The 114,744-nt window shown below is 70.7% G+C and carries 93 protein-coding genes, 4 tRNA genes and 2 pseudogenes (2 of these 99 only partly in view); 49 read left to right on the top strand and 50 right to left on the bottom strand.

Going from position 1 to position 114,744, the window contains the following annotated elements; translation table 11 throughout:
• Positions 1–919 carry the 3' portion of a serine hydrolase domain-containing protein gene (locus tag ACWCRJ_RS19595; protein ID WP_450940434.1) on the top strand. 467 nt of this gene lie to the left of the window's left edge, so 919 of the gene's 1,386 nt are visible here — the last part of the coding sequence; the start codon falls outside the window, past its left edge; it ends in the stop codon at positions 917–919.
• 97 nt (positions 920–1,016) lie between these two features.
• On the opposite strand, the gene ACWCRJ_RS19590 is transcribed toward ACWCRJ_RS19595, so the two are convergent.
• Complete coding sequence (locus tag ACWCRJ_RS19590) at positions 1,017–1,469, bottom strand: N-acetyltransferase family protein (protein WP_450940433.1); 453 nt, start codon at positions 1,467–1,469, stop codon at positions 1,017–1,019.
• Positions 1,470–1,478: 9 nt separating this feature from the next.
• Positions 1,479–1,937 carry a MarR family winged helix-turn-helix transcriptional regulator gene (locus tag ACWCRJ_RS19585; RefSeq protein WP_450940432.1) on the bottom strand — a complete coding sequence of 153 codons (459 nt, stop codon included), beginning with the start codon at positions 1,935–1,937 and terminating at the stop codon, positions 1,479–1,481.
• Positions 1,938–2,079: 142 nt separating this feature from the next.
• Here ACWCRJ_RS19585 and ACWCRJ_RS19580 point away from each other — a divergent pair, with 142 nt between their 5' ends.
• Positions 2,080–3,288 carry an MFS transporter gene (locus tag ACWCRJ_RS19580; RefSeq protein ID WP_450940431.1) on the top strand — a complete coding sequence of 403 codons (1,209 nt, stop codon included), beginning with the start codon at positions 2,080–2,082 and terminating at the stop codon, positions 3,286–3,288.
• Positions 3,289–3,317: 29 nt separating this feature from the next.
• Here ACWCRJ_RS19580 and ACWCRJ_RS19575 read toward each other — a convergent pair whose 3' ends face one another.
• Positions 3,318–4,184, bottom strand: coding sequence for a GNAT family N-acetyltransferase (locus tag ACWCRJ_RS19575; RefSeq protein ID WP_450940430.1), 867 nt, complete (start codon positions 4,182–4,184; stop codon positions 3,318–3,320).
• Between the two features lie 655 nt (positions 4,185–4,839).
• Here ACWCRJ_RS19575 and ACWCRJ_RS19570 point away from each other — a divergent pair.
• A complete protein-coding gene (locus ACWCRJ_RS19570; protein WP_450940429.1) occupies positions 4,840–6,324 on the top strand; it encodes a globin domain-containing protein in 1,485 nt (494 codons plus the stop codon).
• 41 nt (positions 6,325–6,365) lie between these two features.
• Here the strand turns inward: ACWCRJ_RS19570 and ACWCRJ_RS19565 are convergent, their stop codons facing one another.
• The 5 genes from ACWCRJ_RS19565 to ACWCRJ_RS19545 form a co-directional block, all read right to left on the bottom strand.
• Complete coding sequence (locus ACWCRJ_RS19565; protein ID WP_013002277.1) at positions 6,366–6,848, bottom strand: NUDIX domain-containing protein; 483 nt, start codon at positions 6,846–6,848, stop codon at positions 6,366–6,368.
• A gap of 122 nt (positions 6,849–6,970) precedes the next feature.
• The gene (locus tag ACWCRJ_RS19560; protein WP_450940428.1) at positions 6,971–7,876 is read right to left on the bottom strand and encodes a LysR family transcriptional regulator; all 906 of its coding nucleotides are present in this window, start codon (positions 7,874–7,876) and stop codon (positions 6,971–6,973) included.
• A gap of 187 nt (positions 7,877–8,063) precedes the next feature.
• Positions 8,064–9,209 carry a cystathionine gamma-lyase gene (locus ACWCRJ_RS19555; RefSeq protein ID WP_450940427.1) on the bottom strand — a complete coding sequence of 382 codons (1,146 nt, stop codon included), beginning with the start codon at positions 9,207–9,209 and terminating at the stop codon, positions 8,064–8,066.
• Positions 9,206–9,697: a low molecular weight protein-tyrosine-phosphatase gene (locus ACWCRJ_RS19550; protein WP_450940426.1), complete on the bottom strand. Its 492-nt coding sequence runs from the start codon at positions 9,695–9,697 to the stop codon at positions 9,206–9,208. The genes ACWCRJ_RS19555 and ACWCRJ_RS19550 overlap by 4 nt, the downstream gene beginning before the upstream one ends.
• Before the next feature lie 8 nt (positions 9,698–9,705).
• Positions 9,706–10,083: a phage holin family protein gene (locus ACWCRJ_RS19545; RefSeq protein WP_046913162.1), complete on the bottom strand. Its 378-nt coding sequence runs from the start codon at positions 10,081–10,083 to the stop codon at positions 9,706–9,708.
• Positions 10,084–10,140: 57 nt separating this feature from the next.
• Here ACWCRJ_RS19545 and ACWCRJ_RS19540 point away from each other — a divergent pair, with 57 nt between their 5' ends.
• Positions 10,141–10,458: a cupin domain-containing protein gene (locus ACWCRJ_RS19540; protein ID WP_028797115.1), complete on the top strand. Its 318-nt coding sequence runs from the start codon at positions 10,141–10,143 to the stop codon at positions 10,456–10,458.
• 164 nt (positions 10,459–10,622) lie between these two features.
• Positions 10,623–10,835, top strand: coding sequence for a DUF5326 family protein (locus ACWCRJ_RS19535; protein WP_450940425.1), 213 nt, complete (start codon positions 10,623–10,625; stop codon positions 10,833–10,835).
• 391 nt (positions 10,836–11,226) lie between these two features.
• On the opposite strand, the gene ACWCRJ_RS19530 is transcribed toward ACWCRJ_RS19535, so the two are convergent.
• The gene (locus ACWCRJ_RS19530) at positions 11,227–11,397 is read right to left on the bottom strand and encodes a hypothetical protein (protein WP_450940424.1); all 171 of its coding nucleotides are present in this window, start codon (positions 11,395–11,397) and stop codon (positions 11,227–11,229) included.
• A gap of 193 nt (positions 11,398–11,590) precedes the next feature.
• Here ACWCRJ_RS19530 and ACWCRJ_RS19525 point away from each other — a divergent pair, with 193 nt between their 5' ends.
• Both ACWCRJ_RS19525 and ACWCRJ_RS19520 read left to right on the top strand, forming a co-directional pair.
• Positions 11,591–12,316 (top strand): IclR family transcriptional regulator, encoded by a 726-nt coding sequence (locus ACWCRJ_RS19525; RefSeq protein WP_450940423.1) that lies wholly within the window; start codon positions 11,591–11,593, stop codon positions 12,314–12,316.
• 98 nt (positions 12,317–12,414) lie between these two features.
• Positions 12,415–12,852 carry an SsgA family sporulation/cell division regulator gene (locus ACWCRJ_RS19520; RefSeq protein ID WP_005482911.1) on the top strand — a complete coding sequence of 146 codons (438 nt, stop codon included), beginning with the start codon at positions 12,415–12,417 and terminating at the stop codon, positions 12,850–12,852.
• Positions 12,853–12,882: 30 nt separating this feature from the next.
• Here ACWCRJ_RS19520 and ACWCRJ_RS19515 read toward each other — a convergent pair whose 3' ends face one another.
• Positions 12,883–14,355: a YibE/F family protein gene (locus ACWCRJ_RS19515; RefSeq protein WP_450940422.1), complete on the bottom strand. Its 1,473-nt coding sequence runs from the start codon at positions 14,353–14,355 to the stop codon at positions 12,883–12,885.
• Between the two features lie 220 nt (positions 14,356–14,575).
• Here ACWCRJ_RS19515 and thiC point away from each other — a divergent pair, with 220 nt between their 5' ends.
• Both thiC and ACWCRJ_RS19505 read left to right on the top strand, forming a co-directional pair.
• Positions 14,576–16,420, top strand: coding sequence for a phosphomethylpyrimidine synthase ThiC (gene thiC, locus ACWCRJ_RS19510; RefSeq protein ID WP_450940421.1), 1,845 nt, complete (start codon positions 14,576–14,578; stop codon positions 16,418–16,420).
• 98 nt (positions 16,421–16,518) lie between these two features.
• The gene (locus ACWCRJ_RS19505) at positions 16,519–17,952 is read left to right on the top strand and encodes a VWA domain-containing protein (RefSeq protein WP_450940420.1); all 1,434 of its coding nucleotides are present in this window, start codon (positions 16,519–16,521) and stop codon (positions 17,950–17,952) included.
• Between the two features lie 63 nt (positions 17,953–18,015).
• On the opposite strand, the gene ACWCRJ_RS19500 is transcribed toward ACWCRJ_RS19505, so the two are convergent.
• The 3 genes from ACWCRJ_RS19500 to ACWCRJ_RS19490 form a co-directional block, all read right to left on the bottom strand.
• Positions 18,016–18,891: a hypothetical protein gene (locus ACWCRJ_RS19500; RefSeq protein WP_450940419.1), complete on the bottom strand. Its 876-nt coding sequence runs from the start codon at positions 18,889–18,891 to the stop codon at positions 18,016–18,018.
• Positions 18,892–19,074: 183 nt separating this feature from the next.
• Positions 19,075–20,169 (bottom strand): metallophosphoesterase family protein, encoded by a 1,095-nt coding sequence (locus ACWCRJ_RS19495; RefSeq protein ID WP_450940455.1) that lies wholly within the window; start codon positions 20,167–20,169, stop codon positions 19,075–19,077.
• Between the two features lie 200 nt (positions 20,170–20,369).
• Positions 20,370–21,482 carry a LacI family DNA-binding transcriptional regulator gene (locus tag ACWCRJ_RS19490; protein ID WP_450940418.1) on the bottom strand — a complete coding sequence of 371 codons (1,113 nt, stop codon included), beginning with the start codon at positions 21,480–21,482 and terminating at the stop codon, positions 20,370–20,372.
• Between the two features lie 413 nt (positions 21,483–21,895).
• Here ACWCRJ_RS19490 and hisC point away from each other — a divergent pair, with 413 nt between their 5' ends.
• From hisC to ACWCRJ_RS19465, 5 genes are all read left to right on the top strand, one after another.
• Positions 21,896–22,975 carry a histidinol-phosphate transaminase gene (gene hisC / locus ACWCRJ_RS19485; protein WP_450940417.1) on the top strand — a complete coding sequence of 360 codons (1,080 nt, stop codon included), beginning with the start codon at positions 21,896–21,898 and terminating at the stop codon, positions 22,973–22,975.
• A gap of 203 nt (positions 22,976–23,178) precedes the next feature.
• Positions 23,179–24,687 (top strand): cytochrome ubiquinol oxidase subunit I, encoded by a 1,509-nt coding sequence (locus ACWCRJ_RS19480; protein WP_450940416.1) that lies wholly within the window; start codon positions 23,179–23,181, stop codon positions 24,685–24,687.
• A gap of 27 nt (positions 24,688–24,714) precedes the next feature.
• The gene (gene cydB / locus ACWCRJ_RS19475) at positions 24,715–25,719 is read left to right on the top strand and encodes a cytochrome d ubiquinol oxidase subunit II (protein WP_450940415.1); all 1,005 of its coding nucleotides are present in this window, start codon (positions 24,715–24,717) and stop codon (positions 25,717–25,719) included.
• Between the two features lie 100 nt (positions 25,720–25,819).
• The gene (cydD, locus tag ACWCRJ_RS19470; protein WP_450940414.1) at positions 25,820–29,410 is read left to right on the top strand and encodes a thiol reductant ABC exporter subunit CydD; all 3,591 of its coding nucleotides are present in this window, start codon (positions 25,820–25,822) and stop codon (positions 29,408–29,410) included.
• A gap of 274 nt (positions 29,411–29,684) precedes the next feature.
• Positions 29,685–30,749, top strand: a complete 1,065-nt coding sequence (locus tag ACWCRJ_RS19465) for a peptidoglycan DD-metalloendopeptidase family protein (protein WP_450940413.1) — start codon at positions 29,685–29,687, stop codon at positions 30,747–30,749.
• Between the two features lie 151 nt (positions 30,750–30,900).
• Here the strand turns inward: ACWCRJ_RS19465 and ACWCRJ_RS19460 are convergent, their stop codons facing one another.
• The 6 genes from ACWCRJ_RS19460 to ACWCRJ_RS19435 form a co-directional block, all read right to left on the bottom strand.
• Complete coding sequence (locus ACWCRJ_RS19460) at positions 30,901–31,770, bottom strand: HAD family hydrolase (RefSeq protein WP_450940412.1); 870 nt, start codon at positions 31,768–31,770, stop codon at positions 30,901–30,903.
• Positions 31,771–31,930: 160 nt separating this feature from the next.
• On the bottom strand, positions 31,931–32,833 hold the full coding sequence (locus ACWCRJ_RS19455; RefSeq protein ID WP_450940411.1) for an LLM class flavin-dependent oxidoreductase: 903 nt from the start codon (positions 32,831–32,833) through the stop codon (positions 31,931–31,933).
• Positions 32,834–32,869: 36 nt separating this feature from the next.
• Positions 32,870–33,418: an RNA 2'-phosphotransferase gene (locus ACWCRJ_RS19450; RefSeq protein WP_450940410.1), complete on the bottom strand. Its 549-nt coding sequence runs from the start codon at positions 33,416–33,418 to the stop codon at positions 32,870–32,872.
• Positions 33,419–33,550: 132 nt separating this feature from the next.
• Positions 33,551–34,492, bottom strand: a complete 942-nt coding sequence (locus tag ACWCRJ_RS19445) for a MerR family transcriptional regulator (RefSeq protein WP_450940409.1) — start codon at positions 34,490–34,492, stop codon at positions 33,551–33,553.
• A gap of 156 nt (positions 34,493–34,648) precedes the next feature.
• Positions 34,649–36,433: an SDR family oxidoreductase gene (locus ACWCRJ_RS19440; RefSeq protein ID WP_450940408.1), complete on the bottom strand. Its 1,785-nt coding sequence runs from the start codon at positions 36,431–36,433 to the stop codon at positions 34,649–34,651.
• Positions 36,430–37,278, bottom strand: a complete 849-nt coding sequence (locus ACWCRJ_RS19435) for a M24 family metallopeptidase (protein WP_450940407.1) — start codon at positions 37,276–37,278, stop codon at positions 36,430–36,432. The genes ACWCRJ_RS19440 and ACWCRJ_RS19435 overlap by 4 nt, the downstream gene beginning before the upstream one ends.
• 421 nt (positions 37,279–37,699) lie before the next feature.
• On the opposite strand from ACWCRJ_RS19435, the gene ACWCRJ_RS19430 reads away from it, so the two are divergent.
• The 6 genes from ACWCRJ_RS19430 to ACWCRJ_RS19405 all read left to right on the top strand — a co-directional run bounded on the left by ACWCRJ_RS19430 (position 37,700) and on the right by ACWCRJ_RS19405 (position 42,338).
• Positions 37,700–38,689: an ABC transporter ATP-binding protein gene (locus ACWCRJ_RS19430; RefSeq protein WP_450940454.1), complete on the top strand. Its 990-nt coding sequence runs from the start codon at positions 37,700–37,702 to the stop codon at positions 38,687–38,689.
• Positions 38,679–39,629, top strand: a complete 951-nt coding sequence (locus tag ACWCRJ_RS19425) for an ABC transporter permease subunit (RefSeq protein ID WP_450940406.1) — start codon at positions 38,679–38,681, stop codon at positions 39,627–39,629. The genes ACWCRJ_RS19430 and ACWCRJ_RS19425 overlap by 11 nt, the downstream gene beginning before the upstream one ends.
• Positions 39,626–40,537: an ABC transporter ATP-binding protein gene (locus tag ACWCRJ_RS19420; protein ID WP_450940405.1), complete on the top strand. Its 912-nt coding sequence runs from the start codon at positions 39,626–39,628 to the stop codon at positions 40,535–40,537. Before ACWCRJ_RS19425 ends, ACWCRJ_RS19420 begins: the two co-directional genes overlap by 4 nt.
• Positions 40,538–40,547: 10 nt before the next feature.
• Positions 40,548–41,267: an ABC transporter permease gene (locus ACWCRJ_RS19415; protein WP_450940404.1), complete on the top strand. Its 720-nt coding sequence runs from the start codon at positions 40,548–40,550 to the stop codon at positions 41,265–41,267.
• A 146-nt stretch (positions 41,268–41,413) separates the two neighbouring features.
• Entirely contained in the window at positions 41,414–41,971 is a 558-nt protein-coding gene (locus ACWCRJ_RS19410) for an SGM_3592 family protein (RefSeq protein WP_450940403.1), read from the top strand.
• A gap of 283 nt (positions 41,972–42,254) precedes the next feature.
• Positions 42,255–42,338 (top strand) — tRNA-Ser (locus tag ACWCRJ_RS19405).
• Between the two features lie 552 nt (positions 42,339–42,890).
• Here the strand turns inward: ACWCRJ_RS19405 and ACWCRJ_RS19400 are convergent.
• The 9 genes from ACWCRJ_RS19400 to ACWCRJ_RS19360 form a co-directional block, all read right to left on the bottom strand.
• Entirely contained in the window at positions 42,891–43,712 is an 822-nt protein-coding gene (locus ACWCRJ_RS19400) for an HAD family hydrolase (RefSeq protein ID WP_450940453.1), read from the bottom strand.
• Between the two features lie 74 nt (positions 43,713–43,786).
• On the bottom strand, positions 43,787–45,064 hold the full coding sequence (gene serS, locus ACWCRJ_RS19395; protein ID WP_450940402.1) for a serine--tRNA ligase: 1,278 nt from the start codon (positions 45,062–45,064) through the stop codon (positions 43,787–43,789).
• Between the two features lie 827 nt (positions 45,065–45,891).
• Positions 45,892–46,827, bottom strand: coding sequence for a prephenate dehydratase (gene pheA, locus ACWCRJ_RS19390; protein ID WP_450940401.1), 936 nt, complete (start codon positions 46,825–46,827; stop codon positions 45,892–45,894).
• Positions 46,828–46,950: 123 nt separating this feature from the next.
• Positions 46,951–48,399, bottom strand: a complete 1,449-nt coding sequence (gene efeB / locus ACWCRJ_RS19385; protein ID WP_450940400.1) for an iron uptake transporter deferrochelatase/peroxidase subunit — start codon at positions 48,397–48,399, stop codon at positions 46,951–46,953.
• 8 nt (positions 48,400–48,407) lie between these two features.
• The gene (locus ACWCRJ_RS19380; protein ID WP_450940399.1) at positions 48,408–50,495 is read right to left on the bottom strand and encodes a copper resistance CopC/CopD family protein; all 2,088 of its coding nucleotides are present in this window, start codon (positions 50,493–50,495) and stop codon (positions 48,408–48,410) included.
• Between the two features lie 13 nt (positions 50,496–50,508).
• Positions 50,509–50,976: a copper chaperone PCu(A)C gene (locus tag ACWCRJ_RS19375; protein WP_450940398.1), complete on the bottom strand. Its 468-nt coding sequence runs from the start codon at positions 50,974–50,976 to the stop codon at positions 50,509–50,511.
• Positions 50,973–51,644, bottom strand: coding sequence for an SCO family protein (locus ACWCRJ_RS19370; protein WP_450940397.1), 672 nt, complete (start codon positions 51,642–51,644; stop codon positions 50,973–50,975). The genes ACWCRJ_RS19375 and ACWCRJ_RS19370 overlap by 4 nt, the downstream gene beginning before the upstream one ends.
• An 85-nt stretch (positions 51,645–51,729) precedes the next feature.
• Positions 51,730–52,476: a YcnI family copper-binding membrane protein gene (locus ACWCRJ_RS19365; RefSeq protein ID WP_450940396.1), complete on the bottom strand. Its 747-nt coding sequence runs from the start codon at positions 52,474–52,476 to the stop codon at positions 51,730–51,732.
• 202 nt (positions 52,477–52,678) lie between these two features.
• Positions 52,679–53,494, bottom strand: a complete 816-nt coding sequence (locus tag ACWCRJ_RS19360) for a hypothetical protein (protein ID WP_450940395.1) — start codon at positions 53,492–53,494, stop codon at positions 52,679–52,681.
• Between the two features lie 313 nt (positions 53,495–53,807).
• Here ACWCRJ_RS19360 and ACWCRJ_RS19355 point away from each other — a divergent pair, with 313 nt between their 5' ends.
• Positions 53,808–54,260, top strand: coding sequence for an ATP-binding protein (locus ACWCRJ_RS19355; protein WP_450940394.1), 453 nt, complete (start codon positions 53,808–53,810; stop codon positions 54,258–54,260).
• 106 nt (positions 54,261–54,366) lie between these two features.
• Here ACWCRJ_RS19355 and fxsT (ACWCRJ_RS19350) read toward each other — a convergent pair whose 3' ends face one another.
• From fxsT (ACWCRJ_RS19350) to fxsA, 4 genes are all read right to left on the bottom strand, one after another.
• The gene (gene fxsT, locus ACWCRJ_RS19350) at positions 54,367–58,368 is read right to left on the bottom strand and encodes an FxSxx-COOH system tetratricopeptide repeat protein (RefSeq protein WP_450940393.1); all 4,002 of its coding nucleotides are present in this window, start codon (positions 58,366–58,368) and stop codon (positions 54,367–54,369) included.
• Positions 58,369–58,457: 89 nt separating this feature from the next.
• The gene (locus tag ACWCRJ_RS19345; RefSeq protein WP_450940392.1) at positions 58,458–59,708 is read right to left on the bottom strand and encodes a TIR-like protein FxsC; all 1,251 of its coding nucleotides are present in this window, start codon (positions 59,706–59,708) and stop codon (positions 58,458–58,460) included.
• A 150-nt stretch (positions 59,709–59,858) separates the two neighbouring features.
• On the bottom strand, positions 59,859–62,327 hold the full coding sequence (locus tag ACWCRJ_RS19340) for an FxsB family cyclophane-forming radical SAM/SPASM peptide maturase (RefSeq protein ID WP_450940391.1): 2,469 nt from the start codon (positions 62,325–62,327) through the stop codon (positions 59,859–59,861).
• Between the two features lie 34 nt (positions 62,328–62,361).
• Entirely contained in the window at positions 62,362–62,559 is a 198-nt protein-coding gene (fxsA, locus tag ACWCRJ_RS19335; RefSeq protein ID WP_046915121.1) for an FxSxx-COOH cyclophane-containing RiPP peptide, read from the bottom strand.
• 403 nt (positions 62,560–62,962) lie between these two features.
• Between fxsA and ACWCRJ_RS19330 the strand changes: the two genes are divergently transcribed.
• Together ACWCRJ_RS19330 and ACWCRJ_RS19325 are read left to right on the top strand one after the other, a co-directional pair.
• On the top strand, positions 62,963–63,901 hold the full coding sequence (locus tag ACWCRJ_RS19330; RefSeq protein WP_450940390.1) for an intradiol ring-cleavage dioxygenase: 939 nt from the start codon (positions 62,963–62,965) through the stop codon (positions 63,899–63,901).
• A gap of 10 nt (positions 63,902–63,911) precedes the next feature.
• A complete protein-coding gene (locus tag ACWCRJ_RS19325) occupies positions 63,912–64,745 on the top strand; it encodes a triphosphoribosyl-dephospho-CoA synthase (RefSeq protein ID WP_450940389.1) in 834 nt (277 codons plus the stop codon).
• Positions 64,746–65,000: 255 nt separating this feature from the next.
• On the opposite strand, the gene ACWCRJ_RS19320 is transcribed toward ACWCRJ_RS19325, so the two are convergent.
• The gene (locus ACWCRJ_RS19320) at positions 65,001–66,482 is read right to left on the bottom strand and encodes an aminopeptidase P family protein (protein WP_450940388.1); all 1,482 of its coding nucleotides are present in this window, start codon (positions 66,480–66,482) and stop codon (positions 65,001–65,003) included.
• A 160-nt stretch (positions 66,483–66,642) separates the two neighbouring features.
• On the bottom strand, positions 66,643–68,166 hold the full coding sequence (locus tag ACWCRJ_RS19315) for a PP2C family protein-serine/threonine phosphatase (protein WP_450940387.1): 1,524 nt from the start codon (positions 68,164–68,166) through the stop codon (positions 66,643–66,645).
• Positions 68,167–68,679: 513 nt separating this feature from the next.
• Between ACWCRJ_RS19315 and ACWCRJ_RS19310 the strand changes: the two genes are divergently transcribed.
• A complete protein-coding gene (locus tag ACWCRJ_RS19310; RefSeq protein ID WP_450940386.1) occupies positions 68,680–69,345 on the top strand; it encodes a bifunctional DNA primase/polymerase in 666 nt (221 codons plus the stop codon).
• Positions 69,346–69,487: 142 nt separating this feature from the next.
• Entirely contained in the window at positions 69,488–70,180 is a 693-nt protein-coding gene (locus tag ACWCRJ_RS19305) for a hypothetical protein (RefSeq protein WP_450940452.1), read from the top strand.
• Between the two features lie 277 nt (positions 70,181–70,457).
• On the opposite strand, the gene ACWCRJ_RS19300 is transcribed toward ACWCRJ_RS19305, so the two are convergent.
• The 3 genes from ACWCRJ_RS19300 to ACWCRJ_RS19290 form a co-directional block, all read right to left on the bottom strand.
• Positions 70,458–71,447 carry a DUF5926 family protein gene (locus ACWCRJ_RS19300; protein WP_450940385.1) on the bottom strand — a complete coding sequence of 330 codons (990 nt, stop codon included), beginning with the start codon at positions 71,445–71,447 and terminating at the stop codon, positions 70,458–70,460.
• A gap of 150 nt (positions 71,448–71,597) precedes the next feature.
• Positions 71,598–72,140, bottom strand: a complete 543-nt coding sequence (locus tag ACWCRJ_RS19295) for an ATP-binding protein (RefSeq protein ID WP_450940384.1) — start codon at positions 72,138–72,140, stop codon at positions 71,598–71,600.
• 389 nt (positions 72,141–72,529) lie between these two features.
• Positions 72,530–73,339 carry a glycerophosphodiester phosphodiesterase gene (locus ACWCRJ_RS19290; protein WP_450940383.1) on the bottom strand — a complete coding sequence of 270 codons (810 nt, stop codon included), beginning with the start codon at positions 73,337–73,339 and terminating at the stop codon, positions 72,530–72,532.
• Positions 73,340–73,605: 266 nt separating this feature from the next.
• Here ACWCRJ_RS19290 and ACWCRJ_RS19285 point away from each other — a divergent pair, with 266 nt between their 5' ends.
• The gene (locus tag ACWCRJ_RS19285) at positions 73,606–75,339 is read left to right on the top strand and encodes a S1C family serine protease (RefSeq protein WP_450940382.1); all 1,734 of its coding nucleotides are present in this window, start codon (positions 73,606–73,608) and stop codon (positions 75,337–75,339) included.
• Between the two features lie 355 nt (positions 75,340–75,694).
• Here ACWCRJ_RS19285 and ACWCRJ_RS19280 read toward each other — a convergent pair whose 3' ends face one another.
• Positions 75,695–76,285, bottom strand: coding sequence for a hypothetical protein (locus ACWCRJ_RS19280; protein WP_450940381.1), 591 nt, complete (start codon positions 76,283–76,285; stop codon positions 75,695–75,697).
• A 459-nt stretch (positions 76,286–76,744) separates the two neighbouring features.
• On the opposite strand from ACWCRJ_RS19280, the gene ACWCRJ_RS19275 reads away from it, so the two are divergent.
• Positions 76,745–76,832: transfer RNA gene (locus tag ACWCRJ_RS19275), tRNA-Ser, on the top strand.
• 157 nt (positions 76,833–76,989) lie between these two features.
• Here the strand turns inward: ACWCRJ_RS19275 and fxsT (ACWCRJ_RS19270) are convergent.
• Together fxsT (ACWCRJ_RS19270) and ACWCRJ_RS19265 are read right to left on the bottom strand one after the other, a co-directional pair.
• On the bottom strand, positions 76,990–79,446 hold the full coding sequence (gene fxsT / locus ACWCRJ_RS19270) for an FxSxx-COOH system tetratricopeptide repeat protein (RefSeq protein ID WP_450940380.1): 2,457 nt from the start codon (positions 79,444–79,446) through the stop codon (positions 76,990–76,992).
• A gap of 29 nt (positions 79,447–79,475) precedes the next feature.
• Positions 79,476–79,913, bottom strand: a complete 438-nt coding sequence (locus ACWCRJ_RS19265) for a hypothetical protein (protein WP_450940379.1) — start codon at positions 79,911–79,913, stop codon at positions 79,476–79,478.
• A 459-nt stretch (positions 79,914–80,372) separates the two neighbouring features.
• On the opposite strand from ACWCRJ_RS19265, the pseudogene ACWCRJ_RS19260 reads away from it, so the two are divergent.
• Positions 80,373–80,681, top strand: a pseudogene (locus tag ACWCRJ_RS19260) (tyrosine-type recombinase/integrase); the annotation flags it as partial.
• A gap of 116 nt (positions 80,682–80,797) precedes the next feature.
• Complete coding sequence (locus tag ACWCRJ_RS19255) at positions 80,798–81,187, top strand: hypothetical protein (RefSeq protein ID WP_041670841.1); 390 nt, start codon at positions 80,798–80,800, stop codon at positions 81,185–81,187.
• 244 nt (positions 81,188–81,431) lie between these two features.
• Here the strand turns inward: ACWCRJ_RS19255 and ACWCRJ_RS19250 are convergent, their stop codons facing one another.
• Positions 81,432–81,647, bottom strand: coding sequence for a hypothetical protein (locus ACWCRJ_RS19250; RefSeq protein WP_450940378.1), 216 nt, complete (start codon positions 81,645–81,647; stop codon positions 81,432–81,434).
• Positions 81,648–81,895: 248 nt separating this feature from the next.
• Between ACWCRJ_RS19250 and ACWCRJ_RS19245 the strand changes: the two genes are divergently transcribed.
• On the top strand, positions 81,896–82,105 hold the full coding sequence (locus tag ACWCRJ_RS19245) for an antitoxin (protein WP_450940377.1): 210 nt from the start codon (positions 81,896–81,898) through the stop codon (positions 82,103–82,105).
• A gap of 35 nt (positions 82,106–82,140) precedes the next feature.
• Here ACWCRJ_RS19245 and ACWCRJ_RS19240 read toward each other — a convergent pair whose 3' ends face one another.
• A complete protein-coding gene (locus tag ACWCRJ_RS19240) occupies positions 82,141–83,001 on the bottom strand; it encodes a bifunctional DNA primase/polymerase (protein WP_450940376.1) in 861 nt (286 codons plus the stop codon).
• A gap of 354 nt (positions 83,002–83,355) precedes the next feature.
• Here ACWCRJ_RS19240 and ACWCRJ_RS19235 point away from each other — a divergent pair, with 354 nt between their 5' ends.
• The 6 genes from ACWCRJ_RS19235 (at position 83,356) to ACWCRJ_RS19210 (ending at position 89,439) form a co-directional block, all read left to right on the top strand.
• Entirely contained in the window at positions 83,356–83,661 is a 306-nt protein-coding gene (locus ACWCRJ_RS19235; protein WP_450940375.1) for a hypothetical protein, read from the top strand.
• A 316-nt stretch (positions 83,662–83,977) separates the two neighbouring features.
• Positions 83,978–85,021: a bifunctional MaoC family dehydratase N-terminal/OB-fold nucleic acid binding domain-containing protein gene (locus tag ACWCRJ_RS19230; protein ID WP_450940374.1), complete on the top strand. Its 1,044-nt coding sequence runs from the start codon at positions 83,978–83,980 to the stop codon at positions 85,019–85,021.
• On the top strand, positions 85,018–85,470 hold the full coding sequence (locus tag ACWCRJ_RS19225; RefSeq protein ID WP_450940373.1) for a MaoC/PaaZ C-terminal domain-containing protein: 453 nt from the start codon (positions 85,018–85,020) through the stop codon (positions 85,468–85,470). The genes ACWCRJ_RS19230 and ACWCRJ_RS19225 overlap by 4 nt, the downstream gene beginning before the upstream one ends.
• On the top strand, positions 85,467–86,633 hold the full coding sequence (locus ACWCRJ_RS19220) for a lipid-transfer protein (RefSeq protein WP_450940372.1): 1,167 nt from the start codon (positions 85,467–85,469) through the stop codon (positions 86,631–86,633). Before ACWCRJ_RS19225 ends, ACWCRJ_RS19220 begins: the two co-directional genes overlap by 4 nt.
• Positions 86,634–87,013: 380 nt before the next feature.
• Entirely contained in the window at positions 87,014–87,565 is a 552-nt protein-coding gene (locus tag ACWCRJ_RS19215) for a SigE family RNA polymerase sigma factor (protein WP_450940451.1), read from the top strand.
• Positions 87,566–87,780: 215 nt separating this feature from the next.
• Positions 87,781–89,439 carry a long-chain fatty acid--CoA ligase gene (locus ACWCRJ_RS19210; protein WP_450940371.1) on the top strand — a complete coding sequence of 553 codons (1,659 nt, stop codon included), beginning with the start codon at positions 87,781–87,783 and terminating at the stop codon, positions 89,437–89,439.
• A 106-nt stretch (positions 89,440–89,545) separates the two neighbouring features.
• Here the strand turns inward: ACWCRJ_RS19210 and ACWCRJ_RS19205 are convergent, their stop codons facing one another.
• Both ACWCRJ_RS19205 and ACWCRJ_RS19200 read right to left on the bottom strand, forming a co-directional pair.
• Positions 89,546–94,993: a PAS domain-containing protein gene (locus ACWCRJ_RS19205; RefSeq protein ID WP_450940370.1), complete on the bottom strand. Its 5,448-nt coding sequence runs from the start codon at positions 94,991–94,993 to the stop codon at positions 89,546–89,548.
• A 328-nt stretch (positions 94,994–95,321) separates the two neighbouring features.
• Positions 95,322–95,939: an SSI family serine proteinase inhibitor gene (locus tag ACWCRJ_RS19200; RefSeq protein WP_450940369.1), complete on the bottom strand. Its 618-nt coding sequence runs from the start codon at positions 95,937–95,939 to the stop codon at positions 95,322–95,324.
• Positions 95,940–96,151: 212 nt separating this feature from the next.
• Between ACWCRJ_RS19200 and ACWCRJ_RS19195 the strand changes: the two genes are divergently transcribed.
• The 3 genes from ACWCRJ_RS19195 to ACWCRJ_RS19185 all read left to right on the top strand — a co-directional run bounded on the left by ACWCRJ_RS19195 (position 96,152) and on the right by ACWCRJ_RS19185 (position 97,322).
• Positions 96,152–96,242 (top strand) — tRNA-Ser (locus ACWCRJ_RS19195).
• 200 nt (positions 96,243–96,442) lie between these two features.
• Positions 96,443–96,515, top strand: a tRNA-Arg gene (locus ACWCRJ_RS19190).
• 171 nt (positions 96,516–96,686) lie between these two features.
• Positions 96,687–97,322 (top strand): signal protein, encoded by a 636-nt coding sequence (locus ACWCRJ_RS19185; RefSeq protein WP_450940368.1) that lies wholly within the window; start codon positions 96,687–96,689, stop codon positions 97,320–97,322.
• Here ACWCRJ_RS19185 and ACWCRJ_RS19180 read toward each other — a convergent pair.
• Positions 97,295–97,676 (bottom strand): annotated as a pseudogene (locus ACWCRJ_RS19180) (tyrosine-type recombinase/integrase); the annotation flags it as partial. The gene ACWCRJ_RS19185 and the pseudogene ACWCRJ_RS19180 sit on opposite strands and share 28 nt — an antisense overlap.
• Before the next feature lie 600 nt (positions 97,677–98,276).
• Here ACWCRJ_RS19180 and ACWCRJ_RS19175 point away from each other — a divergent pair.
• The 9 genes from ACWCRJ_RS19175 to ACWCRJ_RS19135 all read left to right on the top strand — a co-directional run bounded on the left by ACWCRJ_RS19175 (position 98,277) and on the right by ACWCRJ_RS19135 (position 109,369).
• Positions 98,277–98,498 carry a hypothetical protein gene (locus ACWCRJ_RS19175; protein ID WP_013002359.1) on the top strand — a complete coding sequence of 74 codons (222 nt, stop codon included), beginning with the start codon at positions 98,277–98,279 and terminating at the stop codon, positions 98,496–98,498.
• 249 nt (positions 98,499–98,747) lie between these two features.
• Positions 98,748–99,641, top strand: coding sequence for a DUF2797 domain-containing protein (locus tag ACWCRJ_RS19170; RefSeq protein ID WP_450940367.1), 894 nt, complete (start codon positions 98,748–98,750; stop codon positions 99,639–99,641).
• A 199-nt stretch (positions 99,642–99,840) separates the two neighbouring features.
• Positions 99,841–100,269 carry an antibiotic biosynthesis monooxygenase family protein gene (locus ACWCRJ_RS19165; RefSeq protein ID WP_450940366.1) on the top strand — a complete coding sequence of 143 codons (429 nt, stop codon included), beginning with the start codon at positions 99,841–99,843 and terminating at the stop codon, positions 100,267–100,269.
• Between the two features lie 252 nt (positions 100,270–100,521).
• A complete protein-coding gene (locus ACWCRJ_RS19160; protein WP_046912936.1) occupies positions 100,522–101,262 on the top strand; it encodes a response regulator transcription factor in 741 nt (246 codons plus the stop codon).
• Positions 101,259–102,989, top strand: coding sequence for an ATP-binding protein (locus ACWCRJ_RS19155; protein ID WP_450940365.1), 1,731 nt, complete (start codon positions 101,259–101,261; stop codon positions 102,987–102,989). The genes ACWCRJ_RS19160 and ACWCRJ_RS19155 overlap by 4 nt, the downstream gene beginning before the upstream one ends.
• A gap of 26 nt (positions 102,990–103,015) precedes the next feature.
• A complete protein-coding gene (locus tag ACWCRJ_RS19150) occupies positions 103,016–104,578 on the top strand; it encodes a glycosyltransferase (RefSeq protein WP_450940364.1) in 1,563 nt (520 codons plus the stop codon).
• Complete coding sequence (locus ACWCRJ_RS19145; protein ID WP_450940363.1) at positions 104,575–106,821, top strand: ArnT family glycosyltransferase; 2,247 nt, start codon at positions 104,575–104,577, stop codon at positions 106,819–106,821. Before ACWCRJ_RS19150 ends, ACWCRJ_RS19145 begins: the two co-directional genes overlap by 4 nt.
• A gap of 179 nt (positions 106,822–107,000) precedes the next feature.
• Positions 107,001–108,494, top strand: coding sequence for an MFS transporter (locus tag ACWCRJ_RS19140; protein ID WP_450940362.1), 1,494 nt, complete (start codon positions 107,001–107,003; stop codon positions 108,492–108,494).
• Positions 108,495–108,601: 107 nt separating this feature from the next.
• Positions 108,602–109,369, top strand: a complete 768-nt coding sequence (locus tag ACWCRJ_RS19135; protein ID WP_450940361.1) for a TetR/AcrR family transcriptional regulator — start codon at positions 108,602–108,604, stop codon at positions 109,367–109,369.
• A gap of 44 nt (positions 109,370–109,413) precedes the next feature.
• On the opposite strand, the gene ACWCRJ_RS19130 is transcribed toward ACWCRJ_RS19135, so the two are convergent.
• The 4 genes from ACWCRJ_RS19130 to ACWCRJ_RS19115 form a co-directional block, all read right to left on the bottom strand.
• Positions 109,414–109,887 (bottom strand): PPOX class F420-dependent oxidoreductase, encoded by a 474-nt coding sequence (locus ACWCRJ_RS19130; protein ID WP_450940360.1) that lies wholly within the window; start codon positions 109,885–109,887, stop codon positions 109,414–109,416.
• A gap of 119 nt (positions 109,888–110,006) precedes the next feature.
• On the bottom strand, positions 110,007–110,834 hold the full coding sequence (locus ACWCRJ_RS19125) for a YceI family protein (protein ID WP_450940359.1): 828 nt from the start codon (positions 110,832–110,834) through the stop codon (positions 110,007–110,009).
• A gap of 74 nt (positions 110,835–110,908) precedes the next feature.
• Positions 110,909–113,425, bottom strand: coding sequence for an MFS transporter (locus ACWCRJ_RS19120; protein ID WP_450940358.1), 2,517 nt, complete (start codon positions 113,423–113,425; stop codon positions 110,909–110,911).
• Positions 113,426–113,542: 117 nt separating this feature from the next.
• Positions 113,543–113,989: a MarR family winged helix-turn-helix transcriptional regulator gene (locus ACWCRJ_RS19115; protein ID WP_450940357.1), complete on the bottom strand. Its 447-nt coding sequence runs from the start codon at positions 113,987–113,989 to the stop codon at positions 113,543–113,545.
• A gap of 170 nt (positions 113,990–114,159) precedes the next feature.
• Between ACWCRJ_RS19115 and ACWCRJ_RS19110 the strand changes: the two genes are divergently transcribed.
• Positions 114,160–114,366 carry a hypothetical protein gene (locus tag ACWCRJ_RS19110; protein ID WP_450940356.1) on the top strand — a complete coding sequence of 69 codons (207 nt, stop codon included), beginning with the start codon at positions 114,160–114,162 and terminating at the stop codon, positions 114,364–114,366.
• Positions 114,367–114,731: 365 nt separating this feature from the next.
• Here ACWCRJ_RS19110 and ACWCRJ_RS19105 read toward each other — a convergent pair whose 3' ends face one another.
• A protein-coding gene (locus ACWCRJ_RS19105; protein WP_450940355.1) for an RNA polymerase sigma factor SigF crosses the window boundary here: on the bottom strand, positions 114,732–114,744 show its end. Its footprint extends 908 nt past the window's final position; the window shows 13 of its 921 coding nt (coding positions 909–921); its start codon lies off the right edge, out of view; the stop codon is at positions 114,732–114,734.

The following is a 114,744-nucleotide window of genomic DNA, read 5'->3' as shown; positions in this document are numbered from 1 at the left end:
CCCCGGCTTCACCCTCCTCGGTGCGCTCGTCGAAAAGCTGCGGGGCGCTGCTTGGGAGGACGTCCTGCGCCGCGAGGTGCTCGAACCGCTCGGCCTGCGCCGCACGACGTGGCACCCGGTGGCACCGCACGCCGGCGGCTGGGCCGTGCATCCCTGGGCGGACGTGATGCTGCCGGAGAAGGTCGAGGACCTGGGCAGGATGGGGCCTGCCGGGCAGCTCTGGTCGACCGCAGCCGATCTGGCGCGCTTCGCGGTCTTCCTGACCAGGGGGGACGACCGGGTGTTGGGTGCGGAATCCGTCCGGGAGATGCGGATGCCCGCCGCACCGGGGGAGGCCGCCGACGTGTCGGCCGGTTCGGCGTACGGGCTCGGCATGCAGCTTCAGCACCGGGACGGCCGGTTCCTGATCGGTCACAGCGGTTCGGTACCCGGCTTCCTCGCCCAGCTCACCATCAGCGTCGAGGACGACGTGGCGGCCGTCGTGCTGGTTAACTGCACCTCGGGGCCAGTGGTGTCGGAGGTGGCCGCCGACCTGGTCCGCATCGTGGCGGAGGCCGAGCCGCGGATCCCCGACCCGTGGCGGCCGCTGCCCGAGGTGGACTCTTCGGTTCTGGAGCTGGCCGGGCCTTGGTACTGGGGGACGTACTGCTTCGCTTTGCGTCTAGTCGCCGACGGCGGGCTCTCACTGGACCCGCTCTCTGCCACTCTGCGCGGTGCTCGCTTCCGGGGCAACGACGACGGCAGTTGGACCGGGCTCAACGGCTACTTCGCCGGAGAGGTCCTGCGGGCCGTACGAAGGCCCGACGGGGTCGTGAGCCACCTGGACCTCGGATCGTTCGTGTTCACGCGTCAGCCGTACGAGGAGGGGGCTCCCGTGCCTGGCGGAGTGGATCCCGAGGGGTGGCGAGGCGTCTCGTAGACACGACTTTGGGTGCAGTGGGGCCCGCTTGCGATGTTTCACGTGAAACGGGACCCCACGGTCGCCCCAAGAACCGGAACAGGAACAGAGGCGGGATTCAGAGCGGCATCTTGAAGCCCACGTGGGTGGCCTCGAAACCGAGCCGTTCGTAGAAGCGGTGGGCGTCGGCGCGCGTGAGGTCGGACGTCAGCTGCACCAACTGGCAGCCCTGGCGCCGCGACGAGTCGACCGCCCACTCGATGAGTCTCGTACCGAGGCCGCTGCCGCGCTCGTCGGCGTGGACCCGCACGCCTTCGATGATCGAGCGGGTGGAGCCGCGCCGGGACAGGCCGGGGATGATCGTCAGCTGGAGTGTCCCGACCACGCGGTGCTCGCGGACGGCGACCACCACATGCTGAAGGGGGTCGCCGTTGAGGCGCTTCAGCGCGGCGACGTACGGGGCGAGGTCGTCGGGTGATTCGCGCCGGGCGCCCAAAGGATCGTCGGCCAGCATCGCGACGATCTCCGGGATGTCGTCCTCGGTCGCCGGGCGGATGTCGAGATCTCCCATGCGCACACCCTAGACGGACCCGTTCCGTGACTCCACGACGCGGACCAAAGGGGCCAGTTCAGGGTTTTCGGCCGCCTCGTCCAGGGCCTCGCGCAGGGCGGCGTCATTGGTGGGACGTGCCTCGGCGAGGAGCCGCAGGCCGGCATCGGAGACGTCCGTGTAGATGCCCCGGCGGTCGGTCGGACACAGATAGCGCGCGAGCAGACCACGGTCCTCGAGCCGGGTGACCAGCCGGGTCGTGGCGCTCTGGCTGAGGACGACCGCGTCGGCGACCTGCTTCATCTGCAGGTGCCCACCCTCGCCGTCGTGCTGGCGGCTCAACACGTCGAGCAGGGAGTACTCCCGCACGCTCAGGCCGTGCCCGGACTGCAGTGCGCGCTCGATGCGGGCCTCGATCCGCCCGTGCAACAGGGAGAGAGCGCACCAGCCCTGAGCGAGGGCGGTGAGTGCGGGATCCGTCGCCGTCATCGGTGTTTCCTCCGTCCCGAAGCTGCTCGCCCCCAGGGTAGGCCACTCACGCAATTGCCCACACACGCCGATAGAAGGCGTCTGCAAGTATTGTGTACGCTCGATAAGCGCACGTGCAATCTTCTGAAAGGTGTATGTCCTCATGCCCCTCGCGCTTCTGGCACTGGCGATCGGCGCCTTCGGCATCGGTACGACGGAGTTTGTGATCATGGGAGTGCTGCCCGAGGTCGCGGGCGACTTCGGGGTTTCCATCCCCACTGCCGGGCTTCTCGTGACCGGCTACGCGCTCGGCGTCGTGTTCGGAGCGCCGGTCATGACGGCTCTGGGGACGAGGGTGTCCCGCAAGCGGATGCTCATGCTGCTGATGGGGCTGTTCATCGCGGGCAACCTGCTCTCCACGCTCGCGCCCGCCTTCTCCGTGATGCTGCTCGGCCGCGTGATCGCCTCACTGGCGCACGGCGCCTTCTTCGGCATCGGCTCGGTGGTCGCGGCCGAACTCGTCGCCCCGGACCGGAAGGCCGGTGCCCTCGCGATGATGTTCAGCGGGTTGACCGTCGCGAACGTGGTCGGAGTGCCGCTGGGCACCCTGATCGGGCAGTCCGTCGGTTGGCGGGTCACTTTCGCCGGGGTCGCCGCGCTGGGAGTCGTCGGTCTGCTGGGCGTCGCCCGGCTGGTTCCCGATCTTCCCGGGCCGCAGGACGTCCGCCTCCGCGACGAACTGGCCGCCTTCAGGAACGTCCAGGTACTGCTGGCCATGGCGATGACGGTGCTGGGCTTCGGCGGCGTCTTCGCGGCCATCACCTACATCGCCCCGATGATGACGCACGTCGCCGGCTTCGCCGACTCCTCCGTCACCTGGCTTCTTGTCCTCTTCGGTCTGGGCATGGTCGGCGGCAACCTCGTGGGCGGCAAGTACGCCGACCGCGCGCTGATGCCCATGCTGTACGTCTCACTGGGCGCTCTCGCGGTCGTTCTCGCACTGTTCTCCGTCACCGCCCACGACAAGATCGCCGCTGCGGTGACCATCACGCTGGTCGGTGCTCTGGGTTTCGCGACCGTGCCGCCGCTGCAGAAGCGGGTTCTCGACCAGGCGCACGGCGCCCCCACGCTGGCCTCGGCCGTGAACATCGGTGCCTTCAACCTCGGCAACGCGCTCTCCGCCTGGCTCGGCGGCCTCGTCATCGACGCCGGTCTCGGCTACACGGCGCCCAGCTGGGTCGGTGCCGTCCTCGCCGGGAGTGCTCTTGTGCTCGCGTTCATCGCATCGAAGCTGGAACGCGGGGGTGAGGCCGCCGACACTGCCGTCGAGGGCACCGGAACGGCCGCACGGCGGACATCCGTGCACCACTGACCTCTGACGAGCCAGCTGGATCAGGTGCCTCAGCCCGCCGCCACGGTCAGCGGGGCGTACCGCCGGGTCCAGTCACCCGGCAGCTCGGTGAGCCCGTACGTCATCACCGAGTTGAAGGCGATCGATGCCAGGCCTCGGTCCTTCGCCCACGCCAGCAGTTCGTCGTGACGTACGTCGATGTCGGTGCGCAAAGGTCGGTCGGTGTGGGCGGCCAGGGACGTGATGAGCGCCTTCGCCGTCCGAGTGTCACGGGCGATCAACGGGCCGACGACATGGTCGTCCATGTTGGGCCAGGCAGCCGCGTATCCGATGATCCTGTCGTTCTCCACGGCCACGCGCATCTGATCGGCGAAAGCGGGGAGCCGGGTCAGGATGTGGGTGCGGTCTGTGCCGAAGACCTCTCCGTCGAGCCTGAGGATCGTGGTCAGGTCCTCGGCCGTGGCCGGGCGCGTACGGACCGAGATGTCGGGTGCCCCAGGTGTGAAGTGTCCGCGGATCATCTCGGCCTGCCCGGTGACCTTGAAGCCCAGCTCTTCGTAGAGCGGACGTCCGTACGGGGTCGCGTGCAGGGTCAGCGGAGTCGTGCCCATCTCTGTGACCACATGACGCATCAGACGGCGGCCGATGCCCTGGCGGGCATACCGTTCGGCGACCAGCACCATGCCGATCGCACCCAGTTCAGGGCTGCCTACAGGGCCGTACTCGGTCACCACACAGGCGGTGACAAGCCCCCCTTCGGGGGCGTCGACGCCGTAGCCGGTGCCGGCCGCAAGGAGCAGCCCCCACTTGTGCTCCTCCCGGGGCCAACCCCGGTCCTCGGACAGGTCGGAGCAGGCGGTGCGGTCGCGAGGCGTCAGGCGGCGGATGGGCAGAGCGGCGGGGGAAAGTGTCGGCACGCGGGCCAGGCTGTCCGACATGAGCCCTTGGCGTCCACCGGTTTGCGGTCAGACACGCACCTGTTTGGCCATTTCGCGCCCAACCGCACAGTGGGCGGACCGATGTTTCACGTGAAACATCGGTCTCCAGGCCGGGAAGCCTGCCCGCCGTGGCTGCGAAACATTTGGGACATGTGAACCGGGACTGAGGCCGGACACTCACTCGTGCGCGAGTGGGATCTGTGGGATATCTATGAATTGATGTGCCCCGGCCCGGCAATTGAAGGAACCGCTGATTCGCCCCCATGGAATTCCCGGTACGGGATGGGGGGACTTGTGTGTGGCGGCCCTGCCGGTAGGGTCGAGTCCGGTTCGTGTCCGAAGTGAGATGCGGCCGTCTCATGACAAGGGTGCGAACGCAGCTCAATGCAGCCTAACCGGACAGGGGGATCGGAGACCCGCGTTTGCCGTTACGAGGTGGGGTGTTCGTGCGCCGTGGAACGCTGCGGTGAGAGCTGAGGCTCACGTCACACTCTCACCTACTTGACTGTACGGAGCGGGAAGCCGGACTGAATGTGGCCGCATTGGCCGACGGGGAACGAACGGGGAAAGCAAGGCCGTCCGCGGGGGAAAGCGTGCGACTTCCGAGTGGGGGCGTACGTAGATCGACCGAAAGATGTTCGAGGCGAGGCAGACCATGGACGCTCCGACCACCACGTCGGCCGGCAACGGCACTTCGGGGGGCAGTGACGGAGGCGGCTGGTTCACACCACGTACGTCTTCGCCGTCCCCTGGCGAAGACCAGGAGCCCGAGGGCTACCGCCTCGCCGGCCTGCGGCCCGTGGGTCGTTCCCTGGAGCCGCCGAGTGGTGCGGAGCAGCCCCGGGAAGGCGTGGCACGGGAGCGAATACAGAGCTCCGCCGACCTTCCCCCAGGCGTCCCGCCGTACTCCCCGCCCGCCCTGGCCGTGCAGCCCGCAGAGGAGCACGGTTCCGAGCACTCCGTCTTCGACGCCCGCGTGCCCAGCCAGTCGGGCGGCCCCACGGCCTCCCCCGACGCCGTTCTCATCCAGCGGACCATGGCCGAGGTCGGACCCGTCGCCGACAAGGTCACCTCGTACTTCTACGCGCTGCTCTTCGTCCAGCACCCGGAGCTGCGCTCGATGTTCCCTCCGGCGATGGACGCCCAGCGCGACCGCCTGCTCAAGGCTCTGCTGACTGCTGCCGAACACATCGACAACACCCCGGTCCTCGTCGACTACCTGCAGAATCTCGGTCGAGGCCATCGCAAGTACGGCACGCAGGCCGATCATTACCCGGCCGTCGGCGAGTGCCTGATCGGCGCCCTGAGCCGGTATGCCAAGACGAGCTGGAACGACGAGACCGAGGCGGCCTGGGTTCGGGTGTACACGACCATCTCCCAGGTGATGATCGACGCGGCGGCGGCGGACGAACTGCGGTCGCCGCCCTGGTGGCTGGCTGAGGTCGTCTCGCACGATCCGAGAACCGCGGACATCGCGGTCCTCACGGTCCGTCCGAACCAGCCTTACCCCTTCCTCGCCGGGCAGTACACGAGCTTGGAGACTCCCTGGTGGCCCCGGATCTGGCGGCACTACTCGTTTGCCTCGGCGCCCCGCTCGGACGGGCTGCTGACGTTTCATGTGAAGGCGATCTCCGCGGGCTGGGTCTCCAACGCGCTCGTGCATCGCGCCCGGCCGGGCGACATTCTGCGGCTGGGGCCGCCGACCGGCGCGATGACGGTCGACCACACCACCGACAGCGGGCTGCTCTGCCTGGGCGGCGGCACCGGAATCGCACCCATCAAGGCCATGGTGGAGGACGTCGCCGAGCACGGACGGAACCGCCCGGTAGAGGTTTTCTACGGTGCCCGCACCGGCCAGGACCTCTACGATCTCGACACTCTGCTGCGGCTGCAGCAGACCAACTCTTGGCTCGAGGTGCGCCCGGTCGTGGATCGGCACGGACTGCTGCAACTGCCGGACGCGATACGGGACCACGGGCCGTGGAACGGATACGACGCGTATCTCTCCGGCCCGCCCGGCATGATCCGCAGCGGTGTCGACGCGTTGAAGGACGCCGGTATCCCCGCGGACCGCATACGGCACGACTCGGTCGAGGAACTGGTGGCGGCCGGAGACTGACCGGCGGGGGCCCCAGACCGAGCGCCCCGGCGGCTGCTATGTCAGCCCAGGTCCGGCGCGTGCATCGCCCGCACGCCCTCGATATTTCCGTCCAGATAGTGCCGCAGGGACAGCGGGACGAGGTGCACGGAGGCGATGCCGACCCGAGTGAAGGGGATGCGTACGATCTCGTACTCGCCCAGCGGCTCGTCCATCTCGGGACCGTGCCGCTTGGACGGGTCCATGGACTCCAGGCGGCAGACGAAGAAGTGCTGGACCTTCACACCGGTGGCGCCGCCGTCCTCCCCGATGTGTTCGACGGTGTCCACGAAGCACGGCACCACATCGGTGATCTTCGCGCCGAGTTCCTCGTGCACTTCGCGGTGGAGCGCGTCGACGACGGTGGTGTCCTCCGGCTCGACACCGCCGCCCGGCGTGAGCCAGTAGGGGTCCATGCCCGGTTTGGTCCGCTTGATCAGGATCAGGTCGTCGCCGTCGAGCAGAACGGCACGGGCGGTGCGCTTGACCACGGGTCGTACGGTCATGGGAGAAATGTGGCCCTCCATGTTCCACGTGAAACATCGCTGTAGGTGAAGAGTGGCATCTCGGCGTCGACCGGCGGGCTCGGTGTCATCGCTCGCTTCCGTCGAGCGGCTGCAGCGCGGCCTCAGGACCAGCTCGCGGCGGCCCTCATCAGCCATTCATGCGCCCGCGCGATGTGCGGCAAGGCCAGCGTTCCGGTCCGGACCACGAGGAAGTAGGTCCGTAACGGCGGCACCGCGGGGTCCAGGAGCGTGACCACGTCACCGCGGTCCAGAGCGGTGGCGCACAGATAGCGCGGCAGCACGGCAAGTCCGGCGCCGGAGACGGCACAGGCCAGGACCGCCCGCAGGTCCGGGACCACGACGGTGCCCGAAGCCGTGGGCCGGGCGTCGAAGACCGACGCCCAGTATCGGACGACGAAGGGCATTGACTCGTGTACCTCGACGACGGGAAGCCCCTCCAACAGGTGCGCCCCCTTGCGGCACGGCTTCTCGGGCCCGATCTCGTCCGCCCAGCGCGGCGCGGCGATCAGAACGTGTTCCTCGTCGCAGAGAGGGGTCGCGGTGAGCAGGGGGCCGCGGGCCTGGGCGGTGGTGATGGCCAGGTCGTGGTGGCCGGCGGCGAGACCCTCCAGCGTCTGGTCGGAGTTGCCGAAGGAGACCCGCAGCGCGAAGCCCTGGCCGTCGTCCCCGGTCAGCTCGGTGAGGGCGGGCAGAGCCCGCTCGGCGGTGAACTCCGGTGGGCCGGCGAGATGGAGGGTCCGTAAGGAGGATTCGTCGTCGAGGCCGGTCTCGGCGATCTCCACCAGCGCGTCGAGATGCGGGGCCGCTTTGTGGGCCAGCTCGTCGCCCATGGTCGTCGGCGTCACTCCGCGGGCCTGGCGAAGGAAGAGGGGGCGGCCCAGCTGACGCTCCAGGGTGCGTATCTGCGAGGTGACGGCCGGCTGCGAGAGACCGAGCAGGGCGGCGGCACGGGTGAAGGAGCCGGCCCGGTGCACGGTCACGAACGTGCGCAGTAAGGCCAGATCCATGGTCGTCCCTCCCCTCGCTGCCCGGAGCGCCCAACCATAAATAAGTCGATAGGCCCCTGTCGCTACTGTGATTGGACACTGACGCAGAGTCAATTAGCCTTGTTCGCGCGGTTCTTCGCGCGCGGAACCGGGGGTGGTCCGAGCCACGAGGGGGGAGGCTCGGACCGCCCGTTGTGCATGCGGAGTACTAGCCGGTCGCAACCGACAGCGCACGCAGCACATCCGCCACGAGATCGGCCGTGTCCTCCGCACCGGCCGAGAAGCGGATGAAACCCTCCGACACCGCGTCGCCGCCCCAACGGCCGCGACGCTCCGCGGTGGAACGGACTCCTCCGAAACTCGTGGCGTCGTCCACCAGGCGGAGCGCGTCGAGAAAACGGTCGGCACGCGCGCGTGTGGGCAACGTGAACGACACCACGCACCCGTAGCGCCTCATCTGCTGCGAGGCGATCTTGTGCGCGGGGTCGTCCGGCAGCCCCGGGTAACGCAGCCCGGTCACCTGGGGCCGCCCCTTGAGGACCTCGGCCACGGCGAGGGCGTTGGTGCTCTGCCGGTCGGCGCGCAGCTGGAGCGTGGCGAGCGAGCGATGCGCGAGCCAGGCCTCCATCGGGCCAGGGATCGCGCCGACGATCTTGCGCCAGCGCCGCACCGAGGCCATCAGTGAGGCGTCCCGCCCTACGACGTACCCGAGGAGGACGTCCCCGTGTCCGGTCAGCTGCTTGGTACCGCTGGCCACGGCGAAGTCGGCGCCCAGTTCGAGGGGCCGCTGCCCGAGCGGGGTAGCCAGGGTGTTGTCGACGGCCACGAGACAGCCACGCGCATGTGCCGCCTCGGTGAGCCGCCGCACGTCGCACACGTCCAGCCCCGGGTTCGACGGGGTCTCGATCCACAGCAGCCTGGCGCCGTCGAGGACGTCGAGCTGGGCGTCGCCGCCGGTCGGCGCGCTGCGCACCTCGATGCCGTACGACCGCAGCTGCTCACCTGCCAGCGGCAGCACGTTGTAACCGTCGTCGGGCAGGACCAGGACGTCACCGGAGCGCAGCTGGGAGAAGAGGACGGCCGAGATGGCAGCCATGCCGGAGGCGAACGTGACCGTCTCGGCGTCGTCCTGTCCCGGTGCCTCCAGTTCGCCGATGGCGCGTTCCAGGAGGGTCCAGGTGGGGTTCTGGTCGCGCCCGTAGGCGTACGGACCGGTGGGCTCGCCCGGCAGGTGGTAGTGGGCGGCGAAGACCGGCCCGGGGAGGGTCGGCTCGTGCTTGACGGGCTCGGGCAGCCCGGCCCGTACCGCGCGGGTGCCGTCCCCGGGTTCCACGGCGGGGTTCTGCGTGCTCATGCGGCCCGTCCCTCCACCTTCTCGCGTACGGCGGCCAGCAGGCCGGGGATCGCCGCCTCCACCAGTTCCAGGCACTCCTCGAAACCGTCCAGGCCCCCGTAGTAGGGGTCCGGAACGTCGAGATCATCGCCGGCGGCGGCGTCGTAGGAACGCAGCAGGCGGATCCTGTCCGCGTCCGCCGCGGTCGGCGCGAGGCGGCGCAGTGCCTTGAGATGGCTCTCGTCGAGGGCGATGACGAGGTCGAGGCGGGAGAACCAGGAGACCTGGAACTGGCGGGCGGTGTGGACGCCGGAGTATCCGTTCGCCTCCAGCACGGAGACGGTGCGCGGATCGGCGCCGTCGCCCTCGTGCCAGCCGCCGGTGCCCGCGCTGTCGGCCTCGACCAGGTTCTCCAGCCCCGCCTCCTCCAGCCGGGCACGGAAGACGGACTCGGCCATCGGGGAGCGGCAGATGTTGCCGGTACAGACGAAGCAGACTCGATAGGTCATGCCGGACCTCAGTCCCCGTCGGGCAGGACGAGAGAGAGCGCCCACGAGACGATCGAGATGATCAGGCCGCCGAGGACGGCGGTCCAGAAGCCCTCCACATGGAAGCTCAGGTCGAGGACGTCGGCCAGCCACGAGGTGAGCATGAGCATCAGGGCGTTCACTACCAGCGTGAACAGGCCGAGCGTGAGTATGAACAGCGGGAGGGTCAACAGCTTCACGAGCGGCTTGACCACGGCGTTCACCAGGCCGAACACGAGAGCGACCAGCAGCAGGGTGCCGACCTCCTTGCCCGTGCTGTCACCGGTCAGCGTGATCTTGTCGAGCAGCCAGACGGCGACCGCCAGGGCGCCCGCGTTGGCGATCGTCTTGACTAGGAAATTCATCATGTGTCTGATCGTGGCAGAAGCGATCGGTACGAGCACCGGGCAGGGGCGACTAAGTCGATGAAGGCATTCCGGTTGGACGAGCTGGAGGCGGAGCGCGCCGCCAATGACGGTGCCTATCTGCAGTTCCTGCGCGAGCGGAACATGTCGGTCGGCCTGTACGCGCTCGATGCCGGCGAGCTAGATCCGCAGAAGCCGCACGGCCAGGACGAGGTGTATCTCGTGGTGAGCGGCCGGGCATCGATCACGGTCGGCTTGGAGACCACCCAGGTCGCGCGCGGCAGTGTCGTGTATGTGCCTGCCGGGGTCGCCCACAAGTTCCACCACATCACCGAGGACTTGAGGGTCGTGGTGGTGTTCTCTCCACCGGAGGGCTGACGTCCGCTTCGGCGTTCCCTAGGGGGACGATCAGGGATGGACAAGGGGTACGAGGCCCCCGGACGGCCCCCGCGTGGCCCTAGCATCGACGGCAGGACAGCAAAAGGCCCGGAATGAGTGCCCCGGTGGCGGGGCGACGGGTGGAGACACAAGGAGCAAGGGCGATGCGGGAGATCTTCGCGGGGATGCCGTGGTGGGTGAAGTGGATCGCGGTGCCGGTCATCGCCCTGTTGGTGTTCGGAGGGGTGATAGTCAGCGTCGTCCAGGTCGTCGTGGGCCTGCTCTTCAAGGTGCTGGTCTTCGTGGCGCTGGTCGGTGGACTGGTCTACGTCGTCAAGAAGTTCACGGCGGGCTCCTCCTCGCGCGGCGACTGGTGAGGCGTCAGCGTCGCGTCACAGGTGAGGCGTGAGTGGGTGAACCCCGGTCACGGCGCGGCGGTAACAGGAACGTGAGGTTCCCTCGCCAGGGGGAAGTTTCCCTGCGGGGCCGTCTACGGGCTGTGACGGGCGGCTAGAGTCCGGGAACTCGTCGCGGGCTCGACCCCCGCGGGCGGCGCATCTCCCTCCCGTGTCCCCCGCACGGGCGGCCCTCCTCGCGCTTCGGGAGTGACCCCTTGGCCACGGCTGACACCGCACCAGCAGAATCCCTCGCCTCCTCCGGCCGACCGCTCTCCCGGTCGGCACAGACCGCGGTTCCGCCCACACAGCCGGGCCCTCGATCGACACCGGTGGCCACCGCCGAGCACGCGCGCGTCCGGGAGGCGGAGGCTCAGGTCCCGCAGTCCCCGCCGCGTACGACGCCGTCGACGACCCAGGCTCCCCCCGTCCAGCCACGTACCTCGCCGGGCGAGGAGATGGTGCGCTGCCCCGAACCGCCGGTGACGCAGGCACAGGAACGGGCGAGGTCGCGGACGCAGTCACCCGCGCCGACGGCCCGCACGCAGGCACAGCCCCCTCCGCCGTCGTCCCGTGCGCAGGCACAGCCACTGGCGCCACCGACCAGGCCCCGGCCGCAGACGGGGCCCGTACGCCCCGGGTCCCCGCTCGGGCACGGTCCGGGACGGGGGGCGCGTATCCCGTCCACTGCGTCGCCCACCGCGACGGAGGCGAACTCCGGCACCCTGATCGGCTCCGTGCAGCGGGCGATGCGACTGCTGGAGGCCGTCGCCGAGCGAGAACACGGAGCGCCCGCGAAGCAGTTGGCGAGGGACGCCGGGCTCGCGCTGCCCACGGCCTACCACCTGCTGCGCACCCTGGTCCATGAGGGCTATCTCCGCCGGGAGAAGGGACTGTTCTTCCTGGGTGAGGCGGCCGAGCGGCTGAGCAGCAGCGGAGCGCAGCAGAAACGTCGCAGCACGGTGGGTGAGGCCCTGGCGCACTGGCGGGACACCCTCGGCGTGCCGGTGTACTTCGCGATCTACCGGGACGGCGAGATCGAGGTCAAGTGCGTCGCGGACAGCCCCAACACCCCGGCGGTCGAGGAGTGGGCCGACTTCCGGGAGACCGGTCACGCGCACGCCATCGGGCAGTGTCTGCTGTCCCAGCTGAGCGACGAGGACCGCCGCGACCATCTGGAGCGCTACCCGGTGCAGTCCCTCACCCCGTACACGGTCCGTGACGGCGAGACGCTGCTACGGCGCCTCGGGCGGATGGGGAGGATGGAACCGGTCGTGGAGCGGCAGGAGTACGCCCTGGGGACGGTCTGCGCCGCTCTTCCCATCACGGCGGGGTCGACCGCCGGGACTCTCGCCATCTCGCTGCCCTCGCACCAGGCGGACCGGTTGCTGCCCCTCGCCCGTCAGTTGCAGACCGAGATCGGAAAGCTGCTAGGGACACTCGCGATCTCTATCAGCATCTGAAAAATCACTCCTTGTGATCTCTCGTGTACTTTCAGCAAACTTCCAGAGGTGTCAGGCGGATGATTCCTGGCCAGTCGACGAACACGGCGGGGTAGGCGATGCGCGAGTCGGTACAGGCAGAGGTCATGATGAGCTTTCTCGTCTCGGAGGAGCTCTCCTTCCGCATCCCGGTGGAGCTCCGTTACGAGACCTGCGATCCCTATGCCGTGCGGCTGACCTTCCACCTGCCCGGCGATGCCCCGGTGACCTGGGCCTTCGGGCGGGAGCTGCTCATCGACGGCGTCGGGCGGCCGTGCGGCGACGGCGACGTGCACATCGCGCCCGCCGATCCGGAGACGTTCGGGGAGGTCCTGATCCGGCTGCAGGTGGGCACCGACCAGGCGATGTTCCGAGTCGGCACGGCGCCGCTGGTGGCCTTCCTCGACCGTACGGACAAGCTGGTGCCGCTGGGGCAGGAGCGCTCCCTCGCCGACTTCGACACGCTGCTCGACGAGGCTCTGGACCGCATCCTGGCGGAGGAGCAGAGCGCGGGATGAACCACTACGGCGCCAAGGTGCCGTAACGCTTCAGCGCTTGCGGCGGCGGCCTCGTCCCCCGCGCGCCGGCGCGGGCACGGCGGCCGCTTCGGGGGCACCCGGGCGGTCGGCGGAGACGACCAGGGCGGCCAGCGCGGTGGTCACCGGTACCGAGGCCACCAGGCCGATCGACCCGACGAGCGTGCGCACGATCTCCTCGGCGACGAGTTCGCTGTTGGCGACCGTGCCGACACTGCTCTGCGCGATCGAGAAGAGCAGCAGCAGGGGCAGCGCGGCACCGGCGTAGGCGAGGACGAGGGTGTTGACCACCGACGCGATGTGGTCCCTGCCGATCCGGATGCCCGCGCGGTACAACTCCCGCCAGCCCATGGCCGGATTGGCCTCGTGCAGTTCCCAGACCGCCGACGTCTGGGTGACCGTCACGTCGTCGAGCACACCGAGCGAGCCGATGATGACCCCCGCGAGCAGCAGACCGCTCATGTCGATCGTCGGGTACAGCCCGTGGATCAGCCCCGTGTTGTCGTCGGTGTTGCCGGTCAGATAGGCCCAGCCGATGAACCCCGAACCCAGCAGGCCGATCAGCAGTAGTGAGATCAGGGTGCCGATCACCGCCACGGATGTCCGGGCCGAGAGCCCGTGGCACATGTAAAGGGCGATCAGCATGATGGCGCTGGCGCCGATGACCGCCACGACCAGCGGGTTCGAGCCCTGCAGGATGGCCGGCAGGATGAAGAGGGTCAGCACCATGAAGCTGATGGCCAGCGCCACCAGGGCCATGACCCCGCGCATCCGGCCCACCACCACGACGGCGAGTGCGAAGATCCCGGCGAGCAGGGCCATCGGGAGCTTCCGGTTCACATCGGTGACCGAGTACTGCAGGTCCTTGGGCGCGGCGGGCTCGTACGCGACCACGACCTCCTGGCCCTGCTCCAACTGCCGTGACTGGTCCGGCTGAACGATCTCCGTGAACGTACGGCCCTTGTCGTCACCCGTGTCGACGCGGATCGTGGCCTTCTTGCAGGTGCCGTTGGCCTGCTGCTGGGCGGACGAGCCCTCGGCGGTGGAGGTGTCACCGGTCGGGGTGTCGCCCGATGCGTTCACCGACGAGCAGTCGACCTCCTCGACCCTGGTGACGGTGGCTTGCTGTGTCTGCCGGTCGAAGCCCACCCCGGTGCGCTCGTGCGCGGGGGCGCCGCCCGGCCAGAGAACGACGAGGCCCACGACGACCGCGGTCGCGAAGGGGATCAGCACCGCCGCGATGACCTTGCGTAGGTGCTGCGAAACGGGAGCGGCGGGGCCGTGGCTGTGGGAGTGCCCGTGGCCGCCGCCGGAGGACGGGCCGTGGCCATGTCCGTCACCGGGACCGTGGCCGCCCCCGGAGCCTTGGCCGCCTCCGGAACCGTAGCCGTGGCCGCCGTCGGATCCATGCCCATGACCGTTTCCGGGGCCATGGCCGTGGGGCGGCTCGGGGGGCGGAGGCGGGGGCTGCTGCGTCGTGGTCACCGACCGATCATCGCAAGAACGAGCGATGCCCACTGTTCACCGCGCCACATCTGCGGCTAGCGTGGAGGCACCTTTGCACACGCGGGAGCTCGGAGCACCGGGCTGAGAGGGCGCTGACCTCCGCAGACGCGATGTTTCACGTGGAACATCGTCGGGCGGAAATCGCTGCGTCGACCGCTGAACCTGTTACCGGGTAATGCCGGCGTAGGGAGTAGGTCTCATGACCATCGAGGACGCACGCACGCCTGCCTCCAGCCAGACGGACGGGACATCCGGCTCGTCCGAGGGCGAACACAACGAGGGTGAACAGCCCCTGGAGGTCGGGAAGTCCATCGGCTGGCACAAGGCGTACATCGAGGGCTCGCGCCCCGATCTGCGGGTGCCGGTCCGCCAGGTGCATCTGACCAACGGACAGTCCGTCACCCTGTACGACACCTCCGGCCCGTACACCGATCCGACAGCGGAGACCGACGTCCGGCGAGGACTGCTTCCCCTTCGCGAGAACTGGATCATCGGCCGAGGAGACACCGAGGAGTACGCGGGCCGGCCCGTGCGCCCCGAGGACGACGGGATCAAGCACACCTCGCCGCGTGGCGGACTGCGCAACCTCGACGCGGTGTTCCCGGGGCGGCCACGCCAGCCGCGCCGTAGCCGTGACGGCCGGGCGGTGACCCAGCTCGCGTACGCGCGGCGCGGCGAGATCACCCCCGAGATGGAGTACGTGGCCGTACGGGAGAACGTCTCACCCGAGGTCGTGCGTGAGGAGATCGCCGCGGGCAGGGCCGTACTGCCCGCGAACGTCAATCACCCCGAGATCGAGCCGATGATCATCGGCAAGCGGTTCCTGGTGAAGGTCAACGCCAACATCGGCAACTCCGCGGTCACCTCCTCCATCGAGGAGGAGGTCGAGAAGATGACCTGGGCGACCCGCTGGGGTGCCGACACGGTCATGGACCTGTCCACGGGCCGGAACATCCACACCACCCGCGAGTGGGTGCTGCGCAACTCCCCCGTCCCCATCGGTACCGTGCCGCTCTACCAGGCGCTGGAGAAGGTCGACGGCCGGGCCGAGGAGCTGACCTGGGAGATCTACAAGGACACCGTCATCGAGCAGGCCGAACAGGGCGTGGACTACATGACAGTCCACGCGGGCGTGCGACTGGCGTACGTACCGCTCACCGCGAACCGCAAGACCGGCATCGTCTCGCGCGGCGGCTCGATCATGGCGGCCTGGTGCCTGGCGCACCACAAGGAGTCGTTCCTCTACGAGAACTTCGCGGAGCTGTGCGAGATCCTCGCCGCCTACGACGTCACGTACTCCCTCGGCGACGGACTTCGCCCGGGCTCCATCGCGGATGCCAACGACGAGGCCCAGTTCGCGGAACTGCGCACGCTGGGGGAACTGAACTCGATCGCCAAGAGTTTTCACGTACAGACGATGATCGAGGGCCCGGGACATGTCCCGATGCACAAGATCAAGGAGAACATCGACCTGCAGCAGGAGATCTGCGATGAGGCTCCGTTCTATACGCTCGGCCCGCTGACCACGGACGTCGCCCCTGCGTACGACCACATCACCTCGGGCATCGGCGCCGCGATGATCGCCTGGTGGGGCACCGCGATGCTCTGCTACGTGACGCCCAAGGAGCACCTGGGTCTGCCCAATCGTGACGATGTGAAGACCGGCGTCATCACCTACAAGATCGCGGCGCATGCGGCGGACCTGGCCAAGGGGCACCCGGGCGCACAGGCGTGGGACGACGCGTTGTCGGACGCCCGCTTCGAGTTCCGCTGGGAGGACCAGTTCAACCTGGCCCTCGATCCCGACACGGCTCGTGAGTTCCACGACGAGACGCTGCCGGCGGAGCCTGCCAAGACGGCACACTTCTGCTCCATGTGCGGGCCGAAGTTCTGCTCGATGAAGATCAGTCACAGCATCACCGAGCGGTTCGGCGGTGCGGCGGCGGAGGGGGCGTCCCAGGAGGAGATCGCCGAGGGGATGCTCCAGAAGTCGAAGGAGTTCGCGCAGAGCGGGAACCGGGTGTATCTGCCGCTGGCGGAGTGAGACCCGGGGTGCGATGCCCCGGCGCCCCGGGGCATCGCACGCCGTGCGGACAGCAGGAGGTCTGCCCTCCCGCGCTCTCGGCGGGCAGACTTTCCCCCATGACAGCGAGAGCACTGAGCAAGGGTGCCAACCTTCCCGTCGACGCCCCTTCGGTACGCGTCGAGCTGACGTGGTCCGAAGGGCCCGGCGTACCCGATGTCGACGTCTCGGCGTTGCTGCTCACCGGTGTGGGACGCGTTCGGGACGACGGCGACTTCGTCTTCTACAACCAGCCTCGGCATGCGTCGAACGCGGTGGCACACCGGGGGAAACAGAGCGCCGGCGGTGTTCTGACCGACACGGTCGAGGTGGATCTGCAAGCGCTCGAACCCGCTGTCGAACGGGTTTTGCTGTGCGCCTCGGCCGACGGCGGAACGTTCGGACAGGTGCCCGGACTCACCTTGCGGCTGTGGGACGCGGGGAGACGAACCGAGATCGCACGGTTTCCCATGGAGGCGGGGACGGAGACCGCGTTCATCGGTGGCGAGCTGTATCTACGGGCGGGGCAGTGGAAGTTCCGCGCGGTCGGTCAGGGATACGCCTCCGGACTCGCCGGGCTGGCCTCCGATTTCGGCATCACCGTAGACGACGCGCCCCCGGACCCGCCCGTGTCCTCGCCGGCTCCTGCGCCACCTGCCCCCGCCGCGGCACCAGCTGTTCCGTCCCCTGCGCCACCTGCCCCGGCCACGGCACCACCCGTCCCAGCCGCTGCACCGGTGGGCCCGCGGCTCAACAAGGACGAGGAACGGTTGCCCGTCGACATGCGCAAGCGTCTGTCGCTGCGTAAGGAGCAGGTGGCCGTCAGCCTCAGGAAGCACGGTGCGGCGGGAGTAACCGCCCGCGTCATCCTGGTCCTGGACGCCTCCGGGTCCATGTCGTTCCTCTACTCCAAGGGCATCGTCGCCGATGTCGTCGAGCGCATGGCCGCGGTTGCCGCGCAGCTGGACGACGACGGTGAGATGCAGGCCTGGACATTCGCCTCGAACGCGGCACGGCTTCCTGACCTGCGCATCGGCGAACTCCCCGCATGGTTGCAGCTGCATGTGCGCGTCGGACAGATGAGCCTCTTCCGACGCGGCAAGAAGCCGGCCCGAGGGCTGCAGACAGGCCAGATCGACATGCGGACGATCGGCATCCAGAACGAGGAACAGAAGGCGATCGCCCAGGTACGCACGTACGTCCGGGAGAATCCCGCCGGTGCCCCCACCTTGGTGCTGTTCTTCACCGACGGGGGTGTCTACCGCGACGCTCTGATCGAGCGCGAGCTGCGGGATGCTGTCGAGGAGCCGATCTTCTGGCAGTTCGTGGGGCTGGGACGGGCAAACTACGGAGTGCTGGAGCGCTTCGACACGCTGCCCGGCCGTCGCGTCGACAACGTCGGATTCTTCGCCGTGGACGACATCGGTACCGTCCCCGACCAGGAGCTGTACGACCGGCTCCTGTCCGAATTCCCGACCTGGGTGACCGACGCCGGCCGGGCGGGCATCATCTGAGCGACCGGTGTCGAGCCATGTCCACCGGCACCGGCCGGTGTCCGGGACGGCGGCCGGGCGGTCTTACTCGGGCTGGTGTTCCGGCCCGCCGAAGTCCGGGCTGGAGAAGTCCGGGCTGCTGTAGCTGGGGCGTGAGCGTGAGCTGCCGCTGTCCGGGCTGCTGCTGAAGCTCGGGCGGTTGTAGCCGAGGTGCGGCATACGGCTGGGCGGGGCCGGCCGGTCCGGCTCGTTCAGCAGTGCCGGGCTCGGGTTGGCGAGGGCGTCGCGGAGGAACGGCAGGATGCCGCGCTCCAGCAGTGTCTCGCGCCAGGCTTCCCGGGCCCGGGTCACCTCCTCGTTCAACTCGCTGCGGGCCCCGCCGTCCAGGAGGGCGGTGGCGTTGTTCCGCAGGGCGGTGAGCAGGAGGCCGACGGCGGCCACCAGGATCGCCGCCGCGGTGACCGCGCCGAAGACCCACCCCGTGGTGAGCAGGGTCTCGGCGATCGCCCGTTCGGGGTCGAGCGCCTTCATGACGTAGCCCACGAGGAGGAAGAGCACCGCGGCGGTTCCGGCGAGGACGGGGGCGAGCACCGCGGCGATGGCACCGGCGCCCGCGCCGGCCGCCTCGGTGACCTCGCCCACGGTGGCCGCGAGGCCCACGGCGGTGCCGTCCGGTTCGCCGGTGCCGGACGCCGTCCCCTCATGGGCGGGGGTGGTCACCGACGGGCTGCGGAATTCGTCGCGGACCTTCACGTAGTACTGGTATTCGGTCGCCGCGGCGGCCGTGATGATGGCCGTGGCGTTGAGCGCCATGGTGCGCAGCTGTTCGGTGTTGAGCCGCTGGAGGCCGGCGGCGAATTCCGGGCGGTGTGGTGCGGAGCGCAGCACCTCGCCGAGGATCCGCTCGAACTCCTGGCGGTCCTCACTGAGCAGGTGCTGCGGAACGCTGTTCATGTGCATCCCCCGATGCTCCGTAGGGCTTGTGGCTCGGCATGCTGACGAGCCGTCGGGCAGAAACGGAGGGGAGCCTGCTACGGATAAGCCGATGGTAGAGCGGTGACGGCGGGCGGTGACAGGGGGTTTGAAGAAATTGGCCCCCGGCCGGCGAAGTCCGCCGCCGTCCCACGTCTGCCCGCCGACGGCTCAGGTACGCAAGGGGAGTTCCTGGACCAGCAGCTTTCCGGCCATGGTCACGCCACCGTCCATGGCGACGGCCAGACCGCCCGCATAGGTGTACGGTCCGTCGACCGAGGGGCCCGTGCTGTCCTCGCCGTCCTCCGAGCCGACCTCGCCCAAGAGGTACGGAATGGGACTGTGGCCGTGCACGATGCGGGTGCCGCCGTACGTCTCCAGAAGCGAGCGCACGGCCTCGGCGCCGCCCTCGTCACGGAAGGAGAAGCGCCGGGTGAACTTGCGGAAGAGGTCCCAGACCTCGTCCGGGTCGTTGCGCGTGATCGTCTCGCGGACGGTGTCGTTGACGGCCTCGATGGAGTCGCCGTAGTCGCGGTAGGCGGTGGTGTCGGAGTGCACCAGGAGGTGGCCGTCGACCTCCTCCATGGCGTCCAGGCGGGCCATCCACTGGAGGTGGTGATCCTGGAGGCGGTCCATGTCGGTCTTCTGGCCGCCGTTGAGAAGCCAGGCGGCCTGGAAGGTGGCGGTGCCCGCGCCGGAGTTGACGGGGGTGTCGCCGAACCGCTTGGCGCCGAGCAGCAGCAGCTCGTGGTTGCCCATGAGGGCCTTGCAGTAGCCGCCGGCGGCGGCAGCCTCGGCGGACAGGCGCATCACGAGGTCGATGACGCCGATGCCGTCCGGGCCCCGGTCGGTGAAGTCGCCGAGGAACCAGAGCCGGGCGGTGCCCGCCGACCAGTTGCCAGCGTCGTCGACGAGCCCCTTCTCGTGGAGCGCGGCGAGGAGCTCGTCGAGGTAGCCGTGGACGTCTCCGACGACGAAGAGAGGGCCCGGGCGGGCGGGGGACTGCTCCGCCACCGCGTCCTCCGGGTCGATCACGACCTGCAGCGTGTCACCCCGGTTGATCACCGGCAGGTCGCGCTGGGTCGGGGTGTACCCCTCCGGGTAGCCCTCGGGGTCCTCGGCGGGCCTGGAGGCCTCACCGGCTTCTGTGGTCTGTCCGTACGGACCGGCCTCGTGGACGTACGCGGGCACACGGAAATCGCGCACCGTCGGCGTCCGCACCTCGGGTCCCTGACCGGCCCCCTGCGTCATCGACCCCTCCACCACCATCGCCCGCATCTGCACCGCATCGGACTGCCTGGTCGCAGCGGCCCGCCGGTGTGTGCGCCCATCATAGGAATGCGGATCGCGCCATGTGATGACCCAGGGGTGGTGAAATGGCGCAGGGCCCCAGTTCACCGCGGTTTTCTCCCGAATTGGGCGGGGCTCTCCCCGCCCAAATCCCGTTCGGATCCTCAGTTCGGGCGTCAACCCTCTTCGGGTGACCGCGGCGGACTGACCGTCGTACGCGGCGGACGCCGCTCGGACGAGGTCCGCACGATCAGTTCCGTCGGTATCACCTGCTCGACCGGTTGGTCCGATTCGACCCCTTCGATGGCGTCGATGAGGAGCTGGACCACGGCGGTGCCGATCCTGCGCGGCTTGAGCGAGAGCGTGGTGATCGGGGGTTCGGTTGTCGCGTACACGGTGGACTCGCTGCAGCAGACGAGCAGCAGGTCCTCGGGGACGCGCAGACCGTACCGCCGGGCGGCGGCCAACAGATCGGTGCCGTTCGGGTCGAAGAGACCGTAGACCGCGTCCGGGCGGTCCGGCCGGGCCAGCAGCCGATCGGCGGCTACGGCCCCCGCGCACGGATCGTGCGCCGGATAGGCCTCGTACACCGGATCCTGGCCCACGCGCTCGCACCAGCGCAGGTATGCGGTGGTGGAGAGATGCGTGTAGGTGTCCGTCGTCGTGCCGGTGAGGAGTCCGATCCGGCGGGCACCCGCGTCGGCCAAGTGGTCGAGGATGCCGAGGACGGCGGCCTCGTGGTCGTTGTCGACCCACGCGGTGACCGGCAGGGTGCCGGCCGGACGGCCGTCGGAGACGACCGGTAAGCCCTGGCGGACCAGTTCGCTGACCACCGGGTCGTGGTCGGAGGGGTCGATGACCACCGTGCCGTCCAGGGCGACGTTCGACCACACGTCGTGTCGCGAGGTCGCGGGGAGGATGACCAGGGCGTAGCCCCGGGCCAGCGCGGCCGATGTGGCGGCCCGCGCCATTTCCGCGAAGTACGCGAACTCGGTGAAGGTGAAAGGTTCATCCCCGTACGTGGTCACCGTCAGGCCGATGAGGCCGGACTTGCCGGTTCTGAGGGTTCGGGCCGCCGCCGAGGGGCGGTAGCCAAGTCGGTCGGCGACCTCGCGTACATGGCGTCGGGTGGCGTCCGGGAGCCGGCCCTTGCCGTTGAGGGCGTCGGAAACGGTCGTGATGGAGACTCCGGCGGCGGCGGCCACGTCCCGGATGCCCGCCCGGCCCGACCGGCTGCCTCGGCGGGGAGTTTCCGCGCGGCTCACCTGGTGCTTCCCTGCTGCTGTCATGGCGAGCCGATAGTAGGGCTCTTGCGGTGGGGTAGTGCGGACGCATATGCACTCGTTGACAGGCACGTTTCTGCATGGTCATAGAGGGTCAAACTCCTTGCAATGCAAGGGAGTTGCACGTTCAGATGCCAGTACGTGACTTGTCGACGCGCATGGGCCTGCCAAGTAGCTGATGTTTCGAAGAGGTCTCAACTCACCTGCACGGGTGATGCGCGCTACGGCGTGAGCCACCGGCGCGTGCGCTCGGAAGCAGTGCGCCCCCTATTTCGTACGCCTTCGTGCGCTGATGCCCATGGGGGCGGATGGGCCGGCCGAGGTGGGGACACAGGACGGACGCGGTTGTCCACGGGCCATTCGCAGGGGCGCCGAATCCTCATAGGGTGAGAAGCATTACGTCGACGAGGAGGACTGCGGTGAGCGAGACGAGCCCCAAGCTGCGAGCCGAGCTGGAGGGTATCCCCACCTACAAGCCCGGCAAGCCGGCCGCGGCGGGCGGCCCGGTGGCGTACAAGCTGTCCTCCAACGAGAACCCCTACCCGCCGCTGCCCGGCGTGCTGGAGACCGTGACGGGGTCGGCCGCGTCCTTCAACCGGTACCCGGACATGGCGTGCACGGGGCTCGTCAACGAGCTCGCGAACCGCTTCGGCGTGCCGGTCACGGATCTGGCGACGGGCACCGGCTCGGTCGGTGTCGCCCAGCAGCTGCTGCAGGCGACCTCGGGGCCCGGGGACGAGGTGATCTACGCCTGGCGGTCGTTCGAGGCGTACCCGATCATCACGCAGATCAGTGGGGCCACGTCCGTGCAGGTGCCGTTGACGCCGGGCGATGTTCACGACCTGGATGCGATGGCGGACGCGATCACCGACCGGACCCGGCTGATTTTCGTCTGCAACCCGAACAACCCGACGGGGACGGCGGTACGCAGGGCCGAGCTGGAGCGGTTCCTCGACCGGGTTCCCGGTGATGTGCTGGTGGTGCTGGACGAGGCGTACCGAGAGTTCGTACGGGATGTCGAGGTGCCGGACGGCGTCGAGTTCTACCGTGAGCGGCCGAACGTCTGTGTGCTGCGCACCTTCTCCAAGGCGTACGGTCTCGCGGGTCTCCGGGTGGGATTCGCGATCGCTCATGAGCCGGTGGCGGCCGCCCTGCGCAAGACGGCCGTGCCGTTCGGTGTGAGCCAACTCGCACAGGACGCCGCGGTCGCCTCGCTGCGCGCCGAGGACGAGCTGCTCGGCCGGGTCGGCTCGCTGGTCTGTGAGCGGAACCGGGTCGTCGAGGCGCTGCGTGGCCAGGGGTGGACGGTGCCGGAGACCCAGGCCAATTTCGTGTGGCTGCGGCTGGGGGAGCGCACGGTCGAGTTCGCCGGTGTGTGCGAGCAGGCCGGTGTCGTCGTGCGGCCCTTCCCCGGAGAGGGCGTACGCGTGACGATCGGCGAGACCGAGGCGAACGACATCTTCCTGAAGGTGACAGAGACGTTCCGCAAGGAGCTCTAGAACGTCAGAAGCTTCTGACCAGGGGGTTCGGAGATTTTTCTCCGGGCCCCCTGTTTATGGGCACCCCCCGCTCCCCTCTCGAACGGGCATGCGTCATACTTGCTTGTGAATGTGAATGCATTCACAAGCCCGTCCCGGTTGTCCTGAGATGTACGTGACAGGCGGGGCAACTGCCGCAGTGCCACGGCATGGAAGGAGAAGACGTGGACCTCGCTCTGGCGCCGGAGACCCTGGCGCGCTGGCAGTTCGGTATCACGACCGTCTACCACTTCCTCTTCGTCCCGCTCACGATCTCGCTCGCCGCGCTCACCGCCGGCCTGCAGACCGCGTGGGTGCGCTCGGGGAACGAGAAGTACCTCAAAGCCACCAAGTTCTGGGGCAAGCTCTTCCTGATCAACATCGCGATGGGTGTCGTCACCGGCATCGTGCAGGAATTCCAGTTCGGCATGAACTGGTCCGACTACTCCCGCTTCGTCGGTGATGTCTTCGGGGCTCCGCTCGCCTTCGAGGCGCTGATCGCCTTCTTCTTCGAGTCCACCTTCATCGGCCTGTGGATCTTCGGCTGGGACAAGCTTCCGCAGAAGATCCATCTGGCCTGCATCTGGATGGTCTCCATCGGCACGATCCTGTCGGCGTACTTCATCCTCGCGGCCAACTCCTGGATGCAGCACCCCGTCGGCTACCGGATCAACGAGGCCAAGGGCCGGGCCGAGCTCACCGACTTCTGGCTCGTCCTGACCCAGAACACCGCGCTCACCCAGGTCTTCCACACCCTCTCGGCGGCCTTCCTCGCCGGTGGCGCCTTCATGGTCGGCATCGCCGCCTTCCATCTGGCCCGCAAGAAGCACATACCGGTGATGAAGACCTCCCTGCGGCTCGGCCTGGTCACCGTGCTGATCGCCGGCATGCTCACCGCGATCAGTGGCGACCTGCTCGGCAAGGTCATGTTCAAGCAGCAGCCGATGAAGATGGCCGCCGCCGAGGCCCTGTGGGACGGCGAGGCGCCTGCGCCCTTCTCCGTCTTCGCCTACGGCGACGTCGACAAGGGCCACAACACGGTCGCCATCGAGATCCCGGGCCTGCTGTCCTTCCTCGCCAACGACGACTTCGAGTCGTACGTCCCCGGCATCAACGACGTCAACAAGGCCGAACAGGAGAAGTTCGGCCCTGGCGACTACCGTCCCAACATCCCCGTCGCCTACTGGGGCTTCCGCTGGATGATCGGCTTCGGCATGGCGTCCGTCGCCATCGGCACGGTCGGACTCTGGCTCACCCGCAAGAAGTTCCTGCTGCCGCAGCACCTGAGGGTCGGCGAGGACGAGGTGCCCCACCTCGTGCTGCTGCCCAAGAAGGCCCTCGGTCCGACCCTCACCAAGTGGTACTGGCGCATCGCGGTCCTGACCCTGGGCTTTCCGCTGATCGCCAGCAGCTGGGGCTGGATCTTCACCGAGATGGGCCGCCAGCCGTGGGTCGTCTACGGCGTGCTGCGCACCCAGGACGCGGTCTCCCCCGGTGTCTCCCAGGGCGAGATCCTCACCTCGATGATCGTCTTCACCACCCTGTACGCCATCCTCGCCGTCGTCGAGGTCAAGCTGCTCGTGAAGTACGTCAAGGCGGGGCCGCCCGAGCTGACGGAGGCCGACCTCAACCCGCCCACGAAGATCGGCGGCGACTCCCGTGACGCCGACAAGCCGATGGCCTTCTCGTACTAGGCCGCACCGGGCCAAGGGAGCACAGTCATGGAACTTCACGACGTCTGGTTCGTCCTCATCGCCGTTCTCTGGACCGGCTACTTCTTCCTGGAAGGCTTCGACTTCGGGGTCGGTGTCCTCACCAAACTGCTGGCCCGCAACCGTCCGGAGAAGCGGGTCCTCATCAACACCATCGGTCCCGTCTGGGACGGCAACGAGGTGTGGCTGCTGTCGGCGGGCGGCGCGACCTTCGCCGCCTTCCCCGAGTGGTACGCCACACTCTTCTCCGGCTTCTATCTGCCGCTGCTGCTCATCCTGGTCTGCCTGATCGTCCGTGGCGTCGCCTTCGAGTACCGGGTGAAGCGGCCCGAGGAGAACTGGCAGCGCAACTGGGAGACGGCGATCTTCTGGACCTCGCTGCTCCCCGCGTTCCTGTGGGGCGTGGCCTTCGCCAACATCGTGCGCGGAGTGAAGATCGACCGTGACTTCGAGTACGTGGGTGATCTCGCCGACCTGTTGAACCCCTACGCCCTGCTGGGCGGTCTGGTCACGCTGACGCTGTTCACCTTCCACGGCACGGTATTCGTAGGCCTCAAGACCGTGGGGGACATCCGGGAGCGGGCACGGAAGCTGGCGCTGCGCGTCGGCGCCGTGACGGCCGGGCTCGCGCTGATCTTTCTGCTCTGGACCCAGATCGAGAGGGGTGATGGCGTCTCGCTGGTCGCGGCCGCCGTGGCGGTCACCGCACTCCTGAGCGCGTTGACGGCGGTGCGAGCGGGGCGTGAGGGCTGGGCCTTCACCCTGTCGGGGGTCACCATCGTGGCTGCCGTCGCGATGCTCTTCCTGACGCTCTTCCCGAACGTCATGCCGTCCTCGCTGAACGCGGACTGGAGCCTCACGGTCACCAATGCCTCGTCCAGCCCGTACACCCTGAAAATCATGACGTGGTGTGCGGTCATCGCCACACCGGTCGTGATGCTCTACCAGGGGTGGACGTACTGGGTGTTCCGCAAGCGGATCGGCACGCAGCACATTGCCGAGTCGGCGCACTGAGTCCCGGTGTGGAGGTGTGATCGGCGATGTTTCACGTGAAACACACCTCATTCGGACTGAAGGGGCATGTTTCACGTGAAACATGCCTGTCGAGAAGAGGATGTTTCACGTGAAACCGATCGACCCGCGGCTGTTGCGGTACGCGCGCGCCACCCGCTTCTTCCTGGTGATGGTCGTCGGCCTTGGAGTGGCCGGGGCGACGCTGGTCATCGCGCAGGCCATGCTCATCGCGGAAGTGGTGGTCGGCGCCTTCCAGCACGGAATGCCGGTCGGTGAACTCCGCACTCCCCTGCTGCTCCTGGTGGCGGTCGCGCTGGGACGGGCCCTGGTCTCCTGGCTCACCGAGCTGGCGGCTCACCGTGCGAGCGCGGCGGTGAAGTCGGAGCTTCGGGGGCGGCTGCTGGAGCGGTCCACCGTGTTGGGACCCGGCTGGCTGAGCGGGCAGCGCACCGGCTCGCTGGTCGCCCTCGCCACCCGAGGTGTCGACGCGCTCGACGACCACTTCTCGCGCTACCTGCCCCAATTGGGCCTCGCCGTCGTCGTGCCCGTCGCGGTGCTCGCACGGATCGTCACCGAGGACTGGGTGTCTGCGGCGATCATCGTCGGCACACTCCCGCTGATCCCGGTCTTCATGGTGCTCATCGGCTGGGCCACCCGCGCGCAGATGGACCGCCAGTGGAGGCTGCTGTCCCAGTTGTCGGGGCACTTCCTGGACGTCGTCGCCGGGCTGCCCACGCTCAAGGTGTTCGGCCGGGCCAAGGCCCAGGCCGAGTCGATCAAGCGGATCACGGGTGAGTACCGGCAGGCGACCATGCGCACGCTGCGGATCGCCTTTCTGTCGTCCTTCGCCCTGGAGCTGCTTGCGACGATCTCGGTCGCCCTGGTCGCGGTCACCATCGGCATGCGGCTCGTGCACGGCGAGATGGACCTGTACACCGGGCTGGTTGTCCTGGTGCTGGCCCCCGAGGCGTATCTGCCGGTCCGGCAGGTGGGCGCCCAGTTCCACGCGGCCGCCGAGGGGCTCGCGGCTGCCGAGGAGATCTTCGAGGTTCTGGAGACCCCGGTGCCGGTGTCCGGGACCGGGGCGGTGCCGTCCGCCGGCGGCATCCACTTCGACGGGGTGACCGTCCGCTACCCCGAGCGCTCGTACGACGCCGTCTCGGACGTGTCCTTCACCGTGGGCTCCGGAGAGACGGTGGCCCTCGTCGGGCCGAGCGGCGCGGGCAAGTCGACGCTGCTGAATGTCCTTCTGGGGTTCACTGAGGTCACTGCGGGCGGGATTCGGGTCGGGGGAGCCGATCTCGCCTCGCTCGACCTGGACGAGTGGCGTTCGCATGTCGCCTGGGTGCCGCAGCGGCCGCACCTGTACGCCGGGTCGATCGCGGAGAACGTAAGGCTGGCCCGGCCGAACGCGGACGACACGGCCGTACGGCGGGCGCTCGGCGACGCGGGCGCACTGGGGTTCGTGGACGCGTTGTCCGACGGGGCCGAGACAGTCCTCGGCGAGGACGGCGCCGGGCTTTCCGCCGGACAGCGCCAACGGCTCGCCCTCGCCCGTGCCTTCCTCGCCGACCGACCCGTGCTGCTCCTCGACGAACCGACGGCTTCGCTGGACGGCGAGACCGAGGCGGAGGTCGTGGAGGCGGTACGGCGGCTGTCGGTGGGACGGACCGTCCTGTTGGTGGTCCACCGACCGGCTCTGCTGGGGGTGGCGGACCGGGTGGTTCGACTGGAGGGACGGGCGGCCGAGGGGCTGCAGGTATCCGGCGTTCCCGGAACGGTCGGTGCGCGGGCCGCCGGTGCTGGGGCGGACGAGAAGACTGCCGTCGTGGGTGGCTCCCTGGAAGCGGCAGGAGGAGGGCCGGGTGCCGGATTCGGGGCTAGGGCGGGAGCCGGGGCTGGGAGCACGGTGGCTCGCCCGGACACGACGCCCGACGCCTCCCGGCGACGTGTGCTCGGCCGGGTCCGCGCCATGGCCGGGCCGCGCCGGGGCCGGCTCGTCCTCGCCCTGTTGCTGGGCAGCCTCGCGCTAGGCAGTGCCGTCGGTCTGATGGCGACGTCCGGGTGGCTGATCTCGCGGGCCTCTCAGCAGCCACCGGTGCTGTATCTGATGGTCGCGGTGACGGCGACGAGGGCGTTCGGGATCGGGCGGGCGGTGTTCCGGTACGCGGAGCGGCTGGTGTCGCACGACACCGTGCTGCGGATGCTGGCCGACACCAGGGTGGCCGTCTACCGTCGGCTGGAGCGGCTGGCGCCCGCCGGGCTGCGGACGACCCGGCGGGGCGATCTGCTCTCGCGACTGGTCGCCGATGTGGACGCCCTGCAGGACTACTGGGTGCGCTGGCTGCTTCCCGCGGGGGCCGCGACGGCGGTCTCCGCGGCCTCCGCCGGGTTCACCGCCTGGCTGCTGCCCGAGGCGGGAGCCGCGCTCGCCGTGGGGCTCCTCGCCGCCGGAGCCGGGGTGCCCCTGGTCACCGGGGCCGTCGCCCGGCGGGCGGAACACCGGCTGGCGCCGGCCCGCGGGGTGCTCGCCACCCGCGTGGCCGATCTGCTCACCGGCACCGCCGAGTTGACGGTCGCGGGCGCCCTGCCGAGGCGCACCGCCGAGGCACGGCAGGCCGACCGGGTGCTCACCCGGATCACCTCCCGCGCAGCCACCGCGACCGCGCTCGGTGACGGACTCACCGCGCTCGTCTCCGGGCTCACCGTCGCCGCCACCGCGTTCCTCGGCGTACAGGCAGTGGTCACCGGGCGGCTGAGCGGTGTGGCCATGGCCGTCGTCGTGCTCACCCCGCTGGCCGCCTTCGAGGCGGTGCTGGGGATGCCGTCGGCCGTCCAGTTCCGCCAACGGGTGCACAGGAGCGCGGAGCGCGTGTACGAGGTGCTGGACGCCCCCGAACCCGTACGCGAACCGCAGGAGCCGGCCGAGGCACCGGTGTCGCCGTTCCCGCTGCGGCTCGAAGGGCTCGGCGCGCGGTACGCCGGGCAGGACCGGGACGCGCTCGCCGGGCTGGATCTCACCCTCGCACAGGGGCAGAGGGTCGCCGTGGTCGGTGTCTCGGGGGCCGGCAAGACCACGCTCGCCCAGGTGCTGCTGCGCTTCCTGGACCCCCAGGCAGGGACGTACACGCTGGGCGGCGTGGACGCGTGCGCGCTCGAAGGAGATGCCGTACGGCGGTACGTGGGGCTCTGCGCCCAGGACGCGCACCTCTTCGACAGCTCGGTGCGGGAGAACCTGCTGCTCGCTCGGAAGGACGCGGGCGAGGCGGAGCTGCGGGACGCGCTCGCGCGGGCGCGGCTGCTCGACTGGGCCGACGAACTGCCCGACGGGCTGGACACCTTGATCGGTGAACACGGGGCGCGGCTGTCCGGCGGCCAGCGTCAGCGGCTCGCCCTCGCCCGTGCGCTGTTGGCCGACTTCCCCGTCCTCGTGCTCGACGAGCCCGCGGAACATCTGGACCTGCCGACCGCCGACGCGCTCACCGCGGACCTGCTGGCCGCGACCGAGGGCCGTACGACTGTGCTGATCACCCATCGGCTGGCCGGCCTGGAAGCCGTGGACGAGGTCGTCGTGCTGGCGGAGGGACGCGTTGTGCAGCGTGGGACCTACGCGGAACTGGCCGCTACGGACGGGCCCTTGCGGGCGATGGTCGAGCGGGAGGCAGCGGGAGAGGTGCCGGCCGGCGTCTGAGCGCGTCGCCGGGGGTCGGGGAACGAGGACGGCGCGGCGTGCGTTTCGCCGAGCGCCGTGGCCTGCGCAGCAGCCGTCGCCGTGGAGACGAGCCGCTGTCGGGCGGCCGACCGCGGCATCGCCGGCTGCCTGCCACGCCCGCAAGTCTCCGCGCCGAACACGCCGCGGTCGGGCCCCTGTTCGGCCCAGCCTCATGACCCGTCCGGGGCATGGTGTCCCCCAGGCGTACGACTCGGACAGGACTGCGGCGCCGGGTCGGGCCACGATCGCTGACATGCGCTTCTCTCGCCGGAACCCGCTGTTCGCCGTCGTGCTGCTGTGCGCGGCGGCGGTTTTCCAGGCCCCGCCGACCCTGGCCGACAGCGACGGCGGTGAGGCCGCGGGTGCGCCCGGCGAGGCAGGGGTCAGCGCCCGGGTGGTGCGGCTGTTCGACGAAGCGGCGGTGGCGACACAGCGGTACGAGGCGGGGCGGCGGGCGGCCGGAGCGCTGAAGAAGAAGGCGCGACGGCTGGAGAAGCTGCTCGCGCGGGAGCGGGAGCAGATCGCGGTGCTGAACGCCGACCTCGGCCGGATCGCGCGCGCCCAGTATCGGGAGGGAGGTGGCGTGCCGTACACCGCGCAGATGCTGCTGGCGGAGAACCCGGAGGAGTTGATGCGTGGTCAGCGGGCCGTCTGGCAGGCCGATCTGGCGGTCAACAACGCCGTGAGCAGGAATCGTCGCGCGGAGGCGAGGCTCGCCGAGGACGAGGCGAAGGCCGCCGCGGCGTGGCGGGCGCTGGAGGAGCGGAAGACCGGACTCGCCGGGATCAAGCGCGGGATCCAGCTGAAGCTCGAGGAGGCGCAGTGGACGCTCCAGGGAGAGGCCGACGCGACGGTCGCGGCTGGTGCCTGCCGGGGAGCCGTCCGGCTGGATCAACCGGAGGGTGTGCCTTCAAGAGAGTGGGTCCCGCCCGTGGGCACGTACGAACTCTCCGCGGGATACGGCAGCGGCGGTGAGCGCTGGGTCAGCCGGCACACCGGGCAGGATTTCGCGGTGCCGATCGGTACGCCCGTGCGGGCGGTCGGGGCGGGGCGTGTGGTGAAGGTCTCGTGCGGGGGTGCCTTCGGCATCCAGATCGTCGTCGAGCATGCGGACGGCTACTACACGCAGTACGCGCACCTCGCCGCCGTCACCGTCGACCAGGGCGAGCGGGTGACGGCGGGACAGTGGATCGGTCAGTCGGGCACCACCGGAAACTCCACCGGGCCGCACCTGCACTTCGAGGTGCGGGTCACCCCGGAGCTGGGGTCCGGCGTGGACCCCGCGCCGTGGCTGCGGGACCACGGCGTGGAGCTGTAGCCGGCAGCCGAGAGCGGCGGATGCCGGTCGGCCTCGGGCGACGGGGCGCTCATGGACGGTACGGCGCTGGGGCGATACGGCGGTCCGAGCGGACGGCGGTGGGCCCGGCGGTCGTGGTGGGCTCGGTGCCGGTGGGTTCGGCCGGCGTCGGCTACAGGCGTTCCGCCAGCAGCCGCTCGATGACGACCGCCACCCCGTCCTCGTTGTTGGCCACGGTCCGGCCCGAGGCCGCCGCGAGGACGTCCGGGTGCGCGTTGCCCATGGCGTACGACCGACCGGCCCAGGTGAGCATCTCGACGTCGTTCGGCATGTCACCGAAGGCGACGACCTCCTCGTGGGAGATGCCGCGCTCGGCGCAAGCCAGGGCGAGGGTGCTGGCCTTCGAGACTCCGGGTCCGCTGATCTCCAGCAGCGCGCTGGGACTGGAGCGGGTGATGGTGGCACGGTCGCCGACGGCGATGCGCGCGGTGGCGAGGAAGTCGTCGGGGTCGATCGACGGGTGGTACGCGAGGATCTTCAGCACCGGCTCGTCGTCGGCCACCCCACCTGGGGCCAGCAGTTTCTCGGCGGGGGCGAGGACGTCGGGGATCTCCATGTGGAGTTTCGGATACTCGGGCTCCTGGTTGAAGCCGAACGTCTGCTCGACCGCGTAGACCGTGCCCGGCGCGGCCTCGCGCAGCAGCCGTACGGCGTCGAGCGCGTTCTCCCGCGCCAGTTCGCGGACCTTGACGAAGCGATGGGCGCCGGGGCCGCCATGCAGGTCGACCACCGCGGCGCCGTTTCCGCAGATCGCGAGACCGTGACCGTGCACGTGTTCGCTGACGACATCCATCCAGCGGGCCGGTCGGCCGGTCACGAAGAAGACCTCGACGCCGGCCTCCTCCGCGGCCGCGAGGGCGGCGACGGTACGGGGGGAGACCGACTTGTCGTCACGGAGCAGGGTGCCGTCGAGATCCGTGGCTATCAGCCGGAGCGGGACGGTCGGGGCCGGGGTCTCGGGCTGTCTCGTCGCTGAGGTCACGGGCCCCATTGTCGCGCATATGCGCGCACGGTCGTGCGGGTGGTCGCACAGGTGAGTGATCACCGCCCGGCCCGTCGGCTGTCCTCATGGTCGCGGCCGCTGCCCGTGGGCCTCTGCGAGCGGGTCACACGCGCCCGGCCGCGACCGCTTTATGGCGGCCTCAGGCCAGCTGGGCCGGTGCCTCCATGGCGATGCGCTCGAAGACCTTCTCGTCCGCGGCGAAGTCCGAGTCCGGGATCGGCCAGTGGATCACGAGGTCGGTGACGCCCAGCTCAGCGTGGCGGCCCGCGAAGTCCACGAACGCGTCCAGCGACTCCAGCGGTCGGCCGCGGTCCGGAGTGAAGCCCGTGAGGAGGATCTTGTCGAGTCCGGACGCGTCCCGCCCGAGCGCGGCGGCCGTGTCGGCCAGCTTCTCGACCTGGCCGCGAATGGCCTGAACCGACTGCTCGGGGGTGCCCGACTCGAACAGTTTGGGGTCCCCCGTGGTCACCCACGCCTGTCCGTATCGTGCGGCCAGCCGCATCCCGCGCGGCCCGTTGGCGGCCACCGCGAAGGGCAGCCGGGGGCGCTGGACGCAGCCGGGGATGTTGCGGGCCTCGTGGGCGGAGTAGTGGTCGCCCTCGTAGGAGACGGAGTCCTCGGTGAGCAGCCGGTCGAGCAGGGGGACGAACTCGGCGAGCCGGTCGGCGCGCTCACGCGGTGTCCATGGCTCCTGGCCGAGCGCGGTGGCGTCGAAGCCGGTGCCGCCCGCGCCGACGCCGAGGGTGACCCGGCCGCCCGAGATGTCGTCGAGGGAGATGAGTTCCTTCGCGAGGGTCACCGGGTGCCGGAAGTTCGGGGAGGTCACGAGTGTGCCGAGGCGCATACGTTCGGTGACGCCCGCCGCCGCGGTCAGGGTCGGCACGGCGCCGAACCACGGCCCGTCCCGGAAGGTGCGCCACGACAGGTGGTCGTACGTGAACGCGGTGTGGAACCCGAGCTGCTCGGCCCGCTGCCAGCTGTCGCGGCCGCCCTCGTGCCAGCGGAGGTACGGCAGGATCACGGTGCTCAGACGCAGACTCATGCATCGAGCCTAAGGGCAGTCGTCGGGTGCTTCCGCTCAGCGCGCCTCGGGGAACCGCAGGTACTCGGGCGGTACCGCCTCGGTCAGCCAGACCCCGTTGGCGCTGACACGGAATACGTGGCCGTCGCGGTGCATGGCACCCGCGTCCACCGAGAGCACGACGGGACGGCCGCGGCGGGCGCCGACGCGCGTGGCGGTCTCGCGATCGGGGGAGAGGTGCACGTCGTGGCGGTTCATGGCACGCAGACCTTCGGCACGGATAGCGCCGAGGAAGGCCGGTACGGTCCCGTGGTAGAGGTACGGCGGTGGGGTCGCCGGGGGCAGGCCGAGGTCGATGTCGACGGTGTGACCCTGGCTGGCACGGATCCGCTCGCCTTTGACGGCGAAGCGCTGCTTGTCGTTGGCGTCGACCACATGGTCGAGTTCCGCCCGGGTGAAGGGGAAGCCGTGGGTGGCGGCCGCCTCGATGAGGGTGTCGATCTCGATCCAGCCGCCCTCGTCGAGCGTGAGCCCGATCCGCTCCGGTTGGTGGCGGAGGTGTTTGGAGAGGTATTTGGACACTCTCACGGTGCGTCGTTCGTTCATCCCGCCAGCGTGCCTGGCGAGACCCGCGTCACGCACTTGATTTTGATCCGGATGTTTGATCCACAGCCAAGTGAGGTTATCCACAGGGGAATTGAAGATTCTGTGGACAACTACCTGTCTAATATCGGGTAATTAGGCGAGTTCGTTACTTTCGGGCCTATTTGTTGTCAGGGCATCCAAGGTGCGTGACTGTACCTCTCGTTCGGCTGCCGCGGTGATGAAAGCGGAGGCCTGCGCGGGCCCAACCAGCCCCTCGACGGCCCGCATCGTGGATGCGGCTATCCGGACCGAACACGACTCGCCGGCCGGTTCGACGGCGGATCCCGGAACAAGGTGCCGACGCAGCTGTCGCGTCGCGAACAGTCGCATCGCGCGCGCGAGTTCGACGTCCACGGCTTGCTGCGCGAGGGGTCGTAGCCGGCGGACCAGCGTCGCCGCCTCGACCGTGTCCGCCTCGGTAGGCGGCTGGTGCGAGCCGATGTAGCGAGCGAACACATGCTCGGTGGTGAACTCCAGGAAACGGGCGGCGATGTGCTCGACCTGCTCCCTCAACTCCCGCAGATGACCGGCGATCGCGGACAGCGGCACCCCGGCTCCATGCAACTCGACCGTCACAGACAGCTCTTGGGGGCTCGGGACGAGAAAGACATCCTCGTCGCCGGGTACCTGCTCCAGCACGCCCAGCCGGATGGCGTCCGCCACCGCCGCCTCGTCCGGAACGCCGCCGAATCGCTCGGCCAACTCGGCCCGTGAGATCCGTACGGCCTTCTCGTCGGTCCACGGTCCGTCGACCTCCGCGGCCAGGCCCAGCACCCCGCCGAGGCCGAGGCCCGTGTCCCAGGCATCCAGAAGCTCCTTGATGGACGCCAGGGTGTAACCGCGATCGAGGAGGTCGGCGATCTGGCGCAATCTGGTCAGATGCGTGTCCGCATACACGTTGGCCCGGCCGCGCCGCTCGGGGCGGGGGAGCAGCCCCCGATCCTGGTAGGCGCGGATAGTCCTGACCGTGGCGCCGCTGCGGTACGCCAAGTCCTCGATGCGATACGCGGTCCCGGCCGATTCGTCCTTCACCATCCTCGTGCCTCTCTCCACCTGTGCGAGCCCAGCCGCCGCCGGTGGCTACGCCGATCCCGCCCGTGTGCTCACACCCCGCCGCGCTCCTTTTCTTCCCGGCCGACGGTGTGCCGGGCGTCCCCATGACGCCTCGTTCCGTGCCGCCGTCCCAAAGGCTCACAGTGGTGGCTCCAGTCGGGCGAGTGCGCGCAGCGCCCGCGGGGCGAACCGGGACAGGAAGCGGCCGCCGCGGGCTTCCGGAGTGACGGGGACGACCGCCTGATTGCGGACGACCGCGCGCAGAACGGCGTCCGCGACCTTCTCCGGCGGGTAGTTCCGCAGCCCGTACAGCTTCGCGGCCTTCCGCTGCCGGCGCCTCTCCTCCTCGGAGTCGACACCGGCGAAACGCGCGGTCGAGGTGATGTTGGTGTTGACGATGCCGGGGCAGATCGCCGACACCCCGATGCCCTGACCGGCCAGCTCCGCGCGCAGGCACTCGCTCAGCATGAGGACGGCCGCCTTGGAGGTGCTGTACGCGGGCAGTGATCTGGAGGGCAGATACGCGGCGGCCGAGGCGGTGTTGACGATATGGCCGCCCTGACCGCGCTCTGCCATCTGCCTGCCGAACAGCCGACAGCCGTGGATCACGCCCCATAGGTTCACGTCGAGAACCTTCCGCCAGTCCTCCGAACTGGTGTCGAGGAAGGATCCCGACAGCCCGACTCCCGCGTTGTTCACCAGTACGTCGACCACGCCGTACTCGGTGGCGACCTTCTCGGCGAGTTTCTCCATGGCTCGCTCGTCCGAGACGTCGACCACCTCGGCCCAGGCTTCGGGCGCGCCGATCAACCGGGACAACTCCGCGGTGCGGGACGCTCCTTCCGCGTCGAGATCGACGGCGACGACGCGTGCTCCGGCCTCGGCGAACGCGAAGGCTGTGGCGCGCCCGATACCGCCGGCCGCGCCCGTGACCAGCACCAACTGCCCACCGAACCGGTCCGCGTACGCCCCGGTGGTCACCGGGGCGGGGCGCCCGCCCTCGGTCGCGGTGACGAACTCGGTGATCCAGGAGGCGAGTTGATCGGGGCGTGTACGCGGGACCCAGTGCTTGGCGGGCAGCGTGCGGCGGATGAGTTGCGGAGCCCACGATTCCAGGTCGTCGTTGAGCTGCTCGGAGAGGAACTGGTCGCCCAGGGGCGTGATGAGCTGCACGGGCGCGTGGGCGTACGCGTCGTCACGGGGGTGGGCCAGCCGGGCGCGCATGTTGTCCCGGTACAGCCATGCCCCGTGCGCGGCGTCCGTGGGCAGCGACGGGCTGGGGTAGCCGCCCCCGGTCAGTTTCTCGGCCCGCCGGACCATGCCGGGCCAGTGCTTTCCGAGGGGACCGCGCCAGGCGAGCTCGGGCAGTACAGGCGTGTGGAGTACGTAGATGTACCAGGACTTTGCGCTCTGACCGAGGAGTTGACCGATCCGGCGTGGGGTCGGGCGCTTCAGCCGCCGTTTGATCCAGTGCCCCATGTGGTCGAGGGAAGGGCCGGACATCGAGGTGAAGGACGCGATGCGCCCCTCGGTGCGCTCGACGGTCACGAATTCCCACCCCTGCACGGAGCCCCAGTCGTGGCCCACCAGGTGGACGGGACGGTCGGGACTGACCGCGTCCGCGACCGCCAGGAAGTCGTCCGTCAGCTTCTCGAGAGTGAAGCCGCCGCGCAACGGCTCGGGTGCCGTCGAACGGCCGTGCCCGCGCACGTCGTACAGCACCACGTGGAAGTGCTCCGCCAGCCGTACGGCGACCTCGGACCAGACTTCCTTGGTGTCGGGATAACCGTGCACGAGCAGCACGGTCGGCTGCCCGGGGTCGCCCAGCTCGGCGACGCACAGTTCGACCCCGTCCGCGCGCACCCGACGCTCCCGCGCGCCTTCGATTGTCACGACGCCCGCCATGTCTCCCCCTTCGGTCATCCGCACTTCTCCTCCGCCCACCGCCGGACGTGCGGTAGATCGTCGTCCAGCCAGAACGCGCTCTCCTCGGCCTCTGCCGAATCGGTGACGACGAGGAGCTCCTCGAACTTCGCGCCCGTGCCCCGGAAGCCGAGGTGGGGCTCGACCGCCCACAGCCCCGGCCGGGGCGGGTGATCGGAGAACCGGTACGGCGACCACAGGGGCGACCAGCCGTCCCGGTGCCCGCGCAGCGCGTCGGCCGCCAGTCCCTTCAACGCCCGGGCGCCGAACCCGAACACATGGGGTGACCAGCGATGTTCCGTGATCCGGTCCACCTTGTGCGCGATGACACCGAACGGGTAGGCGCGATGCCGGTTGGCATATCCCTGGCGGACCATGAGCCGGTCCACGTCCTCATAGATCTCGCGCGACGACCGGCGCTCGCGCACCTCGCGCAGGATCAGCTCGCGGTGTGCTCGAAGGTCCGTCATCAGCTTGTCGTGCAGAGGGCTGGGGCCGAGGCAGCCCGAATAACCGATGTCCGCCGTATGGCCCTTGTATATGGGGGCCATGTCGAGAATGAAGGGCATTCCCGCTTCGAGGCGGCGGTCGGTGGGGAAGAACTGCAGCGGCATGCGGAAGTTCACGAACGCCGTGCGGTCGCCGAACCAGGCGAACGGCAGGTGGAACCAGTCCCGTACGCCGCGCTCGTGCAGCCAGCGGCGCTGCATCCGGGCCGCTTCGCGCTCGGTCACGCCCGGCTTCAGCTGGGCCGCGACCGCTTCGGCGCACTCGTACGCGAGCGTCTGGACCTGCCGGAACCCTCGCAGCTCCGCGGTGAGTCCGTCTTTCGGTGCCGAGGTCATGTCACTGCCCCACCTGTCCCATCGACTACGGTCCGTGTTCGCATCGTGACACCAATGAATGTGACAGTGATAGGTGGCTGCGTCAATGGGGTGGGGGCGGGCTGTGGAGAACCGACGAGGACGGGACGGGCGGGAACGGGACGGGCGGGAACGGTACCGGCTGTGCCCGGGACAGGATGGAACACGGGCGCGAAGAGGGACGCGGAAGGCGGGCACGAAACGGCGACGCAGGTCGTTCCACGCATGACGGCCGTCGGCTTGTGGCGCGCTGCCTCGTCGGGTCGTTCGACCTCAGGGCGACCCTTAGGGGAACTGGCGATGGAGACCCCCTACGGGCACGTACGACCAGAGGGTGACGCGTAGACAGCTCTGCGGGGTGACGACCGCGGCGGTCCATGGTCCTAATGTCTAGATCGTGACTGTGATCGCGACCGAAAGCCTGAGCAAGCGGTTCCCGAGGGTGACCGCTCTTGACCGGCTCTCCGTGGACATCGGACCCGGTGTGACGGGACTCGTCGGTGCCAATGGCGCCGGCAAGTCCACACTGATCAAAATCCTGCTGGGTCTGTCCCCCGCTTCGGAGGGCCGTGCCGAGGTGCTCGGCCTGGACGTCGCCACCAAGGGCGGCGCCATCCGCGAGCGCGTGGGGTACATGCCGGAGCACGACTGCCTGCCGCCCGACGTCTCGGCCACCGAGTTCGTCGTGCACATGGCCCGCATGTCCGGACTGCCACCGACCGCCGCGCGCGAGCGCACCGCGGACACCCTGCGCCACGTCGGCCTGTACGAGGAGCGGTATCGCCCCATAGGCGGCTACTCCACGGGCATGAAACAGCGGGTGAAACTCGCCCAGGCCCTGGTGCACGACCCGCAGCTGGTCTTCCTGGACGAGCCGACCAACGGCCTGGACCCGGTCGGCCGGGACGAGATGCTCGGGCTGATCCGCCGCATCCACACCGACTTCGGCATCTCGGTGCTCGTCACCTCGCATCTGCTCGGCGAGTTGGAACGGACCTGCGACCACGTCGTCGTGGTCGACGGCGGCAAGCTCCTGCGGTCCAGTTCCACCAGGGACTTCACCCAGAGCACGGCGACCCTCGCGATCGAAGTCACCGACAGTGACGAACACCCCGACGGCACCGATGCTCTGCGCAAGGCACTCCACGCGCGCGGAGTGACTGTCGCCGAAGGAGGCGGCCTCCCGGGAGCGGGGCACATCCTGCTGCTCACCGCCCAGGGGGACGAGACCTACGACCTGGTCCGCGACGTCGTCGCCGACCTGGGCCTCGGCCTCGTCCGCATGGAGCAGCGCAGACACCAGATCGCCGAGGTCTTCCAGGACAACGACGAGCAGACGGGCACCCGCAGCGCCCAGGACGCAGGGAAGGAGGCGGTCGGCCATGGCGGTTGAGCAGCACGATGCATCAGCATCGGCCCTCGCCGGACAGCCCGCTCGCACAGGCGAGCAGAGCCGTATCCACAACATCGGATACCGCTCCTACGACGGCCCCCGCCTCGGCCGCGCCTACGCCCGCCGCGCGTTGTACTCGCAGTCCCTGCGGGGCGCCTACGGACTGGGCCGCTCAGCCAAGTCCAAGGTGCTGCCGATGCTGCTGTTCGCGGTGATGTGCGTGCCGGCGGCCATCATGGTGGCCGTCGCGGTCGCCACCCAGGCCCAGGGCCTGCCCATCAACGACCTGCCCATCAAGTACACCGAGTACGCGGTCATCATGCAGGCCGTCATCGGCCTGTACGTCGCCTCCCAGGCACCGCAGTCCGTCTCGCGCGACCTGCGCTTCAAGACGGTCCCGCTGTATTTCTCGCGCCCGATCGAGACCGCCGACTACGTGCGCGCGAAGTTCGCGGCGCTGACCTCGGCGCTCTTCATCCTGACCGCGGTGCCCCTGCTCGTGCTCTATGTCGGCGCGTTGCTGGCCGAGTTCGACTTCACCGACCAGACCAAGGGATTTGCGCAGGGACTGGTGTCCGTGGCACTGCTCTCGCTCCTCTTCGCCGGTATCGGCCTGGTGATCTCGGCGGTCACCCCGCGGCGGGGCTTCGGCATCGCGGCCGTCATCGCCGTTCTGACCATCTCCTACGGGGCGGTGTCCGTGGTTCAGGCCATCGCCCATGAGCAGAACAGCTCGGACACGGTGCCCTGGCTCGGGTTCTTCTCGCCCATCACGCTGATAGACGGCGTACAGACCGCCTTCCTGGGCGCCACCTCCGCCTTCCCCGGCGGGCACGGCCCCTCCGACGGGCAGGGAGCCCTCTACGTCCTCGTCGTCCTGGGTCTCATCGCCGGCTCCTACGGCCTGCTGATGCGCCGCTACCGAAAGGTCGGGCTGTGACCACGCTCAACATCGACCACGTCTCACGCTGGTTCGGCAACGTGGTGGCGGTCAACGACGTCACGATGACGATCGGCCCCGGTGTCACCGGTCTGCTCGGCCCCAACGGCGCCGGGAAGTCCACCCTCATCAACATGATGGGCGGCTTCCTCGCCCCCTCCACGGGCTCCGTCACACTCGACGGCACGCCGGTGTGGCGCAACGAGCAGATCTACAAGCACATCGGCATCGTCCCCGAGCGCGAGGCGATGTACGACTTCCTCACGGGTCGCGAATTCGTTGTCGCCAACGCCGAGTTGCACGGCCTCGGGGCGGCTGCCGCCCAGCGGGCGCTCGCCACGGTGGAGATGGAGTACGCGCAGGACCGCAAGATCTCGACGTACTCCAAGGGCATGCGTCAGCGCGTGAAGATGGCGTCGGCGCTGGTGCACGAACCGTCCCTGCTTCTGTTGGACGAACCGTTCAACGGCATGGATCCGCGCCAGCGCATGCAGCTCATGGACCTGCTGCGGCGGATGGGCGACGAGGGCCGCACGGTGCTGTTCTCGTCCCACATCCTCGAAGAGGTCGAGCAGTTGGCGGCCCACATCGAGGTGATCGTCGCCGGACGGCACGCGGCGAGCGGCGACTTCCGGCGCATCCGCCGGCTGATGACCGACCGCCCGCACCGCTATCTGGTGCGCTCCAGCGACGACCGGGCCCTGGCCGCCGCGCTGATCGCAGACCCGTCGACCGCCGGGATCGAAGTGGATCTGGCCGAGGGCGCGTTGCGCATCCAGGCCGTCGACTTCGGCCGGTTCACGACCCTGCTGCCGAGGGTCGCCCGGGACCACGGCATCCGTCTGCTCACGGTCTCGCCGTCGGACGAGTCGCTCGAGTCCGTCTTCTCGTATCTCGTCGCGGCGTAGGAGGCCGAACATGTACGACCCCACAGTCGCCCGGCTCACCTACCGGGCTCTGCTCGGCCGCCGTCGGGCCCTCATTCTCAGTGCGCTTCCTGCTCTGTTGATCCTGCTCTCGGTGGCCGTCCGCGCCCTGAGTGGCGCCGACGACCAGGTTGCCTCGGACCTCCTCGGCGGGTTCGCTCTCGCCACGATGGTGCCGATCATCGGCGTCATCGCCGGGACGGGCGCGATCGGGCCGGAGATCGACGACGGTTCGGTGGTGTATCTGCTGGCCAAGCCGGTGAAGCGGCCGACGATCATCTTCACCAAGCTGATCGTGGCCATCGCGGTGACCATGGCGTTCTCGGCGATCCCGACGCTGATCGCGGGCCTGATCCTGAACGGCAACGGACAGCAGATCGCGGTCGCCTACACGGTGGCGGCGCTGGTCGCCTCGATCGCGTACGCGGCCATGTTCCTGCTCCTCGGTACGGTCACCCGGCACGCGGTCGTCTTCGGACTCGTGTACGCGCTCGTCTGGGAGACACTCTTCGGTTCCCTGGTGGACGGGGCACGCACGCTCAGTGTGCAGCAGTGGGCGCTCGCCGTGGCTCAGAAAGTCACCGATGGCGGTCTCGTGACATCCGACGTGGGTCTGCCGACCGCGGTGGTCCTGCTGACCGTGGTCACCGCGGGCGCGACCTGGTACGCGGGGCAGAAACTGCGGACGTTGAAGCTGGCCGGCGAGGAGTGACGGAACCCTCCGGGGCGTTCAGCCCCGGAGGCCCATCCGTTTTCGATCTTGACCAGCGCTTCACGCGCGTCCAGGCAGACTGGGCCGCGGAAAACGCGCGGAGACAGGCGGCCAGAAGGGGCGACCAGGAGGCAGGAGGCACGGGGATGGCAACTGAGGTGTCGCCCGAGGGCGGCGAGGTGCCGGGGGCGGTGACCGACGGCACGGTCAGGGACGGATCGGGCTCCTCGACCGGACAGGGTGCCGAGGGTGGTGCCACAGCGGAAGCGAGCGTCGGGGCCGGTCACAGGGATTCGGGTTCCGGTGGTGCACCGGGCGCCAGGGATGGATCCGGGAGCAGATCGGAACGGGGCGCCGGAAGCCTTGGCGATGCCGATGCCGGGGCTGGTGCCGATGTCGGGGCCGGGACAGGTAACCGTCGGCGCGACGGGCGCGCTTCAGATGCCGTCGCTGGTGCCGGTGCCGATTTCGGAGCCCTGGCGGGTGCCGAGGTTTCGGCCGCAGGGCCGGCGGCTTGGGACGACATCGTTCTGGACGAGGACTTCATACGGGACGCCGAGACGGCAGAACCGTCGGCGCGGGCCCGGATGCTCGCGGCGCGTTGGCGGCGGCAAGCCCCTGACCCTCAGCCCTGGCGCTCGGACGAGCCGCCCGCCGGGTGGTTCTTCAGCAAGGCGCGGCGTCGCAGGTGGCGCCGACGGTGACTGCCTCTGTGGGGGCGGCGCCTCGTGCGGGAAATATTCGATGGCGGGCGACTCGGCGGCCGGGCAGAGTGGTTGATGTCCAGGTCGCCGGATCGAGTCGGCGCCACGTACTGGGAGAGGAGCCCGGCGATGCTGTCCTTCAGGCGCAGTAGGTCGAGTTCCCAGCAGGGCAACCCACGGCGGGCTCCGGAGTAGTTACCCCTCCGAAGAGTCCGTCCCCCAGCGGGGGGTTGCCCGGGGCGGCCGCTTCGAGCGCGCGAATCTTCGCGTGGGCCGCCCACCCGGAGGATTGGCCGAGTGGTAAGGCACCGGCTTGCTAAGCCGTGGTCGGGTTTTGCCCGCGCACGTTCGATTCGTGCATCCTCCGCCGTTTCGCTGTCGCTGTGACTTGGCCGAGCTGTTGGGCTGGGGGTATGTGCGGGGCGCCCGGGTTGTGCTGCGGCTAGGGGCATTCTTGAGGGCGCGATGGTTGGTGCTGGGCGGGGTGGGTTTCCTTCGCGCTCTGTTCGCTGGCCGACGAGCGGTGCCGGCGCCACCTGAGAGCGCGCGGCGGAGAGGTGCTCCTGCCGCAAGCTGCCCCAGCCGCAAGGTGTGCGTGGGCGGCACGGTTGGGTGAGCGCAGCGACTCCCTGTACAAGCCGGTCGGCGTCACTGCCTTGCGCCCTCAACCGCTACCGCTACGGCTACCGCACGAGTTCACCGCTGTCTGCTCCAAACCCGCTGCCGCGCGACGTCACCGCGATCCTGATCTCGTCACCGCGCAGCAGCCTCACCGCAGTCCGCTGTAGGGGCGAACGCGTGGCCCAGCCCAGTGGTGTCGGCTTCGTCGTGCCCGTTACGCGTAGGGCCGGCAGGCCCCCGTGGCGGCGGGCGGCGCTCTCGGTGTGTTTGGAGCTGGTCGTGGGGCGTGTGTTCAGGGCTAGGGGAGCAGGCGTTCCAGTACCGCGGCGATGCCGTCGTCGTCGTTGGAGGTGGTCACCTCGTTGGCGATGGCCTTGAGGTCGACGTGGGCGTTGGCCATGGCTACGCCGTGGGTGGACCAGTTGAACATGGGGATGTCGTTGGGCATGTCGCCGAAGGCGATGGTGTCGGCGCGCTTCGCGCCGAGTCGGCGGGCGGCGAGGGAGAGGCCGGTGGCCTTGCTGAGGCCGAGGGGAAGGAGCTCGACGATGCCCTCGCCGGCCATGGCGACGGAGACGAAGCCGCCGGCGGCCTGGCGGGAGGCTTCGGCGAGTTCGTCGGTGGTCAGCGTGGGGTGCTGTATGTAGATCTTGTTCAACGGGGCGGCCCAGAGGTCGGACACGTCCGTGAGCGGAGTGGTGGGGAGGGAACCGTGCAGGGCGTAGCCGGGGCCGACGAGGATCTCGCCCTCCAGGCCCGCCCGGCTGGCCGCCAGATGCAGAGGACCTACCGCCGTCTCGATCTTTGCCAGGGCCACGGCGGCGAGCTGGCGGTCCAGGGTGACGGCCGTGAGTAGACGGTGCTCTCCGGCGTCGTAGACCTGCGCGCCCTGGCCGCAGACGGCCAGGCCCGAGTAGCCGAGGTCGTCGAGGATGTGGCGGGTCCAGGGGACGGCCCGGCCGGTGACGACGATATGGGCGGCGCCCGCCGCGGTGGCCGCGGCGAGCGCTTCACGAGTGCGTCGGGAGATGGAGTCGTCGGAGCGCAGGAGCGTTCCGTCGAGGTCGGTCGCGATCAGCTTGTACGGGAAGCCCGAGGGCTGCGCGGAAGGCTCGCGCATCTCGGGTGCCTCGGGTGCCTCGGACGTCGCGGTCCGCCCGGAGCCCGTGGAACCCCCGGTGACAGCCGCGTCGCTCACTTGGCCACCGGCTCCAGTACCTCGCGGCCGCCGAGGTACGGGCGCAGCACCTCGGGGACGCGGACGGAGCCGTCGGCCTGCTGGTGGTTCTCCAGGATCGCCACGATCGTGCGCGGGACGGCGCAGAGCGTGCCGTTGAGCGTGGCCAGCGGCTTGACCTGCTTGCCGTCACGGACGCGGATCTGCAGACGGCGCGACTGGAACTCGGTGCAGTCGGAGGTCGAGGTCAGCTCGCGGTACTTGCCCTGGGTCGGGATCCACGCCTCGCAGTCGAACTTGCGCGAGGCCGAGGAGCCGAGGTCGGCGGAGGCGACGTCGATGACGCGGAAGGGCAGCTCCAGCGATGTCAGCCACTGCTTCTCCCAGTCCAGCAGGCGCTGGTGCTCGGCCTGGGAGTCCTCCGGCGCGACGTACGAGAACATCTCGACCTTGTCGAACTGGTGGACGCGGAAGATGCCCCGGGTGTCCTTGCCGTGCGAACCGGCCTCACGGCGGAAACAGGGGGAGAAGCCGGCGTAACGCAGGGGGAGACGGTCGGCGTCGATGATCTCGTCCATGTGGTACGCCGCCAGCGCGACCTCGGAGGTGCCGACCAGGTAGAGGTCGTCCTTGTCGAGGTGGTAGACGTCCTGGGCGGCCTGGCCGAGGAAACCGGTACCGGCCATCGACTGCGGGCGGACCAGCGCCGGGGTCAGCATCGGGGTGAAGCCGGCGGCGGTGGCCTGGGCGATAGCCGCGTTGACCAGGGCGAGTTCGAGGAGGGCCCCGACGCCCGTCAGGAAGTAGAAACGTGAGCCGGAGACCTTGGCGCCACGCTCGGTGTCGATGGCGCCGAGGATGGTGCCGAGCTCCAGGTGGTCCTTCGGTTCGAAGCCTTCGACGGTGAAGTCGCGGATCTCGCCGTGCGTCTCCAGGGTGACGAAGTCCTCCTCGCCGCCGACGGGGACGTCGGGGTGGACGAGGTTGCCGAGTTGGAGGAGGAGTTCACGGGTCTCGGTGTCGGCCGCGTCGCGCTCGGCGTCGGCGGCCTTGACGTCGGCCTTGAGCTGTTCGGCGCGCTTGAGCAGCTCGGCCTTCTCCTCGGCGGAGGCCTTGGGGATCAGCTTGCCGAGCGACCTCTGCTCGGCGCGGAGCTCGTCGAAGCGGACGCCGGAGGACCTGCGCCGCTCGTCGGCGGACAGGAGGGAGTCGACGAGCGCGACGTCCTCTCCACGGGCGCGCTGGGACGCGCGCACACGGTCGGGGTCCTCACGGAGCAGGCGAAGGTCAATCACGCCCCAAGGTTACCGGTGCGTGGTTCCGGCCCACGACTCGAATACGCCCCATGACCCTTCTGTAGGTGATTGCACCGAATGCCACTGGCGATGGGCGGGGGGTGCGGGCGTCGTGGGGCGGTGTACCGGGGTGGTGAAAGTCAATGGAGCGGCGTTCGGCCCCCTGAAAGAGGGGGCGGCTGCGGCGCCTGGTTGACTCGACTCCCTTGTGTTGCAGGGGACTTGAGCTTCGACTGTCCACAGCGGTCCGCGGTGGCACAGAGTTATCCACAGGCTGTGCGAAAGATCTGTGGACTACGGGGAAGATCGCGGGGGAAGTCCGGGACCGACTTGAGGATTCCCGACTCAAACCACCTTCACGCCCACTTTCGTGTGGATTCGTGGGTGAATGGGTCGCTCTAAAGGATTGACGAGAGGAAACGCGTGGACGAAGGGTGACCTACGAGGTTGTGGACTGAGTGGCGTCCGCGAAGGGGATATGTCGACTGCATGGCGATACGTTGTCGACTTGTCCCCAGGTCGAGAACCGGCCCTGTGGATAACTTCTGTGGACAAAGAAAATAGGCAGGTAGGACCGGCGGTGGACGCGCAAGCGCGAAGCCCAGCGACAGGCTGTCCGAGCACCGGCCTCCCTGCGACCGAGGTGCCGTCCTCTAACCAGCTGTCCTGGAACCTGCCGTGCTCGAACCTGCCGTGCTCGAACCTGCCGTGCTCGAACCTGCCGCCTCGAACCGGCCGCCTCGAACCGGCCTCCTGGAACCTGCCGTGCTGGAGCCGACCGCCCTAGAGCCAACCGCCCTAGAGCCGACCGCCCTCGAACCTGTCGCCTAGAACCGGCCGTCCTGGCAGCGTGCCACCCAGTCCGCCGCGGCCACGAACTCGGCGTCGGAGGTCCCCGCCGACGTGGGCCGGATCTTCGCCGTGGCAGCGTCCGCACGCGGGTACGAACCGAGGAAGCGGACCTGGAGGCAGATCCGCTTGAGACCCATCAGCGCCTCGGCCACGCGGCGGTCGGAGATATGACCCTCGGCGTCGATGGCGAAGCAGTAGTTGCCGATGCCCTCGCCGGTCGGGCGGGACTGCAGCAGCATGAGGTTGACGCCGCGGACGGCGAATTCGCCGAGGAGGTCGCGCAGTCCGCCGGGGTGGTCGTCGCGCTGCCAGATGACTACGGACGTCTTGTCGCAGCCCGTCGGGGCGGCGGGCCGGGCGGGGCGGCCGACGAGTACGAACCGGGTCTGGGCGTTCTCCGCGTCATGGATCTCGGTCTGCAGCGCCTCCAGGCCGTACCGCGCGGCCGCGAACTCCCCGGCGAAGGCGGCGTCGTAACGGCCCTCCTGGACGAGTCGGGCGCCGTCGGCGTTCGAGGCGGCGGACTCCCAGACGACGTCCGGGGAGAGATTGGCCTTCATCCAGTTGCGGACCTGCGGCTGTGCGGCCGGATGTGCGGTGACCGTCTTGATCTCCGACAGCTTGGTGCCCGGCCGGACCAGCAGCGCGAAGGTGATCGAGAGGAGCACCTCGCGGTAGATCATCAGCGGGGCACCGGCGACCAGCTCGTCGAGGGTGGTCGTGATCCCGCCCTCGACGGAGTTCTCGATCGGGACGAACGCTGCCTCGGCCTCGCCGTTGCGGACGGCGTCGAGTGCGGCGGGCACGGACACCATCGGGACGAGCTCGCGGGTCGCGGACTCCGGCAGCGTGCGCAGGGCGACCTCGGTGAAGGTGCCCTCGGGGCCGAGGTACACGTAGCTGGCTGGCATGGGCTCACCCTAATGGGCCTCGCGGGGCCCCGGCGCACGCACGTCGCCCCACCACCCCTGAGGGCGACGTACGGGCCCCAAGAGCGACGTACGGCCCTGGGGGACGCCCGCACGCCGCCTCGGTCAGCCTTCCAGCAACCTCTGCCCCACGTACTCCCCCTCGGCCGCGCCCCCCGGCACCGCGAAGAGGCCGCTCGACTCGTGGCGGATGAATTTGGAGAGGGCGTCGCCGCGGTCGAGTTTGCGCTGGACGGTGACGAAGCCGCGGAGGGGGTCGGCCTGCCAGCAGACGAAGAGAAGGCCCGCGTCGGGGACCCCCTTCGCGTCGATGCCGTCGTGGAAGGAGAACGGACGGCGGAGCATGGCCGCGCCGCCGTTCTGATCGGGGCGGGTGATGCGGGCGTGCGCGTTGATCGGCACGAGGAGGTTGCCCTGGGCGTCCGTCTTCTCCAGGTCCATCGCGGTCGTCTCGGTCGCCTTCTCGCCCCCACTCAGCGGAGCGCCGTCGGACTTGCGCCGTCCGATCACGTCCTCCTGGGCCTTGACCGAGAGCTGCTCCCAGTCGTCCAGGAGCATGCGGATGCGGCGTACGACGGCGTAGGAGCCGTTCGCCATCCACGCCGGGTCGCCGGAGGTGGTCGGCGAGGCGGACGCGGGCACGAAGATCCGCTCGTCGAAGTCGGGCTCGGCCGGCTTGGGGTTGCGGGTGCCGTCGATCTGGCCCATCAGGTTGCGGGCCGTCATGGGGTGGGCCGTGGCGCCCGGCGAACGATTGAAGCCGTTCATCTGCCATCGCACCCGGGCCGCGCTGCCCGCGTCCTTCTGGATCGCGCGCAGGGCGTGGAAGGCAACGAGCGCGTCGTCGGCCCCGATCTGCACCCACAGATCGCCGTTGCTGCGCGCCCGGTCGAGTCGGTCCGAGGAGAAGTCGGGCAGCGGATCCAGGGACTCCGGGCGCTGCTTCTCCAGGCCGGTACGGGCGAAGAAGCTGTGTCCGAATCCGAAGGTGACCGTCAGCGACGACGGGCCGGCGTCACGGGCGATATCGGTGTCGTCCTGTGCTGTGGGCTCGCCCGCCATCAGCCGGCGAGCCGTGTCCGACCAGCGGCGCAGCAGAGCGGCCGCCTCCTTGCGCCCCGCCCCGGCGGCCAGGTCGAACGCGACGAGGTGGCCGCGGGCCTGGAGGGGCGTGGTGATCCCCGGCTGATGTTTCACGTGAAACCTCTCCTCCCCCGCGCCGAGGGAGGAGAGCGGTGTGACCTTCTCGCCCGAGGAGGACGAGGAGGACGAGGATCCGGCCGCGTAACCGGCGGCGGCACCTGCCGCACCCAGCACGAGGCCGGTCGCGCCGGCGGTGCCCAGCAGCAGACGACGCGAGATCGCTCCATCGGCGGCCGGGCTGTTGTCGTCGCGTCCCGAATCGGAAGGGCCGGACGGCGGCTGTGACGCGTCCTCGGCCGCTCGCGCCCGTGCCGCGCCGGCCACATGCTCGGCGCTTTTCCGCGCCCCTCGCGGGCCCCGCGCCCCTTCCGGGGTGGCGGGGTCGTTCTCGACCAGGTTCTGGTCAGCCATGGTGTGTTTCAGCCGATCTTCGCGTTCTTGCTGACGGTCACCTGGTCGATCTCAGATGTCCGTACGGTGATCTCGATGTTCCAGTCGCCCGCCATGGGGATCTGCACGCCGTTCGCCGTCCAGTGGCCGGTGGTGACGCGGTCGGGGACGACGGGCAGGGGACCGATCTTCTTGGCCTCCAGGGTGAAGGCGACCTTCACCTCGGGGACGTCGAAGGGCTTGCCGTCGGGGCCCTGGACGTAGACGTGCATCTCGTTGGCGCCCACGCGCGCGGGGTCGATCTGCAGCCGGGCCACGCCCTTGCCGTTCTTGCCCCCCGTGTCGAAGGACATGTCCAGCGCCAAGGCGCCGGCCGTCTCGTTCTCCTGCCGCACGGCGGCGTTGGCCGCCTTGGCCTCCTCCACCGTGCGTCCGGGCTCGGCAGCGGTCAGTGCCGTCGTGACGGCGAGCAGGACGACGGCGACGCCCGCCTCCGCCAGCACCGACCGGCGAAGCCCCGTACGGCCGGGATCCGCGTTCCGCAGGCGTTTCTCGCGTGTGCTCGCCACCGCCGCCTGCTGGCGGGCGAGCTGAGCGGCGCGCTCGGAACTCTTGTCGGCGGCCTTTCCGGCGCCACCGCCCGCGCTCCCCGCGGACCCGACGGCGGCACGTGCGGCCGCCGGCTCCTTCTCAGCGGCTCCCTCGTCCTCCGCGGCGTCCGTCGTTGCCTCCGCGAGCTGCGCGGTCCACCGGCGGGAAATCCACGCGATCCCGACCAGTACGGCGACCAGGCCGATCTTCACCAGGAGCAGTTGCCCGTACGAGGTGCCGGTCAGCGCCGACCAGGTGCCGACCTGGCGCCACGACTGATAGATCCCGGTCGCGGTCAGTACGAGCACGCTGCCGAACGCGACCCGCGAGAACCGCCGTACGGCGTCGGTCTCGATCTGTGCGTCCACCGGTGCCCGGAGCAGTGCCACGAGCAGTGTCGCCAGGCCGCCCAGCCAGGCGGCGACCGCCAGCAGGTGCAGGATGTCGACGGGCATCGAGATGCCCGTCTGGATGCCCGTCGAGGCGTGTTCGGCCATCGCCCAGCTCGCGGCGAGACCGGCGGAGACCACGCCCCCGCCGATGGCCAGCCCGAAGGTGAGGTCCCGCCGGAAGGAGTCGTCGTTCCCGCCCTCGTCCTCGTCGCCGCCCTCGTCCTTGCTCTCGTCAGCGTCGTCAGCGTCGTCAGCGTCGTCGGCGCCCTCGGAGGCGTCACCGGCCTCGACGGTCCGGCCTCCGACGGCTCCCTCCTCGCTGCCCTCGCTCTCCTTGCTGCTTTCGCTCTCCTCGATCTCCTCGTCCCGGCGGGCATACGCGCCGAACAGCACCGCGATGAACAGTGCCGCCGCGGCGAGCAGCAGCAGGCGGGAGACGAGGGCGGCGCCCGTCTTCGTCTGGAGGACCTGGCCCAGGAGGTCGAGGTCGAAGACGTCGCCGAGCTTGCCGGAGCCGGTGTAGGAGCCGCGCAGCAGCAGCATCGCGAGGGTGGCGGTGGTCAGCGTGAGCCAGCCGCCGACCACCAGCCGCTGCACGGGCCGTACGCCGGCACCGCGCTGCCAGCAGGCCAGCACGAAGGCCGCGCCGCCGACCAGCAGGATGAAGCCGGCGTACGAGAGGTAGCGCGCGAACCCGTAGAGACCGCCGACGACCCCGCCGCCGACCTGTTGCTCGGGTACCGCGACCGTCGTCTTGGAGGGCGCTCCCACGGAGAAGGTGAAGGCACCGGAGACGGGGTGGCTGTCCGCCGAGACGACCTGGTAGGTGACGGTGAAGGTGCCGTCGGGCAGGCCCGAGTGCAGGCCGACCGAGTAGCTGTTGCCGCCCAGTTCGGTGACCTTGCCGGTGTCGGCCTCCTTGCCCTTGGGGTCGTACACGCGCACCGCGCCGTCGGACACCGCGACGTTCTCGGAGAAGGTGAGCGACACCTGGTCCGGTGCGTCCTGGATCACCGATCCCTGCTGAGGGTCGCTGCCGGTCAGCGCGGCGTGCGCGGAGACGGGCACGGCACCGGCGAGCAGCACTCCGACGGCGGCGAACAACAGCAACAGCAACGGCCTCAACCGGCTCACGGTGCTCCCTCCCTCAGCGCCCGCTGGTCGGCTGGTACGTCGCCGACTTCACGGGCATCTCGACCGTGATGGCCTTGGACTTGGTGAAGTTCAACCGAAGGGACACCGTCTCGCCTTCCTTCGGCTTGCGCTTCAGGTTCTCGAACATCAGGTGGTTTCCGCCGCTCTTGAGCACGAGTTCGCCGTCGGCGGGGACCTTCAGGCCCTTGATCTCCTGCATCGACTGCCCGTCCGTCTCGTGCACGGTGACGTCCTGGGCGATGTCGCTGGTGACGGAGGTCAGCTCGTCCGCTGTGCCGCCGTCGTTACGGATGACGAGGAAACCGGCGGCCAGGGAGTCCGTGACGGGCTGCGGCATGTACGCGGACTTCACGGACAGCTTCGCGTCGGAGGCCGAGGAAGAGGAGTCACCGGAACCGCACCCGGCGAGGACGAGCACCGCCGTGGTGACCAGGACGGGGCCGACGAGCCGAGGCCTCACGGGTTCTCGCCCTTGAGCAGCTTCGGCAGGTCCCTCTCGTAGTCCTGCACGGTGGCCTCCTCGTCGTACAGCACATAGCCCCCGTCGGTCTTCGGCGAGAACGCGATGACCTGGGTGCCGTGCTCGGAGACGACCTTGCCGTTCTTGTTCTTGGTCGGCGGGTTGATGGAGATGCCGAGCTTGAGGGCGCCCTTCTGGATGTCGTCGAAGTCGCCGCTCAGGCCGACGATCTCGGGGTCGATGCCCTTGAGCCACTTGCCGAGTTCCGTCGGGGTGTCCCGCTCGGGGTCGGTGGTGACGAAGACCAGCCGGAGGTTCGCCAGATCCGACTTCGGGACCTTCTTCGCCACCTCCTTCTTCGCGACCGCCAGGTTGTTCATGGTCAGCGGGCAGACGTCGGGGCAGTTGGTGTAGCCGAAGTAGATCAGTGTCGGCTTGCCCTCGGTCTCCTCGCGGAGGTCGTACGGCTTGCCGCTCGTGTCGGTGAGGACCAGATCCGGCTTGGTGAACGGCTGGTCGAGGACCGTGTAGGGCTTCTGGGGGCCGGTGTCGGAGACCTCGGCGACCGACGTCGTGGAGCTGTCGCCCGTGCCGCAGGCCGAGAGCCCGAGGACGGCCGCGACCAGCAGGGCTCCGGCCGCGAACGTCTTCTTCTTGTTCGTGCGCATAGGAAAATGTCCAGTTGGTTCGAGCCCCGGCGCGCACGGGGACTGCACGTGCGCGCCGAGGGGGAGGGGCCGGGAAGCCGGAGGCTCAGACGGTCGTGCGCCGGCGGCCGGCCAGCACGCCGTAGGCGACACCCGCGGCGCCGACGACGATGCCGACGACGCCGAGGACGCGGGCGGTGGTGTCGCTCGTGTCGGCGGGCGCGGCGGCGGCGGTCTCCTTCGACGCGGCCTTGGCGTCGTCGGCGTCCTCGGACTCGTCGGAGGCGGTGGAGGCGCCGGAGCCGTGGTGGTCCCCGGAGGCGGCCGAGAGGGCGAGCACGGGGGCCGGGTTGTCGGGCTCCTCCTCGCCGTCCTTGGGCACCTCGATCCAGCGGACGACCTCCTTGTTGGAGTACGTCTGGATCGCCTTGAAGACCAGTTCGTCGGTGTTCTCGGGAAGCTGGCCGATGGAGACCGGGAACTTCTGGAAGAAGCCCGCCTTGATGCCGGCCCCGTCGGCGGTCCACGTGATCTTGGAGACGGCCTCGTCGATCTGCTCGCCGTGCAGCTCGACCGGCTTGGCGAGCTTGGCCTTGGTGACCTTGATGTCCCAGCCCGGGATGGCCTCCGGCTGGGCCGAGGCGAGCGGGTGGTCGGTCGGGAAGTTCACCTCGAGCTTGGTGGTCGTGGCGTCGTCGCGCTCGTTGGGGACCTTGAAGTTGACGGTCGCGTACCCGCCCTTGGCCGCGGTGCCTTCCGCCGCGACGCTGACGTGCGCGAACGCGGGGCCGGACAGGAGGAGGACGGCCGAACCGGCGAGGGCGCCGACGGCGGCGATACGAGAAGCCTTCATGACTGGTGACACTCCACAGTGAGGAGGAAGAAGAGAGGGGACGAGGGGTGCGCGCGCCGCGCGCGGCAGCCGGGGCCGAGCCCGAAGCCCGAAGCCCGAAGCGAGAAGCCAGGGACCGGGAGCTGAGGTGGATGCGGATGCGGCGCGTGTCTCGACGCCGTCGACGACTCCCCTCCCAGGTGTGGAGTGAGCGGGCGTCGTGTCAGGCGGCGAGGGCGAAGGCGGATGCGGCGGCCGGTGGTCCGCGCCGGACGAGCGTGTGCTGGAGGGCGGTCGTCCGCAGGGTCGCGGGCGCCGAGTACCCGGCACGCGGGGCGCGGGGAACGGCCTCCGGCGCGCTCGGGAGCCCGGAGCGCAGGGCCAGCGCCAGCGCGAGCGCGCCGCGCAGGGACCGTACGAGCGGCTCCTGGCCCGACAGGCGGGCCAGGCGGAGCAGTGCGAGGTCGCCGTGGCGGAGCAGCCAGCCGGCGGCCACGGCCGCGAGCACATGGCCGAGCATCATGGGCAGCGACGGCAGGAGGGTGGCGGGGGAGCCCGCCACGGTCGTCATGGTGTCTGCCGGGGCGTGCGCGGCGTGTGTGCCGCCCACCCCGGCCTCGACGAGGATCCGCTGGGCCTGCGCGGGGCTCAGGGCCGCCGCGGTCGTGCCGCACACGAAGCGGGCGGCGCGCTCCACGAGCGCCGCGTCCATGGCCTCCGCGGTCCGTGACGCGGCCGTCGGCCCGTGCTGGCCCAGTCCGAACAGAGCGTGCAGCAGGGTCTGGCCCACCGCCAGGGTCGCCGCGATGCCCGGCAGGGAGCGTTCCCCTCCGGCCAGAGCGGCCGCGACGGCGAAGACGCCGGCGAAGCCGATACCCAGCGTCCACAGCGGGATCGCCGCGCACGAGGCGAGCGCGTGTCCGGCCCCGGCCAGCGCGACGCAGACCGCGGCGAACACCGCGGCTCGTGGAAACCGGAGTTCACCTCCGGCGCGCACGGGGCGCGGGGTGGTCGGCCGGTGGGGGCGGGGGGCAGTCATGGCGGGCCCATCATCGCACCGGGGCGCTCCGCTGGGTTCGGCGGGTTCATGGCGGGAGGTACGGGGGCGAGGGCGGCGGTGTTCAGGTGGGGGTGCGGGCGTGACGGGGGTGGGAGTGGGGTCGCGGCGCGCCAAAAGCCGTGGCCTTGTGTGCACGGAGGGACAGGTGATTCGGAAGGGTTCGGTCCGCATACACCGAATGTGCGGGGGCCGCATCCGCCGTATGGGCGGACAGACAGCGTCCGGGCGATTGCGCGGTGCTCTCGGCGGCAATACGTAACGGTATGTCGAGCCGCGGCCGGGAGGCTGGAGCATGAGCATCTGGTGGTCACTCCATTTGCGGCGTGAGGCTGCGAGCGTGCCGCTCGCCCGGCGGCTGCTGATCGGCACGATGGAGACGGCGGGTGTCGACCCGGACGTCTCCTACGACCTATCCGTCGCCCTCAGCGAGGCCTGCGCCAACGCTGTCGAGCACGGCGGTGGGCTCTCGGCCGGCGCCACCACCGAGGCGTACCGGGTCACCGCCTACCTGGACGGAGAGAAGTGTCGTATCGAGGTCGCGGACTCCGGCCCCGGCTTCCCGCACCGCCACCCCGTCCGCCCGGCCCAGGCCCACACGGACGCCGAGAGCGGCCGCGGGCTCTGTCTCATCCGCGAACTGGCCGACCACGTCCACATCGGCAACAAACCGGGCCACGGCGGCGCGGTCGTCAGCTTCGACAAGATCCTCAAGTGGCGCGAGGACGCCCCGCTGGTGGCCGTGTAGCCACAGCGCGCCGCACGCGGACGCGCCCCCGCAGCCCACGCGCCCCCGCAGCCCACGCGGACGCGCGCCCGTAGCCGCGCGCCCCCGCAGCCGCACGCGCCCCGCGTCAGATCTGATGCGGCTCCAGATCCCGTCCGACGCGCTGCCAGGAACGGACCAGCGTGGTGACCGGGTGGGTTCTGCCCAGCAGATGGGTCAGCCGGTTCACCGCCTTCTCCTGGAGCTGCACGGCCTCCTCCCGGCCGGTGTCCCGCAGGGTGACCGCCAGATTGCCCATGCCGACCAGCACATCGGGGTGGTCGGGGCCGAACCGCCGGCGCAGCCCGTCCACGGCCCGGCGCTCCCAGTGCTCGGCCCTCTCGTGCAGCCCCCGGTCCCCGTAGGTGTTGGCCAGGTTGAGGCCGGCGGACAGGACGGACGGGTGGTCGTCCCCGAGGGTGGCGGCCAGACAGTCGCGGGCGTGACGGCTCAGCTCCTCGGCCGTCTCCGTGTTGCCGAGGGCCCGGTGGTACATGGCGAGGTTGTTGAAGCAGTACATGGTGAACGGGTGTTCGGCGCCGAACGAGTCCCGGTACCCGTCGAGCACCTCCTCGACCTGGCGGACCGCCCGCGCGGGACCGTCCTCGGCATCCGTGGCGTAGTAGTCCGCGGCGAGGTTGAGCCCGCACGCGAGAACCTCCGGGATCGTGCTGCCGTAGCGGTCGTGGTAGCGGGCGTACGTCCTCCAGGTCTCCTCCGTGATCCGCAGCGCCTCGGCGGTACGGCCGGCCTTGCGCAGGGAGACGGCGAGGCTCTTGTCGGCCTGGAGGACCTCGGGCACCCCCGGGTTGAACACCTGCTCGAACCCTTCGCGCACCTCGCGCAGGAACTCGGCGGAGGTCCGGTAGTCGCCGAGGTCGCGCAGGTCGCGCGCGTGGAGCCCCTTGGTGGCGAGGGTGTACGGGTGCGTCGGGCCCAGCAGCGCGGTACGGCGGCGGACCGTGTCCTCGTCGAGCCGGCGCGCGGCCTCGCTGTCACCGGCGAGCCGGAAGTCGATGGCGAGGTTGTTGGCGGCGGACAGCGTCCTCGGATGGTCCTCGCCGAAGACGGCCGCGAAGCCCTGGTGGATCCGTGTGTCCAGCTCCAGGGCCTCCTTGAAGCGGCCCAGCGCCCGGTAGTCGGCGGCGACGCTGCCGGAGGCGATGAGGACGGTGGGATGAGCCTCGCCGAACAGCCGCCGCCTGCCGTCCCGGGTGCTCTCGTCCATGGCGACGGCGGCCTGGTAGTCGCCCTGGGCCCGCAGGACGTTCGCGAGCTGGAAGCGCAGGTTGAGGATCTGCTCGTCGTCCCGGTCCCCGAACGCCTCGGTCCACAGCTCGTGCAGCTGGGTGGCCTGGGTTCGCGCGGCCTGCAGTTCGCCGCGCCTGTTCAGGTAGCGGACGCGGTCCACCATCAGCTGGCGCGGCTCGTCCTTGGTGCAGGAACGGATGTTCGATGGGGTCAGATGGGGCCAGATCACCTCAAGGCCGGGCCACTGCGCGGGATCGTCCACGGCACCCTCGCTGGGCCGCGCGGCGGCGAGGATGCGGTGCACCTCGTGCATGGTCTGCACATGCTGCTCGTCGTCCAGGCTGTCCCGCACCGCCGCCTGCACCAGCCGGTGCACCTGGATGGAGTTGTCGGCCGAGTCGACCTTGGCGAGCGCGAGACGGTTCAGGGCCTGGGTGACGCGGCCGAGCATGTAGCGCGCCCGCAGGTCCCGGTCGTACGGCAGGAGCGCGTCGATCATCGCGTCGCTGCTGATCAGGGACATCGAGATGGGCTCGGCGGCGAAGAAGGCGCACAGTTCCAGGAGCCGGGCGGCGGCCGGTGACTCCTCGCGCAGCCGGGCGATGGAGATGTTCCAGGTGGCGCCCACGGAGGACGGGTACTCGACCGCGTCCACGGCCTCCTGCACGGACAGCACCCGTGTGGACTGCTCCCTCAGCTGCTCGATGTACTCCTGCACCGGGGTGGCCGTCGTCTCCAGCCAGGCCGCCGCCACCTCCACGGCGAGCGGCAGGTCGCCCAGCGCGTCGGCGACCCGGTCCGCGTCGTCCTCGCGCAGTCCCGGGACCCGGCGGCACAGGTGCTCCACGCTCTCCTCACGGGTGAAGACCTCCATCTCCAGCGACTGGACCGCGGTCGACGCGGGCCGGGCCCGGGTGGTGACCAGGACATGGCCGTAGACGTGGTCGGGCAGGGGCCCGGAACGCTCCGGGAAGAGGTGCAGAGCCTTGTCCAGGTCGGGGACGTTGTCGAAGATCAGCAGCCACCGCTCGCACGGGTCCCCCTGCCGGAGCGCGGCCATGGCCGCCTCGGCCGCCTCCGCCACGTCGTCACCCACGGGCAGGTCCAGCTCCTGGGCGAGCGCGGCCACCTTCGGCAGGACCAGGTCCGGCTGTTCGGCGTCGATCCACCACACCAGGTCGTAGTCCGCCTTGAACCGGTGCGCGTACTCGCGGGCCAGCTGGGACTTGCCCACCCCGCCCAGACCGTGCAACACCTGCGGCAGCCGCTGGCCGGAGCGGCCGCTGACCAGGCGCTCACGCAGCCGGTCCAGGATCGGCGAGCGACCGGTGAACCACGGGTAGCGGGGCTGGACGTTGGAGATCCGCGTGCCGGTGTTGGGGAAGCGCGCGGCGCCGCCGGGGGGCCCCGGCAGGATGTCCGGGTGGTCGAGGCCGGTCAGGAGCGTGGTGTACGCCCGCTCCTCGTCCAGCCGGGTCAGGTCGATGGCGCCCCGGCCGGAGTGCGGCAGGCTGAGCCGGACGTCGTCGACCCGCACCGCCACCGGCCGGTTCCGGGGCTTGCGCCCCCCGGCGCGTACCGCGTCGTCCCACGCCCTGCGGGCCCGCCGGGAGTTGAGGAAGGCGGGGGAGACCACGGCGAGCAGCCGTTCCGAGTCGTCGTCCGTGTCCGGGTGCACGGCACCGGTCCCCGTGCGGTCGTCGTCCCCGGGGAGCCCGCCGGCGTCCTGCGGCAGCTCCCGGACGTCCATGGGCACCACCTCGAAGCCCGCGTCCCGCAGCACCGACTCCAGCCAGTCCACCCACATCCGGTCCTCGGAGACGTAGTACAGCACCAGCCGGGAGACGGGCAGCGGCCGCCGCCGGGTGTAGGCGGCCTTGTACCGGGCCCGCTTCTCCTCGCCGATCAGGGGCAGCCGGGTGACCCGGCCCTCGGTGATGACGGAGGTGACCCGTTCGCAGGCGCTCAGCATGGAGTTGGCCGTCTTCGGCGGGTCGCCGAAGGCCGCGAGGATCTCCTCGTAGGCGTAGTACGGCTGGTAGAGGACCTCCATCGACGACCAGTAGTCGGTGAGCCGCTCGCCGTCCAGGCCGGCCGGGAGCCCGGCGAAGCGCTCGCGGGCCAGGGCCCGTCCCGCGTCGAGCTTGTCCTTCTCCCCGAGGTCGATGCGCATGGCGAGGGGCAGGATGCGGATGCCCTTGTGGCCGAACCGCTCCCGGACGCTCTGCGCGACGGCGGCGGCGCCCTCGATGCTCTGGCCGCTGAGGGTGTAGCAGACGACGAGGGTGTGGGGCATCTGCACGGTGCAGACGTCGGCGAGGTCGCTGAGGCCGGTACGGCTGTCGATCAGGGTGTAGTCGTAGTGGCGCCGCATGTCCGCGCGCATCGCCTCGAAGAACCGGCCGCCGCCGTAACTGGCGTAGAACAGCTCCCAGTCCATGTTGCCGATCATCGGATAGTCGTCGTGCCGGCGGCCGGCGGACAGGAAGTCCAGGCTGCCGCCCTCGGGGAACGACCAGTCCAGCGTCAGCGCGTGCGGCCGGACCCGGGCGTAGCGGCGGTGCCAGTCCGGGGCGCGGCCGGGCAGGTCGCGCAGTGCCTCGCGGCGGTAGTCGCCGATGAGGTTGCTCAGTCCGGGGGTCGCCCGGAGCAGCGCGGGGTTGAGGAAGGGGTGGAAGAACTTGTGCAGGCCGGGGGCCTCCAGGTCCCAGTCGACGGCCAGGACGCGGTGTCCGCCCGCGGCCAGGATCCACGCCACGTTCGCGAGCGTCATCGTTCGCCCGGTGCCGCCCTTGTACGAGTAGAACGTGATCACCGTGCCGTTGCGGTTCTCCGTCATGGCCTGCCGTCCTCCGCCCTGTCCGACCCGCCCCGCCCTTGCCGTGCTCCCGTGCTCCCTGCTCCCGTACGTCCCGGTGGCCCCGGGCGCTAGCCGCCCAGGTCCGCCGGGCCCCGCAGGCGCGGGGGCGCGATACGGGGTCCCGCCGGCGGATAGGTCCGCGCGTGTGCTTCGTAGGAGGCGACGGCCTGTTTCACGGCCGTCTGCAGTTCGTTGCCGAAGGCGTCCAGGGTGCGGATGCCGCCGTTGAGGGTGCGGTGCCCGCTGCCCTCCGTCATGCGTGCGGCCAGCGCCTTCTCGGTGAGTGCCGTCAGCCTCTTCTCCCGGCCCGGACCGGCGTCGTCCTCGCACCTGGGGATCATCACGCTGATCCACGGCCGCTGTTCCTCGCACAGCCGGTCCAGCAGTTCCCGGCCCCTGGCGGAGCCCAGCGCCCACCGGTCGAGCAGCAGCAGTCCGGGCGCCCGGGGCGGGCCGGGCCCGAGCAGCCGGTCGGCGTCCTTCTCGAAGTCCCCGATGTTCACCTTGTAGTCCATGGTGCGCACCAGGTCGGCCGCGTGTTCGCCGAGCGGCCGGGCCGACGCCGGGTGGTACGGGTTCCAGTCGCGCGGCAGCGGGCCGTAGCAGTCGGGTTCACGGCCCGGGGGCAGGTCGGAGCGGGTGCACGCGAGGACCGTGATGTCGAACTCCGGGGGGTGCCCCGAGGCGCCGAACGCGCTGGGCAGCGACTCGTACTCGTCGTACGTCTGCCCCTCGTCCAGCTCGGTGACCTTGGCCACGTGCACGATCTGTTTGGCCAGCCGGTACAAGGCCCGCTCGTACTCGTCGCGCAGGTACCGGAGTTTGGTCAGCCCGTAGAACCCCTCCTCCGCGTAGTCCTGGCCGAAGGACACATGGTTGAACTGCAGGTCCTTCGCCGCGTGCGGCAGTTGTACGGGTTCCACGGGCACCCATAACGCGGGGATGATCGCGTGCTCCCGGGCGGCCCCGCCGCGTGCCCGGTGGCTGATCTGCCGCTGGGAGAAGGCCCACCACTCCCGGCCGCACTGCTCGCTGATGAAGTACCGCGGCGAGTACAGCGGCACGAACACCTTGCAGCGCGCGAGGTTCTCCGACAGTTCGTCCGTCCAGCGGGTGCCGACCGCCATGCCCTGGTCCAGGAACCCGGCGCGTGCGCCGCGCGGCAGATCGGTCATCTGCATGATGTGGGCGCACAGCCCGTCGTACAACTTCTTCACCCAGATGTTCGGATCGGTGTCACCGGTGTCGTTGCGCGGGGTGTGCGCATAACTCAGGAAGAAATAAGGGCTTCCGCCCCCGTTGGCCGCATCTCCTCGCACCCGTGCCCCCCGATGCCCGGTGACTTTCCTCAGTGTAGGAAGGGGGCAGGGTCACGTGGAATATGACGAACGGGCCCAATGTCCCCGCTCCGGCCGCGGATTGCGCGACCCTCGAACACATAAGCGGAAGCAGGGACCACTCCACTCCCCCTACGGCAGAACGGCCCGCCGGTGCTCTTCCGCCACCTGCCGGGCCGCCCGCCGGGCGCCCGCGCTCACCTCGTCCGCCGGCAGCGCCCGCCGGAGCCCCGCGACGAACCGTTCCCCGGCCTCCGTCAGCGCTCCCGACCCCGCCAGGGTCTCCACCGCCTCCGCCGTCTGGTCCCGCCACCGGGAGAACTGGGTCTCGGCCCGGCACTCATCCCCGCTCCGCCACCGGGCCAGCCAGAAGTCGACCACCGCGAGATGGGCGTACGTCCCTTGCAGTAGCCCCTCCAAGGGGCGCGGGTCGGGGCGCCAGGGCGCGTAGAACAGCGTGTCGCACGCCGGGTCGTACAGGTCCGCCAGGTCCAGGACCGCGCCCAGCTTCACATGCTGGAACTCGTGGACGAGGAGCAGCGCCAGCGTCTCGGGCTCGGCGGGGCGTGCGATGGCCACGGCACCGAAGGCGTCACGGGCCGCCGAGCTGATGTCGGCGCCCTCGGCGGAGGGCAGGAGCGGGGTGATCACCCGGAGCCCCGCGGCGATCCCCGGTGCGTAGCGGGGCAGTTCGCGGCGGATCCAGGCCCAGGCCCGGGTGAGGTCGGCCCGCCACGCCTCGGCCTCCCCCTCGGTGAGCCGGGGGTGCGCCGGATGCCCGTGGCAGGCTCGCCAGGGGTCGGTGTCCTCCAGGGTCACGGACCAGCCGTCCAGCTCGAACCGCCGGCTCCCCCGCCAGGCGGGGTCCCCGGGCTCGTCGCGGGTCACGGTGTACGTCCGGTCGTCCGCGTGGACCGTGAAGCCGTCGGCGCCCGCGCGCACCACGGCGCGCCCGGCGCCCGCCCCCACCGCCAGCGTGCCGAGCGAGGGCAGCCGCAGCAGCCCGTCGTGGACCGGGACGACGACCGCCGCCGGGCGCCCGGCGCGCACCGCGGCGGCGGCGGCGATCTCCGCGATCCCGCGGGTGGCCGTCCCGGCCGTCTCGCTGCCGCCCCCGGCCGGTTCCGCCGGTGCCGTCCCTCCCGCCTCTCCGGCCTTCCCCGCCGCCGGTCGCGGCTGCGGACGGACCCCGAGGGAGCTGAGCGCCCAGGGCCGTACATAGGGGTGGGTCAGGACCGAGTCCACGGCCTCGGGGGCCGCGCTGTCGAGGGCGGTCAGTGTCTCCCACGCCTCCTCCGCGCCCTCGGCGTCCTCGCCCGCCGGGGTGCGCGTCGTCGTGTGCCGCACATGGCCCAGCAGCTCGCGGACCAGGGCGAGTTGGTGGCGGCCCAGCAGGTCCACGGTCGTGTCCGAACCGCACCCCGTGGCCAGCTCGTCCAAGTGGTCCTCGGTGAGCGCGGGTTGTACGGACTGGTCGGTCATGTGACGGTCCCGGAGGTCGGTGATGAGGGACAGCAGGTCGGAGCAGTACACGGAGGGGTTGCCGAATCCGCTGCCGCCGGACCGGTAGCGATGGGCGTACAGCCCCCCGCCGCAGGAGCGCACCACCGGACAGGAACGGCACTGCGCGGCCAGCCCGTCGAGGCCCTGCTGCCGGGCCACGATCCCGGGATGCGCGGCGACCTCGTCCAGGGAGTGGGCGAACACGTCCAGGCCGGTGGCGGGGGCCCCGGCGTGGGCGGTCTTCAGGGAGTCGGCCTGTTCGAAGGTCCCGTCGGTCTCGATCACGGCGAGGTCGGCCGGGTCCAGCCCCAGCGACTCGGTCAGGCTGCTCTCGCCGCGCAGGGTCCGCAGGACCGAGTCGAACACCCGGACCTCCATGGGCCGTCCGGTCTCGGTCCAGCGGTCGTGGACGGCCAGCAGCCAGCGCGCGTACGCGGTGCCGTCGACGTCGTCCCCGGGACGCGGCGGGGGTTCGTCCCAGGTGGCGTGTGGGAGGAGGAAGTCGACGCGGGGTGGGGCGAGTCCGGCCAGCGCGTCGTGGACGGCGACCGGGTCGTTGCGCAGGTCGATGGTGCACAGCAGACCCGCGAAGAGGTGGCGGTAGCGGGGAAGGCCGAGCAGGGCGACGGCCCTGAGGACCCGGTCGTGGCTGCTGCGTCCGTCGGCGTAGCGCCGGTGCAGGTCGTTCGCGGCGCGGTCGCCGTCCAGCGAGACCCCGACCTTGATGCCGAACTCGTCGAACAGATCCAGGAACCGCTCGTCGAGCGTGACGGCGTTGGTGTGGATCCGCAGATCCAGCTCGCACACGCCGTCGAGGGCGGCGCGCAGTTCCACGGCGGCCGCGCGCAGCCGGGTGCGGCCCGCGAGAAGGGGCTCACCGCCGTGCAGCACCACGTGCACGGCGGCGAGCCCATGGGTCTTCGCGTGCTCGGCGACGCGTTCCGCCGTGGCGCGCAGGACGAGGTCCGACATCACCCGGGGCCGGCCGCGCCAGCTCTGGTCCGCGTGCTCGTACACGTAGCAGTGGTCGCACGCGAGATCGCAGCGACTGTGCATCTTCAGCACGAACTGGCGCAGGGGCAGGAGCGGTCGGCCCATGACGGTCACAGGGATCGGCCGGATTCGGGCGGTGTCAGACGGAGGACTGGAAGGCCGCGACCGCGACCCGTCCCGGACCGGTCCGTTCGACGCCGTTCGACACGGCACGGGTCAGAGCGGGCGACAGCGCGCCCCCGCTCCGCGCCGCCAACTGCACCAAGGACACCCGCTCCGGACCGACGGCGGCCGTGGATCCTGACTCTGCGGCCGTGGGGTCGAGGGATGCGTTCATGGGGACCTCATCAATCTGTGCGTGGAAACCGACGGAGTTGCGGTCTTGCGGCTCGATGAAGCGGTTGCCGACAGGAATTTCTCACTCAAGGGTCGGCCGCAGAAGAAGTTAGCGGCCGACCGGGCCGACGGCGCCGAATATTCGGTCAGCTGCTGGTCGCGACCAGAACATAGCCGACACCGGGGAGTGCTTCGAACGGCAACACAAGCCTCGTCCGTATGCGGGACGGCAAACGTGAGAACCGTCTCATCCACCGGCTTCCGGCTTCCGGGTTCCGGCTCCCGGCGCGGTCGGGCGGAGGAGAGACCCCGTTCCGGCGCCAGGGGCGGACCGCCGCGCACTCTCAGCCATCGCACAGCCGGACCTCAGCCCCCTGACGGAGTGCGCCCCTAACTTCACTGCCATGACGGGAAACCACGCAGCGGGAAACCACACGAGCAGAACGATCACGAGGCGCCGTGCCCTCGCGGTGACCGGAGGGACGGTCGCCGCCGGCGGGCTGGTGGTCTCCGGGTATCAGTCGGCGTTCGCGGACGGGAACACCAGCAGCGTAGAGGCGTCCGGGACGAGCACCGACAGCGCGTGCATGACGCTGATGTCGAGCGTCACCGAGGGGCCCTACTATCTGGACGGCGCCCTCGTCCGCAAGGACATCACCGAAGGCAAGAGCGGTGTTCCCTTGACGCTGCGCCTCACCGTGGTGGACGCCACCGACGGCTGCACCCCGGTCCCCGGCGCGGCCGTGGAGATCTGGCACTGCGACGCCTGGGGCTACTACTCCGGCTACACCACCGCGAATCCCGGCGGTTCGGCACCCGCCGAGAGCGAGGACGGTTCGACCGCCGACGACGCCACGTACCTTCGCGGATATCAGATCGCCAACGCGAACGGGGTCGTCAAGTTCGAGACCATCTTCCCCGGCTGGTACACCCCGCGCACCTGCCACATCCATGTGAAGGTGCACACCGGCGGCGAGAAGGAGGACGGCACCTACGAGGGCGGCAAGGTCAACTTCACGGGCCAGTTCTTCTTCGACGACGAGATCGCCCAGGAGGTCTTCACGCTGGAGCCGTACTCCCGGCACAGCGGCAGCTACGCCACACTCGACGACGACATGGTCTACGACGGCGGCGGCGCCACCAGCGGCCTGCTCACCCTCAAGGCCGTCAAGAAGGCGAACCCGGCCCGCGGTTACCGGGGCTCCCTCACCCTCGGCATCGACCCCGACGCCGAGAACACCGGTGCCGGCGGCGGTGGCGGCGAGGGCGGTACGCCCCCGTCGGGCGAGCCCCCGGCGGACGCCCCGACCGACGACGCCACCGGCTCCACGTCGGCCTCGTAGGGGTGCGCCCATGAGCAGTCGTGAGGACGAGACGCTGGCGCGGGCCGCGGTGGCCGCGCTCACCCGGCAGTTGGAACTGACCCCCAAGCCCGGCCTGCCCGACCCGCGCGATCTCGGCGCCCGCGCGACCCGGCAGGACCACCGTGCCCTGCGCTGGTCGGCGAAGGCACTGCTGCCCGGCTTCGCGGCGATGGCGGCCTGTGCCCGGCGCAACGGTGCCCCCACCCCCGGACTCCGGGCCGAACTCGGTGCGATCGGGCGCTGCACCGAGCACTCGATGCAACGCGCCGGCGGCGGGCATCGCGGTGCCACCTGGGTGCTGGGTCTGCTGGTCGCCGCGGCCGCCCTGGAGCCCGGCGCCCGGGGGCGCGAACTGGCCGCCATCGCCAAGAAGATCGCCGCCCACCCCGACCGCCGGGCACCCGGACGCCCCTCGCGGGGGTCGTCGGTCTCCGCCAAGTACGGGGCCGCGGGCGCCCGGGGCGAGGCCCGGGCGGGTTTTCCCCATGTACGGCGGGCGTTGGACGTCCTGGCCGGGGCACGCGTCGCGGGGACGCGGGAGGGGGATGCCCGCCTCGACGCGCTTCTCACGGTGATGTCCACGCTGCAGGACACCGAACTGCTGTACACCGCCGGGCCGCACGGGCTGCGGCGGGTGCAGGCCGGGGCGCGGGCGGTGGTCGAGGCGGGGGGTACGGCGACGGGCGCGGGGCGGGAGGCGCTGATGGCGCTCGACACGGATCTCCGGGAGCGGGGGTGGAGTCCCCGCGGGAGTGCGTCGCTGCTGGCGGGCGCGTTGTTCGTGGACGCGCTGCCTGTCGCTGCCGCGAGGGTGGCCGCATAGCGTTCCTCGCCCCCGCCGCCCCTACCCGTCCCTCCCCCAGGGGTTGCGCCCCTTCGACCCCCATCCGCGGGTCCGGTGGGGGCGGGTCGCGCAGTTCCCCGCGCCCCTGAAAAGCAGGGGCTGCGCCCACTGCTTTTCAGGCCCGACACCGCCGCGCTGTCAGGGCTGCGGGAGCCTGGGCTTACAGGGGCGCGGGGAACTGCGCGACCAGCCCCCACTCACCCGCGGACGGACAAGAGACGAACAACCGGCCCCTCAGTCCCGCGAACCCCGCAGCGAAGCCATCCACAGCTCAACCTCAGCGGAGCGTCGCGGCAGACCCGCGGACAGGTTGCGGTTGCCGTCCTCCGTCACCAGGATGTCGTCCTCGATCCGGACGCCGATGCCCCGGTACTCCTCGGGGACGGTGAGGTCGTCCGCCTGGAAGTACAGGCCGGGCTCGACCGTCAGCACCATCCCCGGCTCCAACGTCCCGTCGACGTAGGACTCGACGCGCGCGGCGGCGCAGTCGTGGACGTCCATGCCGAGCATGTGACCCGTGCCGTGCAGGGTCCAGCGACGCTGGAGGCCCAGCTCCAGGACCCGCTCGACGGGCCCCTCGACGAGCCCCCACTCGACCAGCCGTTCGGTGAGAACGTGCTGCGCGGCGTCATGGAAGTCGCGGTACTTGCCGCCGGGCCGCACGGCGGCGATACCGGCCTCCTGCGCGTCGAAGACGGCGTCGTAGATCTTCTTCTGGACCTCGCTGAAGGTGCCGTTGACCGGCAGGGTGCGCGTGACGTCGGCCGTGTAGTACGTGTGCGTCTCGACGCCCGCGTCCAGCAGGAGCAGGTCGCCGGAGCGGACCGGACCGTCGTTGCGGACCCAGTGCAGCGTCGTGGCGTGGGGGCCGGAGGCGCAGATGGAGCCGTAGCCGACATCGTTGCCCTCGACCCGGGCGCGCAGGAAGAACGTCCCCTCGATGTAGCGCTCCGAGGTCGCCTCGGCCCTGTCCAGCACGCGGACGACGTCCTCGAACCCGCGCACGGTCGAGTCGACGGCCTTCTGCAGCTCGCCGATCTCGAACGCGTCCTTGACCAGCCGTGCCTCGGAGAGGAAGACCCGCAGCTCGTCGTCACGCTCGGCGGTGACCTTGTCGTGCAGCGCCGCCTCGATGCCGGCGTCGTACCCGCGTACGACCCGCACCGGCCCGGTGGCCTCGCGCAGCTTGCCGGCGAGTTCGCGGACGTCGGCGGCGGGGATGCCGTACAGCTCGGCCGACTCGGTCAGCGAGTGCCGTCGGCCCACCCACAGCTCGCCCTGGCCGGAGAGCCAGAACTCGCCGTTCTCCCGGTCGGAGCGGGGCAGGAGGTAGATCGTCGCCTCGTGCCCCTCGGCGCCCGTCGGCTCCAGGACCAGGACGCCGTCCTCCGTCTGGTTGCCGGTGAGGTACGCGTACTCGACCGACGCCCGGAAGGGGTACTCGGTGTCGTTCGAGCGGGTCTTGGGGTTGCCCGAGGGGATCACCAGGCGGTCGCCGGGGAAGCGCGCGGAGAGCGCGGCGCGGCGGGCGGCGGTCTCCGCGGCCTGGGCGATCGGCTCCAGACCGTGCAGCTCGGTGTCGGCCCAGCCGGACTTCATGCTCTCGGCCAGCTCGTCGGACACGCCCGGGTACAGGCCGTTCTTGCGCTGCTTGATCGGCTCCTCGGCTTCGGTCGCCTCGGTCTCCGGGGTCACCGGTTCGAGCTCGTCCGCCACGGTCATCCTCCTAGGTACGGCACTGGACCGCGTCCATCGTACGGTCGTGCCGCCGGGGTCCCGGGGCGGCCGGAACGCCTCTCACGAGGGGTCACCGATCCCTTACGGCAAGCAGCCGCGAGGGATCGCCGTCCCGCACCCGAGGAAGGAGCCGGCAGGCCTACTCGAACCGCGCCGCGAGCAGCACCACGTCCTTCGTGCCGTCGGCCGCGTCGAGCCTCTCCGGCAGAACGGTGCGCAGGACGTGGTCGGCGATGGCGCCGGGGTCGGTGCGCAGGGCCCGGGGGACGCAGGCCGCGGCCGCGTGGAGACGGGCGAAGGCCCGGTCGACGGGTTCGCCGGTGCGCTGGAGGAGGCCGTCGGTATAGAGCAGGACGGTTTCTCCTGAATGAGCGGTCAGCTCCACGCTCGGCGCCTCCCAGCAGGCGAGCATGCCGAGCGGCGCCGACAGGGAGGTCTCGACGAACTCGGTGCGCCGTTCGCCGATCACCAGCGGCGGGCTGTGTCCGGCCCCGGCCAGGGTGATCTTGCGCAGGGCGGGTTCCACGTAGGCGAAGAGCGCGGTGGCGGAGCGGGCGGGTTCCGTCAGGCGCAGCAGCAGCTCCAGGTCGGAGAGGACGGCGACGGGGTCCTCGCCCTCCATCACCGCGTACGCCCGCAGGGAGGCACGCAGCCGTCCCATCGCGGCGATCGCGCTGGGCCCCGACCCCGTGACCGAACCGACCGCGAGCCCGAGCGCGGCGTCCGGCAGCGGCAGCGCGTCGTACCAGTCGCCGCCGCCGCGCGGCCCGGTGCGGTGCCGGGCGGCGAGCTGCACGCCGGCGACCCGGGGCAGCCGGGAGGGCAGCAGTTCCTCGGCGATGGTCGCCATGCACGCGCGGGTGCGCTCGACCTCGACGAGCCGGGCCAGATGCTCGGCGGCGTAGCGCGTGTACAGCCCGACGAGGTGGCGCTGCCGCTCGACCGGCTCCGCGGGCTCGTCGTAGAGCCAGACGGCGGCGCCGAGCCGGCCGGCGCTCTCGGTGGACAGCGGGAGCGCGTAGCTCGCCGCGAATCCGAGCCGGGCGGCGACCTCGCGGTGGCGCGGGTCGAGTCCGTCCTCGGCGAACAGGTCGGGCTGGGCGATCTCGCCGTCACCGCCCGGCAGTCCGTCGAGGATGCGGCCGTACGGCAGGGAACTGCGCGGCACGGTCTCGATGTGCCCGAGGTCGGCGCGGCCGAGTCCGAGGCCGACGGTGGTGTCCGGACCGAGTCCGCCGGCCGGTTCCAGGACGAGGAGACCGCGGCGGGCGCCCACCAGGGCGGCGCCGGCGCGCAGGGTCTCCTCCAGCGCGCTGTCGAGTGAGTCCGTGCGGGTCAGGCGTTCGGTGAGTTCGTGCAGCGTCGTGAGGTCCGAGACCCAGCCCGCGAGTCTGTCCTGCAGAACGGCCCCGGGGGCGGTGCCCGGTCCTGTGGCGGGAGGGGCCGATGGGGAACCGGGGGCGACGGGCGCGGGCGCGACAGTGTGTGCGGGGGAGGGAACCGTTGAATCGATTCCAGCCACTTTCGGAGGGTGAGGGGCGTTCATGGTGTCCGGCTTTCCGACCGGTGCGTATTGCTCAAAAGCATCGCAAACCCCCATGTCATTCTGCGCCGCTAGCAGTCTCTCCACATGTACACGCACTCGTGAGGGGATGTCCAGCATTGTCCTGCTGGGATATCTGGTGTCCGTGAGGCGCTGTTGGACACCCGTCAACCTCTTGTCCAGACCTTCGGGAAAAGCAAAGTTGGCTAAAAAGTGTTGTGGTGAACGGTGTATTGAGGTCGACTGGCCTTGTTCAACAGAGCGTCACAGCGGTCGTGATGGGTACGTACTCGGTGAAGGCCAGGGGTGGCGGAGGTCGCCCGGAACCTGGCGACGGACCCGGGCGTCCTATCCACCGACGACCGAGCCCCATCCTCCCGTGGCGGAGGCGGCGAGCACATGCGAGACGGCAAAACGCCAGGCGCCGCCACCCCTACGCCATGCCCATGCTTTTGACAGACGCAAGTCGACGCAAGCGATGGACGCGGACGTAACCGAGCCCGGCCCCCAGGGGTTCCCCTTGTCCGCGACAGGGGTGTGATGCGCCAGCAGGTACGCACAGTGCAGTGAACGACACATGTTGTGATGTGACCCACGGTGTTGCCATGCGTGCAACGGAAAGGACGAGCGCTCATGCGCGAGATCCCCGGAAAGCGACGCAGGCTCCTGTCCAGGCGCAACGGCGGGAGGCCCGAGCTACTTGAGCAGGCCCTGACGTTCGCGACGGAATGGCAGTGGCCCGTACTCCCGGGGGTGGCGCCGGACCCGCAGGGCCGTGCCCGCTGCGGCTGCCCGGACCCGGAGTGCGTGGTGCCCGGTGCTCACCCCTTCGACCCCGGCCTGCTGGCCGCCACCACCGACGAGCGCATGGTCCGCTGGTGGTGGGGCAACCGCCCGACGGCACCGATCGTGCTGGCCACCGGCGGCGCCGCCCCCTGCGCGGTGAGCCTGCCGGCCCCGGCCGCCTCCCGCGCCCTCGCCGCGCTCGACCGCACCGGTATGCGCCTCGGCCCCGTGGTCGCGGCCCCGCACCGCTGGGCGATCCTCGTCGCGCCGTACTCCATGGAGCAGTTGGGCGAACTGCTCTACGCCAAGGACTTCGTGCCCGGTTCGCTGCGCTTCCACAGCGAGGGCGGCTATCTGGCACTGCCCCCCTCCGAGACCGGTCACGGAGCGATCCGCTGGGAGCGGGCCCCGCTGCCCGGTTCGGCCGCGCCCTGGGTGCCCGACGTCGAGGCGGTCGTGGACGCGGTCGTCGACGCCCTCACTCGTACGGGTGTGAGCGCGCCCGAGTTCTGAGCGCGCCCGGCGCGCGCGGGACCGGGTGCCCCCGGTCGGTCGTTATCTTCCGCACATGCAGCGTCTTCCCGGGGGCCGCGGGGCCCCTCCGCGCGGTCGCCACAGCGCTCCCCCGCCCCGGAGCCGTAGAGCACCCGAGCCGGTGCGCGGCGGGCCCGATCCGCACCGGCTCCGCCTGGCGGGACTGACCGCCGCGGTCGCGGTCGCGCTGGGCCTGCCCCTCGCCGCCTCCGCCGGCCCCCTCGGCGACGTACGTACGTCCGACCGCGCCCTCACGTCCGAACGGTCTCCCTCCTCGCACCCGGACCCTGCCGCCGACGGGCCGGCAGGAGCCGCCGAGAAGTCCTCCGGGCACGTCGATCAGAAGGCGGGCGGGTCGGGTGAGCCGGACGGAACGGCGGCGGGCGACGACGTCGGCGATGCCGGGGACGTCGGCGACGTCGTCGCCAAGGACGACACCGCGCCCTCCTCGCGGCCACTGCTCGGCATCGGACTCGCCACGGCCACCCGCTGCGGCCCCGAACTCACCTCCCCCGACGGCATCGAGGCGCAGACGTGCGTCCTCACGCAGGGCGAGCAGACCTGGGCCCGCACGTACTACCGCAACGCCACCGGGCGTGAGCTGAGTTCGGTCCTCAGCATGATGGCGCCCGGCGGTCGCACCGTACGGATGTACTGCGCCGTGGGCGCTCACGACGAGCCCGGGGCGTGCGAGACGCCCAGGGAGCGCACGCGGGGCGCAATGGGGGCGTACACGGCCGTGGCGGAGTTCGCGGCACCGGACGGCGACGGACCGCTGCTGTTGCGCTCAGGCAGCAACTCAGGCCGTTCATAAGGGCGTTGGGGCCGAGCGGGGTCGGTGCGGCGGTGGCGCCCAGGACCCCGGGCAGGACCCGGGAGAGACCCGGGCATGAGAAGACCCGGTTGCTGGCGACGGGGGATGCACCAGCAACCGGGCTAATGAAACCGTAACAAGAGATCGGCGCTTCGCAAATTCGGTCTTGGCTATTCGGACACGAATTTGCTTGTCACGTAGGGGAGTTGTGACAGGAGTCACCACATCTTGAGCGCACTCGGTCAGCTGCCCGTACGGTCGGCGCCGACACGCAGGGTCAACTCAGCGTGACCTGCCGGTTGGTGAGCCCGCCGCGCGCCCGGCGCTCGTCCGGGGTGAGCGGGGACTCGTCGGCCAGGGCGGTGGCGAGCCGCTCGGCGAACTCGGCCGCCGGCTTCTCCACGTCGTCCGCGCCGACCCCGGTGGGCAGGTCCCAGACCGGCACGGTGAGGCCGTGAGCACGGAAGGAACCGACCAGACGGGTGCCCTCGCCGAGGCTGGAACTCCCCGCCGCGTGCAGCCGGGCGAGGGCGTCCAGAAGCCGCTCCTCGGCGTGCGGCATGACCCATCGCAAATGGTTCTTGTCGGGGGTCTCGCACCAGTACGCCGCGTCGACGCCCGCGAGCTTCACAGTCGGGATCGCCGCGGAGTTGGCGCGCTCCAGGGATGCGGTCACCTCCGGGGTCGTGTTCTCCGTGTCCGGGACCCAGAACTCGAAGCCCGTGTGCACAACTGGCTCGAACTCACCTTCGGGGTCCAGCAGGTCCTGCAGACGCGGTCCGTCGGCCGGGGCGCGCCGGCCCTGGACCGGGGTGCCCGGGTCGGCGACGAGGGCACGCTGGAGGGTGTCGGCGAGGTCGCGGCTGATGTCGCCGGACGACGTGTCGTTCTGCAGGCCGAGCAGCACCGAGCCGTCGTCGCGGCGCAGCGCGGGCCACGCCATGGGCAGGACGGTGGCGAGGGTCACCGACGGAACGCCCTCCGGGAGCGCGTCCTTCAGCTTCAGCTCGACGGTGGCGGCGGGCACCAGCTCGCGCAGCGCGATCCAGTCGCCCTCGCCCGGCAGGCCCTCGAAGGGGCGCTGCACCAGCTCGGTCACCGCCTGGGCGGCGGCCCGGCCGTGGCAGGCCTTGTAGCGGCGGCCGCTGCCGCAGGGGCATTGCTCGCGCGCGCCGACAACCGGAACCTGCCCATCGGCGCCTGCGGCGCCGACTCCGCCGGTGCCCTGCGGGCGCTTGGCCTTCGTGTGGGGTCGCTTCTTGGCCATCGTGGGTGTCTCCCGATCACGGCTCGTCTCGTACTGGCGCGAGCCTAGCCGCTCGTACGACGCCCGACGGGACCCTGTGGACAACGCACCGAGTCGTCCCGGAACCGGCGGTTCGGGCCAGGATGTGCACGCCTGCCGCCGACCGCCGGGTCAGTCCAGGTCGTCGAAGGCGTCCACGAAGTCCAGGTCGGGCACGGTGGAGACCGTGGGGGCGACGACGCGGGTGGCGAAGTCGTCCCGGCGGTGGGCGCGGTAGATGTCGTCCTGGACGACGACCCACACCGTGACCTCGCCGCGGGCGTCGTCGCGTACGCCCCAGTCGTCGGCCAGCGCCGTGACGATGTTCAGCCCGCGGCCGCCGTGTGCGGTGACCGAGGGCGTGGACGGAACCGGGCGGGTCGGACCACCGCCGTCCGTCACCTCGACCGTGAGTCGTCCGGTGGGATCCATGCGCCAGGCGCAGCGCACGTCGCCGTCGCCGGCCAGCGCGTCGCCCAGTGGTCTGCCGTGTTTGCAGGCATTGCTGAGCAGTTCGGAAAGGATCAGTAGGGCGTCGTCGATGACCGAATCCGCCACACCACCGTCGCGCAACTGATCGCGCATCCGGTGCCTCGCTTCCCCCACGCCCGCAGGGCCATGGGGTACGGCCATGCTCGACGACGTGGGCACCTCCTGTGCCACCACCAACGCCACCCCCGAGACCTCCTTCGCCCCACGCCACGGTGTGAATGCCCCATTGGACTGGACTGGAAACCGGCCGGAACGCGTGCTCTGACGCACTCACGACGATCGAACACGGACCGAACGCGCCGGTGCACTCCCCGTAGCCGAGTGGCTGAATTTCGTCCCTGATATGCAGACTTGTCCCCGGTCGTGGTCCGGTCGCCTTGGCGGAATTCTTACCTCCGTCAAGCGCCGTGCCGGGGCGGCGACGGCGGCCGGCGTGGTGGTCGCAGGTGTGAACAGCGGCGTGTTCGGGGCTGTCCCGAGCGTGGTGTTGGAAGCTGTCGGAATCGGTGTGTTCGAAGTTGTGGGAGGCCGTGCGCTCGGTGGGGCGGCGGCGGGTGGTTCCGGGGCCGCGGTCAGCGGCTCAGCTGGTGGAGCACCGCGCGGGGGCGGTTGGTGATGATGGCGTCGACGCCCAGCTCGACACAGAGGTCGACGTCCTGGGGCTCGTTCACGGTCCACACGTGCACCTGGTGACCGGCGCTCTTCAGGCGCTCGATGTAGGCGGGGTGGTTGCGCACGATCCGGATCGAGGGGCCCGCGATCCGGACACCGTCCGGCAGGCGTCCGTCGCGCAGGCGGGGGGAGACGAACTGCATCAGATAGACGGTCGGCAGCGTGGGGGACGCGGTGCGCACGCGCTGCAGCGAGCGCGCCGAGAAGCTCATGATCCGTACCGGCGAGTCGGCGGCCGTCTCCGGGGCGTCCAGCCCGAACCGCTTCAGCAGAACCAGCAGCCGCTCCTCGACCTGGCCCGCCCAGCGCGTGGGGTGCTTGGTCTCGATGGCCAGCTCCACCCGGCGTCCCGCGTCGGCCACGAGTTCGAGCAGGCGTTCAAGGGTGAGGACGGAGGTGTCGGCCCGGTCCTCGGGGGTGACCTCCCAGTCGGGGGCCTCGTCGCCGTTCTTCCAGGAACCGAAGTCCAGGGCCGCGAGGTCGGCGAGCTCCAGCGCGGAGACCGCGCCCCGGCCGTTCGACGTACGGTTGACGCGCCGGTCGTGTACACAGACGAGGTGGCCGTCCGCGGTCAGCCGCACATCGCATTCGAGGGCGTCCGCACCGTCCTCGATCGCCTTTTTGTACGCGGCCAGGGTGTGTTCGGGGGCCGCCTCGGAGGCACCCCGGTGGGCGACGACCTGAATCGGGAGCTGTCGTACGTGGGTCACCGCGTCATGGTGCCACCGTGACGGGGTACGCGTGGGGGTGGTGACCGTGGACGACCGGGTTCGTACGCCCAGTACGCGTCATTAGTCTGATAGATCCTATATAAAGGATGGTCCCGGACCCACAGGCACCGCTTATGGTGCCCTGACGGCTCGTGGGAAAAGCTGACCCCATACAAACTTGCGCACGGTCCGACGTGCGACCAAGAACAGTCGACCACCGACGTCGACCGCCGACCAGCCGAAGCCGTGGATCGAGGAGAAAAGCTGTGAGCACCGAGAACGAGGGCACCCCGGTACCCCCGGCCCCGTCCGCACCTCCCGTGCCGGTGGAAACTCCCGCTGCCTCCGCGCCGGCCCCTGCGCACGAGCCGAGCGCGGCCCCGGCGGAGCCCCCCGCCCCGGCGCCGGCTGCCGGAACGGCCGCCGACAACGCGCCGACGACCCAGCTTCCGCCGGTCCCGCCGACGGCCCCGGAGCCGGGAGCGACCGCGGTGCAGCCGGGGGTGCCGCAGCATCCGACGGCCGAGCAGCCGGTGGCACACCAGCCGACGGCGCAGTACCCGACCGCGCAGCAGCAGGCGGCTCATCAGCCGCAGCCCGAACTGGTGTCCGCCGGGGCGCCCGGCTACGCGGCGGCCCCGGGCCAGGGGTACGGCGGAGGTTACGGACAGGCTCCCGGCGGGGCCGGGTCCTCCGCGCCCGACGCCGCCTGGCCCCCTCCGGCACCGCCGGCCGTCCCCGCGTACGCGGACCACGGCGGTGGCGCGTACGCGGACACGGGCGCGGCCTCCGGAGCCGGTGGTGCCGGCGGTCCCGGTGACGGCGGCTGGGGCTCCTCGTGGCAGCAGACGCAGCAGCCCGCCCCCAAGCCGGCGGGTACGAAGCGCGGCGGTCTGATCGCCGCGATCCTCGTGGCCGCGCTGGTCGCGGGCGGTGTCGGCGGTGGCATCGGCTACACGCTGGCCGACCGCAACGACAACTCCACCGGTTCCACGACCGTCTCGGCCTCCCAGAACGGCGGAGACGTCAAGCGCGCCGCCGGTACGGTCGCCGCCGTGGCCTCCTCCGCGCTGCCGAGCACGGTGACCATCGAGGCGTCGAACAGCGACGGCGACGGTGGCACGGGCACCGGCTTCGTCTTCGACAAGGAAGGCCACATCGTCACCAACAACCACGTGGTGGCGGAGGCCGTCGACGGCGGCAAGGTGTCGGCCACCTTCCCGGACGGCAAGAAGTACGCCGCGGAGGTCGTCGGCCACGCGCAGGGCTACGACGTGGCGGTCATCAAGCTGAAGAACGCCCCGTCGAACCTCCAGCCGCTGACGCTCGGCGACTCGGACAAGGTCGCGGTGGGCGACTCGACGATCGCGATCGGTGCGCCCTTCGGTCTCTCCAACACGGTCACGACGGGCATCATCAGCGCCAAGAACCGCCCCGTGGCCTCCAGCGACGGCTCCTCCGGCAGCAAGGCCTCCTACATGAGCGCCCTGCAGACCGACGCGTCGATCAACCCGGGCAACTCCGGTGGCCCCCTCCTCGACGCCCGCGGCAACGTCATCGGCATCAACTCGGCCATCCAGTCCGCCAGCAGCGGCGGCAGCTTCGGCTCCGGCCAGGCGGGCTCCATCGGCCTCGGCTTCGCCATTCCGATCAACCAGGCCAAGAACGTGGCCCAGCAGCTGATCAGGACGGGCAAGCCGGTGTACCCGGTGATCGGTGCCTCGGTCTCCCTGGAGGAAGTCACGGGCGGAGCGAAGATCACGAACTCCGGTGAGGGGGGCGCGGACTCCATCACCGCGAACGGCCCCGCCGACAAGGCCGGCCTCAAGCCCGGCGACGTCATCACCAAGCTCGACGACCACGTCATCGACAGCGGCCCCACCCTCATCGGCGAGATCTGGACCCACCTCCCCGGCGACAAGGTCACCCTCACGTACACCCGCGACGGCAAGACCCGCACGGCGGACGTCACTTTGGGCGAACGCGAGGGCGACAGCTGACCCACCCCGGTCGACAGCTGACCCACCCCGGTCGACGGCCGACCCACCCGCCACCCCCGATCCGGCCCGCCCCTTCCGCGTGCGCGCAGCCTCACCTTGATCAGGCTCTGTCAAGGTGTGACTCAGTGCGTGTGGACCAGGCGTGGACCGGAGTCCGGCACAAGCGAACCACGTACCCGCTGGTCAGCACCCCCTTGCGGTCTGGAGCACGGACCGTTGCCCAGGACCGCGCGAAGGGGAGTTGGCGGCCTCTACGTACGTGAGGCCGGAAGCGGTGAGACGCGGCAATGAGTGAGGCGGCCTGCCGGAAGTGTGGCTTCCGGCAGACCGCCTCTGCTCGTTGCGAGCTATCGGATCAGAGGAGCGCACCGTCGGTGATCTGAGTGGCTATGCCGTTCTTGACCACGACCTCGGCCTCCACGCCCTTCTTGGCGGCCTTCTCCAGGTCGGCCTCCTCGCAGGGGGCGTCCACCTTCGAGCCGGCGGTGCCGCAGATCTGGCCCCCGCCCAGGATCACGGTGTCCTCGGCGAGGAAGAACGCCTGCTGCTCACCGCCGGAGCCCTGGGCCGCAGGACCGTCGACCAGGTACTTGCCGGGTGCCACGTACCGCACGATGCCGTACCAGGTGCCGCTGACGCCCTTGCCCTTGTCGAGGCCCTCCACGACGGTCTCGCCGGAGTCGGATGTGCTCCCGGAACCGGATGTGCTGCCGGGGGGCGTGTTCCCGGAACCGGACGTGCTGCCGGGGGGCGTGTTTTCGGAGCCGGAGGGGGGCGCGGAGGCACCGCTGACGTCTGTGGCGCCAGACTTGCTCGCCGCCGCAGACGCGTCGGCCTTGCCGGAGGAGCTGTCGGCGTCGTCGCTCTGGTTGCACGCCGTCATCAGCAGGGTGCCGCCCAGGAGCGCGGCGGAGACAAGGAAGGCCTTGCGGCGGTTGCGGATCATGTGTCAGTTCCCCTGCGTGATCGACTGGTTGGGGCTGAGGTGCGGGTGTCCCTCGGCACGTGCTTGATCATTATGAGGGGCCCAGTGTCCGAGTGGATGCCTCGGTCCTCGATCCAAGACGACGCCGTAACGGTCCCGTGACATGGCCAACTCAACTGCACTGCAACGGGGTTGATGCTCCCCACCATCAACATGAGCAAGATCGCTTGACGGAAGCACCACTTCGTCCAGCTCTCCTTCTTGCTTGCCGCGATAGGCGGTGTTTTCGTCTTCTTCGCAGGTCTCATGGCTTGAGCAGTGGAGACCATGGCCGGGACGGGATCGGCCTCCCAGCGTTGATCAGCAGTGCTGGTCCTCGGGAGCGGAGCCAGTGCCGGCGGACCCCGTGTGGACCACACCCCCGAGCACCGCCCGCGCCCGGTACGCTGTACCCGCTCCGTCCCTGGTGGGCGGGGCGTAGGTGGGTTGCCCGAGCGGCCTAAGGGAACGGTCTTGAAAACCGTCGTGGCGCAAGTCACCGTGGGTTCAAATCCCACACCCACCGCCAGATGAAACGGCCCCTGACCAGGCAATTGGTCAGGGGCTGTCGTCGTGCGCGGTTCCCGCTCGGCACCGTGGTTCCCCGTGGCTTCCCGCTGGATCGGGCACGGATGGGGCACGTGCACCTTCCGATCCGTAGCTCTACAGAGATCGGTCGGGGACGGTCATACCGGTAGGTCCGGGGTTTCTGAAGGCGGCTGATGGTCGGGGGCGGTTGCTTGGGTTGCTGTATCTGGTTGCTGTAGGGCTGCCTTAGCTTGGCGGGCGCCGGCGAGGTTGTTGCGGCTGGTGAGGGTGTAGGGGTGGGTGTCGCCCAGGGCCTTCACGTACTGGGCGTGGGTGGTTTCCATCAGTGGGATCGCCCGGCCCAGATCCCCCGCCGTGTAGTAGGCGCCGGCGAGGTTGCCGCGGCTGACGAGGGTGTAGGGATGGGTGTCGCCCAGGGCCTTCACGCACTGGGCGAGGGTGGTTTCCATCAGTGGGATCGCCCGGCCCAGATCCCCCGCCGTGTAGTAGGCGCCGGCGAGGTTGCCGCGGCTGACGAGGGTGCGGGGATGGGTGTCGCCGAGGATCTTCACGCACTGGGCGAGGGTGGTTTCCATCAGTGGGATCGCCCGGCCCAGATCCCCCGCCGTGTAGTAGGCGCCGGCGAGATTGCCGCGGCTGCTGAGGGTGTCGGGATGGGTGTCGCCGAGGATCTTCACGTACTGGGCGTGGGTGGTTTCCATCAGTGGGATCGCCCGGCCCAGATCCCCCGCTGCCTGGTAGGCGCCGGCGAGATTGCTGCGGCTGACGAGGCTCTCGGGGTGGGTGTCGCCGAGGATCTTCACGCGTTGGGCGTGGGTGGTTTCCATCAGTGGGATCGCCCGGCCCAGATCCCCCGCTGCCTGGTAGGCGCCGGCGAGATTGCTGCGGCTGATGAGGGTCTTGGGGTGGGTGTCGCCGAGGATCTTCACGCGTTGGGCGTGGGTGGTTTCCATCAGCGGGATCGCCCGGCCCAGATCCCCCGCTTCCTGGTAGGCGTAGGCGAGGTTGCTGCGGCTGACGAGGGTGTCGGGGTGGGTGTCGCCGAGGATCTTCACGCGTTGGGCGAGGGTGGTTTCCATCAGCAGAATCGCCCGGCCTAGATCCCCCGCTGCCTGGTAGGCGTAGGCGAGATTGCCGCGGCTGGCGAGGGTGTAGGGGTGGGTGTCGCCAAGAACGTCTGTGTATTGGGCGAGGGTCTGTGTGCGCAATGTGATGGTGTGGGCGTCGTGGCCCTGGTGGTACAGGTACTGGGCACCCTGGTAGTAGGTGTCGGCCGTGTCGGCGGAGGGCGCGTTGTCTGGGGGGGTGGTCTCGGCGAGGGCGAGGATATGGGGAAGCAGGCGTTCCCACGCTGCGGTGTCGTCAGGGTGCAAGTCCTGATTTGTACTGGGCAGGGCGTTCCGGACAGCCTGTTCGGCCTCCGCGCGGCCTGGGGCCGTCGGCTTGGTGTCGTCGTTGTGTGGTTGGGCTGGGGTGCGCGTGCGTAGCACTGTCTGGACGAGTCGGTGGACGGTGACGCTCTGCCGGTCGGTGGTGAAGCCGATCATGTTGTAGGCGTGCAGTTCGCCCAGGGCGTTGCTGAGTGCGATGGTGTGGGGTGCGAGGGGTTCAAGGAGTGTTCGGAAGATGTTGTCGGGGGCGAGCCATGCCATGGCTTGTAGGAGGGTGACGGCCAGGGGGTCGCGGTCGGTGATGGCGTTGAGGGTGTGGTCCCAGATCCGGGCGATGGTCTGTTCAGGGGTTGGGGCGTCGCGGTTCTCGTCCAGGACGAGCGCGAGGTGGGCGCGGTAGGTATCGAGGTCGATACCGGTGCGGTGGGCATAGGCACCAGCTTGTTCCAGGGCCAGGGGGAGGTAGCCGAGGTCGTGGGCGAGCCGCTTCGCCGCCTCGCGCTGCTCGCTGTCCACAGTGGCACCCTGAAAGGCGATGGTGCACAACAGGTCGGTCGCTTCGTCCGAAGGCAGCAAGCCCAGAGAGACCACGGGGGCCAGGGCTTGCCAACCGGTCGCGCGGCGGCTGGTGGCGAGGTGGTGCCCCCCGGAAAGCGTGCCCAGGTAGGGGCCGAGGTGTTCGGGGTTCTCAACGTTGTCGAAGATCAGAAGCCAGTCAGGGTGGGCCTGAAGCCAGGTGATCGCCCATGCAGCCCGTTGGTCCGGCTCTAGCTTCTGCGCCGATTGCGGGCACAGTCGCTGAGTGATCCCGGCGAGGCTGGTGAGGATCGACTCCGGGGAGTCGGCGGTGATCCACCACACCAGGGTGTAGTGGCTTCGGTAGCGGGTGGCGTAGTGCAGGGCCAGGGCGCTCTTGCCCACACCTCCCAGTCCGCTGATCGTCTGAGCCGGAGTTCGTTGCGGTTGCACCACGGCTGCCGAGCCGCCGCACGTCAGCGAGTCCCGCAGCGCGGATAGTTCTGCTTCACGGCCGATGAACACCCCCGATGTCGATCTCGGCAGGTAACCGGCCTGTGCGGGTGCTTTTACTTCCAGGGCCGATTCCACAGCGTCTTTGGGCAGGATGACGACCCGCGTGTTGTCGCCGCTGACCGCGACCTGGATGGACTCGGCCCCGATCGGCCTCTCACCGGAGACGTTCACTCGGGTCGGCTCGCCGGGGGCCGGCGCGTTCACTGCTGCGGCGGATGGATCGTGGTGTTGTCGCCGGAAGCCGCGATGCCGATGTGCTGCGCGCCGATCGCGCGGGTCCCCGACACGTTCACCGTCACCCCGCTCTGGGCCGGCAGTAGTGCCGCCACCTCACGGGCCAGCTCGGCATCCTCACGCAGCGCCAGCTTGATCTGACGGCGCAGCAAGGCCGCCGCGTCCGCGTCGTCCGGCTCCGCGGCTGCCTCATCAACCGCCCGCTCCAATGACGCCTGGCCTTCCTCGTCCCGCTGACGCCACACCAGCCGCACAATCCGCTGGCCCAGCCCTGCTGTCTCCTCGACCGCCGCGTCCAGTGCCGCATCCCCGGCCCGATGCAGAATGCCTGCACCATAAGCAGTCACCGCCGCCGACAGGTACGGCCCGGCTTGCTCCATCAACTGCACGATCTCCGCACTCACAGCCCAGCCCCTCCGGAGGTACTCATCACTCCTACCTATGGAGTGACTAAGCGTAGGAAGTCACAACACTCTGTGAGTGCAGAACGCCAAACCATCCATTACGGTTCCAGCCCCACCGCACCAGACCGCCTACGTCATCCGCTTCAGACCCTCAACCGCTCCCAGGCCTACCGACTCCGCACACCCGGCATCCAACCTTGACTGCCCTTCACCTTCCCCCCCATGCGTACCCCCAAAGGCCAGCACTCGGCGACGGCGCCCCCTCCATTCCGGTGCCGGCCGATCCCCCGCCGGAGGCATCGCTCTAGCCTCGCAGTCCCGCGCACGGAGTTCGACTCACGGTCTCGGATCTGCGACCAGCGCGGCCCGGACGGCGGCCGGGCTGGAGCGGGGCAGAGACATAAGCGCAGGCCCGGCCGGGGGCCGGGCCGCGCGCGGGGAGCGGAGCGACCCGCCTTGACGACACCCGGCGGGAAGCCGCTGCGCTACAACCAGTGGCGCAAGGCGTACTTCGACCCCGCCGTCTCGGCGGCCGGGCTCACCGACGTGACACCGCACGACCTTCGGGCCTCACATGGGACGTGGGTCGCCGACCGCTACGGTGTCATGACCGCCGCTCACCGGCTCGGCCACTCGAACGCGAGCGTCACGACTCGGCACTACGCCCGGCCGGTCGCCGGTCGTGATGACCAGGTTGCCGAAGCGGCCGATGCGTGGCTTGGAGGGCAAGAAGGAACCGGCTCTCCCGAAGTCCAAGAACCCCTCTGAGACGCCCTGCACCTGTGACGCCCCTGGCCAGAAGCACGGTCAGGGGCGTTGTGCTGTGCCGCAGCGTCCAATTCACGTCTATGCTCTGCGCATATGCGCCGATACTCTGCGTGCTCATGGGGAAAGTGGTGCGTCTGTACTGGGGATACATGGTGGCTGCTGCCTTGGTCGTTGCCTGGAGCCAGCAATGGTCCTTGCCTGTGATCGTGGCTCTGTCACTCGGCGTCTCGACCTATGCCGCCTTCCAGGTGCCGGTCTGGTGCGGAGCGGTGAACCGAGACGGGCAGACCTACTGCCGCAACAACGCTTATGGCGTGTTGATGGGGTGCTCGAAACGTCAGCACAGGTGGCAGAAGATCAAGATGATCGTTCTGCGCAGCAAGATCGGGAACGTGAGTCGCTCCGTGTTTCCGACGGCGAAAGAGAAGTTCAACGGCGCTCTCGCCGTAGGAGGGTTGTTGTCGGCTGTCGCCGCCGTGATCGTTCCCGCCGTGACTGGCGGCTGAGCGGGCACGACCGAGCGCCTGGGGCACGTAGAGGGCACGGCGGAGACGAGGACGGCTCCGCCGGGGCGCTTGTACCCGTCTGACCTGCGGCGGAGGGACAGGCGTCCATGATTGCCGAAAGGTCTTGAAAACCGTCGTGGCGCGAGTCACCGTGGGTTCAAATCCCACACCCACCGCGTGCGTGAACGGCCCCTGACCAGGTCAATCGGTCGGGGGCCGTTCTCTTGCGCGTACTTCGGCACCACTATGACGAGGCATCCGGGCGTCGGCGCCCGGAGAGTCGGCGCCAGGCCACCAGGACGTTGATCACGAGTAGGGCCGCTCCCGCCAGGGGCCAGCCCACGGATCCGCCACCACGGTAGGTCGCAATGCCCGCCACCAGCGCTGCGACGCCGATCACCGGGCCCATGAGGTCCATGACGGCGTCCAGACGATCCAGGTTCTTCGACAGGTTGGCCACGGCTTGATCGTGGCAGGTCGCCGCTGTAGCCGCACAGAGTTGATAGGGATCCGTCTTCGTCGAGACGGCACCTGCGAGCGCTCGCGGCGGGAAACATTGACGCGTTCGTGCCGGGCCGAGCGGGGCGGGCTGACACGACTGACCTGCTGCCCCGCACGGTCTTGAGTCGTGGTGGCGGCCACGAGATGCGGGGGCAGGGTGGGGCGCTGATTCTGGAGGGGACCGTGTGAATCGCGGAAGGAGTCGCCATGTCTGTGATGGACAAGCTCAAGCACATGCTGAAGGGACACGAGGAGCAGGCCGGGAAGGGTGTCGACAAGGGTGGTGACTACGTCGACGGCCGGACGCAGGGGAAGTACAGCGGCCAGGTCGACTCCGCGCAGGAAAGGCTCAGGCAGCAGATGGGTTCGGAGCAGACCGGGCAGGGCGATGCCGGACGAGAGGAACCGCCCCGGTAGGGGGGCCCGGGGCGTAGCCCCCGCGCGACCGAGGGCTACGCGCCCCGCCCCGACATCCGCGCCGCCGAAGCCACCGTCGAGCGGGCCTCCCGTTCCGTGAGGCCCGTGCGTACGGCGGCCTCGACCAGGGCGTTCGTGAGGTCGGGGCCCAGGTTGTTCTCGTTGGCGCGGCAGGCGGCCCAGAAGAGGCGGGTGTTGCGCTGGCCCTCCTGGGCGGTCAGGACGAAGTGGACCAGGCCGTGGCCGTGGTCGGTGGACGCGCCGGCGGGGCCTGTGCGCGGCGGGGGCAGCAGGAGGCGGAGCAGGGCCGGCGGGCAGGGGGCCGGCGGGAGGTGTGAGGTGCCGGGGGCCGTGGCGTAGACGCCGTGGTCGGTGCGGGAGCCGGGGCCCACGAGGTAGCCGCCGGCGCCGCGGATGTCGATGCCGGGGGCGAGCCGGCTCGCGGAGTTGGGGACCACGACGTCGGGCGGGCCGGTGAGCCAGATGTGGCGTCCGCCGCTGGGGGTCAGTACGACGACCGTCTCGGGGATCGTGAAGAGGTGGCGCAGGGCCAGTTCACGCAGGGCCGCAGAGGAGTCCGTACCGGACTTCGTGTCGAGGTCGACGCCGATCAGGTGGTGGGGGTGGAGGCCGCAGGCGATGCCGTAACCGGTTGCCCAGGGGGCGGCGGAGAAGAGTTCGCGGACGCGGCGGGGATCGGTGGAGGCGTCATGCACGCCGTGGCCGAAGCGGCCGCACTCGCCGTGGCAGGGGCGTGGGTGGGGGTCGTCCCGGTGCGGGGAGCGCAGGGCCGGGAGTTTCGAACGGGAGAGGGGGATCACCGCCAGTCCGCGTTCGGCGGCGGAGAGGGCGTGTGCCAGGGCCAGGGTGCCGGCCTGCCGGTCTGTGGTGGCCATGTCTCCATGTTCGTACGTGTGTTCGATAAAGGGAAGAGGGTTCGGGGTGCCCTTTCGGCCGTCGAGGGTGTGTTCGCGGGTTGGCCGGAAACGTGCTGGAACGCTTCGCCCCTTGTCCCGGGCGATCTTGCTGCCGCCTGTCGGGCTCGATATCGCTGAGCTGGGAGTTCCTTGATCTAAAGGGGTTTATCGACTTGTCATCACGCTTCAGGGGGAATGGGAGCTTCCGGGGTGGTTCGCCGGGGATTCGGTGGGCAACTCTTGATGCGCGACGTCGAAGACCAGCACCGAGGCGGTCGGCCAACCGCCCCGGGGCAACCCGTACTTGTGTGTAAGGCCCTGGAGGAAATGCACATGGCAAGCATCCGTACCGCCCGCGTTCTCGCCGCCGTCTCGGCTCTCCCGCTCGCCGCCGCCCTGTTCGCCGGTGTGGCGACGGCCGACAACGGCTCGTTCGCGGACAACGGATCGAACGCCGGCGTGGCGAGCATCGTCGGCAGCGGTGTCGGCCGCGACAACGACGGCAACTCGTCGACCTCGCAGCAGCAGGCGAACGGCTCGGGAGCCTCGAACCAGAACAACACCGCCCAGGTCAACGGCTCCGGCCTCACGGCCATCGAGCAGAAGAACGCCGTCGTCAGCTTCACCGACCTCTGGTGAGCCGGTCGAGGGCGGGCCGGGGCCCGAGGGCGGGCGGATGAGGTCGCCCCGGCCCTGCGGCTCCCGGTCCGACCCTCGGGTGCGGGACGTATGGAACATCTGAGAGATGTAAGACATGTGGGACATGTTCGTGGGGTGCGAGACGCCCGTGCGGCGGTGCTTCGGCGCCGCCGCACAGGCGTTTTCCGGTGCTTCCCCGGGCCGTTCGCGGTCGGATGCCCATGTGCGTGGCGGACCCCGGCGACCTTGACAGGTGCCGCACCAGTTCCTTCAATCTGACGGGTAGTCAGAATTCTTCGGAGGGGGTGGTGGGACGGTGGCGGTGACCGAGGACCTGTCCGTACGGCTCAAGGCCTACGAGGGGCGCGCGGCCGTCCTCGGCGGCCGTGGCAAGGATCCCGTCAACTCGCCGATGATCCGGCACTGGTGCGAGGCCATGGGGGATTCCAACCCCGCGTACACCGGGCCTGACGCCATCGCCCCGCCCACCATGCTGCAGGTGTGGACGATGGGCGGGCTGAGCGGGCACGAGACCCGTTCGGCGGCGTACGACGAACTCCTGGCGCTGCTCGACGACGCCGGGTACACCTCCGTCGTCGCCACCGACTGCGAGCAGGAGTATCTACGGGCGCTGCGGCCGGGGGACGAGATCACGTTCGACTCGGTCGTCGAGTCCGTCTCCGAGCGGAAGACCACCCGGCTCGGCACGGGGTACTTCGTCACGACCCGCATGGACGTGCGGGCCGGTGAGGGGGGCGACGAACTCGTCGGCACCCACCGCTTCCGGATCCTCAAGTACGCGCCGGCCAGGACGCCCGCCGAGCGGGCCCCGGCCGACGCTCACGGTGAGCAGCGCAGGCAGCCCGAGCCCCGGCCCCGGGCCGGGAACGAGCAGTCCCGGGACCAACGGCCCCGGCGCCCCCGACCCGTAGTCAATCGGGACAACGCCGGGTTCTGGGAGGGCGTCGCGCGCCACCGCCTCCTCATCCAGCGCTGCGCCGACTGCGCCACGCTCCGCCTCCCCTGGCTGCCGGGCTGCAACGCGTGCGGTGCGCCCGAGTGGGACACGGTCGAGGCGAGCGGCGACGGCACGGTGTTCTCGTACGTCGTCATGCACCACCCGCCCTTCCCGGCCTTCGACCCGCCCTATGCCGTCGGGCTGATCGAGCTGGCGGAGGGGGTCCGGATCGTCGGCAACGTCATCGGAGTGCCGTACGACAAGGTGCGGATCGGGATGTCCGTACGCCTCGCATTCGCTCGCTACGACGAGGAGTTGGAGTTGCCCGTGTTCCGCGCGGAAGAGGCGGCAGGCGCGGAGGAGACGGCGGAGGAGACAGGGGAAGTGGTGGTGCGGGTATGAGGGTCCGGGCCGGGGACGTGCTGCCGTCGATGGAGATCGAGATCACCCGCACGCTCGTCGTCGCGGGGGCGATCGCCTCGCGCGACTACCAGGATGTGCACCACGACCCCGAGTTGGCGCGGCGGCGCGGGTCGCCGGACGTGTTCATGAACATTCTGACGACGAACGGGCTGGTAGGGCGGTACGTCACCGATCACTTCGGTGCGGCCGTCGTCCTCCGCAAGGTGGCCATCCGGCTCGGTGCGCCCAACTACCCGGGGGACACGATGGTGTTGACCGGCACGGTCGAGGCGACGGACGGCCGTACCGCCACGGTCAGGATCATCGGCGAGAACGGCATCGGCAGACACGTCACCGGAACGGTCACGGTCACGCTTCCCGAAGCAGCGGCCGAGGCGGACGCGCGTACGGATGGCCTGGGCGCCCCCACGACAGGGGAAGTCGGATGAGCGTACGAACCAAGGACCGGCTCGGTGGTCGTGCCGCGGTCGTCGGGATCGGCGCGACCGACTTCTCCAAGGACTCGGGCCGCAGTGAGCTGCGGCTGGCCGTGGAGGCCGTGCGGGCGGCGCTCGACGACGCGGGGCTGGCGCCGGCGGACGTGGACGGGATGGTGACGTTCACGATGGACACGAGTCCGGAGATCACGGTCGCGCAGGCGGCCGGCATCGGCGAGCTGTCCTTCTTCTCGCGCGTCCACTACGGGGGCGGCGCCGCGTGCGCGACCGTCCAGCAGGCGGCGCTCGCGGTCGCGACGGGCGTGGCGGAGGTCGTGGTCTGCTACCGGGCGTTCAACGAGCGCTCGGGGCGGCGGTTCGGGGCGGGCGTACGGCACCGGGAGCCATCGGCGGAGGGCGTGGCGCTCGGCTGGACGCTCCCGTTCGGGCTGCTCACGCCCGCCTCCTGGGTCGCGATGGCGGCGCAGCGCTACCTGTACGCGTACGGGCTGACCCCCGAGGCGTTCGGACATGTCGCCGTCGTCGACCGGAAGTACGCGGCGACGAACCCGGCGGCGTACTTCCACGGCCGCCCCATCACCCTCGACGAGCACGCGGCCTCGCGCTGGATCGCCGAGCCGCTGCGGCTGCTGGACTGCTGCCAGGAGACGGACGGCGGCCAGGCGCTCGTCGTGACCTCGGTGGAGCGCGCGCGGGATCTGCCGAAGCCGCCCGCCGTGGTCGTGGCGGCGGCGCAGGGGGCGGGCCGGGCGCAGCAGCAGATGACCGGCTTCTACGACGGCGATCTCACCGGGCTGCCGGAGATGGGCGTCGTCGCCCGCCAGCTCCGGCGGACCTCGGGGCTGGGCCCGGACGACATCGACGTGGGCATCCTGTACGACCACTTCACGCCGTTCGTGCTGATGCAGCTGGAGGAGTTCGGGTTCTGCGGGCCGGGGGAGGCGGCGGACTTCGTCGCCGAGGAGCGGCTGCCGATCAACACCCATGGCGGGCAGCTCGGCGAGGCGTATCTGCACGGGATGAACGGCATCGCGGAGGCGGTACGGCAGCTGCGGGGCACCTCCGTGAACCAGGTTGCGGGCGCCGAGCGGGTGCTCGTCACCGCGGGTACCGGGGTGCCGACCTCGGGGTTGGTGCTGGGGACGGACGGGTGAGGGGGCGGGACGTGACGGCTGAGGGGGGTTTCGGGCACCTTGGGGTCCGGTGCCGTACGCCCTGGGCAGGTGGTTCTCAGGGGTACACCCTCAGTACCTGGGGGGTGTTCATCCACCTTCAGTAGGTGGGGTCTGCCCCACTCCTACAACCTGAGGGGGACTCGCCTTCGGGACCTGCGGCCGATCCGCCGGGCACAGCCCGCTCCTAGCGTGGAGCCATGACCACACCCGTCTGCACCAGCGCTTCGAAGGCCGCTGCACCAGTGCCGCGGACCCTGCCGACCCCGGCCCGGTCGACCGCGAGCCGGTCGACCGCCCGATCGACCGCGGTCCGTTCGGCCGTGGCCCGGGCGACCTCGGTCCGGCCGGCTCTGTCGGGTCTGACGAACCTGTCGCTTCCGTCGGCGCACCCGACGTCGCACCCCTCGTCGTCCGCGTCCTACCCGTCGTTCTCGGCGTACGTGAAGGCCCGCCAGCCCGTGCTGCTGCGGACCGCCCGCTCGCTCACCGCGAACCCGTGCGACGCCGAGGACCTGCTGCAGACCGCGCTGGCCAAGACGTACCTCGCCTGGGAGCGCATCGAGGACCACCGGGCCCTCGACGGCTATGTGCGCCGGGCGCTGCTGAACACCCGCACGTCCCAGTGGCGCAAGCGCAAGGTGGACGAGTTCGCGTGCGACGAGATGCCGGAGCCGGAGGGGGTCCAGGCCGCCGACCCGGCCGAGCAGCAGGCGCTGCACGACGCGATGTGGCGGGCGATCATGAAGCTGCCGGCGCGGCAGCGGGCGATGGTGGTCCTCAGGTACTACGAGGACCTGAGCGAGGTACAGACGGCGGAGGTCCTCGGGGTCTCGGTCGGCACCGTGAAGTCGGCGGTCTCGCGTGCGCTGGGCAAGCTGCGTGAGGATCCCGAGCTGGAACCCGTGCGCTGAGTCGTTCGTTGGCCGGTCAGGAACCCGGCCCGAAGACGGACGCGCGCGGCCGTGGACCCGGACGGATCGAACGCGAACTCGGGCTCGCACTCGGGCTCGACCGGTCACTCTGTCTGATCGATCATCTTGCCCCCTAGTGACATACCGCTCGGTATGTGAGCAGAATCAGCGCAACCGTTACCACCGCGTAGGCAGAGCCGCCCCGGGAGGACGCCGTGCTGAGCACCATGCAGGACGTACCGCTGTTGATCTCCAGGATCCTGACCCACGGGCAGGTCATCCACGGGACGTCGCAGGTGATCACCTGGACCGGCGAGGGGGAGCCCGAACGCCGCTCCTACGCCGAGATCGGCGCCCGCACCGCGCAGTTGGCCCACGCCCTGCGCGAGGACCTCGGAGTCGACGGCGACGAGCGCGTCGCGACACTCATGTGGAACAACGCGGAACACGTGGAGGCGTACTTCGCGATCCCCTCCATGGGTGCCGTCCTCCACACCCTCAACCTGCGGCTGCCCCCCGAGCAGCTCGCCTGGATCGTCAACCACGCCGCCGACCGTGTGATCATCGCCAACGGCTCGCTGCTGCCCCTCCTCGCGCCGCTCCTGCCGCACCTCAAGCCGGTGGAGCACGTCGTCGTCGCCGGGCCCGGCGACCGGTCGCTGCTCGCCGGAGCGAGCGTCCAGGTGCACGAGTACGAGGACCTGATCGCCGGCAAGCCGACCACGTACGACTGGCCCGAGCTGGACGAGCGCTCCGCCGCGGCCATGTGTTACACCTCCGGCACGACCGGCGACCCCAAGGGCGTCGTCTACTCCCACCGCTCGATCTACCTGCACTCCATGCAGGTCAACATGGCCCAGTCCATGGGCCTGACGGACGCGGACCTCTCGCTCGTCGTCGTCCCGCAGTTCCATGTCAACGCCTGGGGCCTGCCGCACGCGACGTTCATGACCGGCGTCAACCTGCTGATGCCGGACCGTTTTCTGCAGCCCGGCCCGCTCGCCGACATGATCGAGACGCTGAAGCCGTCGCACGCCGCCGCCGTCCCCACCATCTGGCAGGGCCTGCTCGCGGAGCTGACCGCCCGCCCGCGCGAGGTCTCCTCGCTCAACCAGGTCACCATCGGCGGCTCGGCCTGCCCGCCCGCCCTCATGGAGGCCTTCGACAAGCTGGGCATGCGCGTCTGCCACGCCTGGGGCATGACGGAGACCTCGCCGCTCGGCACGATCGCCCGGCCGCCGGCCCATGTCGAGGCCGACTCGGAGGAGGAGCTCGCGTACCGCCTCACCCAGGGCCGCTTCCCCGCCTCCGTCGAGGCCCGCCTCACCGGCCCCGGCGGCGAACGCCTGCCCTGGGACGGCGAGTCCGCCGGTGAGCTGGAGGTCCGCGGCCCCTGGATCGCGGGCGCGTACTACGGCGGGTCGGGCGCCGAACCCGTACGCCCCGACGACAAGTTCAGCGAGGACGGCTGGCTGAAGACGGGTGACGTCGGCACGATCAGCCCCGACGGCTTCCTCACCCTCACCGACCGTGCCAAGGACGTCATCAAGTCCGGTGGTGAGTGGATCTCCTCCGTCGAGCTGGAGAACGCCCTCATGGCCCACCCGGACGTCGCCGAGGCCGCCGTCGTCGCCGTACCGGACGAGAAGTGGGGCGAACGTCCCCTCGCGACGGTCGTCTTGAAGGAAGGCTCCACCGCCGACTTCGCCGCCCTCCGCTCCTTCCTCGCCGACGAGGGCCACATCGCCAAGTGGCAGCTGCCCGAGCGCTGGACGATCATCGAGTCGGTGCCGAAGACGAGCGTGGGCAAGTTCGACAAGAAGGTGCTCCGCAGGCAGTACGCGGAGGGCTCGCTGGACGTGACGCAGATCTAGAACGCGCTGCTGCGACAGCACTCGTACATACGGCAGGTGGGGCGGTGTTTCACGTGAAACACCGCCCCACCTGTTGCTGTCCGCGGAACCGCTGCCGTACGCGGCCTCAGTTCGTGCCGACTCGTGCCAGCAGGTCCACGATCCTGGTCTGCACCTCGGTGCTCGTCGAGCGTTCCGCCAGGAAGAGGACCGTCTCCCCCGAGGCCAGGCGCGGGAGTTCGGACTGGTCGACGGCGGCGGTGTAGACGACGAGCGGGGTCCGGTTCAACTGGCCGTTCGTCCGCAGCCAGTCGATGATCCCGGCCTGGCGGCGGTGCACCTGCAGCAGGTCCATCACCACCAGGTTGGGCCGCATCTGCGCGGCCAGCGTGACGGCGTCCGCGTCGGACGCGGCCCGCGCGACCTGCATGCCACGCCGTTCCAGCGTCGCGGTGAGGGCGAGCGCGATCTCCGCGTGCTCCTCGATGAGCAGGACACGCGGCGGGTGCTGCTCGGAGTCGCGCGGCGCCAGCGCCTTCAGCAGGATGGCCGGGTCGGCACCGTAGGCCGCCTCACGCGTCGCCTGGCCGAGCCCGGCCGTGACGAGGACGGGGACCTCGGCGGCCACGGCGGCCTGGCGCAGCGACTGCAGTGCCGTACGGGTGATGGGCCCGGTCAGCGGATCGACGAACAGGGCGGCCGGGTAGGCGGCGATCTGCGCGTCCACGTCCTCGCGGGAGTTCACGATCACGGGCCGGTAGCCGCGGTCGCTCAGGGCCTGGTGGGTCGCGGCGTCCGGCGCGGGCCACACCAGCAGCCGTCGCGGGTTGTCCAGCGGCTCCGGCGGCAACTCGTCGTCCATCGGCTGCGGATGCGGCCGGTCGGGAACCTCCACCGCACCGCCGGGTCCGTCGAGCGGCTCGGGACCTTCGTCCGCGTTCTCGTCGGGCGCCCCTATGGCGTACGACCGTCCGGCGCCCTCCGTACGGCCCGTCAGCCGGGACTGCCCGGCCAGGGACGGCTGCGGCGGGAGCGGGACCTGCCCGGCGAGCGAGGGCTGCGCGGGCAGCGGGGCCTGCCCGGCGAGCGACGGCTGCGACACCTGCGCGGCGGCTTGCTGCGGCGGGGCCGTCCGGGCCGGGGGCGGGGTCTGACCGGTGCCGACGCGGAAGCCGGTGCCGTTCGTCGGGGTGGACTGCGGGTGGGGGCGCGCGGCGGTCTCGGGGCGGCCGCCGGTCGGCTGCGGCGGTGTCCCGAGCTTGCGGCGCCGGCCAGAACCACCGGGCTGGTTCGGGGCGGGCGTGGCTCCGGTCCCCGGCTGTGCGCCGGCCTGCGCCTGCGCCTGCGCCTGTGCCTGCGCCTGAGGGCCGCCCTGGCGGGAGAACGGGACGCCTTGGCCGAGCGTCCGCACGCTGATCGCCCGCCCGTGGGTGGAGTTGGGGTCGAGAGGAGCGGCGGCGGGGGCCGGGGCCTGGGCCGCTGCTTTGGCCTGGGCCTGGGGCGGAGCCATGGCTTCGGCGGGCAACGGCTGCGCGGCGCGCGGCTGTTGTACGGCGACCTCCGGCGGCAGCGGGGTACCCGAGGAGGGAGTGGACTGCGGGGGCAGCGGCGCCTGCGGAGCGGCCACGGGGATACCCGCGCCGGAGGTCTCGTGGCGGGCGTCGGGCCAGGACTGGGGCTGGGGCGTGCCGGGGACCGCACCCTGAGCGGGGGCGGCCTGAGCGGGGGCGGCCTGCTGGACACCGGGCCCGCCGGGGGCCGGCACGGGCTGGGCGCCCTGAACCGGCTGCGCACCCGGTACGCCCTGCACGGCCTGGACCCCCTGCACGCCCTGGACCCCGGACACGAGGACCGACTGCCCGAGGACGGCCTGGCCGAGGGCTCCGGCCTGCGCGGGCGCCTGCTGCGGGACCCCGGAGGCCCCTTGCGGTGGGACAACGCCCTGTGCGGCGACGGGCTGTCCGACAGCGGGTTGCCCGGGGGCGACCTGCCCGGCGCCGGCCTGCCCGGTGGCCGCCTGCCCGGCGAGGGCCTGTCCCACGGCCGCCTGGCCCGCGCCCTGAGCGACCCCCTGCGGAGCGACGGGCTGCCCGGCCGCGACCGCGGCGGGGGCGGGCAGCCCGGGAGCGGCGGCGACGGCCTGGCCGGGCACCTGGTGCGGAGCGGCCTGCACGCCCTGGACGGGAACGGGCTGCGGGCCGCCCGGGACGCTCTGGGCGGTGACGGGCTGGGCGGCGGCGGCCACCGCCGCGCCCTGTGCGGGCACCTGCTGGCCCGGGCCTCCCTGCGGGGGGATCCCCTGCGCCGGGGCGCCCTGCACGGGCACCCCTTGCGCGGTCGCCATCATGGCCACGCCGTCGCCCTGCTGGGGAGCGGACTGGCGTACCGCCCGGCGGCGGCCCGTGGGCGCGGGCATCGGGTGCGGCTGCGGAGGTGTGTGGTCGTCGGCTGCGGGGTGCGGCGCGGTGTCATGACGGCCGTCGTCCACGCCACCGGCCGGCATGCCTGCGTGCGGACCCGCGACGGGGACCTGTCCCGCGCCGGGGGCTTGTCCCGTACCGGGTGCCTGTCCCGCGCCCGGGATCTGCGCGGCACCCGGGACCTGTCCCGCACCCGGGATCTGCGCGGCACCCGGGACCTGTCCCGCGCCCGGGACCTGCGCGGCACCCGGGCCCTGCGCGGCACCCGGGACCTGTCCTGTACCCGGGACCTGCGCGGCACCCGGGACCTGGCCGACGACAACGCCCTGACCGGCACCGGGGGCCTGGCCCGCAACGGCCTGCGGGATCTGCTGTCCGACTCCGGCGGCGGGCACCGGCCCTCCGGCGAGGGCGGGCCCGCCAGCGGGCACAACTCCCCCTGCCTGCACGGGCGCCCCTGCCTGCGCGAGTCCTCCGGCGGGAACCGGCCCCCCAGCTGGAACCGCCCCTCCACCAGCGACCGGCTGCCCTTCAGCGGCCGGGACCAGCCCCCCGCCCGAGCCGATCGCCCCCTGGCCACCCTGCACGGGCACGGCGGGGACGGCAGGAGCGACCGGCGAGGCAGGCGCGGCGGTTCCGGCGGGCAGAGGCATGGGCATGGGCATCGGCATGCCGGGCGCACCCGGTCCCGCGGGCGGGGGCACCGGACCGAGCCCGGCCGCCTGCGCGTACTCGGGTCCCCGGTCGGCCTCGGCCGGCGGCAGCGCGAAGACGGCTCGCGGGCCCGGCTCGGGCGCGGCGGCGCGCTCCTCCGCGCTGGCGAGAGCCCGACGACGGCGTCCGGTGGGCTGCTGAGCGCCGCCCTCCTCACCGGAATCGGCGCCGGTGGCGGGGGTGGAACCGGCGTCGGCGGCGCTCGCCTCACCGCCGGGGCTCGTGCCCGGGGGCAGCGCCGCCGGCAAGGCGTTCTGCGCGGCGGCGGGCTCCCGGCGCGCGCGCCGCCCGCCGGGCGCGGGCACACCCTGGGGCGGCACCGTTCCCCCCAGTCCGTTGGCGGTGGCAGCGGCACCCGCCGCGTGCTCGGCCGCCGTGACGACAGCGCCCTCGGCGGCCACGGGCTCGCCCGCGGCCTCGATGGCGAAACCCCGTCCGCGCCGCCGCCCGCTGCCCCCGGCGTCCTCGGCCTCGGCACCCGGCGCGGGCACGAGCCCCTCAGCGCCACCGTCAGCCACACCAGCCGCACCGGCAGCGACCGCCGCCTCCTCCGCCCGGCGCCTGCGCCGACCGGTGGGCGCGACCGCGGCCTCGGGCCCCCGGCCCTCGGGAGCGTCCTCACTCTCCAGGAACGCGTCCACCGACGACCGCCGCGCCCGCCTGCGCCCGCCGCCGCCCGCGGCCTGCTCGGGCAGGGCGACCTCGGCACCGGTGGCGAGGGGAGCGGAGTCGGCCTCGGCGCCCACCACCGCGGGCATCGGGGCGGCGGGCACCGCCCCGGCACCGCCACCGAGCGGCACCTCCAGTACATAGGCGCTGCCGCTCATCCCCGGCACCTCGACCGTCTGGAGCACACCGCCGTGCGCCCGCACGATCCCCTGCACGATCGGCTGGTGCACCGGGTCTCCCCCGGCGTACGGCCCGCGCACCTCGATGCGTACGACCTCGCCGCGCTGCGCGGCCGCCACCACGACGGTGTTGTCCATGTAACCGCCGGCGGACATGGGCGCGTTGCCCGTCGCGTCGACACCGGCGACATCAGCGACGAGGTGCGCGAGCGCGGTCGCGAGCCGCACCTGGTCCACCTCGGCCTCGATGGGCGGCGCGTGCACGGCGAACTGCACCCGTCCCGGCCCGATCAGCTCCACGGCCCCGTCGACACCGGCCGCGACGACCGCGTCCAGCATGACGGCCGTACGGACGAGGCCGTCCTCGCCCGCGTCGATCCGCTGGTAGCCGAGGACGTTGTCGATGAGGGTCGTGATCCGCGAGTACCCGGCGGTCAGGTGGTGCAGCACCTGGTTGGCCTCGGGCCACAGCTGCCCGGCGTCGTCGGCGGCGAGGGTGCCCAGCTCACTGCGGAGCTGGTCGAGCGGGCCGCGCAGGGACGTGCCCAGCACGGCGAGCAGTTGCTCGTGCCGCGCGGCCAGCGCCTCGTACCGGTCCTTCTCGCGCTCCCCGAGCGCCGCGTACCGTTCGTCGCCGGCGGCGAGCTCCTCGGCGTGCTGCTCGCTCAGCTCGGCCAGCTCGGCGGCGTGCTCCTCCCGGACGCCCGCGAGTTCCTCCGCGTGCTCCTTGGCGAGCCGCTCCAGCTCCTCCGCGTGCGTCTCGGCCTCGGAGTCCTTCTCCTCGGCGAGCTTGTCGTACGGCCGCCGGTCGGTGAACGTCATCACGGCACCGACGAGCTGGTCCCCGTCACGCACCGGCGCGGTCGTCAGGTCGACCGACACCTTCTCGCCGTTCTTCGACCACAGCACCTGCCCGCGCACCCGGTGCTTGCGCCCGGACCGCAGGGTGTCCGCGAGCGGCGACTCGCCGTACGGGAAGGGGGCGCCGTCCTCGCGCGAGTGCAGCACGAGCGTGTGCAGCTCGCGTCCGCCGAGGTCACTGGCCCGGTAACCCAGTATCTGGGCGGCCGCCGGGTTGACGAGGACGATCCGGCCGTCCGTGTCGGTGCCGACCACGCCCTCGGACGCGGCCCGCAGGATCATCTCGGTCTGCCGTTGCGAACGCGCGAGTTCGGCCTCGGTGTCGACGGTGCCCGAAAGATCCCGTACGACCAGCATGAGCAGCTCGTCGTTGGCGTAGCCGTAACCGTCGTACGCCTGCTGGCCGTTCTCCAGATTCGCGGATGTGACCTCGACCGGGAACTCGCTGCCGTCGGTCCGGCGGGCGGTCATCCGGGTCGGCTTGGTCCGTCCGGTCGGGTCCATGGTGTCGGGCCGACGCATGGAGCCCGGGATGAGCCGGGAGTCGAACTCGGGGAGGAGGTCCAGCAACCCGCGTCCGACCAACGCGGTCCCGGGGGTCTCGAAGGCCTCCAGCGCGATGGTGTTGGCGTTGACGACGGTCCCATTGGCGTTGACCAGCACCAACGCATCGGGCAGCGCGTCCAGTATGGCTGCGAGGCGAGCAGCGCCTCGGGATGGCCTGCTGCTCACGAGACGCTTCCTCCCTGTTACCGCACCTTGCCGACCGCCGGGCCCGTGGCCATCTTGCCAACCGGCCCGCAACGTGTCACGCGAGGGAGTCTACGGGCAGAGGTTGCGCTCGCGACGCCGGATGAGAGGGAGGTCGCACACCGAACATCTGGAGATGCGGTGACTGTGCGGACGGGGATGCCGTGACCGTGTGTTTTGCCGGAGGACCTTGTCGGCGGCACATATGTACGGGCTGTGCACGCGTGTCGAGCGGGCCGCCCGTGCCGCCCGGCGGGTGGCCGATTCCCTTCCCCGCCTCGCTCCCCGCTTCCCTGTCCTTCCGCCTCCCCTAGGCGCGGAGGTCCGGCAGTACGGGCACCAGCGCGTCCCAGCGGGCGATCTCGCAGCCGTTCCCTCGGTCGAAGCGCGCGTCGACGCGACGCCCGGCCCAGGTTCCGGTGACGTGGGCGGTGGCCGGCCCGCCGTACTGCATCGTGCACATGGTCCCGGACCCGACCGGCGCGAACGGATCCGTCCCCCATGTCGTGCGCCGGTCGAGGCGCCCACACGCCTCGCGCGCCTCCGGGTGGCTGCCCCCCTGGGGATGGCACCGCAGCTCGAACGTCCCGTCCGCCGTGGCGCCGGCATCCCGCACGGTGACGGTCAACCGGTCCTCGGAGCCGACGGCGAGGGTGGGCGCGGGCAGCGACGCCCGTGACACCGCCTCGGCGGCGTACGCGTCCGGCGCCACCGGCGCGAGCGTGCCGGCGGCCGCCGTGGCGAGCGAGGCGGCGGCGCCCAGGAGTAGCCGACCCAGGGCGGCGGGGCGTCCGAGGGACCCGCGGAGAAGGAATGGGCGCGCGACGGAGGCGGAGCGGGGGGCGGAGTCGGGGCCGGGGCCGGAGCCGGGGCGCTCGGCGGAGGGGGCGGCGGGCTTCGGGCGGAGGGTGGGGGGACTCTGCGACATGACCTGACTAACGCCCCGCCCGTCCCACGGTTGCGGCGCCGCCGCGCCCCGTCCCCACCCCTCCCCGGCAGCCCGTCGGACCGCTCCCGACGTGCCGTACGGCTTTGCCCTGCGGCCTCTCCGCCTAGTACCGTGGGAGGCGATTGGTGACAGCCCACCAGGCTGTGTCATCATCTGCACGCACCATTCGCGCTCGCGCGGGTGGTTGTGCTGGAGGCGTCGCCTAGTCCGGTCTATGGCGCCGCACTGCTAATGCGGTTTGGGACTTCAATCCCATCGAGGGTTCAAATCCCTCCGCCTCCGCGCTTGATCACCGAAGCCCCGGTCCACCCGACCGGGGCTTCGTCGTTCCCGCCCTCCGCGCGAAGGCCGTCCCAGAAGGTGTTTTCGCAGCTCACAAGGGGTATGGGAAACGGATTTCACATGGCGACGGCAGTCATGTAATGTTCTTCCTGTCGCCGCGAGCGGGCCGAAAGGGCCGGGACCGGCGGAAAACAAAACAAGCACTCGTAGCTTAACGGATAGAGCATCTGACTACGGATCAGAAGGTTGCAGGTTCGAATCCTGCCGAGTGCACACAGGTGAGAGGCCCCGGAGAGATCCGGGGCCTCTTGCGTTTCGGGGGCGTACAGCAGCGAAGTACAGCAACCGGTGCCCAATGGGCTCGGCCAGCTCGCCGAGAGGGTCCGCGCCATCCGTACGGCTACCGGGGGGTCGTGGCACGTGTGCGGCACGGGAGGGGAACTCATGAAGATCAAGACCGGCAGAGTGGCGCTCATGACCATGGTCCTGGCGGCGCTGGTGGGATGCGGGCGCGGCTCAGCCGAGGGATCAGAGGACTCGACATCTCTGGCTTCAGGTGCACCGTCATCGGCGCAAGCAGGTCTCTCTCCTGAGGATCTGCAGAGTCGATGGTGGACGTGGGCACTGTCGGAACCTGAAGGCACCAACCCGGTCGCTGACGAGGATGGAAGCGATTGTGAGCGCAACCAGCCGCAAGACGTGTGGTTTCTTGCGGGTACCTTCGGCACTCAGGCCGAGCGAACTTGCAGCGTCCCCGAAGGGGTCCCTGTCGCGTTTCCCCTGGTGAACCTGATGGGTGAGCCGGCGGACTGCGCAATCTTCATGAGCACGGCCAAGGGGTCCGCAGTCCTGGACGGCAAGAAGGTCGACTCGGAGACCAGCCGAGGAGAGTCGATCTCTGTGCAGGGCGTCGCCGACAACCCCGTCACAGGCACGGACGAGCGCTTCACGACCACCGGGTGCGGCCTCTGGGTCCAGTTGCCCCCGCTGAAGCCCGGGAAGCACACACTGACGATTCGCGGTCAGGCACAGGACTTCGCCGTCGGTGTGGACTACTCCCTGACCGTGGATGCCGCGTAGGCGAACGACGCGCAGGAGACCCCGAGTTCGGGGTCTCCTGGAGAGCAGGCTGCGGTCATGGAGTGCTCTGGGGGCGCCCCCATGGCTTCGGACGGGTTGCCCAGCGCTGCCCGTACCTCCTCCTCGCTTGCTTCGGCGTAGACCTCCATCGTCATGGCGATCTGCGAGTGACGGAGGATGCGTTGAGCCACCTTGGGGGTGCACCTTCAGAGCCACCAGGAGCGAGCTGCACGTGTGCCGGGTGTTCCGGAGCGGGATCACTCGGAGGCCGGCGCGGCGGGCACGTAGGGCGAACACGTGAGTCAGATTGCCCGGCTCGATCGGCGTTCCGTGCTTCGTGGTGAGGATCAGGCCTGTCGATGGCCGTCAGGGCATCGGTGTGGTCAGCGGGGCGGGGCGGGTCGGTCCCCGAGAACCCTCGATCGCATAGGGCGCCCAAATTTGAACGCGGCGGGCTACCAGTGTGGTGCCTACCCAGTCGGCTCAGACGGACAGGTGATCCAGGCGGACGGCACCTGGGTCTTCTCAGACACTCCTCAGCACTGCGCGCCCGTGTATGTCTGCGTTGCCGAGAAAGCGGGCGCATGAGCGGGAGCAGCAGTGACGAAAGCCGTCGCTGCGCCGAGCCGACCGTTGCTGTACAGCAACGATGTACCGCAACCCCAGCGACCGACCATGACCGGCAACCGCTCTGAGGCACCGTGCCGCCGCAGCCATAATGACCCCTGGTGACCGATCTCTGTAGAGCTACGGATCAGAAGGTTGCAGGTTCGAATCCTGCCGAGTGCGCACAGGTGAGAGGCCCCGGAGAGATCCGGGGCCTTCGGCGTGGGTGCTGACCGTGGCCGTCGCCCTGGGGGAAGCGGTCGTGGGGGTGTGCGGAGGGGGTCCCGGGAGAGGTCGGGGGCGGAAGGGGGCGGACTGGCGGATACGTCTGGGCGCATACTGGTAGAGATGACAAAGCCAGGTGCACCGAAGCGCTATTTGCCCACCAGTCCCTTCAAGGCCCCGGTCGCCCCGCCGCCCAAGCACTTCGCGGTGGGCGACCAGGTCACCCACGACATGTACGGCCTCGGCCGGGTGATCGGCATCGAGGACGGGATCGCCGCACTCGTCGATTTCGGATCGGCGCGACAGCGGATCCTGAGCCCGTACACCAAGATGAGCAAGCTGTAGGACCGGGAACAGACACAACGAGGGCCGGGCCCGGGTCGGGGCCAGGTCCGGAACAACGACGGCAGGCTGCGCTCCGCCGGGGGCGCGTCCCGCCATGCCGCCGTGCCACATCACCGCGCCTACACCCGCGCCCGCACCTCCCTGCGCCCCGCACTGCCGGCGCGGCACCGCCTCCGACGACGAACCTCGTTCAGGCCCCGGACCGCCGGGCGGAGGCGTTGTCAGTGGTGCCCTCTAATGTTGTGGGGGATGTCACGCGTGTGGAGATGTACGGGGCTGCGGTGGGGCGCGGAAGGTCCGTTGCTGGGGTGGGCCGGAGGGCGCGGGAGTGCGTTGCCGCGGGGGAAGGCGGTGGCTTTCGGGGTCGTGGCCGAGGGGCGGCGCACATGCGTCGGGGCCCGGGGGAACCCATGTGCGCTGCGGGCGGGGGTGTCGGGGCGGAGCACCGGCGCCCGGTGTGAGGAGTGCGCGCGGCTCGACCGGGCGCATTCCGTGGCCGCCGACACGATCGCCGACGATCCGCGGCCGTATCACGTGTACCTCGCGTGGTTCGGGCCCGGCATGGTGAAGGTCGGGATCACCGCTGTGGAGCGTGGACCGGCTCGGCTGTTGGAGCAGGGCGCGGTCTCCTTCGGGTGGCTCGGGCGGGGGCCGCTGATGGCCGCGCGGCGGGCGGAGGAGGTGCTGCGGGCCGCGCTCGGGGTGCCGGACCGGATCCCGTACGCCGAGAAGAGGGCCGTGCGGGCCGACCTGCCGGCCGCCGAGGAGCGCGCCGCCGAGCTGGCGGTGCTGCACGGGCGTGCCCAGGGGCTCGCGGGGTGGCCCGAGTCGTTGCAGCCGGTGCCGTTCCAGGCGGTCGATCACTTCGGGGTGTTCGGGCTCGACGGGTTGCCGGCCGCGGACGGTGTGGTGAGTGAGCTGGTCGCGGGCGGGGCCGTGGGCGGTGAGGTGCTCGCCGTCGCCGGGCCCGATCTGCATCTGGCCACCGGACGAGGCGTCGTCGTCCTCGATACGCGGCTCATGACGGGGTGGGAGCTGACCGCACCCGTCGCCGTCGGCCAGGGAGCCCGCGGTGTCCTCACCGTGCCCGTGCGGGAGTTGCGGAGCCGAGGAAACGGGAGCGTTCAGGACGGGCTGTTCTGAGGAGGACGGGTTGTTCTGACGGCGGCGAGCGGTGGTGCGCGCTGTCCCCGGCGGGCACGGCGGGCACGGCGGGCACGGCGGGCACGGCGGGCGCGGCAGGGGGCGGGCCGGTGCGGCGGGCGTAAAGAGTGAGATCCCTTTTGGATCCCGTTCGGAAAGTCTGTGGACGCCGGTCGCGGCCCGACCCGACAGTGATGCCATGGATGATCAGCGGACAGCACCTGACCACGCCCCCGGCGGCGCACCCGACGACGCACTCCGTGGCACGTCGGTCGTCGCGCCCGTTCCCGCCCATGAACCCCCGTACTACGCCGTCGTCTTCACCTCGACGCGCACCCAGGACCAGAGCGGGTACGCGGAGACGGCCGAGCGGATGGAGGAACTGGTGAAGGGGGTTCCGGGGTTCCTCGGGATGGACCAGGCCTGGCGGCCCGGCGGGCCGGCCATCACCGTGGGGTACTTCCGGGACGCCGCAGCCATCGAGGCGTGGCGGACCGACGTCGAGCACCTGGCGGCGCAGGAGCGGGGGCGGGCCGAGTGGTACGAGAACTACACCCTGCACATCGCCAAGGTCGAGCGGAGTCACAGCTACGTGAGAGGGGACGGCCCAGGCGTGGGCGAAGCATGACGGCGCTTGCGTAAAAGCGGGGTCAGGGCAGGCTGGTGGGGGCGCGTCCCGGTGGTCGTAAAGCTGTGGGCCGGCGGTGCGGCGGCCGGGAGGATGCCGTGGGGGCGATCGGAAAGCCGCTGGTCGGCGGGGGTGGCGTCCGAGATGTCGGAGATCTTCCCAGGGGTTGCCTGAGAGGCACCTGTGCGTTTCTCAGAAAAATCACAGGTTCCGGAAAGGGTGTTCTCAGGGGACCCCGACAAGGTGTCCAGCATGACCACGACCTCGCCCCAGGGGCGTACCGAACTGCTGAGGCCGGACGGGAGCCCCGTCCGCGTGCTTGTGGTGGACGACGAGCTGTCGATCACCGAACTGCTGTCCATGGCCCTGCGCTACGAGGGCTGGCAGATCCGGAGCGCCGGGGACGGCACGGGTGCCCTCCAGACCGCCCGGGACTTCCGGCCCGATGCCGTCGTCCTCGACATGATGCTGCCCGACATGGACGGGCTGACCGTCCTCGGGCGGCTGCGGCGCGAGCTGCCCGACGTGCCGGTGCTCTTCCTGACCGCGAAGGACGCGGTCGAGGACCGTATCGCCGGGCTCACCGCCGGCGGGGACGACTACGTCACCAAGCCGTTCAGCCTCGAAGAGGTGGTCGCCCGGCTGCGCGGGCTCATCCGCCGCTCCGGCGCCGCCGACCGTCGCTCCGACTCCGTGCTCGTCGTCGGTGACCTCATGCTCGACGAGGACAGCCACGAGGTGTCGCGCGGCGGGGCGAACATCCACCTCACCGCCACCGAGTTCGAACTGCTGCGCTTCCTCATGCGCAACCCCCGGCGCGTGCTCAGCAAGGCACAGATCCTCGACCGCGTGTGGTCGTACGACTTCGGTGGCCAGGCCAACGTGGTCGAGCTGTACATCTCGTATCTGCGGCGGAAGATCGACGCCGGGCGTGAGCCGATGATCCACACCAGGCGTGGGGCCGGCTATCTGATCAAGCCCGCCGCGTCATGAGCGGGCGACGACGGACGCGTACGCGGAGGCAGCCGAGGCTGCGGCGGGGGCGAGGACGACAGCCACGCACGCTGCGTACGCGGCTCGTCGTCTCCGCGGTGGCGCTGATCGCGGTGGTGGCTTCCGTCATCGGGACGGTGACGACGTTCGCGCTGAGTGAGCATCTGTACGACCAGCTCGACGACTCGGTCAGCGCGGTGGTCGGGCGTGCGGCGGGCGCCGGTCCCAAGAACGCGCCGCCGAACGCCACGCAGCCCAAGCCCGACGGTGAACGGGACCCCATCAAGAAGGAGTTCGGTCCGCCGGACCTGAAAGACTTCGTCACCAAGGGCCCGCAGCAGATGATCGGCACCATCGCGGCGAAGGTGGAGAACGGCACCATCGTCGAGGGCATGGTCGGCAAGAAGGCGACCGCCGACAACGGGGTCACGGGTGCGAAGGCGTACTCGCTGACCAAGGACCAGCTCGCCGAGCTGAACTCCGCCCCCAAGGACGCGGACGCCCACACCGTGACCATCACGGGACTCGGCGACTACCGCGTGATGTACCGCAGCGGCGACAACGGCGCCTACTACGTCGCCCTGCCCACCACCGACGTCGACACCACCCTCAATACCCTCATCGCCGTCGAACTGAGCGTCACCGCCGCCGGGCTCATCGCCGCCGGTATCGCCGGGTCCGTGGTCGTCGGTGTCGCGCTGCGCCCCCTGCGCAAGGTCGCCTCCACCGCGACCCGGGTGTCCGAGCTGCCGTTGCACACCGGCGAGGTCACCCTCAACGAACGCGTCCCGGTGTCCGAGACCGATCCCCACACCGAGGTCGGACAGGTCGGCGCCGCGCTCAACCGCATGCTCGACCACATCCACGGCGCCCTGCACTCACGGCAGGAGAGCGAGACGCGCGTACGGCAGTTCGTCGCGGACGCCAGCCATGAGCTGCGGACTCCCCTCGCGTCGATCCGTGGGTACGCCGAGCTGACCAGGCGCGGCCGGGAGGAGATCGGGCCCGACACCCGGCACGCGCTCGGGCGGATCGAGTCCGAGTCCGGGCGGATGACCATGCTGGTCGAGGATCTGCTGCTGCTCGCGCGGCTCGACGCGGGGCGGCCGCTGCAGTTCGAGCAGACCGACCTCATCCCCCTCGTCGTGGACACCGTCAGCGACGCGCGGGTCGCCGGGCGGAGCCACAGCTGGCGGCTCGACCTGCCGGACCTGCCCGCACTCGTGTCGGCCGACGCGGCGCGGTTGCAGCAGGTGCTCGTCAACCTGCTGGCCAACGCCCGTACGCACACGCCCCCCGGCACGACCGTCACCGCGCGCGTCCAGCGGCGCGGGCCGTGGATGTGCGTCGACGTCGAGGACGACGGGCAGGGCATCCCGGAGGAGTTGCTGCCGCACGTGTTCGAGCGGTTCGCGCGCGGCGACTCGTCGCGGTCCCGGGCCTCCGGGTCGACCGGGCTCGGCCTCGCCATCGTGCAGGCCGTGGCCGACGCGCACGGCGGCGCGGTGACCGTCGACAGCGTGCCCGGCAGGACCGTGTTCACGGTGCATCTGCCGGCCCTCGGGCGGGACGTCCCGCTGCTCGACGACGCCGCGAACTGGCAGCTCGACGACGCGCGGTACGACGGCGAGCATGACGGGGAGTTCGACGGGAACGACCTGGTGACCGACGCGACCAACCGGCAGTCGGACTCACAGGCGCACCACAGTGTGAGCACACGGGCATAACAGAGCGGCTCGCGAATGTGGTGGGCATGCGAACCGACTCTTCTCCCGGCACCCTGCCGGCGCGGGAGCACCTCCCGGCCGGAAACGCCGGTACGCCTGTCCTGGACGTAGTGATCCCCGTCTACAACGAGGAGAAGGACCTCCGGCCGTGCGTGCTCAGACTGCGTGAGCACCTCGCGCGCACCTTCCCGTACGCCTTCCGCATCACGATCGCGGACAACGCGTCCACGGACACCACCGCGCAGGTGGCGCGGCGGCTGGAGGCGGAGCTGGCGGAGGTCAGGTCCTTCCGGCTGGAGCAGAAGGGGCGCGGGCGGGCCCTGCGGACCGTCTGGTCCGCGTCCGACGCCCCGGTCCTCGCCTACATGGACGTGGACCTGTCCACCGACCTGAACGCCCTGCTGCCTCTGGTGGCACCGCTGATCTCCGGTCACTCGGACCTGGCGATCGGTTCCCGGCTGGCCCGCTCCTCACGGGTGGTGCGCGGCACCAAGCGCGAGTTCATCAGCCGGGCCTACAACCTGATCCTGCGCGGCTCGCTCCAGGCCCGCTTCTCGGACGCGCAGTGCGGGTTCAAGGCGATACGCAGGGACGTGGCCCAGGTGCTGCTGCCGCTGGTCGAGGACACCGGGTGGTTCTTCGACACCGAGATGCTGGTGCTGGCCGAGCGCGCCGGGCTCAGGATCCATGAGGTGCCGGTGGACTGGGTCGACGACCCGAACTCGACCGTGCACATCGTCAGGACCGCCACCGACGACCTCAAGGGTGTCTGGCGGGTGGGGAAGGCGCTGGCCACCGGGTCCCTCGCGCTGGACCGGCTCGCCCGGCCCTTCGGGGACGACCCCCGCGACCGTGAGATCCAGGACGTGCCGCGCGGTCTCGCCCGCCAGCTCCTCGGCTTCTGCGTCGTCGGCGGCCTCTCCACCCTGTTCTATCTGCTCCTCTACAGCGGCTTCCGCACTCTGACGGGGTCGCAGACCGCCAACGCGCTGGCCCTGCTGGTCTCGGCGGTCGCCAACACGGCGGCCAACCGGCGTCTGACCTTCGGCGTCCGCGGCCGGACCGGTGCCGTCAAGCACCAGGCGCAGGGCCTGGTGGTGTTCGGCATCGGTCTGGCCCTCACCAGCGGCTCGCTGGCCGCCCTGAACGCCGCCACCTCCGACCCCGCGCACTCCACGGAACTGGCGGTCCTGGTCGCCGCGAACCTCGCGGCGACGGTGCTGCGGTTCCTGCTCTTCCGGGCATGGGTGTTCCCGGAGGGCGGTGACGGATCGTCCGACTCCGGCTCGGCGACGTCTCCTTCGGGCTCGACCGTCGTCGCCGCGCACCAGCCCGCCGGCCCGGCCTCGCACCGGTACGCGGCGGGAACCGGGGTACGCCCGGGGCAGCCCGGCCCCTACGGCCACCAGGACCGGTTCCACCCGTCGGCGCAGCGTCCGACGGCGCCCCGGAACGGCCGCGCCGAGCACACCCCGTACACCACGACCCAGTTCCGCGCCGGTGCGGCCGCGGACCGCACCTGGGGGGACCCGACCATGCCGATGCGGCCGGTGCGCCCGCACGATCAGGATTCGAGGAACGCACGATGACCACGCAGTTCGAGACGACGAGCCGGCCGGGGGATCCCGGTCCCGGTCCCGGTCCCGGCCCCGGCTGGAATCCGTCCGCGACGGCCCACCAGGAACCGGTGGTGCCGGAGGCCCCCACCGAGCCCCCGGCCCCCGGGTCCGGTGAGCCCGAGCAGCCCTTCGTCAAGCGGCTGTGGAGGGGCCGGCCGGAGGACAACCGCTGGATTCGCCCCGGTTTCCTGCTCACGCTGTTGCTGATCGGCGGCCTCTACACCTGGAACCTCACGGCTTCCGGCTACGCCAACTCCTTCTACTCGGCGGCCGTGCAGGCGGGCAGCCAGTCCTGGAAGGCGTTCTTCTTCGGCTCGCTCGACTCCGCCAACGCCATCACCGTCGACAAGCCCCCGGCCTCGCTGTGGCCGATGGCGCTGTCGGTGCGGCTCTTCGGCCTCAACTCCTTCGCGATCCTGTTCCCGCAGGTCCTGATGGCCGTCGCCACCGCCGGCGTGCTGTGGGCGGCCGTGCGCCGTCGCTTCAACGCCACGGCCGGCTTCCTCACCATGGCGGCGTTCGCTCTCACGCCCGTCGCCGCGCTGATGTTCCGCTTCAACAACCCGGACGCGGCCCTCGCGCTGCTGATGGCCGCCGCGGTCTACTGCACCCAGCGCGCCATGGAGAAGGCGCGGACGAAGTGGCTGGTCTGGGCGGGTGTCGCCATCGGCGTCGCCTTCCTGGTGAAGACGCTGCAGGCCTTCCTGATCCTGCCGCCCCTGGCGATCGTGTACGTCGTCCTCGCGCCCGCCCCGCTGAGGAAACGGGTCGGCCAGGTGCTGCTCGCCGGGCTCGCGATGGTCGTCGCCGGCGGCTGGTGGGTCGCGATCGTCGAGCTGTGGCCCGCGTCCTCCCGCCCGTACATCGGCGGCTCGCAGAACAACTCCTTCCTCGAACTGACCTTCGGCTACAACGGTCTCGGCCGCCTCAACGGCGAGGAGACCGGCAGCGTCGGCGGGGGCGGGGGAGGCGGTGGCGGCAACTGGGGCGAGACCGGCTGGGACCGGATGTTCAGCTCCTCCATCGGCGGCCAGATCTCGTGGCTGATCCCGGCCGCGCTGATCCTGTTCGGCGCCGCGCTCTGGGCCACCAGGAAGCTGCGGCGCACCGACACCACCCGCGCGGCCTTCCTCCTGTGGGGCGGCGCGCTGTTGATCACCATGGTGGTCTTCAGCTTCATGCAGGGCATCTTCCACGAGTACTACACCGTGGCCCTCGCCCCCTACATCGCGCCGCTGACCGGCATGGGCGCGGCTCTGCTCTGGGAACGGCGGGCCGACCTCTGGGCGTCGCTCACGATGGCGGCGGCCATGACGGCCACCGCGGCCTGGGGTTACGTCCTGCTCAACCGCTCCTCCGACTACCTGCCCTGGCTCAAGTGGGTCGTGCTCGTCGGCGGTCTGGTCGCCGCGCTCGGCCTGGTCTTCGCGGCCAGGCTCGGCCGGCGGCTGGCGCTGGCGGTCGTGGGGCTGAGCCTCGTCACGGCGGTCGCGGGGCCGACGGCTTACACGTTCACCACGCTGGGCGAGGGTCACACCGGCTCGATCGTCACGGCCGGGCCGGCCGTGCAGGGCGGCAGGGGCGGTGGCCCCGGCGGCATGGGCGGCGGCCCCGGTGGCGGTGGCGGTATGCCGGGCCAGAACCAGCAGGGCACTGGCCAGAACCAGCAGGGCGGCCAGACCGGCAACGGGCAGACGGGCAACGGTCCGACAGGCAACGGCCAGATGGGCCGGCCCCCGACCGGCGGCTTCGGCGGCGGTCAGAACAACCAGCAGCAGGGCCAGGGCAACGGCCGGACCCAGAACGGTGACGGTGGCCGCGCGGGTGGCGGCGGTGGCGGTATGGGCGGGCTGCTCAACGGTGCCTCCGTCAGCGACGAGGCCAAGGAACTGCTGGAGAAGAACGTGGGTGACTACACCTGGGCCGCCGCCGCCATCGGCGCCCAGAACGCGGCGAGTTACCAGCTCTCCACCGGCGAACCGGTCATGGCGATCGGCGGCTTCAACGGCACCGACCCGTCCCCGACCCTCGCGGAGTTCAAGAAGTACGTGGAGGACGGCAGGATCCACTACTTCATCTCCGGTGGCTCCGGCGGCGGCATGGGCGGCGGCAGCGACGGCACCTCCGCGCAGATCAGCTCCTGGGTCCAGGAGAACTTCGAGACGGTGACGGTCGACGGCACGACGTTCTACGACCTGACGCAGGCGAAGTGACGCGAGCCGCGAGGTGAGCGGGGGCGGTGGCCCCGGGGGTTCGTCCGAACCCCCGGGGCCACCGCCCCCTTTCGTACGGGATCGAGCGCGGTTGAGCGCGGTTGAGCGCGGTCGGGTGCGGTCGGGTGCGGTCGAGTGCGCCTTGTACACCGTATGGGAACTGTTCTACGGTGTACGGCATGTCGACCCCCACCGCCTCCGGCACCCGGGGCCACCCCCGGCGCTGGCTGATCCTCGGCGTCATCTGCCTCGCCCAGCTCACCGTGCTGCTGGACAACACCGTGCTGAACGTGGCGATCCCCTCCCTCACCGGCGAGCTGGACGCGGCCACGTCGGACATCCAGTGGATGATCAACGCGTACTCCCTGGTGCAGTCGGGGCTGCTGCTCACCGCGGGCAGCGCGGCCGACCGCTACGGCCGCAAGAAGATGCTGATCACGGGGCTGGTGCTGTTCGGCATCGGTTCGCTGGTGGCCGGACTCGCCCAGTCCACCGGGCAGTTGATCGCCGCACGGGCGGGCATGGGCGTCGGCGGCGCACTGCTGCTCACCACGACCCTCGCCGTCGCCATGCAGATCTTCGCCCCGGAGGAGCAGCCCAGGGCGATCGGCATCTGGGCCGCGGTCAACGCGCTCGGCTTCGCGGCCGGGCCCCTCCTCGGCGGCTTCGTGCTCGCCCACTTCTGGTGGGGTGCCATCTTCCTGATCAACCTGCCGGTCGCCGCGCTGGGCGTGGTCGCCGTGATCGCCCTGGTCCCGGAGTCGAAGAATCCGCAGGGGGACCGGCCGGACCTGGTGGGCGCGGTGCTGTCGACCATCGGTATGGCCGCCCTCGTCTACGCGATCATCTCGGGCCCGGAGCACGGCTGGACGTCGGGCCTCGTGCTCGCCACGGCCGCCGTCGCCGTGGTCGTGCTCGCGGCCTTCACGCACTGGGAGAGCCGTGTCCCCTCCCCCATGCTCGACCTGAGCTTCTTCCGCGACCGGCGCTTCACGGGCGCGGTCGCCGGCGCCGTCCTGATCACCTTCGGCATGGGCGGCGCGCTCTTCCTCCTCACCCAGCATCTGCAGTTCGTGCTCGGCTACGACGCGTGGGAGGCGGGGCTGCGGACCGCGCCTCTCGCCCTGGTCGTCGTCGTGCTCAACTTCTCCGGGCTGTCGGCGAAGTGGACGGCGAGGCTCGGGACGCCGGTGTCGATCGCGCTCGGCATGGTCCTGATGTCCGGTGGCCTGGTCTCCATCGCGACGATGGCCTCCGGCGGTTACGCCGGAACACTGCTCGGGCTGGTGCTGATCGGGGTGGGCTGCGCGATTGCCAACCCCGCGATGGCGCACGCGATCATGAGCGCGATCCCGCCGGCCAGGGCGGGGGTGGGGGCCGGGATCAACGGCACGCTGGCGGAGTTCGGGACGGGCCTGGGGGTGGCGGTGCTGGGGGCGGTGCTCAACTCCCGGTTCGCGGCGCTGATCCCGGTGTCGGCGGTGTCGTTGCCGGCCGCGCTGGGGGCGGCGGACACGGCCGCGGAGCGGGACCGGGTGCTGTCCGCGTACTCCTCCGGGCTGGAGACGAGTCTGCTGGTGGGGGCGGTGGCCGTACTGCTCGGCGGGCTGGTGGCGGCGGGGTTGCTGCGCAGGGCGGAGAAGGCCGACACGGAGTTGGTGGCCGTCTCGTAGCCGGGAGTTCCCGGTGCCTCGTACCGTGCGCTGCGCTCCGTCAGGGCCACCTGCCTGGCATCGTCATCGGTGGGGGAACGTCGAAACCACGTCTCGGAAGGTGCGTCATGGTGCGGGTAGCCGGTCGGAGTGATGGGTCCGCGCGGGCCAGTGTCTGGCTGGAGGGGAAGGCGAAGGCGCGGTCCGGGCGGGGCGGACAGCCGTCGGGGCTGGACCGTGAGCGGATCACCGCGGCGGCCGTACGGCTGCTGGACGCGGAGGGGCTGGCCAAGTTCTCCATGCGCCGGCTGGCCGCCGAGCTGAACGTGACGGCGATGTCGGTCTACTGGTACGTGGACACCAAGGACGACCTGCTGGAACTGGCGCTGGACCAGGCCTTCGGCGAGATGAGCCTGCCCCCGGAGGACGCGGGCGGGGACTGGCGGGGCCAACTGCGCACGCTGGCCGGGGAGTACCGGGCGGTGCTGGTCCGCCACCCCTGGGTGTCGCCCCTCGCCGGCACCTTCCTCAACATCGGCCCGCGCTCGCTCGACTTCTCGCTCGCCGTGCAGCGCGTGATCCACCGCACCGGCCTGCCCCCGCGCGGCCAGGCCGGCGCCATCGCGGCGGTCTTCCAGTTCGTCTACGGCTTCGGCACCATCGAGGGCCACTTCGCGCAGCGCTGCGCCGCCGCCGGGGTGAGCCAGGAGGAGTACTTCCGCCAGGCCATGAGCGCGGTCTCCGGCTCCCTCTCGCCCCACGAGGTCATCCGGCACTCCGCGGACCTCATGGAGGCCCGCGGCGGCGACACCGTGGAGGAGATGCGCGAACGGGACTTCGCCTACGCCCTGGAGACCCTGGTCGCCGGCATCGAGGTGATGGCCGAGCGGGGCTGACCGCTTCCCGGACGTCCGGTCTCCCGGCACTCCCCGGCCACCGGCTAGGACTCCCCGGCCACCAGCCGCGCGGGGAACCCTCCGGTGGCCACCGGCCCCCACCTCTCCGGCGTGACCCGGATGATCGACTTGCCCTGCTTGACCATCGCCTCCCGGTACTCGTCCCAGTCCGGGTGCTCGCCCGAGATGTTCCGGAAGTACTCCACCAGGGGCTCGACCGAGTCCGGTGAGTCGAGGACCTCCGCCGTGCCGTCGATCTGGACCCAGGGGCCGTCCCAGTCGTCGCTCAGCACGACGACGCTCACGCGCTCGTCCCGCCTGGCGTTGCGCGTCTTGGCGCGCTCGGGGTAGGTGGAGACGACGATCCGGCCCGAGTCGTCGACGCCGCAGGTCAGCGGGGAGGCCTGGGGGCTGCCGTCGGCCCGCCGGGTGAGCAGGAGGGCCCGGTGGCGGGGCCGTACGAAGTCGAGCAGCTCTTCGAGGGAGACCGAGGTGTTGGTCGCGATGTTCCGTGCCATGGCGCCCAGCGTAGGGCCAGGGGCGCCCATCGGCTCGGGGGGTTCCGCGGCTCCGCGGTTCGGCGGCGGCGGATGTGTCGTCATGGTTCGCGCGGTTCCCCGCGCCCGTCGCGGGAGCGCTACGCGCTCCGCCCCCGCACGGCCTGCACGTCCATTTCGACCCGCAGCGTCGTCCCGATCGCCGCGATCCCCGCCTGCACGACCTGGTTGTAGTTCATGGCGAAGTCCGCACGGCGGAGTTCGGCGGTGGCCCGGAACGCGGCGCGCGTGCCGCCCCACGGGTCCGCGCCGGTGCCCAGGTACGCCAGGTCCAGGTCCACCGGCCGTACGACCCCGCGCATGCCCAGCTCGCCGTGGACCGTCCAGCGGTCCGGGCCGGCCGGGGTCAGGCCCGTCGAGACGTAGGTGATCTCGGGGTGCCGCTCGGCGTCCAGGAAGTCCGGCGACCGCAGATGCCGGTCCCGGGCCGCGTTCCCGGTGTCGATCGAGGCGGCCCGGATCACCGCCTCCACCCGGGACCTGGTGCCTTCGTCCGGGGCCGGGGCGATCTCGATCGAGGCCGAGAAGTCGGTGAAGCGTCCGTGGACGCTGGAGATGCCGAGGTGCTGCGCCAGCGCGGCGACGGAGGAGTGGGCGGGGTCGACGGTCCACGGGCCGGGCGGCGGCAGTTCCGTGCCGCCGAGTCGGGAGAGGGTGACCGTGCCGACCTCCGCACGCCCGCTCGCGGTCACCAGAGCGCCGGCGGCGAACGGCGCGTGGCCGACCGCCGTGACGATCACCGTGTAGGCGCCGGGCGCGAGAGCCGTCGGGTCGTGCACGCCCCCTTCGGCGTCCGCGCCGGCCCGCAGCACCTGCTTACCGGTCATGTCGGTCACCGTGACGACCGCGTGCGACACGGCCCATCCGTCCCGGGTGCGGATCCTCGCGGTCAGTCCGGTCGCTCCCATGTCCGTCCCACTCCTCAGCATGCGGCCGGCCGGTGGAGCGGGGGCTCCACCGGCCGGTGGTCCAACTTCTGGAACTACTCGCCGGGGTGGGCGAGTTCGATGTCGTGGCCGTCGACGCCGGGTCCGGCGACGGTCAGGGCCGTGGCCACGGGCGGGTAGCCGGTCGCGATGACCGTGTACTCGCCGCCGTCCAGGTCGGTGAAGGCGTACGCCCCGTCCGCGCCGGTGGTGGCCGTGCCGACCACGTTGCCCGCCGCGTCGACGAGGGTCACGCGGGCGTCGGCCAGTACTCCGCCCGGCGCCCGTACGACGCCCTGGAGCCGAGCTCCGGTCTCCAGGTCGATCTCGATCCGGGTGACCCCGGTGCCGCCGACCTCGACGGGCAGGGCACGCGGCCGGAACCCGGCGGCGTTCACCGCGACGGTCACCGCACCGGGCACCAGCTCGCCGAAGGCGAACTCGCCCTGCTCACCGGTGAGCCCGCCGGCCAGCACGTCCCCGCGCACATCGGTCACCACGACCATGGCGTCCCGCACGGCGCGCCCGGTGCCGTCGGCCCGCACCACACCGCTCAGCCCGCTCGTGCCGCTGAGCAGGATGTCGTACGCGACCGGCTCGCCGTTCACGACCACCGTGGACGCCTGGGGCTGGAACCCGTCGGCGGCCGCGATCAGGACGTACGACCCGGCGCTGGGCGCGTCCACCGCGTAGGTGCCGTCGGCCCCCGCGACCGAACGGCCGAGCTGTCGCCCGCCGAGCGAGATCAGTGTGACGGCGGCCCGCGGCACGGGCACGCCCTCGGCCCCGCGGACCTGACCGCGTACGGGGGTTCCGTCGCCGCTGTCCGACACCGGCGGGGTGACCGCGGCCGTGCCGGCGGCCGGAGCCGTGCCGGAGTCCGCGGCCACCGGAGCCGGGGCCGGGGCGGGCGTCGCGGACGCGTCCGGGGAGTCCGTCTGACCGTCGGTCTCCGTGGCCGCCGCCTTCGTCCGGGCCGCCTGGGCGAGCGCCCCGGTGGTCCGCAGCGGGACCTCCTTGATGAAGAGGGAGAAGACCAGTGCGAGAACGGCGAAGGGGGCGGCGTAGAGGAAGACGTCTCCGATGCCGTGGCCGTAGGCACTCTCGATGACCGTGCGGATCGGCGTGGGCAGGGCGTCCAGGTCGGGGATCTCGCCGTGGCCCGTGGCGGAACCGGACACGCCCAGCTTGGCGAGGCCCTCCTCGGCGTAGTGCGAGATCCGGTGGCTCAGTACCGCGCCCAGCGCCGAGACGCCGATCGCGCCGCCGAGGGAGCGGAAGAAGGTGACGACCGAGCTGGCGGCGCCGAGGTCGCTCGGGGCCACCTGGTTCTGGGTGCACAGCACCAGGTTCTGCATCATCATGCCGACGCCGAGACCGAGCAGCGCCATGAAGATCGCCACGTGCCAGTACACGGTGTCGTACCGGAGCGAACCCAGCAGCGCGAGCCCCGAGGTCACCAGCACACCGCCGGCGAGCAGCCAGGCCTTCCAGCGGCCGGTGCGGGTGATGACCTGGCCGGAGACGGTCGAGGAGACGAACAGACCGGCGATCATCGGGATCGTCATGACGCCGGACATGGTCGGCGACTTGTCGCGGGCGAGCTGGAAGTACTGGCTGAAGAAGATCGTGCCCGCGAACATCGCCACACCGACGAAGAGGGAGGCCAGCGACGCCAGCGCGATCGTCCGGTTGCGGAACAGCCGCAACGGCATGATCGGCTCGGTCGCCTTCGACTCGACCAGCAGGAACAGCGCGAGCAGCAGGGCCGTGCCGCCGACCATCGCGTACGTCTGCCACGACACCCAGTCGTACTTGTCACCGGCGAAGGTCACCCAGATCAGCAGCAGGCAGACCGCGGCGGTGATGAGGAAGGCGCCGGCCCAGTCGACCTTCACCTTGCGCTTGACGACCGGCAGGTGCAGGGTCCGCTGGAGCACGACCAGGGCGATGACCGCGAAGGGCACGCCGACGTAGAAGCACCAGCGCCAGCCGAGCCAGCTGGTGTCGGTGATGACACCGCCGACCAGCGGGCCGCCGACCATGGCGGTCGCGAAGGTGGCGCCGAGGTAGCCGTTGTACCGGCCGCGTTCGCGCGGGGAGATCATCGCCGCGAGGATGATCTGGGCCAGCGAGGAGAGACCGCCCATGCCGACGCCCTGGACCGCGCGGAACGCGATGAGCGTCCCGGCGTTCTGGGACAGGCCGGCGGCGGCCGACCCGAGCACGAAGATCACGAGTGCGAGCTGGATCAGCAGCTTCTTGGAGAACAGGTCGGCGAGCTTGCCCCACAGCGGGGTGGACGCGGTCATCGCGAGCAGCGACGCGGTCACGACCCACGTGTAGGCGCTCTGTCCGCCGCCCAGGTCCTTGATGATGTCCGGCAGCGCGTTCGACACGATCGTCGACGACAGGATCGCCACGAACATGCCGAGCAGCAGTCCGGTCAGCGCTTCCATGATCTGCCGGTGCGTCATCGGGGCGTGGTCGCCACCGCTGTGGGGAGCACCCTTGGCGGTGCCTCCTCCGTGCTTGGCGTGAGCCCGCACACCGGCTGGTGTGGTCGTTGCCATGGGGCTTCCTTTTCCTACGGGTCTTTGCGGGTGTACGGGTCGGGGTGGACGCCGCTGTGCGGGCGTACGGATCGTCGGGCCGGCCGCTGTGGGGCCTGGGCGTCGTCGCGTCGGCCGCTAGGCGGGTGTGCGGGTCGGGGTGGCGTCGAAGCTCTCGCGGAGCCGGCCCAGGAGCCGGGCGAGCTGGGCGACCTCGTCGTCGGACCAGTCGCTGAGCCGGTCGGCCATCAGCTTGCCGCTGCGGCGGTCCAGCTCCGCGACCACGGCCCGGCCCTCGGGGGTCAGGCGCAGGATGCGTGAGCGTTTGTCCGCCGGGTCGGGGAGGCGTTCGATCCAGCCCCGCTCGGCTACGTGGGCGACATGACGGCTGGTCACCGACATGTCCACCGCGAGCAGCTCGGCGAGCCTGCTCATCCGCATCTCGCCGTGCCGGCCGAGCAGGGTCAGGACTCCCGCCGAGCCGCCGGGGCACTCGTGCGGCAGCATCCGGGTGAGCTCCCGCTTCACGGCCCCGACGGCACTGAGCTGACGGACCAGCTCCTCGTAGTGCGTCTGCCCGGCCATGGAGCGCCTCCCGATGTTGTTGCTTAGGGCAACCATAGGATGGATGGTTGCTGCAGGCAAATGAAATCGGGTGCGCGCGGCTCAAGTCTTGGCAAAGGAGAACGTTGCGGGGGCGTGGGCGGGCAACCCCGCTTGGGTGCGTCGTGCGCGATTCGCTAAGGTCTCGGGCCATGGCCGACAACCAGAACCCCCAGGGCAACTACGACCCCGCGGGGAGCACGCAGATGTTCCGTGCCTTCGTCGACGAGACGCCTTCGGGGGGCCGGCAGGCCGCCTCGGCCGCGGCGGGGAGTTCCGGGCCGCGGGTCGGTGTGATCGTCGGTGTTCTCGCGGCGGTGGCTGTGGTGGCCGCGGTGGTGTGGCTGGCGCTGGCGTAGGTCCCTGCGGGGTGGGCGGCTGTGCGTCTGCCGGGGCTTGTGTGGGGTGCGCCTGTGCGTCTGCCGGGGCTTGCGCGAGGTGGCGCCTGAGCGTCTGCCGGGGGCCGTGATCGTGCGGGTGCGGGTGCGTCGTGGTTGCTCGCGCAGTTCCCCGCGCCCCTGAAAAGCAGGGGCTGCGCCCCGTGCTTTTCGGGCCCGAAGGGGCCGGGGCTTTCAGGGACGCCGGGAACTGCGCGAGAAGCCCCACCGGGCCCGCGCCTGCATCACGCGCCGGGTCGCCCACGTGCCCATGTGCATCACTACCGCCGGGGGTGCCGTCAAGGTGCCCCCGGCGGGTCACGTGTCACCGTGTGGACGGTGCCACCTCAGTCGGAGATC

The organism is Streptomyces sp. NPDC002324, from assembly GCF_053593335.1.
This window is presented reverse-complemented; position numbering and strand designations above follow the sequence as displayed.

Bases quoted from the DNA above. Each gene is read 5' to 3' on its own strand.
- ACWCRJ_RS19220 (WP_450940372.1), top strand. From the start codon at position 85,467: ATGAGCGTACGAACCAAGGACCGGCTCGGTGGTCGTGCCGCGGTCGTC.
- ACWCRJ_RS19590 (WP_450940433.1), bottom strand. From the start codon at position 1,469: ATGGGAGATCTCGACATCCGCCCGGCGACCGAGGACGACATCCCGGAG.
- ACWCRJ_RS19185 (WP_450940368.1), top strand. From the start codon at position 96,687: ATGAAGATCAAGACCGGCAGAGTGGCGCTCATGACCATGGTCCTGGCG.
- ACWCRJ_RS19110 (WP_450940356.1), top strand. From the start codon at position 114,160: ATGGCCGACAACCAGAACCCCCAGGGCAACTACGACCCCGCGGGGAGC.
- ACWCRJ_RS19535 (WP_450940425.1), top strand. From the start codon at position 10,623: ATGCGGGAGATCTTCGCGGGGATGCCGTGGTGGGTGAAGTGGATCGCG.
- ACWCRJ_RS19155 (WP_450940365.1), top strand. From the start codon at position 101,259: ATGAGCGGGCGACGACGGACGCGTACGCGGAGGCAGCCGAGGCTGCGG.
- ACWCRJ_RS19545 (WP_046913162.1), bottom strand. From the start codon at position 10,083: ATGATGAATTTCCTAGTCAAGACGATCGCCAACGCGGGCGCCCTGGCG.
- ACWCRJ_RS19135 (WP_450940361.1), top strand. From the start codon at position 108,602: ATGGTGCGGGTAGCCGGTCGGAGTGATGGGTCCGCGCGGGCCAGTGTC.
- ACWCRJ_RS19235 (WP_450940375.1), top strand. From the start codon at position 83,356: ATGGCAAGCATCCGTACCGCCCGCGTTCTCGCCGCCGTCTCGGCTCTC.
- ACWCRJ_RS19500 (WP_450940419.1), bottom strand. From the start codon at position 18,891: ATGCACATGAACAGCGTTCCGCAGCACCTGCTCAGTGAGGACCGCCAG.
- ACWCRJ_RS19280 (WP_450940381.1), bottom strand. From the start codon at position 76,285: ATGATCCGCAACCGCCGCAAGGCCTTCCTTGTCTCCGCCGCGCTCCTG.
- ACWCRJ_RS19175 (WP_013002359.1), top strand. From the start codon at position 98,277: ATGACAAAGCCAGGTGCACCGAAGCGCTATTTGCCCACCAGTCCCTTC.
- cydB (WP_450940415.1), top strand. From the start codon at position 24,715: ATGGAACTTCACGACGTCTGGTTCGTCCTCATCGCCGTTCTCTGGACC.
- ACWCRJ_RS19465 (WP_450940413.1), top strand. From the start codon at position 29,685: ATGCGCTTCTCTCGCCGGAACCCGCTGTTCGCCGTCGTGCTGCTGTGC.
- pheA (WP_450940401.1), bottom strand. From the start codon at position 46,827: ATGCCAGCCAGCTACGTGTACCTCGGCCCCGAGGGCACCTTCACCGAG.
- ACWCRJ_RS19125 (WP_450940359.1), bottom strand. From the start codon at position 110,834: ATGGGAGCGACCGGACTGACCGCGAGGATCCGCACCCGGGACGGATGG.
- ACWCRJ_RS19330 (WP_450940390.1), top strand. From the start codon at position 62,963: ATGACGGGAAACCACGCAGCGGGAAACCACACGAGCAGAACGATCACG.
- ACWCRJ_RS19140 (WP_450940362.1), top strand. From the start codon at position 107,001: ATGTCGACCCCCACCGCCTCCGGCACCCGGGGCCACCCCCGGCGCTGG.
- ACWCRJ_RS19360 (WP_450940395.1), bottom strand. From the start codon at position 53,494: ATGACTGCCCCCCGCCCCCACCGGCCGACCACCCCGCGCCCCGTGCGC.
- cydD (WP_450940414.1), top strand. From the start codon at position 25,820: ATGTTTCACGTGAAACCGATCGACCCGCGGCTGTTGCGGTACGCGCGC.
- ACWCRJ_RS19370 (WP_450940397.1), bottom strand. From the start codon at position 51,644: ATGCGCACGAACAAGAAGAAGACGTTCGCGGCCGGAGCCCTGCTGGTC.
- ACWCRJ_RS19520 (WP_005482911.1), top strand. From the start codon at position 12,415: ATGCGCGAGTCGGTACAGGCAGAGGTCATGATGAGCTTTCTCGTCTCG.
- ACWCRJ_RS19200 (WP_450940369.1), bottom strand. From the start codon at position 95,939: ATGTCGCAGAGTCCCCCCACCCTCCGCCCGAAGCCCGCCGCCCCCTCC.
- ACWCRJ_RS19160 (WP_046912936.1), top strand. From the start codon at position 100,522: ATGACCACGACCTCGCCCCAGGGGCGTACCGAACTGCTGAGGCCGGAC.
- ACWCRJ_RS19225 (WP_450940373.1), top strand. From the start codon at position 85,018: ATGAGGGTCCGGGCCGGGGACGTGCTGCCGTCGATGGAGATCGAGATC.
- ACWCRJ_RS19325 (WP_450940389.1), top strand. From the start codon at position 63,912: ATGAGCAGTCGTGAGGACGAGACGCTGGCGCGGGCCGCGGTGGCCGCG.
- ACWCRJ_RS19440 (WP_450940408.1), bottom strand. From the start codon at position 36,433: ATGACCGAAGGGGGAGACATGGCGGGCGTCGTGACAATCGAAGGCGCG.
- ACWCRJ_RS19245 (WP_450940377.1), top strand. From the start codon at position 81,896: ATGTCTGTGATGGACAAGCTCAAGCACATGCTGAAGGGACACGAGGAG.
- ACWCRJ_RS19240 (WP_450940376.1), bottom strand. From the start codon at position 83,001: ATGGCCACCACAGACCGGCAGGCCGGCACCCTGGCCCTGGCACACGCC.
- ACWCRJ_RS19585 (WP_450940432.1), bottom strand. From the start codon at position 1,937: ATGACGGCGACGGATCCCGCACTCACCGCCCTCGCTCAGGGCTGGTGC.
- ACWCRJ_RS19365 (WP_450940396.1), bottom strand. From the start codon at position 52,476: ATGAAGGCTTCTCGTATCGCCGCCGTCGGCGCCCTCGCCGGTTCGGCC.
- ACWCRJ_RS19410 (WP_450940403.1), top strand. From the start codon at position 41,414: ATGGCAACTGAGGTGTCGCCCGAGGGCGGCGAGGTGCCGGGGGCGGTG.
- ACWCRJ_RS19340 (WP_450940391.1), bottom strand. From the start codon at position 62,327: ATGGGCCGACCGCTCCTGCCCCTGCGCCAGTTCGTGCTGAAGATGCAC.
- ACWCRJ_RS19145 (WP_450940363.1), top strand. From the start codon at position 104,575: ATGACCACGCAGTTCGAGACGACGAGCCGGCCGGGGGATCCCGGTCCC.
- ACWCRJ_RS19540 (WP_028797115.1), top strand. From the start codon at position 10,141: ATGAAGGCATTCCGGTTGGACGAGCTGGAGGCGGAGCGCGCCGCCAAT.
- thiC (WP_450940421.1), top strand. From the start codon at position 14,576: ATGACCATCGAGGACGCACGCACGCCTGCCTCCAGCCAGACGGACGGG.
- ACWCRJ_RS19130 (WP_450940360.1), bottom strand. From the start codon at position 109,887: ATGGCACGGAACATCGCGACCAACACCTCGGTCTCCCTCGAAGAGCTG.
- ACWCRJ_RS19150 (WP_450940364.1), top strand. From the start codon at position 103,016: ATGCGAACCGACTCTTCTCCCGGCACCCTGCCGGCGCGGGAGCACCTC.
- ACWCRJ_RS19315 (WP_450940387.1), bottom strand. From the start codon at position 68,166: ATGCTGGACATCCCCTCACGAGTGCGTGTACATGTGGAGAGACTGCTA.
- ACWCRJ_RS19505 (WP_450940420.1), top strand. From the start codon at position 16,519: ATGACAGCGAGAGCACTGAGCAAGGGTGCCAACCTTCCCGTCGACGCC.
- ACWCRJ_RS19570 (WP_450940429.1), top strand. From the start codon at position 4,840: ATGTTCGAGGCGAGGCAGACCATGGACGCTCCGACCACCACGTCGGCC.
- ACWCRJ_RS19165 (WP_450940366.1), top strand. From the start codon at position 99,841: ATGGATGATCAGCGGACAGCACCTGACCACGCCCCCGGCGGCGCACCC.
- ACWCRJ_RS19310 (WP_450940386.1), top strand. From the start codon at position 68,680: ATGCGCGAGATCCCCGGAAAGCGACGCAGGCTCCTGTCCAGGCGCAAC.
- ACWCRJ_RS19255 (WP_041670841.1), top strand. From the start codon at position 80,798: ATGGGGAAAGTGGTGCGTCTGTACTGGGGATACATGGTGGCTGCTGCC.
- ACWCRJ_RS19490 (WP_450940418.1), bottom strand. From the start codon at position 21,482: ATGACAGCAGCAGGGAAGCACCAGGTGAGCCGCGCGGAAACTCCCCGC.
- fxsT (WP_450940393.1), bottom strand. From the start codon at position 58,368: ATGACGGAGAACCGCAACGGCACGGTGATCACGTTCTACTCGTACAAG.
- ACWCRJ_RS19455 (WP_450940411.1), bottom strand. From the start codon at position 32,833: ATGAGTCTGCGTCTGAGCACCGTGATCCTGCCGTACCTCCGCTGGCAC.
- ACWCRJ_RS19580 (WP_450940431.1), top strand. From the start codon at position 2,080: ATGCCCCTCGCGCTTCTGGCACTGGCGATCGGCGCCTTCGGCATCGGT.
- ACWCRJ_RS19565 (WP_013002277.1), bottom strand. From the start codon at position 6,848: ATGACCGTACGACCCGTGGTCAAGCGCACCGCCCGTGCCGTTCTGCTC.
- ACWCRJ_RS19450 (WP_450940410.1), bottom strand. From the start codon at position 33,418: ATGAACGAACGACGCACCGTGAGAGTGTCCAAATACCTCTCCAAACAC.
- ACWCRJ_RS19435 (WP_450940407.1), bottom strand. From the start codon at position 37,278: ATGACCTCGGCACCGAAAGACGGACTCACCGCGGAGCTGCGAGGGTTC.
- ACWCRJ_RS19560 (WP_450940428.1), bottom strand. From the start codon at position 7,876: ATGGATCTGGCCTTACTGCGCACGTTCGTGACCGTGCACCGGGCCGGC.
- ACWCRJ_RS19300 (WP_450940385.1), bottom strand. From the start codon at position 71,447: ATGGCCAAGAAGCGACCCCACACGAAGGCCAAGCGCCCGCAGGGCACC.
- ACWCRJ_RS19445 (WP_450940409.1), bottom strand. From the start codon at position 34,492: ATGGTGAAGGACGAATCGGCCGGGACCGCGTATCGCATCGAGGACTTG.
- efeB (WP_450940400.1), bottom strand. From the start codon at position 48,399: ATGGCTGACCAGAACCTGGTCGAGAACGACCCCGCCACCCCGGAAGGG.
- ACWCRJ_RS19115 (WP_450940357.1), bottom strand. From the start codon at position 113,989: ATGGCCGGGCAGACGCACTACGAGGAGCTGGTCCGTCAGCTCAGTGCC.
- ACWCRJ_RS19400 (WP_450940453.1), bottom strand. From the start codon at position 43,712: ATGCGCGAGCCTTCCGCGCAGCCCTCGGGCTTCCCGTACAAGCTGATC.
- ACWCRJ_RS19355 (WP_450940394.1), top strand. From the start codon at position 53,808: ATGAGCATCTGGTGGTCACTCCATTTGCGGCGTGAGGCTGCGAGCGTG.
- ACWCRJ_RS19550 (WP_450940426.1), bottom strand. From the start codon at position 9,697: ATGACCTATCGAGTCTGCTTCGTCTGTACCGGCAACATCTGCCGCTCC.
- ACWCRJ_RS19425 (WP_450940406.1), top strand. From the start codon at position 38,679: ATGGCGGTTGAGCAGCACGATGCATCAGCATCGGCCCTCGCCGGACAG.
- ACWCRJ_RS19555 (WP_450940427.1), bottom strand. From the start codon at position 9,209: ATGAGCACGCAGAACCCCGCCGTGGAACCCGGGGACGGCACCCGCGCG.
- fxsA (WP_046915121.1), bottom strand. From the start codon at position 62,559: ATGAACGCATCCCTCGACCCCACGGCCGCAGAGTCAGGATCCACGGCC.
- ACWCRJ_RS19120 (WP_450940358.1), bottom strand. From the start codon at position 113,425: ATGGCAACGACCACACCAGCCGGTGTGCGGGCTCACGCCAAGCACGGA.
- ACWCRJ_RS19170 (WP_450940367.1), top strand. From the start codon at position 98,748: ATGTCACGCGTGTGGAGATGTACGGGGCTGCGGTGGGGCGCGGAAGGT.
- ACWCRJ_RS19415 (WP_450940404.1), top strand. From the start codon at position 40,548: ATGTACGACCCCACAGTCGCCCGGCTCACCTACCGGGCTCTGCTCGGC.